The sequence below is a fragment of the Streptomyces griseofuscus genome (genome assembly GCF_014673495.1).
GTDB lineage: Bacteria > Actinomycetota > Actinomycetes > Streptomycetales > Streptomycetaceae > Streptomyces > Streptomyces murinus.
Window position 1 is genome coordinate 6,880,117 of the sequence record NZ_CP051006.1, and the last position, 114,558, is coordinate 6,994,674.

Consider the following 114,558-nt stretch of genomic DNA (forward strand, 5'->3'; position numbering starts at 1 on the left):
CCCGATCGCGAAGATCGCCGCCAAGCTGGCCGTCGGCTACACCCTGGACGAGATCCCGAACGACATCACGCAGGAGACCCCGGCCTCCTTCGAGCCCACGCTCGACTATGTCGTCGTCAAGGCGCCCCGGTTCGCGTTCGAGAAGTTCCCGCAGGCCGACTCCACGCTGACCACCACCATGAAGTCGGTCGGCGAGGCCATGGCCATCGGCCGCAACTTCCCCGAGGCCTTCCAGAAGGCGCTGCGCTCGCTGGAGAAGAAGGGCAGCCAGTTCACCTTCGTCGGCGAGCCCGGCGACAAGGAGGCGCTACTGCGCGAGTCGGTGCGGCCCACCGACGGCCGGATCAACACCGTCATGCAGGCCATCCGTGCCGGCGCCACCCCGGAGGAGATCTTCGAGTACACGAAGATCGACCCCTGGTTCGTGGACCAGCTCTTCCTGATCAAGGAGATCGCGGACGAGCTGGCCGAGGCCGCCGAACTCACCGGCGAACTGCTCGGCGAGGCCAAGCGGCACGGCTTCTCCGACCACCAGATCGCCGAGATCCGCGGCCTGCGCGAGGACGTCGTCCGCGAGGTCCGGCACGCGCTCGGCATCCGCCCGGTCTACAAGACGGTCGACACCTGCGCCGCCGAGTTCGCCGCCCGCACGCCGTACTTCTACTCCGCCTACGACGAGGAGTCGGAGGTCGCCCCGCGCGAGAAGCCGGCCGTCATCATCCTCGGCTCCGGCCCCAACCGCATCGGCCAGGGCATCGAGTTCGACTACTCCTGCGTCCACGCCTCCTTCGCGCTGTCCGACGCCGGGTACGAGACCGTGATGGTCAACTGCAACCCGGAGACCGTCTCCACCGACTACGACACCTCCGACCGGCTGTACTTCGAGCCGCTCACCCTGGAGGACGTCCTGGAGATCGTGCACGCCGAGCAGCAGGCGGGCCCGGTCGCCGGTGTGATCGTCCAGCTCGGCGGCCAGACCCCGCTCGGCCTCTCGCAGGCACTCAAGGACAACGGCGTGCCGGTCGTGGGCACCTCCCCGGAGGCCATCCACGCCGCCGAGGACCGCGGCGCCTTCGGCCGCGTCCTCGCCGAGGCCGGCCTGCCCGCCCCCAAGCACGGCACCGCCACCACCTTCGCGGGCGCCAAGGCCATCGCCGACGAGATCGGCTACCCGGTCCTGGTCCGGCCCTCGTACGTGCTCGGCGGGCGCGGCATGGAGATCGTCTACGACGAGACCCGCCTGGCCGCCTACATCGCCGAGTCCACCGAGATCAGCCCGTCCCGGCCGGTCCTCGTCGACCGCTTCCTGGACGACGCCATCGAGATCGACGTCGACGCGCTCTACGACGGCGAGGAGCTGTACCTCGGCGGCGTCATGGAGCACATCGAGGAGGCCGGCATCCACTCCGGCGACTCGGCGTGCGCCCTGCCCCCGATCACCCTCGGCGGCTTCGACATCAAGCGGCTGCGCGCCTCCACCGAGGCCATCGCCAAGGGCGTCGGCGTGCGCGGTCTGATCAACATCCAGTTCGCGATGGCCGGCGACATCCTCTACGTCCTGGAGGCCAACCCGCGCGCCTCCCGTACGGTCCCCTTCACCTCGAAGGCGACCGCGGTGCCGCTCGCCAAGGCCGCCGCCCGGATCTCGCTGGGCGCGACCGTCGCCGAGCTGCGCGCCGAGGGACTGCTGCCCCGGCACGGCGACGGCGGCGAGCTGCCGCTGGACGCGCCGATCTCCGTCAAGGAGGCCGTGATGCCCTGGTCGCGCTTCCGCGACATCCAGGGCCGCGGCGTGGACACCGTCCTCGGCCCGGAGATGCGCTCCACCGGCGAGGTCATGGGCATCGACTCCGTCTTCGGCACGGCCTACGCCAAGTCGCAGGCGGGCGCCTACGGCCCGCTGCCCACCAAGGGCCGCGCGTTCATCTCGGTCGCCAACCGCGACAAGCGTTCGATGATCTTCCCGGCCCGCGAGCTGGTCGCCCACGGCTTCGAGCTGCTGGCCACCTCCGGCACCGCCGAGGTCCTCAAGCGCAACGGCATCAACGCCACCGTGGTGCGCAAGCAGTCCGAGGGCACCGGACCGAACGGCGAGAAGACCATCGTCCAGCTCATCCACGACGGCGAGGTCGACCTCATCGTCAACACGCCGTACGGCACCGGCGGCCGCCTCGACGGCTACGACATCCGTACGGCCGCCGTCGCCCGCTCCGTGCCGTGCCTGACGACCGTCCAGGCGCTCGCCGCGGCCGTCCAGGGCATCGACGCCCTCAACCACGGCGACGTGGGCGTCCGCTCGCTCCAGGAACACGCGGAACACCTGACCGCGTCCCGCGACTAGCAGCCCCGAGGGGGACACCGGAAACGGTGTCCCCCTCTGCGTGAGGGCCCCTCGGCCCTCATGCGGACACCAGAGGACTTCCCCACGATGTACAAGCTGTTCTTCCGTCTGGTCTTCAAACGGATGGACCCCGAGAAGGCCCACCACCTCGCCTTCCGCTGGATCCGGCTCGCCGTGCGCGTCCCGGTGCTGCGCACCTTCGTCGCGGCCGCCCTCGCGCCCCGCCACAAGGAGCTGCGCACCGAGGCGCTCGGGCTGCGGATGCACGGCCCGTTCGGGCTCGCGGCCGGTTTCGACAAGAACGCCGTGGCGGTCGACGGGATGTCGATGCTGGGCTTCGACCATGTCGAGATCGGCACGGTCACCGGCGAGCCGCAGCCCGGCAACCCCAAGAAGCGCCTGTTCCGCCTTGTCGCGGACCGCGCGCTGATCAACCGCATGGGCTTCAACAACGACGGCTCGCTGACCGTGGCGGCCCGTCTGGCCACCCGTGAGCCCGTCTTCAGGACGGTCGTCGGCGTCAACATCGGCAAGACCAAGGTCGTCCCGGAGGCGGAGGCCGTCGCCGACTACGTGAAGTCCGCCGAGCGCCTCGCGCCGTACGCCGACTACCTGGTCGTCAACGTCTCCTCGCCGAACACGCCCGGCCTGCGCAACCTCCAGGCCGTCGACCACCTGCGCCCGCTGCTGACCGCCGTCCGTGAGGCCGCCGACCGCGTGGCCGCCAACCGACGCGTCCCGCTCCTGGTGAAGATCGCCCCGGACCTCGCCGACGAGGACGTGGACGCCGTCGCCGACCTGGCCGTGGAGCTGGGCCTGGACGGCATCATCGCCACCAACACCACCATCGCCCGCGACAGCCTCGGCCTGAAGTCGCCCGCCGCCCTGGTGGGGGAGACCGGCGGCCTGTCCGGCGCGCCCCTCAAGGCGCGCTCCCTGGAGGTCCTGCGCCGCCTGTACGCCCGCGTGGGTGACCGGATCACCCTGGTGGGCGTCGGCGGCGTCGAGACCGCCGAGGACGCCTGGCAGCGCATCCTGGCCGGTGCCACGCTGGTCCAGGGCTACAGCGCCTTCATCTACGAGGGCCCCTTCTGGTGCCGCGCGATCCACAAGGGCCTCGCCGCCCGGCTGCGCACCAGCCCGTACGCCACCCTCGCCGACGCGGTCGGCGCCGATGTGAGGAAGCCCGCATGACTTCGCTGGAGCCCTTCGGCGCCCGGCTGCGCCGCGCCATGGACGAGCGCGGCCCGCTGTGCGTCGGCATCGACCCGCACGCCTCCCTGCTCGCCGACTGGGGCCTCGCCGACGATGTGGCGGGCCTGGAGCGGTTCAGCCGCACTGTCGTCGAGGCCCTGGCCGGCAAGGTGGCCGTGCTCAAGCCGCAGAGCGCGTTCTTCGAGCGGTTCGGCTCGCGCGGCGTCGCCGTCCTGGAGAGGTCGGTCCAGGAGGCGCGCGAAGCCGGCGCCCTGGTCGTGATGGACGCCAAGCGCGGCGACATCGGCTCGACCATGGCCGCCTACGCAGAGGCGTTCCTGCGCAAGGACGCCCCGCTGTTCTCCGACGCGCTGACCGTCTCCCCGTACCTCGGCTACGGCTCGCTGAGCCCGGCCGTGAAGCTGGCCGAGGAGAACGGCGCCGGGCTGTTCGTGCTGGCGCTGACCTCCAACCCGGAGGGCGGCGAGGTGCAGCACGCGGTGCGCGCCGACGGCCGGGGCGTGGGCGCGACCATGCTGGCCCACCTGGCGGCCGAGAACGCGGGAGCGGAGCCGCTGGGCTCCTTCGGCGCGGTCGTCGGCGCCACGCTCGGCGACCTGTCCGCGTACGACCTGGACATCAACGGACCGCTCCTCGCGCCCGGTATCGGCGCCCAGGGCGCGACCCCGGCCGACCTCCCAGGGGTCTTCGGGGCGGCCGTACGCAATGTCGTGCCGAACGTCAGCCGGGGCGTGCTGCGGCACGGACCCGACGTCGGGGCGCTGCGCGCGGCGGCCGAACGCTTCGCGGAGGAGATCAGGACGGCCGTCGCCGGAGGCTGAGACACCTCTTCGGGTGCTCGGTTGAGCGGACCGGCGCCGACTTGAGTGTGAATACATCCTCAAATCAAGGGCAGTATGTCTGAAATGTCTGGCCTGGCGCAGGCTGACCAGGACTTTTCCGCTGTTCTCGCTGACTCTGGCGGACTTGGCCGCTAGTCTCCGAGCGAGGGTGAACGGGCAAGCGTGTTGCTCGTGGCTCCCCAGGTGTGGGGCGACTAGGTTCCTCACCGGTCCGTATCCGACAGTTCGACATCCGAGGTGACGTAGGCGTGGCTCTTCCGCCCCTTACCCCTGAACAGCGCGCAGCCGCGCTCGAAAAGGCCGCCGCGGCTCGCCGGGAGCGGGCCGAGGTCAAGAATCGACTCAAGCACTCCGGCGCCTCCCTGCACGAGGTGATCAAGCAGGGCCAGGAGAACGACGTCATCGGCAAGATGAAGGTCTCCGCGCTGCTGGAGTCCATGCCTGGCGTGGGCAAGGTCCGCGCCAAGCAGATCATGGAGCGTCTGGGCATCTCCGAGAGCCGCCGTGTGCGGGGTCTCGGTTCCAACCAGATCGCCTCCCTGGAGCGTGAGTTCGGCAGCACCGGCGCCTGAGTCCGGCCTCGCACCGGACCGGGAGTCCCGGGCACCCCGGGATTGCTGGAATAATCGCTGCATGGCTGCAACATTCCGGGGGACGACCCCCGAGCCCCCGGACGTACGTCCGCGGCTGACCGTGCTCTCCGGCCCCTCGGGGGTCGGCAAGAGCACGGTCGTCGCTCATATGCGCAAGGAACACCCCGAGGTCTGGCTCTCGGTGTCGGCGACGACCCGTAAGCCGCGCCCCGGTGAACAGCACGGAGTCCACTACTTCTTCGTCACCGACGACGAGATGGACAAGCTGATCGCCAACGGCGAGCTGCTGGAGTGGGCCGAATTCGCCGGCAACCGGTACGGCACGCCCCGCGCGGCCGTCCTGGAGCGGCTGGAGAAGGGCGAGCCCGTCCTGCTGGAGATCGACCTCCAGGGCGCCCGCCAGGTCCGTGAGTCGATGTCCGACGCACGGCTGGTGTTCCTGGCCCCGCCCTCCTGGGAGGAGCTGGTGCGCAGGCTGACCGGCCGGGGCACCGAGTCGCCCGAGGTCATCGAGCGCCGGCTGGCTGCGGCCAGGACCGAACTGGCGGCCGAGCCGGAGTTCGACGAGACCCTGGTCAACACCTCCGTCGAGGACGTGGCCCGTGAGCTGCTAGCCTTGATGGACGTTGTGTAATCGTGACTCTGATCACGATCATTGATTCTTTTCCATCCATCGGAAGGTAGAGCGTGTCCTCTTCCATCACCGCGCCCGAGGGCATCATCAACCCGCCGATCGACGAGCTCCTCGAGGCAACCGACTCGAAGTACAGCCTCGTGATCTACGCGGCCAAGCGTGCTCGCCAGATCAACGCGTACTACTCGCAGCTCGGTGAGGGCCTCCTCGAGTACGTGGGTCCGCTCGTCGACACCCACGTCCACGAGAAGCCGCTCTCGATCGCCCTGCGCGAGATCAACGCCGGTCTGCTGACCTCCGAGGCCATTGAGGGCCCCGCGCAGTAGTACGTTCAGACCGCAGGTGGTTTTATCCACAGGCCCGGCAGCCACGCTGTCGGGCCTGTGGTGTGTCATGGGTGTTGCAGGTTTTCCAGACCGAGGAGACATGGTGGACAAGCCGAGGGTGGTACTGGGGGTCAGCGGTGGCATCGCCGCCTACAAGGCCTGTGAGCTGCTGAGAAGGTTCACCGAATCGGGCCACGACGTCCGTGTGGTGCCGACCGCGTCCGCGCTGCACTTCGTCGGCGCCGCCACCTTCTCCGCCCTGTCCGGCAACCCCGTCGGCACCGAGGTCTGGGACTCCGTGCACGAGGTCCCGCACGTCCGCATCGGCCAGCACGCCGACCTCGTCGTGGTCGCCCCCGCCACCGCCGACCTGCTCGCCAAGGCCGCCCACGGCCTCGCCGACGACCTGCTCACCAACACCCTCCTGACGGCCCGCTGCCCCGTGGTCTTCGCCCCGGCCATGCACACCGAGATGTGGGAGCACCCCGCCACCCAGGAGAACGTGGCCACGCTGCGCCGCCGCGGCGCCGTCGTGATCGAACCCGCCGTCGGCCGCCTCACCGGCGTCGACACCGGCAAGGGCCGGCTGCCCGACCCGGGCGAGATCTTCGAGGTCTGCCGGCGCGTCCTCGCCCGCGGCGTCCAGGAGCCCGACCTGCGCGGCCGCCATGTGGTGGTCTCCGCGGGCGGCACCCGAGAGCCCCTGGACCCGGTGCGCTTCCTCGGCAACCGCTCCTCCGGCAAGCAGGGCTACGCCCTCGCCCGCACCGCCGCCGCCCGCGGCGCCCGGGTGACGCTGATCGCGGCCAACACCCAGCTGCCCGACCCCGCGGGCGTGGACGTCGTCCAGGTCGACACCGCCGTCCAGCTGCGCGAGGCCGTGCTGAAGGCCGCGGCCGACGCCGACGCCGTGGTCATGGCCGCGGCCGTCGCCGACTTCCGCCCCAGCGCCTACGCCACCGGCAAGATCAAGAAAAAGGACGACAAGGAGCCCGAGCCCATCGTCCTGGTCCGCAACCCGGACATCCTCGCCGAGGTCTCCGCCGAACGGGCCAGGGCCGGACAGGTGATCGTGGGCTTCGCCGCCGAGACCGACGACGTCCTCGCCAACGGCCGCGCCAAGCTCACCCGCAAGGGCTGCGACCTGCTCGTCGTCAACGAGGTGGGGGAGCGCAAGACCTTCGGCTCCGAGGAGAACGAAGCCGTCGTACTGGGCGCCGACGGCAGCGAGAACCCCGTGCCGCACGGGCCCAAGGAGGCCCTCGCCGACATCGTCTGGGACCTCGTCGTGGACCGCCTCGACTGACCCCCGCGCGTCCGGCCGGGCGAATCCGAAGACGGATTCAGGCCATGCTCACGTCCGGGACCGTTACCCTGGCCAAGGCCGTCGGGCATTGTGCACAATGCCCGTGCCGCAGGTCACAGCGCTCCCGAGAGGCGAGACAGTGGCCCATCGGCCGAGCGCGACCGATAAACTGTTGAAGGTCGACCGGGCGCAGCCCCGCGTCGACTGCAAATGATCAGCCAGCAGCCGCTGCAACCACAGGGAGCGTTGTGTCCCGTCGCCTGTTCACCTCGGAGTCCGTGACCGAGGGTCACCCCGACAAGATCGCTGACCAGATCAGCGACACCATTCTCGACGCGCTTCTGCGCGAGGACCCGTCCTCCCGGGTCGCCGTGGAGACGCTCATCACCACCGGCCTGGTGCACGTGGCCGGCGAGGTGACCACCAAGGCGTACGCGGACATCGCGACCCTGGTCCGCGGAAAGATCCTGGAGATCGGCTACGACTCCTCGAAGAAGGGCTTCGACGGCGCCTCCTGCGGCGTGTCGGTGTCCATCGGCGCCCAGTCCCCGGACATCGCGCAGGGCGTCGACACGGCGTACGAGTCCCGTGTCGAGGGCGACGAGGACGAGCTGGACAAGCAGGGCGCGGGCGACCAGGGCCTGATGTTCGGCTACGCGTCCGACGAGACGCCGACCCTGATGCCGCTGCCCGTCTTCCTGGCGCACCGCCTGTCGAAGCGGCTGTCGGACGTCCGCAAGAACGGCACCATCCCCTACCTGCGCCCCGACGGCAAGACCCAGGTCACCATCGAGTACGACGGCGACAAGGCCGTCCGCCTCGACACCGTCGTCGTCTCCTCGCAGCACGCCTCCGACATCGACCTCGAATCGCTGCTGGCCCCCGACATCCGCGAGTTCGTCGTGGAGCCGGAGCTGAAGGCGCTGCTGGAGGACGGCATCAAGCTGGACACCGAGAACTACCGTCTCCTGGTCAACCCCACGGGCCGGTTCGAGATCGGTGGCCCGATGGGTGACGCGGGCCTGACCGGCCGCAAGATCATCATCGACACCTACGGCGGCATGGCCCGCCACGGTGGCGGCGCCTTCTCCGGCAAGGACCCGTCCAAGGTGGACCGCTCGGCCGCCTACGCGATGCGCTGGGTCGCCAAGAACGTCGTGGCCGCCGGCCTGGCCTCGCGCTGCGAGGTGCAGGTGGCGTACGCGATCGGCAAGGCCGAGCCGGTGGGTCTGTTCGTGGAGACCTTCGGCACGCACAAGGTCGACACCGACCGGATCGAGAAGGCCATCGACGAGGTCTTCGACCTGCGTCCGGCCGCGATCATCCGCGACCTCGACCTGCTCCGCCCGATCTACGCCCAGACCGCGGCGTACGGCCACTTCGGCCGTGAGCTCCCCGACTTCACCTGGGAGCGCACGGACCGCGTGGACGCCCTGCGCAAGGCCGCGGGCGTCTGATCCCACACGGCGCGCCTAGGCCCGGCTTCCCTTCGGGGGGCCGGGCCTCGGCGTTCCCACGGGCCTCGTTGCTCTTCCGGACCTCGTTGTCCTACCGGGCCGGGGATCAGTCCGCGAGCCCCAGCCGGATGCGGCGCCGCGCCCGGTCGACCTCCAGGACCCTGACCCGAAGCTCCTGCCCCTCCTCGGTGCTCCGCCCGTCCAGCTCGTCGGAGTGCACCAGGCCCTCCACACACTCGTTCACACGCACGAAGACCCCGAAGGGGATGACCTTGGTCACCGGCCCGGCCAGGACATCCCCGGCGGCCACGGCCAACTCGTCCCAGGGATCACCCTGAAGCGCCTTGAGGGACAGCGCGACCTGGCCCCTGCGGGTGTCCGGGGCAAGCACCTCGACGCGGATCCGCTGCCCCGGCGCCACCACCTCCGCCGGATCCTCGAACCGGGACCACGACAGCTGGGGGACATTGATGAACCCGGTCCCCGCGTACACCGGATGCCCGGGCTCACCGTCGATCCGCACGAAGACCCCGAAGCGGTGCACGGAGGACACCGTCCCCGCGACGACGGCCCCGCGCCCGAGACCCCGAAGGAAGCCGTACAACGCCTCGTCCTCGCACGCCCGCGCGGACAGCAGCGTCCGGCCGTCGTGCCCGCCGCGCATCGTCACCTCCGCGCGGATCCGCTGCCCCACCGTGAGCACGTCCGACGGATCCCGGACATCGCGCCAGGTCAGTTCGTGCCGAGGGACCCGACCGGAGGGGAGCCCCGGCGCGTCGCCGTCCAGCAGCACCAGCACATCGCCCCCCTCGAAACCGGCGACGGCGCCCGTCACCAACTCCCCGGGAGCGACGAGGCGCTCTCTCAGACATTCCAGCGGGTCAGCTGTCGGCCCGGTCATGGTCGGTTCGGTCATGGGGGCGAGCGTAGGCACCCCGGGACGTTGTCAGTGGGATTTGGTAAGAATGCAAGCGTGAGCAGCGAGAACGGGGGGCCCCGGACGGACGGGGAAGGCGGGGCCGAAGGGGCGCCGCCGGAGCAGCTTGCGCTCATCCGGGAGAGCGTGCGCAAGGCCAGGACGCCCCGGGCCAAACCGCGGACCTGGCGGGGCGCCGCCCTCGCGGAGCGGCTGCCCGTCGCCCGCGTGCTGGTCGACAAGGGCGTACTCCACCTCGACCGCTACTTCGACTACGCGGTCCCCGCCGAACTGGACGAAGCGGCACAGCCCGGCGTACGGGTCCGCGTGCGCTTCGGCGCCGGACGGCACCGGGTGCGCGAGGGCCGCCGCGAGGGCGGCGGCCTCATCGACGGCTTCCTCATCGAACGGCGGGCCGAGTCCGACTACTCCGGCCCCCTCGCCGCACTCGCCCAGGTCGTGTCCCCCGAGCCCGTGCTCAGCGACGAACTGCTCGGCCTCGCCCGCGCCGTCGCCGACCGGTACGCGGGCAGCCTCGCCGACGTCCTCCAACTCGCCGTACCGCCCCGCAGCGCCCGCGCCGAACAGCGGACCTCGCCCGCACCCCTGCCACCCCCCGAGGCACCCGACCCCGGCTCCTGGACACGATACGAACAGGGCGACGCCTTCCTGCGGACACTGGCCGACGGCGGCGCCCCCCGGGCCGTGTGGCACGCCCTGCCGGGACCGCGCTGGAGCGAGGAACTGGCCCGCGCCGTCGCCGCCACCCTCGCCTCGGGACGCGGCGCGCTCGTGGTCGTACCCGACGGGCGCGCCGCCGCCCGCGTCGACGCCGCCCTGACCACCCTGCTCGGCAAGGGCCACCACGCCCTGCTCACCGCCGACGCCGGACCCGAGAAGCGGTACGCGCAGTGGCTCGCGGTACGACGCGGATCCGTGCGCGCCGTCGTCGGAACCCGGGCCGCCATGTTCGCGCCCGTACGAAACCTCGGACTCGTCGCGATCTGGGACGACGGCGACGACAGCCACAGCGAGCAGCACGCCCCCCAGCCGCACGCCCGCGACGTCCTGCTGCTGCGCGCCACCCTCGACAAGTGCGCCTTCCTGCTCGGCGGCTTCTCCTGCACCGTGGAGGCGGCCCAGCTGGTCGAGACCGGCTGGGCGCGCCCCCTGATCGCCGGGCGGGAACAGATACGGCGGTCCGCGCCCCTCGTCCGCACCGTCGGGGACCAGGACCTCGCCCGCGACGAGGCCGCCCGCGCCGCCCGGCTGCCCACCCTCGCCTGGCAGACGGCCCGCGAGGGGCTGCGGCACGGGCCGGTGCTGGTCCAGGTGCCACGCCGCGGATACGCCCCGCGCATGGCCTGCGACCGGTGCCGGGCACCCGCCCGCTGCGTGCACTGCTCCGGGCCGCTCCAGGGCCAGGACGCGGGCGTGCTGCGCTGCGGCTGGTGCGGGCGCGCCGAGGGCAACTGGCACTGCCCCGAGTGCGGCGGCTTCCGGCTGCGCGCCCAGGTGGTGGGTGCCCGGCGCACCGCCGAGGAACTGGGCCGCGCCTTCCCCGCCGTACCGGTGCGCACCTCGGGGCGCGAACACGTACTGGACACCGTGCCGTCCGCGCCCGCGCTGGTGGTGAGCACCCCGGGCGCCGAACCGGTCGCCGAGGGCGGCTACGCGGCGGCGCTGCTGCTCGACGGCTGGGCCATGCTCGTACGACCCGATCTGCGGGCCGGAGAGGACGCGCTGCGCCGGTGGATCGCGGCGGGGGCGCTGGTCCGGCCGCAGAGCGAGGGCGGCACCGTGGTCGTGGTGGCCGAGCCGACCCTGCGGCCCGTGCAGGCGCTGGTGCGCTGGGACCCCGTGGGGCATGCCCTGCGGGAGCTGTCCGAGCGGGCCGAGCTGGGCTTTCCGCCGGTGTCCAGGATGGCGGCCGTGTCGGGGACTCCGGAGGCCCTCGCCGAGTTCCTGGCCGCTGCCCAACTGCCTTCGGGCGCCGAGGTGTTGGGACCGGTGCCGGTGCCGCCCGCCCCGCCGGCCGGACCGCGCAGGCCCGGGGCGGCGCCGCCCGGCGAGCACTGGGAGCGGGCCCTCGTACGGGTCCCTCCGGGCAGCGGCTCGGCACTGGCCTCCGCCCTGAAGACCGCTCAGGCCGCGCGGATGGCGCGGGGGAGCGGGGAGGCTGCGCGGGTGCGGGTGCGGATCGATCCGCCGGACATCGGATGACGGCGGGGAGCCCGGGCAGCGCGGGACGGTGAGCGGGTCCGGCCCCTCCCGGAAGGCTCCCCGAGGTCCAGGGAGGGCGGGGCCGGCAGCTGTCGCGCCGGGGAGCCGGTCAGCCGTTGCGCGGGCCCGGGAAGGCCGTCGGGCGGGCGTCCTCCCGGAACGCGGGACTGCCCGAGGTCGGCTGGGTGGGCATGGAGCGGGCGGCGGGGACCGTCGGCACCGGCATCGTGGGCAGGCCGGCGTTCACATTGAGCGTGCGGGTGCCGGACGGCTCCGGGGTCCGCTCGGCCTCGGCGGCCGCCTGGGTCGCGGCGCGGCGGGCGCCGTAACGGCGGTGCACCGCCTGCTTGGTGACCCCGAGCGCCGAACCCACCGCGTCCCAGGAGAAGCCGAGCGAGCGGTCGAAGTCCACGGCGGCCGTGACCAGGGTCTCGACACTGTCGCGGAGTTCCTGGGCGAGGCGGACCGTCGGTGCGGGGGCGCGTCCGTAGACGACGAAGCCCGTGGACGGGCCGGTGCGGCGCGGACGGTAGACGTTGCCCAACTGGGCGGTGAGCGTGCGCAGTGCGTCCACCTGCCGGCGGACCCGCTCGATGTCCCGCACCAGCAAGTGCAGGCTGGCCCGCGCCTGGGCGTCGTGGGTTGCATGGTCGGCCATGAACAAGCCTCTCGAACCGGCGTTGAAAGGAAACGGGCGGCCGAAGCGGCCCTATGTGGTCAACTCTTTCTTGACCAACGCGTATGCGCTCCGCTGGTCACGGGGTGGGGGCGTGCGGAAATACACGTACGCCGTCAGTCCACCCGTGCGCCGCCCGTTTCCAGTTGACGCGCGCGCCGGGCGAGTTGATCGGCGCCGTGCTCCGCGCGGTGCCGGTTCCCCGGCGGCCATAGACTGGTGCGCTGCCCGACCGATCCCCGCCCGAGAGGCCCGATCCCGCCCATGAAGCTCGTCTTCGCCGGTACCCCCGAGGTCGCCGTTCCCGCCCTGGACGCCCTGCTCGCCTCCGGGCGGCACGAGGTGGCCGCCGTCGTCACCCGGCCCGACGCCCCCGCGGGCCGTGGCCGCAGGCTGGTCGCGTCGCCCGTGGCCGAGCGGGCGGAGGAGGCCGGCATCGAGGTGCTCAAGCCGGCCAAGCCGCGGGACCCCGAGTTCCTGGCGCGGCTCACCGAGATCGCCCCGGACTGCTGCCCGGTCGTCGCCTACGGCGCGCTGCTGCCCCGCGTCGCCCTCGACATCCCGGCCCACGGCTGGGTCAACCTGCACTTCTCGCTGCTGCCCGCCTGGCGCGGCGCGGCGCCCGTGCAGCACGCGCTGATGGCGGGCGACGAGATCACGGGCGCCTCCACCTTCCTCATCGAGGAGGGCCTGGACTCCGGGCCGGTGTACGGGACGGTGACCGAGGAGATCCGGCCCACCGACACCAGCGGCGACCTGCTCACCCGGCTGGCCTTCGCCGGGGCGGGGCTGCTCGCGGCGACCATGGACGGCATCGAGGACGGCACCCTGAAGGCCGTACCGCAGCCGGGCGAGGGCATCACCCTCGCGCCGAAGATCAACGTCGAGGACGCCGAGGTGGACTGGGCGGCGCCGGCGCTGCGCGTCGACCGGGTCGTGCGCGGGTGCACCCCGGCGCCCGGCGCCTGGACCACCTTCCGCGGCGAACGGCTCAAGCTCATCCAGACCGCCCCCGTCCCCGACCGGACCGACCTCGCCCCGGGCCACCTCGCCGCGGGCAAGAACAGCGTCCACGTCGGCACCGGCTCCTACGCCGTCGAACTCCTCTGGGTCCAGGCCCAGGGCAAAAAGCCGATGCGCGCGGCGGACTGGGCCCGGGGAGCACGAATCGGCGCGGGCGAGACCTTGGGGGACTGAGTCCGATGGGGCTTGGGCGAGCCCGTCCCGACTGGGTCCGGCTGGGTCGGGCCGGGTCCGGCAGAGTTCGACCGGGTACGCCTGGCCGGCGCGGGGCGCGCTTGTTCGTGAGGGGCGGCTGAGCGCTCAGGGCTGGGCTGCGTCGAGCGGCAGGACGCGTTGGAAGACGACCATGGCTCGGCCGGGGCCGTTGTAGTCATCGACGATCTCCGCGTCGAAACCGAGGCGCCGATGGAACGCGATCGACCCGGTGTTGCCGAGTGAGGTGACCGCCTTCAGCCGCAGCGCGCCCTGGTGATGCGCGGCATCGGCGAACGCCCGGTACAGACGGCGTCCGAGACCGGTGCCGCGCGCGTCGTCCCGAGTCGCGATCAGATGTACGTAGCCGGTGCCGGCCGGGGTGACGAACCCGATGACGTATCCATGGATTCCGTCCTCGGCCCGAGCGACCAGACAGGTCTCGCCGAACTCCTGCACCAGCGCCAGAAGGTGCAGGGACCGAAGGTCGCGCTCTCCCCAGTAGCGGTGGTGATCAGCGAGGACCTGGTGGAGGTCGGTCGTGACGGCCGGGGTGATCTGTGAGCGCATGGCATGGAGCATGGCAGGCGCCTTGTTCGTCCGGGAGAACGGAACTCCGTACCCTGGGGCCCTCCCCCCGCCCCCTCCCCCCTCCCACCCCCGGTCACCCCCCTCGACGTAGGCTTGGCCGCATACCCCTTTTCACCTCCGGAGCACCTTTTTCGTGAGCGAGCAGTCGCGGCGCGGTCATAAGCCCGCCAAGCCCTATCGGCGTCCCAAGAAGGACCCCGTCCGCATCCTGGCCTTCGAGGCGCTGCGGGCGGTGGACGAGCGGGACGCGTACGCCAATCTCGTGTTGCCCCCGCTGCTGCGGAAGGCGCGGGAGAAGGACGACTTCGACGCGCGGGACGCCGCGCTCGCGACCGAGCTGGTGTACGGGACGCTGCGCAGGCAGGGCACGTACGACGCCGTGATCGCCGCGTGTGTGGACCGGCCGCTGCGCGAGGTCGACCCGCCGGTGCTGGACGTGCTGAGCCTCGGCGCGCACCAGCTGCTCGGGACCCGGATCCCGACGCACGCCGCGGTGTCCGCCACCGTGGAACTCGCCCGTGTCGTGCTGGGCGACGGGCGGGCCAAGTTCGTCAACGCGGTGCTGCGCAAGATCGCCCAGAACGATCTCGACGGCTGGATCGAGAAGGTCGCGCCGCCCTACGACGAGGACCCCGAGGACCACCTCGCCGTCGTGCACTCCCACCCCCGCTGGGTCGTCTCCGCGCTGTGGGACTCCCTGGGCGGCGGGCGCGCCGGTATCGAGGAGCTGCTCGCGGCCGACAACGAGCGGCCCCGGGTGACGCTGGTCGCGCGGCCGGGCCGGGCCACCTCGCAGGAGCTGCTGCGCGAGGAGGCCGCGGAGGCCGGGCGCTGGTCGCCGTACGCCGTACGGCTGGCCGAGGGCGGCGAGCCGGGCGCGGTCGAGGCGGTGCGCGAGGGCCGTGCCGGGGTGCAGGACGAGGGCAGCCAGCTGGTCGCCCTCGCGCTGGCCAACGCTCCCCTGGAGGGGCCGGACACCAAGTGGCTCGACGGCTGCGCGGGACCTGGCGGCAAGGCCGCTCTGCTGGGGGCGCTCGCCGCCGAACGCGGTGCGACGCTCCTCGCCTCGGAGAAGCAGCCGCACCGGGCCGGTCTGGTGGCCAAGGCGCTGGCCGGCAACCCGGGGCCGTACCAGGTCATCGCGGCGGACGGCACGCGGCCGCCGTGGCGTCCGGGCAGTTTCGACCGGGTGCTGGTGGACGTGCCCTGTACCGGACTCGGCGCGCTGCGCCGGCGGCCCGAGGCGCGCTGGCGCCGGCGTCCCGAGGACCTGGACAATTTCGCTCCCCTCCAGCGCGCCCTGCTGCGCACTGCGCTCGACTCGGTGCGCGTCGGTGGCGTGGTCGGCTATGCCACCTGCTCTCCGCACCTCGCCGAGACCCGGGTGGTCGTCGCCGATGTGCTCAAGCAGTACCCGGACGCCGAACTCGTCGACGCCCGGCCGCTGCTGCCCGGGGTCCCCGCGCTCGGGGACGGCCCGGACATCCAGCTGTGGCCGCATGTGCACGGCACTGACGCGATGTACCTCGCGCTGATCCGCAGGACGGCCGGCTGACGGTCGCGAAGAGCGGCTGCGCGGTTCTCATTTCACCGCATGCGTCGGCTTCGTTGCTGTCGGTTATCCACAGGCACGGGTGGATCATCCGATGAACAGCGGATCAGTATGATGAACGGTCTCGCCTGTGGACAGGCGCGAACATCAGTGCCTCGGACATGGCAGTCTTGGGGCATGGCCGCGCAGATCAACCCCAGCATCCTGTCCGCCGACTTCGCACGCCTCGCGGAGGAGGCCAAGGCTGTCCAGGGCGCCGACTATCTCCACGTCGACGTCATGGACAACCATTTCGTCCCCAACCTCACCCTCGGCGTGCCGGTGGTGGAGTCCCTGGCCCGTGCGACGGACACCCCGCTGGACTGCCACCTGATGATCGAGGACCCCGACCGCTGGGCTCCGCAGTACGTGGAGGCGGGCGCCTCGTCCGTCACCTTCCATGTGGAGGCGGCCGCCGCCCCGGTCCGCCTCGCCCGCGAGATCCGCGCCAAGGGTGCGCGCGCCTCCATGGCGCTCAAACCCGCGACACCGATCGAGCCGTACGAGGACCTGCTGCCGGAACTCGACATGCTGCTGATCATGACCGTCGAGCCGGGCTTCGGTGGCCAGGCCTTTCTCGACATCATGCTGCCGAAGATCCGCCGTACCCGCGAGCTGATCGTCAAGCACGACCTCCAGCTCTGGCTCCAGGTCGACGGCGGCGTCTCGGCGTCCACGATCGAGCGGTGCGCCGAGGCGGGCGCCGATGTGTTCGTGGCCGGCTCGGCGGTCTACGGGGCGCAGGACCCGGCGGAGGCGGTGCGTGCCCTGCGCGCCCAGGCGGAGACGGCCACCGCCAAGGCGTCCTGGGCATGCGACCACTGAGCCACGGCTACGTGAACGGTTGAGAGAACGCCGCCCATCAGGGCGGATCAGTTGCGCCGAATCTGCAAGGATGAACGGCGAATCCAGAGTGTGAACAGCAGTGAGGAGATCGCCGTGTCGGGTATGTCGGCGGGCCGGTCAGCCATGCGGATGGGACCCGCTGAGCTGGTCCAGGCGGCGGCCATGGCCCGCCGCTTCTACCTTGAGGGCAAGTCCAAGATCCAGATCGCGGAGGAGTTCGGCGTCAGCCGCTTCAAGGTGGCCCGGGTCCTGGAGACCGCTCTCGAACGGGATCTCGTACGCATCGAGATCCGCGTACCGGCCGAGCTGGACGCCGAGCGCTCCGACGCGCTCCGCGCCCGGTACGGCCTGCGGCACGCCGTCGTGGTCGAGTCCCCGGCCGAGGCCGAGGAGACCCCCGATCCCGAGAACCTCGGCGAGGTCGCCGCGGACCTGCTCGGCGAACTGGTCAACGAGGGGGACGTGCTCGGGATGGCCTGGGGCCGGTCCACCATCCATATGGCGGCCGCGCTCGACCGGCTGCCGCCGTGCACGGTGGTGCAGCTGACGGGTGTCTACGACGCCGGTACCTCCGAGCGCGGCTCGGTCGAGGCCGTGCGCCGTGCCGCGCAGGTGTCGGGCGGCGACGCCCACCCGATCTACGCGCCGATGCTGCTGCCGGACGCCGCCACCGCGGCGGCCCTGCGCAACCAGACCGGGATCGCCCGCGCCTTCGAGTACTTCGACAAGGTCACGGTCGCCTGCGTCTCCATCGGTTCCTGGGAGCCGGGCATCTCGACGGTGCACGACATGCTTAGCGACGAGGAGCGGGCGCACTACGCCTCGCTCGGTGTCGCCGCCGAGATGGCCGCGCATCTCTTCGACGCCGAGGGGCGCCGGATCGGGCGGGACCTCGGGGAGCGGTGCATCACCGTCAAGGCCGACCAGCTGCGCCGTATCCCCGAGGTCGTCGCGATCGCCGGTGGCCAGCGCAAGGCGTCCGCGATCGACGCGGTGCTCCGCTCCGGGCTGGTCACCAGCCTGGTCACGGACACCTCGGCCGCGGACTACCTGATGACGGCGGGCCCGACCCCGAAGCCCGCGCTGAGCCGCCAGGACCCCGACGGGCAGTAAGGGGACCCGAGGCGGCCCCTGAACGCCGTAGGCCGTCGGCCCGCAGAGACCGGGCCGACGGTACGACCGCGATGCCGCCGGTTCGGTGACAGGGCCCCGCGATGGCCCCGCGATGCCCCGGGCCGGGCGTGTCGGTCGGGGGCATCGTCCTGTCGTCGTACCCGCGGCCGCCATGACAGCATCGTCCGCATGTTGTCGTCGTTCCGCTCCGTCCCCCCACCGTCCGAACGGTCCCGTCCCCGGGCGCCGGGCGGGTCTCCGTCCCGGTCTCTGTCCCTGCCTCAGCTCTTCGCGGGGCTGCTCGTCGTCCTCGCCGTTCTGCTCGCCGGGTGTTCCCCGACGGCGACGACCGGCAACGGCACGACGGGAACGCGTACCCGTGCGTCCTCCGGAACCGTCGCCACGCCCGGCTGGGCCAAGGGCATGGCGACCGTGCCCGCGTCGCGGTTGCCGGCCGAGGCGCGGCGGACGCTGGCGCTCATCGACCGCGGCGGCCCCTACCCCTACTCACGGGACGGGATCGTCTTCGGGAACTTCGAGCGGCATCTGCCGAAGCACCAGCGCGGCTACTACCACGAGTACACCGTGCGGACACCGGGCTCACGGGACCGCGGGGCGCGGCGCATCATCACCGGGCAGGGCGGGGAGTTCTACTACACCGATGATCACTACAACTCGTTCCGGGCGGTACTGAGATGACCGACAACCTCATGGACCGCCGGGTCGTCACCCTGGACCTCACCGGGGTCACGGACAAGTCCGGCCTGATGGACGCCGTGGCACGCGCCCTGCACCTGCCCGACTGGTTCGGCCGGAACTGGGACGCCCTCCTCGACAGCCTCTCCGACCCCTCGGTCTGGACGCCCGAGGCCGCGGAACGCGGGCTGCTGCTCGTCGTCACGGGATGGGAACCGTACGCACAGGCCCGGCCCGACGAGTGGCGGGTGGCCCGCGAGGTCTTCACCGAGGCGAGCGAGCGCACGGCATCGCTGACGGTGGCTCTCGCCCTGGCCTGACGTCTCCGCACCGGCCTCCGCACCGGCCGCCGTGCCGTGCCCGACGACACCCGTCCGGCCGACACCCGCACAGCACGGCATGCCAACTCCCCTTTGCCGATAGGCTCGTGGTGATGCCGAGCGATGCGGGACGGGGGCCAGTCAGACGTGGTGTATCAGGTTCCGGCGGAGCCGGCGCACTTTGTGGACCGTGAGCGGGAGCAGGCGCGCGCCCGGCAGCTGGTCATGGAGCGGCGGCCCGCCGAGGACGGCGGCACCCGCCCACTGTGCCTGCTGCTGCGCGGCCGCGCCGGCACCGGCAAGACCGAACTGGCCTTCCGCCTCGCCCGCGCCCTGCACCAGCAGCACCCGGACGGCGTGCTCTACGTCGATCTGGACGAGGTGCGCCGCGACGGCGCCGTGGAGGTCGCCGACATCCTCGGCGAGCTGCTGCGCGCCCTCGGCGCGGAGTGGATCGCGCCCGTGTTCCGGGAGCGGGCCCGCCAGTACTGGTCCCTCACCCACGGCAAGCGGCTCCTGCTCGTCATCGACAACGCCCGCCACGGCACCGAGGTGGAACCGCTGCTGCCCGCCTCGGGCGACAGCCTGGTGATCGTCACCAGCCATGGGCCGCTGTACGACCTCCAGGCGGGCGCGGCCACCGAGTTCCCGCTGGCGCCGCTCGACCCCGCCGACGCCCTGGAACTGCTGGAACGGGTCACCAAGGACGCCCGCCTCGCCGTCGACCCGGAGGAGACGCGCCGACTGCTCGACCTGTGCTCGGGGCTTCCGGCCGCGCTGCACATCGCCGGGAACTGGCTGCGCCGCCACCAGGAGCCGCCGCTGGCCCGGCTCCTGGACCGGCTCGGCACCGAACTGAGGGAGAGGGGCATCCCCGTGGTCGAACAGGTGTGGGACGCGGCCTACGACAGCCTCGGCCCCGCCGCGGCCCGCCTCTACCGGCTGCTCGGCCACTTCCCCGGCCCCTCCTTCACCCTCGCCGCCGCCGACGTCCTGCTCGGCCGGGACCTCGACACCACCGAGGACGCGCTCGCCGAACTGCGCGCCGCCGGACTGCTGGACGGCCGGGGCACCGACGGCCGTGAACGCCTCCCGGAACTACAGCGCGCCCACGCCCGCCGCCGCGCGGAGACGTGCGGCGACCAGGGCGAGCGCGAGGAGGCGCTGCGGCGGCTCGTGCGCTGGTATCTGCGCCAGGCCCAGCGCGCGGACCTGACCGCGGCCGGACCGCGTCTGCGGACGGCGGCCGAGGCGCCGCCGGTGCCCGGCACCCGTGATGTCCTCTTCGAACAGCCCGGGGACGCCCGGGGCGAGGCGGCGGCCCGCGCCTACCACTGGCTGGAGGCCGAACGGCACGCCCTGTTCGGCTGCGTCCGCCTCGCCCACACCGTCGGCACCGCCGGGGACACGGACTGGGGCCTTCTGGAGGCCGCCGCGCTCTGCGAACCCCTGTGGACCCACTTCCTCAACCATCCGCACTACGGCGACCACATCGACGCGTTCCGCAGGGGCGTGGCCGCCGCGCAGCAGGCCGGTGATCTTCCGCTGCTGGTCCGGATGCGCTGCCAGCTGGCCCGGCCGCTGTGGGAGCAGGGGGAGTTCGAGGAGGCGGAGCGGCAGCTGAACCAGGCGTGGTCGACGGTCCAGGGCGCCTTCGGCACCTCGCCGAAGGAGCGCAAACTGGCCGCCTCCACCCGCGAGTTCCTGGGCATGCTCGGCTCGGCACGCGGCAACTGGGCGGACGCGGCCCGGGAGTTCGAGGCATCCGGGGCGGTGCACCAGGAGATCGACAACGCCTACGGCGTCACCCTCCAGCGGTACCGGCTTGGCGAGGCCCTCGCGCACCTCGGTGAACTGGAGCGCGCGGCCGAGCTGTTGGAGCGGGCCCGGGACGAGTTCGCCGCCGACGGCCGCACCCGTCTCACCGGGCGCGCGGAGTTCGCCCTCGGCGGGGTGTACGCCAGGCTCGGCCGCGGCGAGGAGGCCGGTGCGCGGTACCGGGCGGCGCTGGAGGGAGCCCGTGCCGTGCGGGGCGTGCGCGATGAGGCCCGGGTGCTGGACGCCCTCGCGGAACTCGCCGCAAGCCTCGGTGAGGAGCGCGAGGCGGAGGAACACCGCACGGCGGCCCGGGAGTTGTGGGAGCGGCTCGGGCTGGCCGGAGCCGGGTCAGACCGGTAGGGCGGCCTCTTCGGCGGTGGCCGGGGCGAGGTGGGCCACCACCTTGTGGGGGCCCACCGAGCAGACCAGCGGGGTGCCCGGGTCGCCCCGTCCCGCGAGCAGCGCGGCATGCACGGCCGACAGGACGGCCACCGGATCGACGGGCGCGGCCCGGTGTGCGCCGTCGCCGGGGTCCAGCCGCACGGACAGCAGCGGGCCCGAGCGGGCGCGCAGCAGGCAGTGGGTGGGGGAGAGGACGATCGCGGCGGTGCGGTGGCCGCCGGGGTGGTCCGCCAGGGTGCGCAGGGTCCACTCGCCGGCCGGTTCCGTCCAGGCCCCGGGGTGCTCGCCCGCGCGGCGGTGCAGCAGGGCCGCGCTCTGGGTGAACCGGCGGTGCGCGGTGCCCACTTCGGCGGACAGGTGGTGCGCGGGCGCGGGCGGTACGAGATGCGCCGGGTGCCGCAGGACCCGCGGGCTCCCCTGGTCGTCGTACTCGATACGGACCGCGAAGGCGGCGGGTGCGAGCGGTGCCGGTGCCGGGTCGGGGAGGAGGCGGGGCAGCACGGGGCGGTCGGGCGGGGTGAGGTCCAGCAGGTCGTACAGGGTCTCCCGCAGCCGGTCGAGGGCCCGGCCCTGTTCGGCGAAGGCCGGTGCGGCGAGGGTGCGGCTGCTGCCCGGGCGGTGGGCGCGGACCGCCGTGGCCAGGTGGGACGCCGTGTCGGTGCCGGGGAGGTGCGACGGGAGGTGGGGGACGCCGGTGAGCAGGGCCGACATCGGGCTGTCGGGAAGGAGTTCACGGCCGCCGTCGTAGGCGCCGATCAGGGGGCGGTCGAGGGCGGCCGGGTAGAGGGCCGCCGAGCCGTGGTCGGTGATCAGGAGGTCCGCCGCGACGGCGACCGACGCCCATTCCTCGTGCACCGCGGGCAGGATCAGACCGGCCTGGCGGGCGGGGTCCAGGTACTCGGCGAGGTCGAGCGTCCCGCGCCGGGCACGCTCGTTCGGGTGCAGGACCAGGGCGAGCTGGTACTCGTCGTGGGGGAGGGCCGCGGCCAGTTCGGCGGGCAGGCCCGGGCGGCGGCCGATCAGGGACTCCGGGCCCCAGGTGGAGAGCAGCACGACGAGGGTGCGGGCGCCGGTGCGCAGGGCGGCGCGATAGCGGTCGCGGCGGTCCTGGGACTCCAGAAACCGCTCCAGCAGCGGGTCGCCGACGACCGTCGAACGGGCCGCCACCGAGGGGCTGAGCGGCGCCAGCCGGGCGATCTGGCTCGGGTGGGAGAACAGATAGCGGGTGGCGAGCGGGGCGCCGTCGGGCCGCAGCAGATGGGCGGGGTCCAGGCCGGAGGCGGAGTCCTCGGTGCCCTCGCCCGGCACCGACTTGTTGAACCCGGCGCCGTGCGGGAGCAGCACGCGGGGGCCGTGCAGGGCGTGCAGATCGCCCTTGGGGCTGGCGGCGAGGATCAGTGCGAAGGTCTGTTCGACGGCCTCGGCCCAGGGGACGGTGCGGCCGCCCGCGCGGTCGATGGCGCTCAGCGCGTCCAGGGAGAACGCGGAGCCCGGGACGAGGGTGAAGCAGCGGTGCACCCGGTCGTCGCCCGCGAAGACGGGGAGCGTGTCGAGCAGCCGGTGCAGGGCGTTCTGCGACCGCGCGGCGAACAGGACGGCACGCTCGTGGCCCGTCGCCCGCCCGTCCTTCACCCGACTCTCCCGTCCACTCGGCCCGCTCGTCTCCCACCGGGCGCCGGTGGCGCGCCGGGCCGGCCAGGTGATCGTACCGAGGACGGCCGAATCGGCCCTGCTCCATGCCGTGTCCATGCAGAATGCACCTCATGAACGAGTGGCTCATCGCCCTGCTGGCCGCGCTCATCGGCGCCGGTGCCGCGCTCGGCGGCAGCGTCATATCGGCGCGCTCCACCCGGGAGGCCGGGGAACGCCAGGCGGCGGCCGCCCTGGAGGCGCTGCGGCTGAGCACCGCCGAGCAGTGGGCGGCGCGCGTCCACGACCAGCGGCGGCAGGCGTACGTCCGGTTCCTCGAAGCGGTGGGCGCCGTCGCCGAGACCCGGCGGACCGGCGAGGGGCGGCCCGGGGACCGTACGGACCTCCAGCGGGCCCATGACCTGGTACTTCTGGAAGGACCCGGCGAGGTGGCGACCGCGGCCACCGCGCTCCTGGAGCAGGTACGGCGCGACGCCCGCCCGGACGCGCTGGACCGGGCCCGCGAGGCGTTCCTGGAGCAGGCGCGCACCGCGCTGCACTGACCGGGAGGGGCTTCGGCGGATCATCCGAAGCCGGACCGGTCACCCTGGAGGTTCCGCCCGGGGACGCGCGGGCCCGGGTCATGGGAGAATGAAGTACGTGCTCTTTTCCCCCTGGCGCACCCGTCGGGGGGTCACCTCTGAACGACTGGGATGTGCAGCACGTGCGTTTCCTCAACGACATCCGGCCCACGTACGACCTGACGTACGACGACGTGTTCATGGTGCCGAGCCGCTCCGCCGTGGGCTCCCGGCAGGGCGTGGACCTCAGTTCGCCGGACGGCACGGGAACGACCATCCCGCTCGTCGTCGCCAACATGACCGCCATCGCCGGCCGCCGTATGGCCGAGACCGTGGCCCGCCGCGGCGGCCTCGTGGTCATCCCGCAGGACATCCCGAACGATGTGATCATCGACGTGGTCTCCTGGGTGAAGAGCCGCCACCTGGTGCTGGACACCCCCATCGTGCTGGCCCCGCACCAGACCGTCGCCGACGCCCTCGCGCTGCTGCCCAAGCGGGCGCACAACGCGGGCGTGGTCGTGGACGGCGAGCGGCGGCCCATCGGCGTCGTCACCGACGAGGACCTCTCCGGCGTGGACCGCTTCACCCAGCTCGAAGTGGTCATGTCCAAGGACCTGCTGCTGCTGGACGCGGACATCGACCCGCGCGAGGCCTTCAACACCCTCGACACCCACAACCGGCGCTACGCCCCGGCCGTGGACAAGGAAGGCCGGCTGGCCGGCATCCTCACCCGTAAGGGCGCCCTGCGCGCCACCCTGTACACCCCGGCCGTGGACGCGAACGGCAGGCTGCGCATCGCCGCCGCCGTCGGCATCAACGGCGATGTGGCGGGCAAGGCCAAGGAACTGCTGGACGCGGGCGTGGACACCCTCGTCATCGATACCGCGCACGGCCACCAGGAGTCTATGATCAACGCGATCAAGGTGGTGCGGGCCCTCGACCCGCAGGTGCCGATCGTCGCGGGCAACATCGTCTCCGCCGAGGGCGTCAAGGATCTGATCGACGCGGGCGCGGACATCATCAAGGTCGGGGTCGGCCCCGGCGCCATGTGCACCACCCGGATGATGACCGGCGTGGGCCGCCCGCAGTTCTCCGCGGTCCTGGAGTGCGCCGCCGAGGCGAAGAAGTACGGCAAGCACGTCTGGGCCGACGGCGGTGTCCGCCACCCGCGCGATGTGGCCATGGCGCTCGCCGCCGGCGCCTCGAACGTGATGGTGGGCTCCTGGTTCGCCGGTACGTACGAGTCCCCGGGCGACCTCCAGCACGACGCGAACGGCCGCCCCTACAAGGAGTCGTTCGGCATGGCGTCCGCGCGCGCGGTGCGCAACCGCACGTCGGAGGAGTCCTCGTACGACCGCGCCCGCAAGGCGCTCTTCGAGGAGGGCATCTCCACCTCGCGGATGTTCCTCGACACGGCCCGTCCGGGCGTCGAGGACCTGATCGACTCGATCATCGCGGGTGTCCGCTCCTCCTGCACCTACGCCGGCGCCGACTCGCTGGAGGAGTTCGCCGAGCGGGCCATCGTCGGCATCCAGAGCGCGGCCGGATACGCCGAGGGCAAGCCGCTGCACGCCAGCTGGAGCTGAGCCCGCGCCCGTCGGCCCCCGCCGCGACCGGCGGGGGCCGAAGGGCGTCCGGCGACCGGAGCGCGGCGTTCCGGCACCTGACGTACCGTGGATGCGATGATCACGCGTCAGCAGCCGTCCGCGGGCCCCGGTGCGCGCCTGATGCGCCGCAAGCCCGTGGAACTCCTGGTCGCCGAGGGCGGCCACGGCGAGGGCGGAACGCTGCGGCGCTCGCTCGGGCTGTGGCAGCTGACCATGATCAGCATCGGGGCCACGCTCGGCACCGGCATCTTCGTGGTCCTCGGCGAGGCCGTCCCCAAGGCGGGCCCCGCCGTCATCCTGTCCTTCGTGCTCGCCGGCTTCACCGCGCTGTTCTCGGCCCTGTCCTACGCCGAACTCGCGGGCACCATCCCGGTCGCCGGCTCCTCCTACTCGTACGCCTACGCCACGCTGGGCGAGCTGATCGCCTGGGTCTGCGGCTGGTGCCTGCTGCTGGAGTACGGCGTCTCGGTCGCCGCCGTCGCGGTCGGCTGGGGCCAGTATCTGAACGAGCTGCTGGACGGCACCGTCGGCTTCACCTTCCCGGCCGCCCTGTCCGCCCCACCGGGCCACGGCGGCGTCTTCAACCTGCCCGCCCTGATCGTCGTCCTGCTCGCCATGGCGTTACTGCTCGGCGGCGCCAAGGAGTCCGCGCGGGTCAACACCGTGATGGTGTGCGTGAAGATCGCCGCGCTGATCCTGTTCTGCGCGGTCGGCCTCATGGGGGTCCGGGCCGGGAACTACACGCCCTTCATGCCGCTCGGCATGGCCGGGGTCAGCGCGGCCGGCGGCACGCTGTTCTTCTCGTACATCGGCTTCGACGCGGCCTCCACCGCGGGCGAGGAGGCGAAGGACGCGGCGCGTGACCTGCCCCGCGCGATCATGCTGTCGCTGGTCATCGTGACGGCCCTGTACGTGCTGGTCGCGGCCGTCGCGGTCGGCGCCAGGCCGTGGCGCTCCTTCAGCGGCTCCGAGGCGGCGCTGGCCCAGATCATGCGGGACGTCACCGGACAGCGGTTCTGGGCGACCCTGCTGGCCTTCTGCGCGGTCATCGCCATCGCCAGCGTGGTGCTGACCGTGCTCTACGGCCAGACGCGCATCCTGTTCGCCATGTCCCGCGACGGCCTCATGCCGAGGATCTTCGAGCGGGTGCACCCGAGGAGCGGCACCCCGCGGGCCAACACCGTCATCGTGTCCCTGTTCTGCGGCGTCCTCGCGGCGGCGGTCCCGCTCGGGCAGCTGGCCGACGCCACCAGCATCGGCACGCTGTTCGCCTTCGCGCTCGTCAATGTGGCGGTCGTGGTGCTGCGGCGGACGCGGCCGGGAATGCGGCGCACCTTCCGGGTGCCGCTGTCGCCGCTGCTGCCCGCGCTCGGCTTCTTCTTCTGCGTGTGGCTCATGGGGAGCCTGTCCAGCGTGACCTGGACGGTGTTCGGTGTCTGGCTGGCGGTCGGGCTCGTGTTCTACTTCGTATACGGCTTTCGCCGGTCCCGTCTCGCGAAAAAGTAAGTGAACCACCCGCTGTGTTGAACGATCTCGACGAACGCATCGTGCACGCCCTCGCCGAGGACGCCCGCCGCTCCTACGCGGACATCGGGCAACTGGTCGGACTGTCCGCGCCCGCGGTGAAACGGCGGGTGGACCGCTTGCGGGCCACCGGAGCGATCACCGGATTCACCGTGCGGGTGGATCCCGCGGCGCTCGGCTGGGAGACCGAGGGGTACATCGAGATCTACTGCCGCCGCAACACCTCGCCGGAGACGATCCTGCGGGGCCTGGAGCGCTACCAGGAGGTCGTGGCGGCGTCGACGGTCACCGGGGAGGCGGACGCGATCGCGCAGGTCTTCGCCTCCGACATGCGGCACTTCGAACGGGTCCTGGAACGGATCGCGGGCGAACCGTTCGTGGAACGGACGAAGTCCGTACTGGTGCTGTCACCCCTGCTGCGAAGGTTCTCCTCGGGCGCGCCGGGGTGAGCGGCGCGGGCGGAATCCGGCTCGGGCCTGTCTGACAATTCCCGTCGTCGCCCGGAGCGCGGCAGACGGGAATTGTCAGACAGGCCCGAGGGGGTGCTGTCGCTCCCCGAGACCTACTCCGCCGTCTTCCGCGACAGCGCGTTGTTGCCGATGGAGTTGTGCACGCTGAACGTCACCGCGTCCGGGCGGTAGCGGTCGTCCGACCACTCCACCGGGCGGCCCTCCCGGGTCGTCGTCACGCGGCGCACCCGCAACAGCGGGCTCGTGCGGCGGACATGGAGCAGTTCGGCCTCGCGCGCTCCGCAGGCGACCGCGTCGATGATGTGCTCGCCGTAGGCGAAGACCAGCCCGGTGTCGTCGTACAGGCGCTGGGTGACCGAGGCGCAGTCGGGCTCGATGGACTCGACGGCGGGGGAGATCCAGTCGGCGTAGACCGTGCGTTCGAGCAGGACCGGGTCGCCGTCCAGGCCACGCAGCCGAAGAACGTGCAACACCGGTGTGCGCAGCGGGATCTGGAGGCGGACGGCGTCCTCGTGGGTGGCCGGGCGGTAGGTCTGCTCGACCACCCGGCCGGTCGCCTCGCGGCCCATCGCACGGGCCCACTGGGCGAAGCTGCGCAGCTCCTCGAAGCTCTGGCTGCGGCGGCTCGCGAGGACCACGCGGCGGGCGCCCTGACGGGAGCCGATCAGCCCCTCGGCGGTGAGCGCGGCGACGGCCTGGCGGACCGTGCCGCGCGAGACGCCGTAGTGGGCGGCCAGCTCCGACTCCGAGGGCAGCCGGCTGCCGACCGTGTACTGCTCGCGGTCGATCGCGCGGCGCAGCTCGTCGGCGATCTCCTCGTGTCGCGCCGTCATGCTTCCCCTCTGCGTAGGCGGCTGTGCACAGCGTGACCAGCCTAATCGACGTTTCACCGCGTGCTGGGCGAGCCGTAACTGTGCAGGGAAACAGCGGCTGATGTTCCCTCCGTGTTTACGAACGGGACACCGAAGCCGGGCGTACTGAGGCCGACTTGTTCAGACAAGTTTGTCGAGCGGGTCTACAAACCCTCGTAGCGCCTCGCCCCCGTGCTTCCCCTGGAGAGACCGTGAAGTTGTCCCTGCCGAGAAACGCCGTGCTCGGCGGCTCCCTCGCCGTCGTCGCCGCGCTCGGGCTGAGTGCCTGCGGCGCCGCCCCCGACAACGCGTCGACCACCACCAAGGACGGCAAGAGCGCCGCCACCGCCGCCTCCGCGGCCGACTTCGGCGGCATGGACGCCCTCGTCAAGGCGGCCAAGAAGGAGGGCTCGCTGCACATCATCGCGGTGCCCCGCGACTGGGCGAACTACGGCGCGATCATCGACGCCTTCCAGAAGAAGTACGGCATCAAGATCCAGGACGAGAGCCCCGACGGCTCCAGCCAGGACGAGATCAACGCGGTCACCTCCCGCAAGGGCCAGGACCGCGCCCCCGACGTCCTCGACCTCGGCAGCTCCTTCGCCCTCAGCGCCGCCCAGCAGGGCCTGCTCGCCCCCTACAAGGTGTCCTCCTTCGGCGACATCCCGGCCGGTCAGAGGGACCCGCAGGCGCGCTGGTACAACGACTACGGCGGCTACATCTCCATCGGCTGCGACGCAGGGCGCGTCAAGGAGTGCCCGACCACCTTCAAGGACCTGCTCAAGCCCCAGTACAAGGGCCAGGTCGCGCTCAACGGCAACCCGACCAAGTCCGGCTCGGCCTTCGGCGGTGTCTACGCGGCGGCGCTCGCGAACGGCGGCTCCTTCGGCGACATCCAGCCCGGCCTGGACTTCTTCGCCAAGCTGAAGAAGAACGGCAACTACACGCCGGTCGAGTCCACCCCGGCCACCGTGGAGAAGGGCGAGACCCCGATCTCCATCGACTGGGACTACCTGAACGCCGGTTACGCCGACGAGTTCAGGTCCAAGGGCCTCGACTGGAAGGTCGTCGTCCCGAGCGACGGCCAGTACGCCCAGTACTACTCCCAGGCCATCACCAAGGACGCCCCGCACCCCGCGGCCGCCCGCCTGTGGCAGGAGTTCCTGTACAGCACCGAGGGACAGAACCTGTGGCTCAAGGGCTACGCCCGCCCGGCCCTGATGACCTCCATGGAGTCGGCCGGCACCCTCGACAAGACGGCCGCCGCCAAGCTGCCCCAGGTCACCGGGTCGGCGTCCTTCCCGACCGAGGCCGAGCAGAGCAAGGCCAAGACGGTCATCGCGCAGGGCTGGGGTAAGGCCGTCTCCGGATGACCACCGCTCTGACGCGCTCGGACGTGGCGCCCGTCGCTTCGGCGAAGCGACGGCGCCGCGCCCCGGGCTGGCTGGCCGTACTGCCGCTGCTGGTCTTCACCGCCATCGCCTTCGGCCTGCCCGCCCTCGCGATCCTCGACGGCGCCTTCACCACGAAGGACGCCACCACCGGCGCCACCTCCTACACCGGCGCCAACATGACGGCCTCGCTGCACGGCGCGTACCTCACCGCCCTGCTCGGCAGCGTCAGACTGTCCGCGATCTCCGCGGTGCTCGGCGCCCTGTTCGGACTGCCGCTCGCCCAGGCCGTCGCCGGTTCCCGCTCCCGCGCGCTGCGCGAGGCCGTGCTGACCGCCTCCGGTGTGCTCGCCAACTTCGGCGGCGTCCCGCTGGCCTTCGCCTTCGTGGCCACCCTCGGCAACGCGGGCGTGCTCACCCTGCACCTCGGCCTGAAGGACAGCGGCTGGGACCTGTACAGCTTCTGGGGCCTGGTCCTCGTCTACCTGTACTTCCTCATCCCGCTGATGGTCCTCACCATCACCCCCGCCCTCGACGGGCTGCGCGCCCAGTGGCGGGAGGCCGCGCTGAACAACGGCGCCACCGGCGTGCAGTACTGGCGGCACGTGGCCCTGCCCGTGCTCGCGCCCTCCCTGCTCGGCGGATTCGTGCTGCTGTTCGGCAGCGCCTTCGCCGCCTACGCCACCGCCGCCGCGATGGTCGGCAGCGCGGTCCCGCTGGTCACCCTCCAGATCGCCGACGCCCTGTCCGGCAACGTCCTGGTCGGGCAGGAGAACGTCGCCCTCGCCCTCAGCCTCGACATGGTCCTGGTGGCCGGCCTGGTGATGGCCGTGTACCTGCCCCTGCAACGCCGGAGCGCCCGATGGCTCGACGCCTGACCCCCTGGCGGTGGGCCGTCCTCGGCCTCGCCGCCCTGTACTTCCTGGTCCCGCTCGCCGCCTCCGTGGTCTTCACGGTGGACGACCCCGACGGCATCAGCTTCGACGCCTACACCAAGATCCTCTCCGCCGGCGGCTTCGTCTCCAGCCTGCTGCTGTCGCTGGAGCTGGCCGTGACCACCATCGTGGTCGTGCTGCTGCTGATGGTGCCCGCCGTGGTCGCCCTGCGGCTCGGCGCGCCCCGGCTGCGCCCGGTGGTCGAGGTGGTCTGCTCGCTGCCGCTGGTGGTGCCGCCGATCGCGTTCGTCGCGGGCATCGTCAGCGTGCTCAAGTGGGGCCCGGACCATTTGTCCAGGACCCCGCTGTTCCAGACCTTCGTGGCGATCCAGAACCCCAGCTTCCCCGTCGTCCTGGTCCTCGCCTACGTCGTGATGGCGCTGCCCTTCGTGTACCGGGCGCTGGACGCCGGCCTGCGCGCCATCGACGTACGCACCCTGGTGGAGGCCGCCCGCAGCTGCGGCGCCTCCTGGCCGCAGGCGCTGGTGCGGGCCGTACTGCCCAATCTGCGCGGGGCGCTGCTGAACGCGGCCTTCCTCACGCTGGCGCTGGTCCTCGGCGAGTTCACCGTCGCCCAGCTGCTCGGCTACCAGCCCTTCGCCGTATGGATCTACAACGTCGGCAGCGACCAGGCCCAGATGTCCGTCGCCGTGTCCGTGCTCAGCCTGCTCGTCACCTGGGCCCTGCTCCTCGCGCTCGCCGGTGCCGGCGGCGGACGCAACCGAACCGCTCCTTCCCGGGGATGACAACACACCATGACCGCCACCACACTTGAGAAGGCCGCCACCGAGCAGGCCGCGACCGTCGAATTCCGCGGTCTGCGCCGCGAGTTCGGTGCCACCGTCGCCCTCGACGGGCTCGACCTCACCGTCCGCCCGGGCGAGTTCCTGGCCCTGCTCGGCCCCTCCGGCTGCGGCAAGACCACCGCCCTGCGCATGCTCGCCGGGTTCGAACACCCCGACTCCGGCGCGGTACTGGTGGACGGCCGGGACATCACCCAGGTGCCGGCCCACCGCCGCGACGCCGGGATGGTCTTCCAGTCGTACAGCCTCTTCCCGCATCTGAACGCCGTCGACAACGTGGCCTTCGGGCTGCGCATGCGGGGCGTACGCGCGGTCGAACGACGTTCCAGGGCAGCCGAGTTGCTGGAACTGGTCGGCCTCGGCGACAAGGGGGAGCGGTTCCCGCACCAGCTCTCCGGCGGCCAGCAGCAGCGCATCGCGCTCGCCCGCGCCCTCGCCCTGCGCCCCCGCGTCCTGCTGCTCGACGAGCCGCTGTCCGCGCTGGACGCCAAGGTGCGGCTGAGCCTGCGCGAGGAGATCCGCCGGCTCCAGCAGGAACTCGGCATCACCACCCTGTTCGTCACCCACGACCAGGAGGAGGCCCTGTCGATCGCCGACCGGGTCGCCGTGATGCGTGCCGGACGGCTCGAACAGTGCGCCGAACCCGCCGAGTTGTACGGCCGCCCCGCCACCGCCTTCGTCGCCGAGTTCGTCGGCACCATGAGCCGGATCCCCGGCGAGCTGAAGGACGGCACCGTCGAGGTGCTCGGACAGCGGCTGCCCGCCGACGGCGAGGCGGCGGACGGCGCGGTGGACGTCCTGGTACGGCCCGAGAACCTGCGGGTGCGGGCCGACGAGCAGGGCGGCGCCCGGGTCGTCGCCACCGCCTTCCTCGGCGCGGTCGTCCGGCTGACCGTACGGCTCGCCGACGGCACCGAGGCCAAGGCCGACCTGCCCGCGCACGAGGCCGCGGGGCTGGGCGCCGGAGCCGCCGCCACCGCATCGCTGCCGGAGCGCGCCGTGCTCGTGGCCGCCCGCACCGAGAACTGAGGACAGACACCCACGTGACCACCCCCCACAACCCCCGACTCCCGCTCCAGGCAGTCCTGTTCGACATGGACGGCACGCTCGTGGACACCGAGCACCTGTGGTGGGAGGCGGTCGAGGCCGTCGCCGGCCGGCCGCTGACCGAGGCCGACCAGCCGGACGTGCTCGGCCGCCCGGTGGAACACACCGCCCACTGGCTCGCCGACACCACCGGGCGGTCCGCCCACGACCTCGCCGCCGGACTCCACCGCGAGTTCGCCGACCGGGTCCGCGCCGGGATCGTGCCCCGCCCCGGCGCCCTCGCCCTGCTGGACGCGCTCGCCGCCCGGGGCGTCCCGACGGCACTGGTCACCGCGTCCCCGCGCGCGGTCGCCGACGTCGTCATCGAGGCCCTCGGCGCCCACCGGTTCGCCCACTCCGTCACGGCCGACGACACCCCCCGCACCAAGCCCGAACCCGACCCCTACCTCGCCGCCTGCCGCGCCCTCGGCGTCGAGCCGGCCGCCTGCGTGGCCGTCGAGGACACCGTGACCGGCGTGGCCTCGGCCGAGGCAGCCGGGTGCGCGGTGCTCGCCGTGCCCTCGCTCGCCCCGATCGGCACCGCGCCCGGCCGCACCGTGCGTGACAGCCTGGCGGGAGTCACCGTCGAGGAGCTGAGTGGCATGGCCGGGCCCGCACTGACCGTCCTGAGCTGGAACCTCTGGCTCGGCGGCGCGAAGGTCGACGACCACCGGGCCAAGCAGATCAAGGTGATCCTGGACAGCGGCGCCGATGTCGTCGGGCTCCAGGAGACCGCGGGCACCGCCGCCCAGGAGCTGGCCGAGGCCCTCGGCTGGCACCATCACCGGGCGGGCGAGAACCTCGGCGTCATCAGCCGCCACCCGATCACCGCCCGCTTCGGCGACCCGGACGTCGGCTTCTACGGCGCCACCGGCGTCCGCGTCCAGGCCGCCCCCGGCCGCGCCGTCGACGTATGGACCGCGCATCTGCACTACACGCCGTACGGGCCCTACGAGTCGGCCTTCGACGGATTGCCGGCGGCCGAGCTGATCGCCCATGAGGAGGTCCGGCTCGCCCAGATGCGCGAGGCGCTGGAACGGATCGAGAAGGCGTCCGAGGAGGGCGTCCCCGTGATCCTCACCGGCGACTTCAACTGTCCCTCGCACCTGGACCGGCCCGAGGTGGCCTGGCCCGTGACGAAGGCCGCCGAGGACGCGGGGCTCACCGACTCCTACCGCCAGGCCCACCCCGTCCCCGCCGCGGCCCCCGGGCACACCTGGTCGCCGATCCACCCGGTGCACGAGGACGGCAGCGGCCGGCCCGAGCCGCAGGACCGGATCGACTACGTCCTGCACCGGGGCCTGACCGTCCGAGGCGCGCGCACCGTGGTCACCGGGGACCCTCGCCCCTGGCCGGACGTGGCCGAAAACGAATGGCCCTCCGACCATGCCGCGGTCCTCGCCTCCTTTGCGTTTCCTGTGAGCTGACCTGGGGTTATCGGAGGTCACCGTTGCTATTCGAGGTGACCGTCCCGTAAGTTGTGCGAGCTCTCTACTGACTGGTAACACCGGTAGGTCTTTCATGCGCTGGCCCCTCGGCCGTCCCACCACCGTCCGCACCCGGATCGTGGCGCTCGCGCTCGCACCGGCCGTCGCCCTGATGGCCCTGTGGGGCTTCGCCATGATGTCCGTCACCGCGGAGCTGCGCGCGCTGATCCGGGTCCAGGGGGTGTACGACGACTTCGGCACCCCCGTGGACACCGCGGTCGGGCAGATCCAGATCGAGCGCCGGATGTCCGCCGCCTATCTGGGCGCCGGCGGCCGGGACGCCGCGGGGGCGGGCCGGCTGCTCGGTCAGCAGCGCCGTACCGACCAGGTGGTCGACGCCATGCGGCAGGCGATCCGCGGCGGCGACCGGAGCCGGCTCACGGCGCGCCAGCGGCAGTCGCTGGACGCGATGCTCACGGCCACCGACCGGCTGGACGGGCTGCGGCAGCGGGTGCTCACCCGGAAGATCGGCTGGGACCAGGCGGTCGAGCAGTACAGCGCGTTGATCGAGCCCACCTTCGATGTGCAGTCCACGCTGACCGCGCTCCAGGCCGGGCAGCTCGCCAGGGAGACCGGGACCGTCTTCGAGCTGGTCCGGGTGCGCGAGTTCGTCTCCCGCGAGGACGCGCTGGTCGCCGGTGCGCGGGCGGCGGGTACGGCGCTGACCCCGGGCCAGTACGACGCGCTCACCCAGACCATCGAGGACCGGCGCGTCTTCCAGCAGACCTATGTGCCCGATCTGCCCGCCGACTCCCGGGCGCTTTTCGAGAAGTTCCAGGACGGCGCGCTGTACCGCTCGCTGAACCAGGGCGAGGACGCGCTGCTGCGGGCCGGGGCCGGCGGGGCGTCCCAGGCGGTCGCGGCGGACAGCTGGCGCTCGACCGTCGACCGGACCGTCAAGCAGTACCGCGATCTGTGCACCGAGGCCGGTGACAACTCGGCCGCGCGCGGGCGGGCGTTCGCCTACCGGGAGCTGACCAAGGCGGCGATCGCCGGCGTCGCCGGGCTGATCGTCGCCGGGCTGTCGCTGTGGTTCGCGGTGCGCGGCGCGCGGCGTATCTCGCGTCGCCTCGAAGCCCTGCGGGACGCCGCCGATGTGCTCGCCGAGCGGCAACTCCCTGATGTGATGCGCCGGTTGGGCGCCGGTGAGGAGGTGGACGCGGTGGCCGAGGCGCCGCCGCTCGCCGCCGCCGGGGACCGCGACGACGAGATCGGGCAGGTCGGCCGGTCCTTCAACACGGCGCGGCTGGCCGCGGTCGAGGCCGCGGTGAAGCAGGCGACGCTGCGCCGGGGCCTGTTCGCGGTGCTGCTCAACATCGCGCGCCGCAACCAGGCGCTGGTGCACCGGCAGTTGAAGCTGGTGGACACGCTGGAGCGGCGCACCGAGGACCCCGATGTGCTGCGTGAGCTGTTCCGCATCGACCATCTCACCACCCGTATGCGGCGGCACGCGGAGAGCCTGATCATCCTCTCCGGCTCGGCGCCCGGCCGCCGTTGGCGCCGGCCCGTGCCCATCGCACAGGTCGTCTCCTCGGCGGTCGGCGAGATCGAGGACTACGCGCGGGTGGTGGTGCCGCCGATGCCGGACACCGGGATCGCGGCGGACGCGGTCGCCGACGTGGTCCATCTCTTCGCCGAACTCCTGGAGAACGCCACGGTGTTCTCGCCGCCGCACACCCAGGTGACGCTGCGCACCGGCCGGGTCGGCGGCGGCTTCGTGCTGGAGATCGACGACCGCGGGCTGGGCCTCGACGCCGAGGCGCACGCACACGCCGAGCGCACCCTCACCGACCCCGACGCCTTCGACCCCACCCGCCACGACCGCCTCGGCCTCTACGTCGTCGGCCGCCTCGCCGCCCGCCACGGCATCGACGTCAGCCTCCGGGACTCCCCGTACGGGGGCACGACCGCGGTGGTCCTCCTCCCGGAATCGATCCTGGCGGAGCCCGGCGGGACGGACACCCCGCAGGACACCGAGCCGCCGGAGGCACGACCCGAGCACGGGGGAGCGCGCGTGCCGCTGCCGCCTGAGCAACACGGCGAGGTACGACCGCTGCCATCACGACGCAGGAACGATCCTGCGGGGTCCGAGCCGCCGGGTGCGTCCGGGATCGGCGCCGGGTGGCCGACGCCGCCTGGGCGGACGGGTGCGCGTGAGTCCGGGGCCGGGGCCGCTTTCGGGTCCGGCGACGCGTCGCACGCGCATGCCCAGCCCGGCCCCTTGCCCGCGAGGCGTCCCGGCGCCTTCGAGCCCGCCGCCCCCTGGGAGTCCGCGCCCGCCCCCCGACCCGGCACCACCGAAGGCACCCCCCTACCCTCGCCCCTCCCCAGCAGGCGCCCCGATACCGGCGAGGGCGGCACACCGGCCGGGCTTCCGCGTACCGGCGCACCCGGGAACACTCCACTCCCGCCCCTCCCCACCAGGCGCCCTGATACCGGCGAGGGCGGCACACCGGCCGGGCTTCCGCGCACCGGCACCTCCGCGAGCACCCCACCCCCGGCCCTCCCCAGCAGGCGCCCCACCAGGCGCCCCAGCACCTCCGAGCCCGGCGCCCCGGAGACCGGCGCCCCGGACGCGTCCACGGTCGTACCCGCTCTCCCCACCCGTGTCCGCCAGGCCTCTCTCGCGCGGCAGTTGCGGGATGAGCCGCAGGAGCAGGCGGAGGGTGGGCGGCGGGAGGTCGATGCCGAGGAGATGAGGGCGATCTTCGGGGCGTTCCAGCGTGGGCTCGATCAGGGGCGCAAGGGGATGCCCGCGCGGCCCGGGGCCACCGAGGGCGACACCGTGAACACCCACGTCGACGAAGGGACGGACACCGACGATGCACGGTGACGACCAGACCCGCAACCAGCCCGCCGCACCCGCCGGACCACCCGGCACGGACCTCGGCTGGCTGCTGGACGACCTCGTGGCGCGCACCGACCACGTCCGCCAGGCCGTGCTGCTGACCGCCGACGGCCTCGCGCTGAGCAGTTCCGAGGGCATGCCCCAGCAGGACATCGAGCACCTGGCCGCCGTCTGCTCCGGCTTCCACGGCCTCGCCCGTTCCGCCGGGGAGCGATTCGCCGCCGGAGCGGTGCGCCAGACCATGGTGATGCTCGACGAGGCCTACCTGTTCATCACACCGGCAGGCCACGGCAGCCGACTCGCCGTGCTCAGCGAGGCCAACACCGACGTCGGCCAGCTCGCCCACGAGATGGCCCTGTTGGTCCGCCGTCTCGGCAGTCATCTGGACGCGGCAGCCCGTGCCACCCCATGATCCCGCCGTGAGCGACGAGCACTGGTACGAGGACGAGACCGGGTCGATGGTGCGGCCCTACACCGTGACCCGGGGCCGTACCCGGCCCTCGGACCGGCATTCCATCGACCTGATGTCCCGGGTCACCGCCCTGGAGACGGCCGACGCCGCCCAGGCCGGTGTCGACCACGCGAGCGCCGCCCTGCTGGAACTGGTACGACGCGGCCCGCGCCCGGTCGCCGAACTGGCCGCCGACGCCGATCTGCCCCTGACCGTGGTGCGGGTGCTGCTCGGCGATCTGGCCGAGGCCGGCCTCGTCCGCATCGCCGCGCCCCGCCGCGACCCGGCGGGCGGCCCCACCGCCGACCCCGGGCTGCTGCGGGAGATCGTCGACCGACTGCGCGAAATCTAGTGTTTGTAACAGCCACGTAGGGGACCGGTGTCGACCGGAACCCCTGATCCACCCCGGTTGTCTCAGGGAACAGCACGTCAGCCGTACCTCTTAAGGGGAATCATGCGCGTCCAGAAGATCTCGCTGCTCGCCGTCGCCGTCGCCGCGGGCCTGTCGCTCACCGCCTGCGGAAGCAGCGACAACAACTCCGGCGGTGGCGACTCCTCCTCGCCGAGCGGCGCCGCCTCGGACACCTCGGGCACCCAGGGCTCCGGCGGCTCGACGGGCTCCACCGGTTCCACCGGGTCCACGGGATCCGGCGCCACCGGCTCCACCGGCCAGAACGGCGGCCAGTCGAGCGGCGCCCACGGCCCCACCGGCTCCGGCCGCGCCTCCGGTGCCGGCTGCACCACCGCCCACCTCTCCTTCAGCACCTCCGGCGGCATGGGCGAGGGCGAGCTGATCGTCAACATGAAGAACACCGGCTCGGCCAACTGCACCCTGCACGGCTTCCCGGGCGTCGACCTGAAGAGCAAGGACGGCACGGTCAGCGCCTCCCGCAGCAAGCTCACCGCCCCCACCGTCACCCTCCAGCCGGGCGCCGAGACCCGCTTCACCCTGCACTACCCGCCGAACAACTCCGGCGGCTCCGGCGAGACCTTCACCCAGCTCGTCGTCACCCCGCCGAACGAGACCCACTCCACGACCCTGAACGCCGGCATCAACGTCCCCGTCACCGACGGCAGCGGCCCCGGCATCACCGTCGACCCGGTCGGCACCGGCAAGTAACACGGGCCCCGAAGCGCACGGGGGCGCCCGCACAGCGCCCCCAGGTGGCACCCGGGCGCGGGCGCGCAACGAATCGCCGCCCCGCCTCCCTCGCACGCAACGAACCGCGCACCGGCGCGCAACGGCTGCTCCTTGTCCGGCCGAGCGCGCCGACCGTACCGTCTACCTGACCCCGAACCCCCTCCGTGACCGGTGAGGTAGACGCATGCGCACCGCCCTGCTCCAGAGCTCCGGCCACCCCGGCTCCGTCGCCGAGAACCTCCGGGTTCTGGACGAGGCCGCGGGCCGGGCCGCCGCCGCGGGCGCCGCGCTGCTGACCGCGCCCGAGATGTTCCTCACCGGCTACGCGATCGGCGATGAGATCGGCCGCCTCGCCGAGCCCGCCGACGGCGCCTCGGCCGCCGCGATCGCCGGGATCGCCGCCCGGCACGGCCTCGCCGTCGCCTACGGCTACCCCGAGCGCGACGGCGACACCGTCCACAACTCCGCCCAGCTGATCTCCGCCGACGGCACCCGGCTCGCGAACTACCGCAAGACCCACCTCTTCGGCTGCTTCGAGCGCGACCACTTCACCCCGGGCGACCACCAGGTCGTACAGGCCGAGCTGAACGGCCTCACCGTCGGCCTGCTGATCTGCTACGACGTCGAGTTCCCGGAGAACGTCCGGGCCCACGCCCTCGCCGGCACCGACCTGCTGCTGGTCCCGACCGCGCAGATGCACCCGTACCAGTTCGTCGCCGAGTCGATGATCCCGGTGCGCGCCTTCGAGAACCAGATGTACGTCGCGTACGTCAACCGGGTCGGCCAGGAAGGGGAGTTCGAGTTCGTCGGCCTCTCCGTGCTCGCCGGACCCGACGGCGTCCCGCGGACCCGTGCGGGCCGCGCCGAGCAGCTGGTGTTCGCCGACGCCGACCCGGCCTTCCTCGCCGCCTCCCGCGCGGCCAACCCCTACCTGAAGGACCGTCGACCGGGCCTGTACGGCTCCCTGAGCTGACCCGCCGCCCCCTCGACCCGCTCTTCACCTCTCTCAGTTCTTTCGCGCAAGGAGTCCGTACCCCATGACGTCCACGGTGCCCAACGCCGTCGAGCACACCGACGGGCAGCAGCCGCCGATCACCATGTTCGGCCCGGACTTCCCCTACGCCTACGACGACTACCTCGCCCACCCGGCGGGCATCGGCCAGATCCCGGCGACCGAGCACGGCACCGAGGTCGCCGTCATCGGCGGTGGTCTCTCCGGTGTCATCGCCGCCTACGAGCTGATGAAGATGGGCCTCAAGCCCGTCGTCTACGAGGCCGACCAGCTCGGCGGCCGACTGCGCACCGTCGGCTTCGAGGGCTGCGACGAGGAGCTGAACTGCGAGCTGGGCGCGATGCGCTTCCCGCCCTCCTCCACCGCCCTCCAGCACTACATCGACCTGGTCGGCCTCACCACCCGGCCCTTCCCCAACCCGCTGGCCGAGGCGACTCCGTCGACCGTCGTGGACCTCAAGGGCGAGTCGCACTACGCCGTCACCGTGGACGACCTGCCCCAGGTGTACCGGGAAGTCGCCGAGGCCTGGAACAAGTGCCTCGAGGAGGGTGCCGACTTCTCCGACATGAACCGCGCGATGCGCGAGCGGGACGTGCCGCGCATCCGCGAGATCTGGGCGAAGCTGGTCGAGAAGCTCGACAACCAGACCTTCTACGGCTTCCTGTGCGACTCCGAGGCCTTCAAGTCCTTCCGGCACCGCGAGATCTTCGGCCAGGTCGGCTTCGGCACCGGCGGCTGGGACACCGACTTCCCCAACTCCATCCTGGAGATCCTGCGCGTCGTCTACACCGAGGCCGACGACCACCACCGCGGCATCGTCGGCGGCTCCCAGCAGCTGCCGCTGCGCCTGTGGGAGCGCGAGCCCGCGAAGATCGTGCACTGGCCGTACGGCACCTCGCTCGCCTCCCTGCATCCGAACGGCGAGCCCCGCCCGGCCGTGACCCGGCTGCACCGCACCGCGGGCAACCAGATCACCGTGACCGACGCGAACGGCGACATCCGTACGTACCAGGCGGCGATCTTCACCGCCCAGTCCTGGATGCTGCTGTCCAAGATCGCCTGCGACGACTCGCTGTTCCCGATCGACCACTGGACGGCGATCGAGCGCACCCACTACATGGAGTCCAGCAAGCTCTTCGTCCCCGTCGACCGGCCGTTCTGGCTGGACAAGGCCGTCGACGACAGGGGAAATCCGACGGGGCGCGACGTCATGTCGATGACCCTCACCGACCGTATGACGCGCGGTACGTACCTCCTGGACGACGGCCCCGACAAGCCGGCCGTCATCTGCCTGTCGTACACCTGGTGCGACGACAGCCTGAAGTGGCTGCCGCTGTCCGCGAACGAGCGGATGGAGGTCATGCTGAAGTCGCTCGGCGAGATCTACCCGAAGGTCGACATCAGGAAGCACATCATCGGCAACCCGGTGACCGTCTCCTGGGAGAACGAGCCCTACTTCATGGGCGCGTTCAAGGCCAACCTGCCCGGCCACTACCGCTACCAGCGGCGCCTGTTCACGCACTTCATGCAGGACCGGCTGCCCGCCGACAAGCGGGGCATCTTCCTCGCCGGCGACGACATCTCCTGGACGGCCGGCTGGGCCGAGGGCGCCGTCCAGACCGCGCTGAACGCGGTCTGGGGCGTCATGCACCACTTCGGCGGCGAGACCGACGCGACCAACCCCGGCCCGGGCGACGTCTTCGACGAGATCGCGCCCGTGGAGCTGCCGGAGGACTGACCGGGCACCGGCCCGGGGGGCAGTGCGGCGGGGGCGCGGGCCGGTCAGACCCCGGCCGCCCGCGCCTTCTCGAACACCTCGGCGGCGACGTCCGTCAGCTCCGCCGCGTCCCGCGCGGTGCCCTGGAGGTCGAGCAGGATCTCCTCCAGACCGATCTCCGCGTACTCCTCCAGGTCCCGCACGATCTGGTCGACGCCGCCCTGGAAGGGCCGGCGGCCGGAGCCCTCGTACCCCGCGCGCCGGAACTCGGCGTTCACCCGCAGCACCGTACGGATCGGCTCCGTACGGCCCCGCTCCTCGGCCAGTTCGCGCAGCTGCCGCCACTGGTCGGCGACCCGTGTGCCGCCCATGGCCACCGGCAGCCAGCCGTCGGCCCTGTCGACCAGGCGCCGCCAGGAGCGCCGGTTGCCCGCGGCCAGCAGGATCGGGATCGGGCGCGCGGGCTTGGGTCCGACGACGGCCGGGGCGATCTTCGTCAGGGGGCCGTCATGGGCGACCGGATCGGGGCCCCACACCGCGCGGCACACGTCGATGATCTCGTCCAGCACCGCGCCGCGCTCCTCGAAGGGCCGGACGCCCGCGGCCGCGTACTCGTCCAGGGACCAGCCGGTGCCGAGGCCCGCCAGCACCCGGCCGCCGCTCGCCGCGTCGAGCGAGGCCAGCGCCCTGGCCAGCTGGAACGGCAGATGCAGCGGCGCCACCAGCACACTGGTGCCCAGCTCCGCGCGCTCGGTGGCCGCCGCGGCCAGGGTGAGGGTGACCAGCGGTTCCGCCACCGACCGGTACTGGTCGGGCCAGGGCAGGCCGTCGATGCCGTACAGCCCCTGGGTGGCGGGCTCCGGGAACAGGGCCCGTTCGAAGACCCACAGGCTGTCGTAGCCGATGTCCTCGGCGGCGCGGGCCACCGCCGGGACGTCCTCGCCGATCGAGTACTGCCGCATCTGGGGAAGACCGAGACCGAGCCGGGTCGTCATGCCAACGCTCCTTCGCCATCGGGTTCTTTGCCGAGCAGGGGGTTTCACGCACGCGCGATTTTCAGCACGCGAGCGGCGTCAGCAGCAGCCTGCCCGCGAACCCCACCGCCGCGTCCAGCCGTGCGGCGAACTCCTCGGCGATGTCCGGGCTGTGCCGCAGCGCCCACAGGGCCCGGGCCGCCCCCCAGGCCGCGTCCCGGGCGCGCTCCAGGCTCCAGGCGCCCAGGAGATGGGTGAGCGGATCGGCGAGCTGGAGGAGGTCGGGGCCGGGCATCAGCTCCTCGCGGACCTGTTCCTCCAGGGCGGTGAGGATCTCGCCGACATGGTCGAACTCGTCGGCCAGATCGGCGGGTTCGCAGCCGACCGTGCGGCAGGCGTCCACCACGGCGAGGGCCAGGTCGTGCCCGATGTGCGCGTTGACACCGGCCAGCGCGAACTGGAGCGGCCGTACGTGCGGATGGTGGCGCAGCTGGAACAGCGGCCGCCAGCAGGCGGGCGGTCTCAGGCCGGCCTCGGCGGCGTCGATCGAGGCGAGGTACCGCTCGGCGAAGCGCACGTCCAGCGCCGCGGCCGCCCGGGGATCGGGGAACTCCCCGGCGCCCAGGCGGCGGTCGAGGTCCTCGGTGACGGTGAGGTACACGCGGTTGAAGACGGCGACGCCGTCCCGCTCGGGCAGGACGGCGGCCAGTGCCCGCATCCGGGAGACCACGGCGCCGACGGCGCCGGTGGTGCCGGCGGGGCCGATGACGGGGGACGACTGCGACATGGAGGAAGGGTCGCAGCCCGGGCCCGGCCGAGGTGCCGACCGGCCCGGTGCGTCGCCGGAACGGGGGAACGGGTCCTTACGAGTCCGGGGAGTTCGGGTCGTAGCTGGAGGTGCCCTCGTCCAGCAGCGGCGCCTGCTGCTTGAGGTGGGCCGGGGCGAAGGCGCGCAGCGCGTGGTAGCCGGTGATGACGACCAGGGTGCCCAGCGCGATACCGCTGAGCGAGAAGTTGCTGGTGAACTTCATGCTGACGTTGCCCACGCCGATGATGATGCCCGCGGCGGCCGGCACCAGGTTCAGCGGGTTGCGCAGGTCCACCTTGGCGTTGAGCCAGATCTGCGCGCCGAGCAGGCCGATCATGCCGTACAGGATGACCGTGATGCCGCCGAGCACACCGCCCGGGATGGCGGCCACGATCGCGCCGAACTTCGGGCACAGGCCGAACAGCAGGGCGAAGCAGGCGGCCGCCCAGTACGCGGCGGTGGAGTAGACGCGGGTCGCGGCCATCACACCGATGTTCTCGGAGTAAGTGGTGTTCGGGGGGCCGCCCACCGCGGTGGACAGGACGGAGGCGACGCCGTCGGCCGAGATCGCCGTGCCCAGCTTGTCGTCCAGCGGGTCGCCGGTCATCTCGCCGACCGCCTTGACATGACCCGCGTTCTCCGCGACCAGCGCGATGACGACCGGCAGCGCGACCAGGATCGCCGACCACTGGAAGGACGGGCCGTGGAAGTGCGGCAGACCGATCCAGTCGGCCTTGGACACGCCCGAGAGGTCCAGGCGCCAGTGGTCGGTCAGCCTGCCGTCGCCGCCCACGGAGTGGATCTTGCCGAAGACCCGGTCGAAGACCCAGGAGATGCCGTAGCCGAAGATCAGCCCGAGGAAGATCGCGATCCGGGACCAGAAGCCGCGCAGACAGACCACCGCGAGCCCGGTGAACAGCATCACCAGCAGCGCCGTCCACTGGTCCTGCGGCCAGTAGGTGGAGGCGGTCACCGGGGCCAGGTTGAAGCCGATCAGCATCACGACCGCGCCGGTCACGATGGGCGGCATGGCCGCGTGGATGATCCGCGCCCCGAACCTCTGCACCGCGAGGCCCACCAGGAACAGCACCACACCGACGGCGAGGGTCGCGCCGGTCACCGTGGCGCTCGTACCGCCCTGCGCGCGGATGACGGCGGCCACGCCCACGAAGGACAGCGAGCAGCCGAGGTAGCTGGGCACCCGGCCGCGGGTGGCGAGCAGGAAGATGACCGTGGCGACGCCGGACATCATGATCGCCAGGTTGGGGTCCAGGCCCATCAGTACCGGCGCCACGAAGGAGGCGCCGAACATCGCGACCACGTGCTGGGCGCCGAGGCCCACCGTCCGGGGCCAGGAGAGCCGTTCGTCGGGCCGTACCACTGCTCCGGGCGCGGGCGTCTTCCCGTCACCGTGCAGTTTCCAGCGCACGCCGAGGTCCATGGTGGGGTTTCGCTTTCTGTGGTGCGTCGTTGCGTCCTCGTGTCCGGGCAGCCCGGAGGGCCGGGGGACAGGGGGGTGTCCGCACCATTGTCGCTGGTCGTCGGCGCGGTCCGCGCACACCGTCCGCGCGGGGGCGTGCCGGGGGCGTGCGCCGGGGGTGTGCCCGGGGTGTCCCGGAGTGCGTGCTGAGCGGTCGCTTAGTATGGATGACCGTACGTCCCGGGGGCCACCCCCGACCGCCTTGTCCAGGAGCCCCGCCGTGACCGTCGAAGCCCCCTCCGCCCCCGCCGTCTCGTACGGCCGGCTGATCCCCGTCACCGTCCACTTCGACGACCTCGACGCGCTCGGCCTGCTGCACAACGCCCGCTATCCGCTGCTGGTCGAGCGCGCCTGGACCGAGCTGTGGCACGAGCACGGCATCCGCTTCGACGGCGACTGGGTGGCGGCCGGGGACGCCTGCAACGCGGTGCGCGAACTGCGCATCGGCTACGAGGCCCCGGTCACCAGCCCCGGCCGCTACGCCGTGCACCTGTGGCTGGAGCGGCTCGGCACCACCGGGCTGACCTACGGCTTCCGGTTCTGCTCGGCGGACGGCGCCGAGACCTACGCCCGGGGCACCCGGGTGCTGGTGCGGCTGGACGCGACCACCCTGCGCCCGGCGCCGTGGAGCGACGGCTTCAGGGCCGTGGCCCGGGAACTGCTGCGGCCCGCGGACTGACCTCCCGCTCGGCGCCGCGCTCGGCGGAGCGCAGCACGCCCGCGCACACCGCGAGCCCGCACGCGAGCGCCGTCACCACACCGAACGAGACCACCAGGCTGGTCGCCTGCGCCACTCCGCCGATCAGACTGGGCGCGATCAGCCCCGAGGTGTAGGTGATGGTCGCCACGCCGGCGATGGCCTGGCTGGGGTTCGGCCCGGCGTGCCCTGCGGCGGCGAAGCACAGCGGTACGACGACCGCGATACCGAGCCCCATCAGGGCGAAGCCGCCCATCGCCACCGCGGGCTGCCCGGCGAGGACGACCAGCAGACCGCCGAGGACGGCCAGCACGCCGCCGGCCCGGACCGTGCGGACCGCGCCGAACCGGTTCACCACCGCGTCCCCGACGATCCGGGCCACGGCCATCGTCAGCATGAAGGCGGTGGTCGAGGCCGCCGCGAGACCGGCCGAGCTGTCCAGCCGGTCCCGCAGGAACACCGCCGACCAGTCGAGGCTCGCGCCCTCCGCGAACACCGCGCAGAAGCCGACCATGCCGATCAGCAGCGCGGAGCGGGGCGGCAGCGCGAACCGGGGCGGGGGCTCCTCGTCCGCGGCGGGCTGTATGTCCAGCACCCAGGTGCAGGAGAGCACACCGAGCACGGTCAGGACGGCCGCGGCCAGCAGGAAGTGGATGCGCGCGTCGGCGCCGAGATGGGCGGCGAGGGTGCCGGCGGCCGAGCCGACCAGGGCGCCCGCGCTCCACATCCCGTGCAGGCCGGACATCACCGACCTGCCGAGCCGCCGTTCCACCTCGACGCCGAGCGCGTTCATCGCCACGTCCGCCATGCCCGCGCAGGCGCCGTAGGTGAACATCGCGAGGCACAGGGCGGGCAGGTTCGGCGCGAGGGACGGCAGGACGAGGGACAGCGTCCACAGGGCGATCAGCCCGCGCAGGGCGTTACGGCTGCCGAAGCGATGGCTGATCCGGCCCGCGAGCGGCATCGCGCAGGAGGCGCCGAGCGCGGTGAAGGCGAGCGCGAAGCCCAGCCGGCCCGCGCCGAGCGAGGCATGGTCCTGGATCCAGGGCACCCGGGTCGCGAAGGAGCCGGTCACGGCGCCATGGACGGCGAACACGGCCGCGACGGCGTACCGCGCGCGGCGCACCCCGCTCATGTCCTCCATGTCTGCTCTCCTCCCCGTCGATCGGTGCGCCGTAAACTATCAGGGACCCTGCCTGATAGATAGCGCTTATCGCGCCGCGATGCGGACCGGGCGGGCGTGCCGGGCCCGACCGGTCCCGGCGCGCCGTTGTGGAAGGATCCCCGCCATGCCCGCATCACCGAGCACCGCCAGGGCCATCAACGACCGGTTGGCCCTGGGACTCCTTCAGGACCGAGGCCCGCTGACGGCAGGGCAGTTGAAGCAGCTGACGGGGCTGTCCCGGCCGACGGTCGCCGATCTCGTCGAACGGCTCGGCGCGGCCGGGCTGATCACCGTGGTGGGGGAGTCCGGCGCGGCCCGCCGGGGGCCGAACGCCCGGCTCTACGGCATCGCCGCCGACCGCGCCCATCTGGCGGCGCTCGATGTGCGCACCGAGGGGGTGGCCGTGCTGGTCGCCGATCTGGTGGGGCGGGTGCTCGCGGAGGCGTCCGTGCCGATCGAGGGGGACACCGGGACCGGGCCCGCGGTGCAGCGGGTGGTGGCGGCGGTGGCGGGGGCCGTCGGGCGGGCCGGCGTCGAGGGGCCGCACACGGTCGGCATCGGCGCGCCGGGCCTCATCGACCCGGCCACGGGTGATCTGCGCGACTCCGCGGGGCTGCCCGCGTGGCACCGCAGCCTGTCCGCCGCCCTCCAGGAACGGCTGCCCGGGGCCCGTGTCACGGTGGAGAACGAGACCAACCTCGCCGCCCTCGCCGAACAGCGCGAGGGCGCCGCCCGCGACCGCGACACCTTCGTCCTCCTCTGGCTCGGCCACGGCACCGGCGCGGCGGTCGTCCTCGACGGCACCCTCCGCCGCGGCGCCTCCGGCGGCACCGGCGAAATCGGCTTCCTCCCGGTCCCGGGCACCCCCGCCCTCCCCTCCGCCACGGACTGCTCGGGCGGCTTCCACACCCTGGCGGGCGCGGCGGCCGTCGTGTCCCTGGGAGCGGAACACGGCCTGCCGGCACCTGCGACGACGGACGGGCCGGGGGCGGCGGGGATGGTCCGCGGAGCGGTGGAGCGGGTGCTCGCGGCGCGGGAGCCTGCCGGGGCTGGAGGGGCGGAGGAAGAGTCGGGCGCGGAGGAGCGGCCGGGGGGAGGAGGCGCGGTGGCCTCGGCGGTGGGGGAGACGGTCGGGGCGGCGGGGGAGCATGAGCCGGGCGACCGGTCGGCCGGAGTGGCGGCGGGGGAGCCGGTCGCGACGTGGGGTGCGGCCGCGGGTCGGCCAGGGGGGCGTAAGTCTCGACCGGTGGCGGAGGGGCGGCCGGTCGTGAGGGGCGGGGCTTGGGAGGAGCCTCCGGCGGCGGAGGAGCCGGTCATGGCGCGGGGTGCGGACGCGGGTGCCGCGGTGGGGCGGGAAGCGTCGGGGGGCGGCCCGCGGGAGACACGCGGCGGTGAAGAACCCCCTGCGGTGGACGAACCCACAGGCCGGGAGCCCGACACTGCGGCTGACCCGGCCGGGACGGCGGCCGGCGCCGATGAGCGCTTCCTCTCCGCCCTCGCCGACCGCGTCGCCATCGGTGCCGCCTCCGTCGTCGCCGTGCTCGACCCCGGTTGCGTGGTCCTCGGCGGGGAGATCGGCCACGCCGGCGGCGACGTACTCGCCGGACTCGTGGCGCAGCGGCTGCGCCGGATGTCCCCGCTGCCCACCGAGGTCCGCGCGGGCGCCCTCGGCGGCTCCGCAGTCCTGCGCGGCGCCCTGCTGACCGCCCGCGACCGGGCCCAGGACACCCTGTGGTCCGACCCGTCGCGGTCACCGGTCCCGTCGTGGTCGTCGCCTATCCGAACCGCCTCCCCAGATACTCCTCGAACGTCCCCTTCCCCACCGCCCGTTCCGGTGCGAGGTGCTCGCCCGAGCGGAAGGCGCGGTACGTCGGGCCGAAGAGGGGAAGGCCGGTGATCGCGCGGCGGCGGCCCGTGGCGCGGAGGTAGGCGCGGGCCAAGGAGGGGAGGGAGCGGACCTCGGGGCCGCCCAGGTCGGGGACGCGGCCCGACGGGGCGCTGAGGGCCAACTCGGCCAGTCGGGCGGCGACTTCGGTCACCTCCACCGGCTGGTCGAAGACGCGCGCCGGCAGTGGCATCACCGGTGACCTGGCGAGGGTGCCGAAGAGCGACACCAGCAGATCGTGGAACTGGGTCGTGCGCAGGATCGTGAAACCGAGCCCGGAGCGTTCGATCCGCCGCTCCACCGCGTACTTGGCCCGGTAGTAGCCGTACGGCACCCGGTCCACCCCCACGATGGAGATGTACACCAGATGCCCCACCCCGGCCCGCCGCGCCGCCGCCAGCAGATGCTCGGCCGCCTCCTCGTCACCGCCCCGGGGACTGCTCGCACAGTGCACCACCGTCCGCACCCCCGCGAGCGCCGCGTCCAGTTCCGGCCCGCCCGCGCGCAGATCGACGCCGTACGGCCGGGCGTGCCGGCTGAGCACCCGCACCTCGTGCCCGTCCGTGCGCAGCCGCTCGGCGACCTGCCGGCCGAGCGTGCCCGTGCCGCCGGTGACCAGGATCGTGGTCATGCTGTTTCCGCCCCTTGGGACCGGACGCCCCCCGTCGGGACGCCCTTGCGCCGAGAAGACCGGACAGCCGCCCGGAAATGTGACATCGCCCCGGTTCCGGACCGCTGGCGACCCGGCGGCGGGCAAGGGCCGTCGTCACCGCCGCCGGGCCCGATCGGCACCCTAAAAGGACTAGACCATTACGGTCAATGGGAGGGGAGGGGCCAACCTGCGCCGAAGGGGGAGGAGTTGACGGTGGGCGTCGTGGTGCCCGTACGCGAGGACACGGACTGTGAGCGAGCCCACACGGACCCCCTGTCGGCGCGACCGCCCGGCGTGGCACACTGGCCGTGTACCAGAAGCAGCGCACTCCGGGGTCGGTGAAAGTCCGAACCGGCGGTTACAGTCCGCGACCCGGTCGCCTCCAGCGACCGGTTGACCAGGTGAAATTCCTGGACCGACGGTTAAAGTCCGGATGGGAGGCAGTGCGCGGCGGGCGGGCATGCGTTCCGTGTGCGCGCCGCCGTATCCGGTCTCGTCCGTATCCGGACGGGCCCTTGTCGGCGACGCCCCGAGTGTGTGCTCACCCGTAGATTCTGTCGTCCGTCGACAGGCCCCGGAGTCCGTGCCCCATGAGGCAGGAGGACCCGGGAAGTGTTCACCGGAATCGTCGAAGAGCTGGGTGAGGTCACCGCCGTCGAGAATCTCGGCGACGCCTCCCGTTTCCGGCTTCGCGGCCCCGTCGTCACCGACGGCGCCCGGCATGGCGACTCCATCGCCGTGAACGGGGTCTGTCTCACCGTCGTCGACCACGAGGGCGACGAGTTCACCGCCGACGTCATGGCCGAGACCCTGAAGCGCTCCAGCCTGGGCGCGCTCACCACCGGCTCCCGCGTCAACCTCGAACGCCCCACCGCCGTCGGCGCCCGCCTCGGCGGACACATCGTGCAGGGCCATGTCGACGGCACCGGCGAGATCCTGGAGCGCACGCCCTCCGAGCACTGGGAGATCGTGAAGATCTCCCTGCCCGCCGGCCTCGCCCGCTACGTGGTCGAGAAGGGCTCCATCACCGTCGACGGCATCAGCCTCACCGTCGTGGACGCCGGCGCCGACCACTTCACCGTCAGCCTCATCCCCACCACCCTCGCCCTGACCACGCTCGGCGTGAAGCAGCCGGGTGACCCGGTGAACCTTGAGGTGGACGTCATCGCCAAGTACGTCGAGCGGCTCCTCACGGCGGGCCCCGCCGACGGGAGCGGACAGGAGGCCGGCCGGTGAACTCGCTCAACACCGAGGCGTTCACCCTCTTCGGACAGCACATCCTGTGGTCCGACATGACCGGCAACATCCTCGGCCTGATCGGACTCGTCCTCGGCTGGCGCCGCTCCCTGTGGAGCTGGCCGGTGCAGTTCGTCTCCGGCATGGTCCTCTTCGCCGCCTTCTACGGCCACCTCACCGGCAGCGCCGGCAAGCAGGCCGTCGTCATGGTGGTCGCCCTCTACGGCTTCTGGCAGTGGAACCGCGGCCGGGGCGGGGCCGGCGACGGCCATATCTCCCCCCGGTTCGCCAGCTGGCGCGAGCGCGCCGCCCTGGTCGGCGCCGCCGCGATCGGCACCGTCGCCGTCGCCCTGCTGTTCACCGCGTTCCCCGAGCTGTCCTGGGACCCCTGGCCGGACGCCTACATCTTCGTCGGCACGGTCGTCGCGATGTACGCCCAGGCCAAGGGCATGGTCGAGTTCTGGTTCGCCTGGCTGCTCGTCGACCTCGTCGGCGTCCCCCTCAACTTCGCCAACGGCTACGCCTTCTCCGGCTTCGTCTACGTCATCTACGGCGCACTCGTCCTGTGGGGCATGCGCGACTGGTGGCTGCGCTCCCGCAAGAGCCCGCGGCCCGTTCTGGAAGGAGCACCGGCATGACACCGGCCACCCCGCTCTACGACCCCTACTCCTACTCCTACGACGGCGACAGCATCGAGGAGTTCACCCTCGACCCCGTCGAGCAGGCCGTCGCCGACATCGCCGCCGGGCGCCCCGTGATCGTCGTCGACGACGAGGACCGGGAGAACGAGGGCGACCTCGTCATCGCCGCCGAGAAGGTGACCCCCGAGATCGTCGCCTTCATGATGAGCGAGTGCCGGGGCCTGGTCTGCGCCCCCATGGAGGCCGCGGAACTCGACCGGCTGCGGCTGCCGCAGATGGTCGAGGACAACACCGAGTCGATGAAGACCGCCTTCACCGTCTCCGTGGACGCCTCCGGCGCGCACGGCGTGACCACCGGCATCTCCGCCGCCGACCGCGCCACCACGCTCCAGCTGCTCGCGAGCGGCACCGCGGGACCCGCCGACTTCGTGCGCCCCGGGCATGTCTTCCCGCTGCGCGCCCGGCCCGGCGGCGTCCTGGAGCGCAACGGCCACACCGAGGCCGCCGTCGACCTCGCCCGGCTCGCGGGGCTGCGCCCGGCCGGCGCCATCGTGGAGATCGCCGGCGAGGACGGCCGGATGCTGCGGCTGCCCGAGCTGATCCCGTTCGCCCGCAAGCACGGTCTGACGATCATCTCCATCGAGGACCTGATCGCCCACCGCCGCGGCACCGAACCCACCGTCCGCCGCGAGGCCGAGACCCGGCTGCCCACCCGGCACGGCACCTTCACCGCGCACGGCTACCGCTCCACCGTCGACGGCGTCGAGCACGTCGCCCTCGTCCACGGCGAGATCGGCACCGGCGAGGACGTCCTGGTCCGTGTGCACTCCGAGTGCCTGACCGGCGATGTCTTCGGCTCGCTGCGCTGCGACTGCGGCCCCCAGCTGGACAGTTCCCTCGCCCGTATCCAGGAGGAGGGCCGCGGCGTCGTGGTCTACCTGCGCGGGCACGAGGGCCGCGGCATCGGCCTGCTGTCCAAGCTGCGCGCCTACGAGCTCCAGGAGCAGGGCCGCGACACGCTCGACGCCAACCTGGAACTGGGCCTGCCCGCCGACGCCCGCGACTACGGGGCCGGCGCCCAGATCCTCGCCGACCTCGGCGTGCGCAGCGTCCGGCTGATGACCAACAACCCCGACAAGGCCGACGCGCTGGAGCGCCACGGCGTGCGGGTCGCCGGGCGCGAGCCGATGCCGGTCCAGGCGGGCGAGCACAATCTTCGCTATCTGCGCACCAAGCGGGACCGGATGGGCCACGACCTGCCCTGGCTGGACACCCCGGCCACCTGCCCGAACCAGTAGAACCGGTAGACAAGCAACACCAGCAACACCAGTCGAGCAAGAAGGCATTTAGGAGAGACGTGAGCGGCAAGGGTGCACCGGAACTGTCCGTACGCAACGCCGGCGACCTCAGGGTCGCCGTGATCGCGGCGCAGTGGCACGAGAAGGTGATGGACGGTCTGGTGAACGGCGCCCTGCGCGCCCTCGGCGACCTGGGGATCGACGAGCCGACCCTGATCCGGGTCCCGGGCAGCTTCGAGCTCCCGGTCGCCGCCAAGGTGCTGGCCGCGCGCGGCTATGACGCGGTGGTCGCCCTCGGCGTCGTCATCCGCGGCGGCACCCCCCACTTCGACTACGTGTGCCAGGGCGTCACCCAGGGCCTCACCCAGGTCTCCGTGGAGACCGGCGTCCCGGTCGGCTTCGGCGTGCTCACCTGCGACACCGAGGAGCAGGCCCTGGACCGGGCCGGCATCGAGGGCTCCAGCGAGGACAAGGGCCACGAGGCGGTGATCGCGGCGGTCTCGACGGCCGCGACGCTGCGTTCGGTATCCGAACCCTGGCACTGAGGCGCCGGTCGGAGCGCGTAGGGTAAGGACCACCATGTCCAAGAAGACGTTCGAGGAGCTCTTCACCGAGCTCCAGCACAAGGCCGCCCACGGCGATCCCGCCACCTCCCGCACCGCCGAACTGGTCGGCAAGGGGGTCCATGCCATCGGCAAGAAGGTCGTCGAAGAGGCCGCCGAGGTCTGGATGGCCGCCGAGTACGAGGGCAAGGAGGCGGCAGCCGAGGAGATCTCCCAGCTGCTGTACCACGTCCAGGTGATGATGGTCGCCCGCGGGATCTCCCTGGACGACGTCTACGCCCACCTCTGACCGAACCGCCGCGCTCCATCGCGGCACACCGCGCCAACCCCCTTCACCGCAAAGGAAGCCGTCCTCATGCTGCGCATCGCCGTCCCCAACAAGGGTTCCCTGTCCGGCCCTGCGGCGGACATGCTGCATGAGGCCGGCTACCGGCAGCGCCGGGAGTCCAAGGAGCTGCGGATCGTCGACCCGGGCAACGAGGTCGAGTTCTTCTACCTCCGCCCCCGCGACATCGCGATCTACGTCTCCTCCGGCCGCCTCGACATCGGCATCACCGGGCGCGACCTGCTGGTCGACTCCGGCGCGGACGCCGAGGAGATCCTCCCGCTGGGCTTCGCCCGCTCCACCTTCCGCTTCGCCGGGAAGCCGGGCACCGCGAACGGCGTGGCGGACCTGAAGGGCCGTACGGTCGCCACCTCCTACGAGGGCATCGTCGCCCGGCACCTCGCCGACAGCGGCGTCGACGCCTCCGTCGTCCACCTGGACGGCGCCGTGGAGACCGCGATCGAGCTGGGCGTCGCCGAGGTCATCGCCGACGTCGTGGAGACCGGCACCAGCCTGCGCAACGCGGGCCTGGAGGTCTTCGGCGAGCCGATCATGAAGTCCGAGGCCATCGTGATCCGCCGCACCGGCGCGGACGCGGAGGAGGCCGCCGAGCCGAAGGTCCAGCAGTTCCTGCGCCGCCTCCAGGGCGTCCTGGTCGCCCGCACGTACGTGATGATGGACTACGACTGCCGGGTCGAGCAGCTGGAGAAGGCAGTCGCCCTCACCCCCGGCCTGGAGTCCCCGACCGTCTCCCCGCTGCACAACGAGGGCTGGGTCGCGGTCCGCGCCATGGTCCCCGCCAAGGACGCGCAGCGGATCATGGACGACCTCTACGCCATCGGCGCCCGCGCCATCCTGACCACGGCCATCCACGCCTGCCGCCTCTGAGGGGTATGTGATGTCCGACCTGCCGGCCCTGCCCGGCCTCCCCGTCACCTTCCGGCCGGGCCACACCCGGGCCATCCTGCTCACCGCCGCCGTGGCGATCTTCCTCACCATCTCGGGGGTCGCCCTGCTCCTGGAGGGCCTCGGCCCGGGGGAGCGGATGAGCTTCGTGGTCACCGGGGCGCTGATCTTCTGGGTGCTCGCCCAGCTGGCCCGGATCAAGGTCGTCGCCGACGAGAGCGGTGTCACCGTCGTGAACATCGCCAGCAGCCGGCGCCTGGCCTGGGCGGAGATCCTTCAGGTGAACCTCCGTCCGGGCGATCCCTGGGTGTTCCTCAACCTCAGCGACGGCACCAGCCTGCCCGCGCTCGGCATCCAGCCGGGCATCGCCAGGCAGCGGGCGATCGCCGACGCCAAGGCACTGCGGGCGCTCGCCGAGGCCCACTCGGCCGTCCGCCCCGGGGAAGATCAGGGCTGACTCGGGGCCGACTCCGGGTCGCCCACCCTGCCCGCCCGGCCCGCGTCTTGATTAACCTGGTGGGCGGAGGCCGCGCCGATCGCGCCTCCGCCCCTGTGCGCCGCCCGGTGCCAGGGGTTCCTGCGACCCGAGGAGTGAATCCCTCCGGCGATGGACGGATCGTCCTGTAGTACCTGCGCCGCCCCCACCCGACATGCCGGGGAGGCGGCGGCATCGTGACCACCCCCCTGCTGCTTCTCGCAGCCGCGTTCCTGCTGATTCTGGCCAACGGATTCTTCGTGGCGGCCGAATTCGGCCTGGTGACGGTCGAACGCCCCGAGGCCGAGAAGGCCGCCGCCGACGGCGACAAGCGCGCCCGTACGGTCGTGGACGCGCTGAAGGAACTCTCCTTCCAGCTCTCCGGCACCCAGCTCGGCATCACCATCACCTCCCTGGTCGTCGGCATGCTCGCCGAACCGGCCCTGGGCCGGCTGCTGGCCACCCCGTTCGGCGCGCTCGGCCTGCCCGACGGTGTCGCCTCCGGTGCCGCCGTGCTCGTCGGCATGCTGCTGGCCTCCGCGATCCAGATGGTGATCGGTGAGCTGGTGCCCAAGAACTGGGCGGTCTCCCGGCCGCTCCAGGTCGCGCGCTTCGTCGCGGGCCCCCAGCACCACTTCTCCCGGCTGTTCCGGCCGGTGATCGCCGCGCTCAACACGGTCGCCAACCGGCTGGTCCGCGCCCTCGGCGTCGAACCCGCCGACGAACTGGCCTCCGCCCGCACCCCCGGCGAACTGGTCTCCCTGGCCCGGCACTCCGCGCAGGCCGGCGCACTGGAGCAGGACACCGCCGACCTGTTCGTGCGCACCCTCTCGCTGGGCGAGCTGACCGCGCAGCACGTCATGACCCCGCGGGTGAAGGTCAGCGCGCTCCAGGACTCGGCCACCGCCGAGGACGTGGTCAACCTCACCCGGGCCACCGGACTGTCCCGCTTCCCCGTCTACCGGGAGAAGATCGACGAGATCGTGGGCATGGCCCACCTCAAGGACGCCCTCGCCGTCCCGGCGCGCGACCGGTTGCGCACCCCTGTGGGCCGCATCGCCCGCCCCGCGCTGCTGGTCCCCGAGACCCTGCCCGTCCAGCCCCTGCTGGCCCGGCTGCGCAGCGAACAGCCCATCGCGGTCGTGGTGGACGAGTACGGCGGCACGGCCGGCGTGGTCACCCTGGAGGACATCGTCGAGGAACTGGTCGGCGAGGTCCGCGACGAGCACGACGCCAAGGACGTGCCCGAACTGGCCGCCGCCCCGCCCGAGGACGGCAGGCCCGCCTGGGACGTGGCCGGCAGCTGCCGGGTCGACATCCTCCAGCGGATAGGCCTGGACGTGCCCGAGGGGCCGTACGAGACCGTCGCCGGACTGGTCGCCGACCTGCTCGGCCGGATCCCGGCTCCCGGCGACCGGGCCGAACTGCCCGGCTGGCGGCTCGCGGTCCGCCAGGTCGGCCACTACCGCGCCGAACGGGTCCGCCTGGTCAGGACGGCCCCGGCGGCGAGCATCGCGGAGGCCGCCCGATGAGCGTGCTCCAACTGGTCCTCGCCGCCCTGCTGGTGCTGGCGAACGGCTTCTTCGTCGGCGCCGAGTTCGCCCTCGTGTCCGTGCGCCGCAGCCAGATCGAACCGCTCGGCACCACCCAGGCCCGGCAGGTGCTGTACGGCCTGGAGCGGCTGCCGCAGATGATGGCCGCCGCGCAGTTCGGGATCACCATGTGCTCCCTGACGCTCGGCGCGGTCGCCGAACCGACCGTCGCGCGGCTGCTGGAGCCGGTGTTCGAGGCGATCCACCTCCCGGACGGCGTGATCCATCCGCTCGGCTATGTCATCGCGCTGGCCGCGGTGGTCTTCTTCCACCTGGTCATCGGCGAGATGGTGCCGAAGAACCTCGCGATGGCGGCGCCCGAGAAGGCGGCGCTGTGGCTCAGCCCCGGCCTGGTCTGGTTCGCCCGGGTGTGCAAGCCGATCACGGTGTCGCTGGGCGCCGTCGCCCAGGCCGTGCTGCGGCTGTTCCGGGTGGAGCCCAGGGACGAGGTCGAGGCGGTCGTCACCAGCGAGCAGCTCAACCGGCTCCTGGAGGACTCCGGACAGGCGGGCCTGCTCGACCCGGAGGAGATGGAACGCCTGGAGGACGCCCTGGAACTGGGCTCCCGCCCGGTCACCGACGTCCTGCTGCGCCGTGAGTCCCTGGTCACGGTGACACCCGCGGTCACCCCGGGGGAGATCGTGCGGCTCACCGCCCGCACGGGATACTCCCGCTTCCCGGTCGCGGCGACGGAACAGGGCGCCTTCATGGGGTACGTCCACGTCAAGGACGTACTCGACCTGGAGGACTCCGAACGGGCGGTGCCGCAGAACATCTGGCGCCCCATGACGACCCTGCGGGCCGAGCTCCCCCTGGACGACGCCCTCACGGTGATGCGCCGCGCCGCCACGCACCTGGCCCAGGTGGCCGACGCGTCCGGCAAGGTGCTCGGTCTGGTGGCGCTGGAGGACGTCCTGGAGATGCTGGTGGGCGAGGTCCGCGACCCCGCGCACCGGGAGATCCCCGACTTCCCGGAGCAGGCGCTCGCCACGTAGGCGCTCGCCGCTCAAGGGGGGCGGTGCGGGGGCTGTGCGGGTGCGGCTCGGTGGTGGGTCGCTCGCGCAGTTCCCCGCGCCCCTTCGGGGCGCCTACGTGGGCGACGGGTCCTGCGGGCCCCTGCCCGACAGGACCTCGCCGTACGCCTGCATCAGGTCGGCGAGGCGCAGGGTCGCCAGGTCGTCGCGGGTCAGTGATCCGGCGTACGTGGACAGCCGCAGATCCCGGTACGCGCAGCTCTTCTCGTACAGCGTGCGCAGGAACCGCCCGTTGCCCAGCTCGTCGATCCAGCCCTGGTCGACCACGTGCCCGGCGATCGACCGCAGCTCCTCCAGCGCCTCCTCGTCCCACTGGTCCCCGTTCTCCGCGGCCAGCACCTTCCCGATCTCGGTGAGTTCCCCGGGCCGGTAGGAAGGGAAGTCGACCCGGCTGGTGAAGCGGGACGACAGCCCCGGGTTCGCCGCGAGCAGCCGGTCCATCCCCTCGGGATACCCCGCGAGGATCACCACGAGATGGTCCCGGTTGTCCTCGGCCCGCTTCAGCAGCACCTGGAGCGCCTCGTCCCCGTACGCGTCCCCCTTGCCGTACCCGGAGTTGGAGAGCGAGTACGCCTCGTCCACGAACAGCACCCCGCCGATCGCGGAGTCGATCAGCTCATTGGCCTTCACCGCGGTCTGCCCGAGGTACTCGCCGACCAGATCGGCCCGCTGCGCCTCGACGAGATGGTCCCCGCCGAGCAGCCCGAGGGCGTAGAACACCCGTCCGAGGATGCGCGCCACCGTCGTCTTGCCGGTCCCGGACGGCCCGGAGAAGACGAAGTGCCGCTTCGGCGGCTGCACGGGCAGCCCCTGACCGGCCCGCAGCCGCGCCATGTTCAACTGCGCGGACAGCGCCTTCACCTGGCGCTTGACCGGTTCGAGCCCGACCATCCGCTCCAGTTCGGCGAGCGCCTGTTCGAGCAGCGCGGGATCGGTCGGCCCGGTGGGCAGCGGCGAGCCGGGCACCCCGCCCCGGTCGCGGACCCCCGGCTCGGCGACGGCCGGCAGCGGCCCGGTCGGCAGCTCAGGTTCCGGCAGCCGCAGATCCCGCCCCTCGGTGCCGAAGAACGGATCGAACCCGTCGGGGCCGTCCACCGTGTCCCCGGCGCCGGTCAGGGTGATCGCGGCGAGATCGGCCGCGTCGTCGTACCCGTCCCCCTCGGAGATCGCCGCGAGCCGCGCCGAGGTGTCCATGAAGGCGGGGTCCACCCGGTGCACGGCCCGGTAGAGGGGGAGCGCGGCGGCGGAGCGGCCGGTGCCCTCGTGCGCGCGCGCGAGCCAGTAGCGCAGCTCCTTGCGCTGCGGCTGCTCGCTGCGGCACCGCATCAGCGCCGCCGACAGCAGGGGTTCCGCCTGGCCGTACATCTCCAGGCGGACCCGGGCCATGCCGCCGAACAGCCCCGCCTCTATGCCGAGCAGGGGATCGTCCAGCAGCGGATCGGTGTGCCGTACCAACTGCTCCCAGTCCTTGACCAGGTAGGAGCGGCAGGCGTGCAGAAAGCGGACCTGGGGATCGGTGTCGACCGGGGGCAGCCCGGCCAGCGCCCGGTCCAGCTCGGGCACATGCCGGCCGTCCAGCCAGTGCGAGGCGTGCGCCAGCAGCAGATCGCGCGGGCTCTCCAGCACCGGCTGCACCCACCAGCCCAGCCAGTACCAGGAGTTGATCGTACGGCGATGCCGGGCGCGCTGTTCGCCGAAGCGCTCGCGGTGCCGGAACATCCGCAGCAGCGCGGTGGTGGTGTCGGCCCGGAGCGCGTGCAGCCCGAGCCAGCCGTCCGCCATGCCCGGGTCCATCCGCACCGCGGCCCGGAACTCCTCCTCCGCCTGCGGATAGGCGCCCATGGTGTAGGCGTCGACCCCGCGCAGCCAGGCGAGGTCGGCCGGGGCCTCGGGGCCCTGCGTGCCGAAGTCCATCACGTCCCCCACAGACCGTGCCCCGTGGTTCACCGCCGGACGGTCGCCCGGCGGCCGCCGCGGCCGAACCGCCGTGCCGCGGACCGGAGTTGCAGGTGCGCGAGGCTGCCGCCGAAGGTCGCACCAAGGGCATCGTACCCGCGTGGGTACCGGGTGCCGAAGGGTGCGGTACAGGCCGTTCGGTGCGGGGATCGCGGACGGAACGGGGGCGCCTCAGTGACCGAGGGTGATCGGATCGGCGCGGAATGGGCCCGGAAAGCGATACACGGGCAGAACGAAGCCCCCGATCACGGGGGAACAATCGGGGGCTTCGCGTCTTCGGGCGGCTTCGAATCGCCGCACATTGAGAACGTAAGACCTGTACGGCCCCCCGGTCAAGCGAAGTTGGGGCGCTTCAGGAAGTTGGCCGACAAGAGCCTTCACAGTTTCACCACATGGGGGTGGAGTCATCACTGTGGGTCACTCCTTGGCCCGATCCCTGGGGGCGCTCGGGCCCCGGCAGCACCTCGTACCCCTGGTCGGTCTGGCGCACCAGAAGCCCGGCGTGGGGGCGGGTGGGGTCGGCGGCGAAGTGCGCGCGCTCGGCCTCGACCCAGCCGTCCCAGAACTCCCGCTGTGCCGCACCGTCCCGCCGCCGGCCGCGCGCCCAGGACTCCTCGCGGGGCAGTTCCATCCACAGCAGTTCGGCCAGAAACGGCCGCAGCGCGCGGCGGCCCGCGCCGACGCCCTCCAGCAGGACCACCGGCGCGGGCGGCAGCGGGCGCGCCGGGCCGAACGCGCGGGCGTTCCAGTCGTAGGGGAGGTAGGCCCCGGCCTCGCCCCGGGACAGCGGCTCGATCACCTGCGTCAGCAGCCGGTCGGTCCAGTCGAACAGCCGCTCATGGCTGGCGATGTCGTCGAGATGGAGCACCGGCGCCCCGTCCAGCGCGGCGGCCAGCCGCCCGGCGAAGGTCGACTTCCCCGAGCCCGCGTGCCCGTCGACGGCGATCAGCCGGACCGGTCCGAGGGACGGCGGGAGCCCGTGCAGCCGGGCGGCGAGGTGCTGAATGACGATTCCCGAAGGTGTGGTGCGGTGTGGGGGGTTTTCCGGAAAGAGTCTAGTAGCGGCGCATAGCGGCCGGGCCGACGAGGGTGCCCCACGAAAGAAGGTTACTCTTGAACTATCGCTCGTCGGCGTCCCCCCGCGCATTTCTATGAACATTCTCGAATCGCTGACCGATATGTCGAATTCGGCGTTCCGGGGCTCCGCCGTGCTGAGTAAGGTGCCTCCTGCGCTACCGCGAGAAGCGGTGGCCGGGGACACGGTACGGGGACAAGGCAGGGGACATGGCCGCGGAGTTATTCGAAGGGCAGTATGTGTGGCACCCGGCGGCCGACGACCGAGTCCTGGCCGGCGTTTGCGTCGATGTCCGCGCCGGCCGATATCGGCATGCGTACGAGGCACTGGCGGAGACACGTCATGACTTCGCGCTGCGCGCCCATCGCTCCCTGGTCCTCGCCTCCGAGGCGGCCGGCACCGACCTGGTCGAACGCTGGCTGGACGAGGAGCCCTCGCCCGAGGCGGCCCTCATGTGGGCCCGCGTCGCCGTCCAGCGCGCCCTGCGCGCCGCCGACGGCAACGACGACCGGGCGGAGGCCCTGGAGCGCATAGCGCTCGCCGCCTGCGAACGGGCCGCGGTCCTGGCCCCGCGGGACCCCACCCCCTGGGTCGCCAAGCTCGCCATGGCCCGGCTGCACCGGCTGCGCGACCCCGCCCCGCAGGGCCTGCTCACCGCGCCGCCCGGCCCCTGGCGCCTGTTCGCGCACATCCTCAGCCTGGACCCCTGGCACCGCGAGGCCCACCACCGCTTCCTCTCCGCCTTCTTCGCCCGGCACGGCGGCTCGGTCAACGCCGCCTGGGACGTGGCCGCCTTCCTCAGTCAGCGCGCGCCCGCCGACTCCGCGCTGCGCCTGCTGCCCCTGGTCGCCCTGGTGGAGAGCTACAACCCGACCCAGCTGCTCGCCGACCGGGTCTGGGAGCAGCCCCAGTGGCGTGCCACCGCGCTCGCCATCTACCACAACTGGCTTCCGGCGGTGGCCAGTTACCGCTTCACGCCGGTGCTCGACCTGGCCTACCTCGCACACGCGCTGGTCATGGGCCAGCGCGAGTTCGAGGCCCGCGCGGTCTTCACGGCGATGGGCCCCTACGCCTCACGCATGCCCTGGAGTGCCTTCGGTGACCCCGCCGAACAGCTCTCCCGGGCGCGCCGGGCCTGCGGGCTGCCCGTCCCCGGGCCCGCCTGACCCTCCTTTGCTCGTCACCCGTCCTCCCTCATCGAGTGCCGCTCCGAGCGCTCGAGAGGCACGAGAGAAAGGCCGATCTGTGTCAGAACGGATGTCTGCTCCCCGGGCCAAGGCCCGCGCCGGAGAAGACGCGGTCGTGCTCGACGACGACGCGACCCTGCATGCGATGGGTTATCCGCGGAAACTCACCCGCCGGTTCAAGGCGTTCGACAATTTCGCGATCTCCTTCACCATCATCAATATTCTTTCGGGCATCTTCTCGTCCTTCGGATTCGGTATGAACGCGGGCGGACCCCGCATTCTCGTATTCGGTTGGATCGGTGTCTCGATCATGGTGCTGCTCATCGGCGCGGCCATGGGAGAGGTCGCCTCCGCGTATCCGACGAGCGGTGCCCTCTATTTCTCCGCCGGTAAGCTCGCCAAGCGCCACAAGGGCGCCTGGTCCTGGTACACGGGCTGGTTGAATTTCGTCGGACAGATCGGCGGCACCGCCGCGACCGGCTATGCGGCGGCCACCTTCATCCAGGCCTTCGTGCAGCTCCAGTGGCCCTCCTACCAGCCGACCGTCCATCAGACGGTGCTGATCACGGCCTTGATCATCGTGCTCCAGGGGCTCGCCAACACCTACACGGTCCAGCTCGTCGCCGTCCTCAACCGCATTTCCGTATGGTGGCTGCTCATCGGACTCGTCGTGATCGTGGGCGCACTCATAGTGATACCGGATCACCATCAGTCGGCGTCGTTCGTCACGCATTTCGAGAACAACACCGGCTTCACGAGCGGACTTTACGGCGGCATGCTCGGCCTGCTGGTCACCAGCTGGACGTTCACCGGCTTCGACGGCAGCTTCCACATGTCCGAGGAAACGGTGCAAGCCACGGTCAACGCGCCCAAGGGGATCACCCGCGCCATCGGCTATTCGGCGATCACCGGTCTCATCCTGATGCTGGCACTGGTCTACAGCATTAAGGACTACGCCAAGGAGGCCGCCAACGGCGCGCCGCCCGTGCAGATCCTGATCGACGGCCTCGGCCTGACCACCGCCAAGGTCATGCTCCTCATCGTCATCGGCGCGATGCTCTTCTGCGGCCTCGCCAACCTCACCAGCAACACCCGGCAGATCTTCGCCTTCTCCCGCGACGGTGCCATGCCCGGCTCCCGGCTGTGGCACTCGGTCTCGCCGCGCACCCGTACGCCCGTCAAGGCGGTCTGGCTCGCGGTGGCCTGCTCGCTCGCCCTGATCGTGCCCGGCTGGTGGTCGCACACCGCCTTCACCGCGATCGTCAGCGTCAACGTGGTCGGCCTGTTCCTCGCCTACGCCGTCCCGATCTTCCTGCGGCTGCGGCTCGGTGACGCCTTCGAGTCCGGCCCGTGGAACCTGGGCCGCTGGAGCAAGCCGGTCGGCTGGCTCGCCGTGATCTGGATCGCGCTGAGCAGCGTCCTGTTCATGCTGCCGCAGGCGTCCCCGATCACCGTGGACTCCTTCAACTACGCGCCGATCGCGCTCGTCGTCGTCCTGCTCGTGGCCACCGTCTGGTGGTTCGCCACCGCGCGCCGCCGCTTCCAGGGCCCGATCAGCTACGGCCGCCCCGACGAGATCGCGGCCATGGACCTCGTCTGATCCGTACGGACCCAGGCGCGTCCCCGCGCCTCCAGGCCCCGGCCCCGGCACCGCCTCCGCGGTCCGGGGCCGGGGCCTTTGTCCCCCTGCGCCCGCACCGCCACCGGATCAGACCAATATTCATGGCGCGGCATCCGCCCAAGTGCTGGCAGGGGCCCTGCGGCTGCTTCATAGTTGGCGCACGACGTGCACATGATCCAGCCATGACTCCGGACACCTGGGGGTAATCGCGCCCATGAGCAGAGCCCAACAGCCTTCCCGCAGAACGGTTCTGACCGTCGCGGTCGCCGCCGCGGTGGCCGGCGCCGCCACGCCCGCCGCGGCCGCCGCCCAGCGCGGGACCGCGACCGCCCGGGCGGTCGCCGCCGACCAGCCCGGCCGGGCGGGGGCCCGCCCCGTCGACTACCACGCCTGGACCACCTACAGCGAGTGGCGCACCGGCACCGCCCGGGGTGCCCGCGCGGTCTCCGGCCCCCGCCCCGGTGTGGAGATCGGCGCCCCCGCGGGCACCGTCGACTACACCGACCCGCACACCGGCACCACCGCGACCTGGGAGTACGCCACCTGGACCGCTCCGCGGTACCGGCTCACGGTCCCGGCCACCGAGGTCGTCTCCTCCTGGAACGCGCACACCCCCGACGGCACCTGGATCCAGGTGGAGTTGAGCGGGACGTACTCGGACGGCGGCGACACGCCCTGGTACGTGATGGGCCGCTGGGCGGCCGGCGACCAGGACATCAAGCGGACCTCGGTGGACGGCCAGAGCGACGGCAGGAGCAGCATCTGGACCGACACCTTCGCCATCGACGACGCGAGCACCGGACTGCGCCTCGTGTCGTACCGGCTGCGCCTGACCCTCTACCGCAGGCCGGGCACGCGGCTCACCCCGACCGTGTGGCGGCTCGGCGCGATGGGCTCCGACATCCCCGACCGCTTCACCGTCCCGGCCTCCACGCCCGGCCTCGCGCAGGAACTGGTGGTGCCGCGCTACTCGCAGGAGATCCACAAGGGCCAGTACCCGCAGTACGACAACGGCGGCGAGGCGTGGTGCAGTCCGACCTCCTCGCAGATGATCGTGGAGTACTGGGGCGGCCGGCTCACGGCCGAGCAGCTGTCCTGGATCGACCCGTCCTACGCCGATCCACAGGTCGACGCGGCCGCGCGCTTCACCTACGACTACCAGTACGAGGGCTGCGGCAACTGGCCGTTCAACGCGGCCTACGCGGCGACCTTCGCCGACCTCCAGGGCGTCGTCACCCGGCTCGTCTCGCTGACGGATCTGGAGACGCTGGTGGCGGCCGGCATCCCGGCCATAACGTCCCAGTCGTTCCTGAGCACCGAGCTGACCGGGGCGGGTTACGGCACGTCCGGACACCTCATGACGGTGATCGGCTTCACCGCGGACGGCGATGTGATCGCCAACGATCCGGCCTCGCCGGGGGACGACGCGGTACGACGGGTGTACAAGCGCCGGGAGTTCGAGAACATCTGGCTGAGGACGAAGCGGTACAACGCCACCGGCGCAGTCTCCTCCGGCACCGGCGGGGTCTGCTACCTCTACTTCCCGGCCCGCCCCAGCGCCCACCAGCGCAAGGCCCTGGCCGCGGTGGGGGTGCGCTGACCATGTGAGCAAGCTCATCGCCGCGTACGCCGTCGCGGGTGGCAAGGTGGACGGACGGGTGGGGGAGACCGCTCTGTACGTCCGACCTCTGTGAGTACCAGCATGACCGCACACTCCGCCACCGCCACCCGCGCCCGCACCGGCGGTCCCCGCGACAACGGGCCCAAGATCCTCGAACATGTGCTGGGCTGGGTGCTCGTCGTGGTCACCGCGATGCTGGTCACCCAGTTGGGCCTGCTCTGAATCCGGCGCCTACTCCAGGGACTTGATCAACCCCGGGGCATCGCCGTGCGGGAGGGCCCCGGCCCGGTCCCCGCTGACGGCTCCCGCCCCCAGGAGCAGTCCGGCGCCGATCACGGCCGCACACACCGCCGAGACCAGCGTCCGCATCCGAAGCCGCTGAGAATGCCGCATCGTGCCTCCTCGCATCCGTGAGAGAAACACCCGCACGCGCTGACGCGCCGGTCATGGACCGTAGGAGGACTAGACCAGTAGGTCAACGCCGGGGGAGCGGTTTCCGGCCGCACGGGTCGCGCGCCGGACCTACGGCGTCCGCTCCCGGAACCAGTGCCGCACCGCGAACCCGCGCCCCGACCCTCGCGGCGGCCCGCTGCGGGCCCACGCCTTCCGGCCGCGGCCACCCGGGCTCCTGACCTGGGGTCTCCCGGCCTCCCGCCCGCCGCTTCCGGCCAGCGCGCCCCGGAGCCGACACGCCCCACTCCGCCGAGCCCACTCACCCGACTCCGCTCCCGCCTGCCACCTGAACCCCGTGCGACCCAGCCACGGGGCCTTACGGCGCGTCGGGCCGTGGGGCTTTCGACCGCGATCGCCTGGACATGTGGGTCGCCAGACGCCCGGGGGCTGAGACGCCACACCTACTCATGCTCCGGCCGCCGACTGTCCCGCATCCCCAGCACCTCGCGTCCGGCCCCGGCCGCTTTGGTACTCCAGGCTCGGCCGGCGGGCTTCCGGCTGCGGTTGCGTCGGCAGGTCAGCCCCCGGAAGCCCCGGGGGGGGCTAACGCGTCGCACTTCGTCATGCTTTGGCCGTCGACTGTCGCGCATCCCGAGTGCCTCACGTCCGGCCCCGGCCGCTCCGGTACTTCAGGCTCGGCCGGCGGGCTTCTGGCCGCGGTTGTGCCGACGGGTCAGCCCCCCGGAAGCCCCGGGGGGCTAACGCGTCGCACCGTCATGCTTTGGCCGTCGACCGTCCCGCGTCCCGAGCGCCTCACGCCCGGGCCCGGCCTCTCTTGGCCTCCCGGCCTGCCTTGGCCTTCGGCCCCGTCGCTTTGGTACTCCAGGCCCGGTCGGCGGGCTTCCGGTTGTGAGCGTCTCGGGAGGTCGGACTCCGGATGTCCGGGTGGCTGGGGCGTTGCGCTTGCTCGTGCCTCGGCTGCTGATCGCTCCGGATTGCGGGTGTTCCGCGTCCGGGGTCGGCCTGTCCCGGCGCCCCGGTCCGGCTCGGCACTCCGACCCGCTCCATTCCGGTACTCCAGCTCCGGCGGAATCCCGGTCGTGGCCGGCCCCGGATTCCGGTTTGCCGGTGGCCGTGATGTCGGCTCCTGTGGTGGTCTCAGCCGTCCCGGAGACCTCCCCGCGACACCCCCGTCCCGCGCCCGGCTGGAATGTTTGAGTGAGCGGTCGTTAACTGGTGACGGGAGTCCGATGTTCGGGCATACTCAGCGCAGCCGCTGGTCAGCGGGCTTCCGTGATCCGGGAGTACGCGCCGTGGCCGTAACGGAACGATCAGGCGGAGCCGCCCTGACCCGTGGGCCGTGCCGCCGGTTCCCCATCAGGGAGGAGACCGACGCCATGTCCGACCGCGACCCGCAGCCGGTGGAGCGTCAATTGCCGACGGACGAGGCGAGGGACCTGCTCACCCTCGTCCGGGAGATAGCCCGGCGGGAGATCGCCCCGAGGGCCGCCGAGGAGGAGGACGCGGGCCGTTTCCCGCGCGAGGTCTTCACCCTGCTCTCCGAATCCGGCCTGCTCGGCCTGCCGTACGACGCGGAGCACGGCGGCGGCGACCAGCCGTACGAGGTCTACCTCCAGGTACTTGAGGAGCTCGCCGCGGCCCGGCTCACCGTCGGCCTCGGCCTCAGCGTGCACACCCTCGCCACCTACGCGCTCGCCACCCACGGCACCAAGCAGCAGCAGGTCGAACACCTCCCCGCGATGCTCGGCGGCGGACTCCTCGGCGCCTACTGCCTGTCCGAACCCGCCTCCGGCTCCGACGCCGCCTCCCTGCGCACCAGGGCCGTACGGGACGGCGACGACTGGGTGATCACCGGCACCAAGGCCTGGATCACCCACGGCGGCATCGCCGACTTCTACACCGTGATGGCCCGCACCGGCGAGGACGGCCCCCGCGGCATCACCGCCTTCCTCGTGCCCGGCGACACCCCCGGCCTCAGCGCGGCCGCCCCCGAGAAGAAGATGGGCATGAAGGGCTCGCCCACCGCCCAGGTCCACTTCGACGGTGTCCGCGTCGACGACGACCGCCGCATCGGCGAGGAGGGCCAGGGCTTCGCCATCGCCCTGTCCGCCCTCGACTCCGGCCGCCTCGGCATCGCCGCCTGCGCCATCGGCGTCGCCCAGGCCGCACTGGACGAAGCGGTCGGCTACGCCACCGGACGACGGCAGTTCGGCCACCCCATCGCCGACTTCCAGGGCCTGCGCTTCATGATCGCCGACATGGCCACCCAGATCGAGGCGGGCCGCGCCCTCTACCTCGCCGCGGCCCGGCTGCGCGACGCCGGCAAGCCGTTCGCCAAGCAGGCCGCCATGGCCAAGCTGCACTGCACCGACACCGCCATGAAGGTCACCACGGACGCCGTACAGATCCTCGGCGGATACGGCTACACCGCCGACTTCCCGGCCGAGCGCTACATGCGCGAGGCCAAGGTGCTCCAGATCGTCGAGGGCACCAACCAGATCCAGCGGATGGTCATCGCCCGTCACGTGGCGGGACCCGAAGCCCGCTGAACCGGTCCGCGCCGAACTGACCCGTACGCACCGTCGGCGCCGCCAGCCGCACCCACTCGGGGTCCTGGCGGCCCGGCAGGGTACGGCCGCGATCGGCCCAGGCACGCAGCAGATCGCGGTAGATGGGCGGGTCCTGCGAGGCGGCGGACCGGTCCGGCACCGCGGGGTGCGGGACGAAGATACGGCGCTGACGCCCGGTGACCGGGTGCAGGGATGTCATACCCGTGAGAACGCGACACCCGGCACACAGGTCACCGCCCGCCCGAATCGAGCGTCAGTCCAGGGGCGTCCGGCGCCGGACCGGCTCCGGTGCGCGGGACTCAGGCGGCCCGCTGGCGCATCTCCGGCACCCGCATCGGGCGCGAGCCCGGACCGCCGACGTGCGAGAAGGGCTGCGTCCGCCAGTCCAGGCCCTGGGGGAGCGTCAGCAGCAGCGCGGTGTCCTGCTCCTGCGGCGTGACGGACTCGTCCGCGGGACGGGCGTCGGTGGCCGAACGGCCCGTACCCGCGCACACGGTGAGCCCGAACGGGTTCCACGGCGAGGCGCACAGCGCGTGCTCCGGCAGGATCTCCTCGTCCGCCAGCAGCGCGATCGGCTGCGCGCAGTCCGGGCAGATCACCCGGTACATCTCCAAGGTGTCGTAGGCGTCCAGCTCGTCCTCGAAGGCGTCGGGTTCGACGCCCTCCGGCTCGGGCTCGACCAGCGGCTGCTGCCGCTTGGACGCGGATCGACCAGGGCGCTTGACACTCTGCATGGGATTCTCCCCCTAAGGCTGGGCCGTGAAAGGCTCGGCGGCCACGACCACAGCAAGCACTTCCCGTCCGCTCTCGGCGGTAATCACGAGAACATCACGGAGCCTGTTCGAACGGTGTGTCGTTCGTCACATGCCGCGCGCAGATGACCGTACCGGCATCCGAGGAGGGCCGTCGGCTGTCCGAGAAGATCGAACGCCCTGTAGGTTTTGGCGCCATGGAGGAGCTGGACCGTCAGATCGTGCAGCTGCTCGTCAAGGACGGGCGGATGAGCTACACAGACCTGGGCAAGGCCACGGGCCTGTCCACGTCGGCCGTGCACCAGCGGGTGCGCCGGCTCGAACAGCGTGGCGTCATCCGCGGCTATGCCGCGGTGGTCGACCCGGAGGCCGTCGGGTTGCCCCTCACCGCGTTCATCTCGGTGAAACCGTTCGACCCCAGCGCCCCCGACGACATCGCCGACCGCCTCGCCGGCGTGCCCGAGATCGAGGCGTGCCACAGCGTCGCCGGCGACGAGAACTACATCCTCAAGGTCCGCGTGGCGACCCCGCACGAACTGGAGGAGCTGCTGGCCCGGCTCCGGGGCCTGGCGGGTGTGTCCACCCGTACGACGGTGGTCCTCTCGACCCCGTACGAGGCCCGTCCACCGCTCATCTGACGACGCCCTGTCCGCCATGGGTGCCCCGCCGCACCGGTACCCACCGCCCCAGATGCACCACCCCGCGCGGTCCGAGAGAAACTGTCGCCTATGAGCGACCGCACCCTCCTTCTCCGCAACGGCGATGTCCACAGTCCCGCCGATCCCTTCGCCACCGCGATGGTCGTGGAGGCCGGCCATATCGCCTGGGTCGGGTCGGAGGGCGCCGCGGACGCGTTCGCCGACGGCGTGGGGGAGGTGATCGATCTCGACGGCGCCCTGGTCACTCCGGCCTTCACGGACGCCCATGTGCACACCACGGCCACCGGTCTCGCGCTGACCGGTCTCGATCTGAGCGCCGCGCCCTCCCTGGCGGCCGCGCTGGAACTGGTCCGGGAGTTCGCCGCCGCCCGGCCCGGTGACCGAGTGCTGCTGGGCCATGGCTGGGACGCCGCCCGCTGGCCCGGTGGCCGGCCGCCGACGCGCGCGGAGCTGGACGAGGCCACCGGCGGGCGCCCGCTGTACCTCTCCCGCATCGACGTGCACTCGGCCGTCGTCACCACCGCCCTGCTTGACATGGTCGGCGGCGACCTGCCCCGCACCGACGCGCCCCTGACCCGGGACGCCCATCACGCCGTACGCAAGGCCGCCTTCGCCGCCATCACCCCCGCCCAGCGCGCGGAGGCCCAGCGCACCGCGCTGACGCACGCCGCCTCCCTCGGCATCGGCTCGGTGCACGAGTGCGGCGGACCGCAGATCTCCTCCGAGGACGACTTCACCGGACTGCTGGAGCTCGCCGCCACCCTGCCCGGCCCCCGGGTCCTCGGCTACTGGGCCGAGCGGGACGTCGACAAGGCCCGCGAGCTGGGCGCGATCGGCGCCGCGGGCGACCTCTTCGCCGACGGCGCCCTCGGCTCGCACACCGCGTGCCTGCACGAGCCGTACGCCGACGCGGACCACACCGGCACCGCCTACCTGGACACCGACACCATCGCCGCCCATGTGATCGCCTGCACCGAGGCGGGCCTCCAGGCGGGCTTCCACGCCATCGGCGACGCCGCCGTGTCGTCCGTGGTCGACGGGGTGCGCGCGGCCGCCGAGAAGGTCGGCCTCGCCCGGATCCGGGCCGCCCGGCACCGCGTCGAACACGCCGAGATGCTGACCCCGGAGACCGTGGCCGGCTTCGCCGAGCTGGGCCTGATCGCCTCCGTGCAGCCCGCCTTCGACGCGCTGTGGGGCGGTGCGGACGGCATGTACGCCCGCCGCCTCGGCGCCGAGCGGGCCCGCACCCTCAACCCGTACGCCGCCCTGCTGCGCTCCGGTGTCCCGCTGGCCTTCGGCTCCGACAGCCCCGTCACCCCGCTCGACCCCTGGGGCACGGTCCGCGCCGCCGCCTTCCACCACACCCCCGAGCACCGGGTCTCCGTGCGCGCCGCGTTCACCGCGCACACCCGGGGCGGCTGGCGGGCGATCGGCCGGGACGACGCGGGCGTCCTGGTGCCCGGTGCACCCGCCGACTTCGCCGTCTGGCGCACCGGCGAGCTGGTGGTGCAGGCCCCCGACGACCGGGTGGCCCGCTGGTCGACCGACCCGCGCTCCGGCACCCCCGGCCTGCCCGACCTCACCCCGGGCGGCGAGCTGCCGCGCTGTCTGCGCACCGTGGTGGGCGGCCGGACGGTCTTCGTACGGCCGGGCGAGTGATCTCCGGGGGTGGCGCGGCGGCCGCCCCTCGCCCCGGGCGCCTCGCGCGACCTGCGCATCCTCCGCACCGTTCCCGGGCGGCACGGAGGACGCCCAGGCCAGGGGTCTGTTGACAGTCGGGAGCTGAGGGCCGGTAGGTTCGTGCGAGTCCACCACCGGACGCCCGACCGGGAAGCGTTCGCGCCCCTCCCCGCCGCGCCGCTGGGTCAGGGACGGCGCCCCCGCACCGGGGCACCGCCACTGGCAGCCAGGCTCAGCGCCCGCGCCGGCGGGGAAGCGTTCCAGCCGGTCGGCCAGGTGTGACCCGGGTGGGGCCCGGCCTCAGTAGACAACGGCTTTCGGTCGATCCGCAGCCAGCGGGTCCCAGGTCGGCCCGAAGGGCGCCGGGCCCCCATCCGTAGCACGGGGGAGGCAACCCACCCGGGCGGGGAATCATCCGAACAGTCGGAAGAGGAAAAGAACGTGCCGCGAACAGATCGGGAACATCCCGAAAAGCGCGTTCTTACCCCTCTCTTGTGCAATCGACACCACCATACGTACCAGCTGTCACGTCCACCCAGGCGGCGGCCACTATGGTGGACGCCTGCGTACGACCAGAAGGGGCAGCAGTGAACGACGGCGACGGGACCCTCGCGGCCAAGGCCCAGGGGAGGCAGTTCGGTCCGCTCGGCACGGCCTTGGTGATCATCCCGACCTACAACGAGGCGGAGAACATCAAGACCATCGTCGGCCGGGTGCGCAAGGCCGTCCCCGAGGCCCACGTGCTGATCGCGGACGACAACAGCCCCGACGGCACCGGCAAGCTCGCCGACGAGCTGGCCGCCGAGGACGACAACGTCCAGGTGATGCACCGCAAGGGCAAGGAAGGCCTGGGCGCCGCTTATCTCGCGGGCTTCCGCTGGGGCCTGGAGCACGACTACGGCGTGCTGGTCGAGATGGACGCCGACGGCTCCCACCAGCCCGAGGAGCTGCCCCGGCTGCTCACCGCCCTCAAGAGCGCCGACCTGGTGCTCGGCTCCCGCTGGGTGCCCGGCGGCCGGGTGGTCAACTGGCCCAAGTCCCGTGAGTTCATCTCCCGCGGCGGCAGCCTCTACTCCCGGCTCGCCCTCGATCTGCCGCTGCGCGACATCACCGGCGGCTACCGCGCCTTCCGCGCGGAGACACTCAAGGGCCTGGGCCTGGACGAGGTCGCCTCGCAGGGCTACTGCTTCCAGGTCGACCTCGCCCGCCGCGCGGTCAAGGCCGGCTACCACGTGATCGAGGTGCCGATCACCTTCGTGGAGCGCGAGCTGGGCGACTCCAAGATGAGCAAGGACATCCTGGTCGAGGCGCTGTGGCGGGTCACCGCCTGGGGCGCGGGGGATCGCGTCGCCAAGCTCACCGGCAAGGACAAGCGCACCCCGTAACCCCTTATCCGGCGCTGAGCCGGAGCCAGGCACACTGGGGGTATGACGACTGGCGCTCCGACCACCCCGTACACCGACCGGCCCCGGCGCTCCCGGCTGCGCAGGTATCTGCCGCTGGGGCTCGCCGGGTGGCTGGTGCTGGAGATCTGGCTGCTGACCCTGGTCGCCGGCGCGGCGGGCGGTATGACCGTTTTCCTGCTGCTCGTGGCCGGGGTGGTGGCCGGTTCCGTGGTGATCAAGCGGGCGGGCCGCCGGGCCTTCCAGAACCTGAACGAAGCGCTCCAGCAGGGCGGCTCCCCCAAGCGCGGCGGGGGCAACGGGCTGACCATGCTCGGCGGCCTGCTGCTGATCATCCCTGGCATGATCTCCGACCTCTTGGGCCTGCTCCTGCTGCTGCCCCCGGTGCAGAAGGCCGTGAGCCGGCTCGCGGAGAACACCTTCGAGAAGCGGCTGCGCGCCGCCGCCCCGGGCAGCCTGGGCGACGCCTTCCAGCAGGCCCGTATGCACCGCCCCGACGGCAAGGTCGTCCAGGGCGAGGTCATCCACGAGGACCGCGCCGACCGCCCGGGACCGGACGAGCGGCGACCGCCGCTGACCCGCTAGCCCGGAAGCATGACAGACCGCGGGCGCCGTACGTCCTGAAGAACGTACGGCGCCCGCGGTCTCGTGTATGTGCGCTGTGCGGCTTGCCCGCTATGCCGACTTGCGGCTGTCCCGGGGATGTACGGCGATGTTCATCGCCCCCGAACGCAGCACCGCCAGGCGCTCCTCAAGGACCTCTTCGAGTTCCTCACGGGTGCGCCGCTCCATCAGCATGTCCCAATGGGTACGCGCGGGCTTGGCCTTCTTCTCCTCAGGGCCGTCGCCGTCCACCAGGAGTGCCGGGGCCCCGCAGACCTTGCACTCCCACTCCGGCGGGATCTCCGCCTCGACCGAGAAGGGCATCTCGAAGCGATGCCCCTTCTCACATGCGTACTCCACGGCCTGGCGCGGGGCCAGGTCGATGCCGCGGTCCGTCTCGTAGCTGGTCACCACGAGGCGCGTACCGCGAAGAGCTCGCTCACTCATGAATCGTGCCTCCCGGGCTTGTCGCCCACAGGACAGGTGTCGCTGTCGTCGTCATCCGGTCAACGTCCGGTCGGCGGTAAAGATTCCCGTTCCGAGTCCCGTTCCGGGTCATGCGTCGCCGTCGTAGCCGCCCCTTGTTCTACCCACAGGCGCCCGGTTTGTCACATCTGCTAGCAGATGTCACCCAGCGTTTCGGCATCTTTGACGCGCAGTAACGGTACGCCTGGCAGGCCAAACGCGTACACTACCGCCCTTTCGTGCCGAGCGCTAAATCGGCGCTAGATCTTCTCGGGCACCGGGTTGCCCGCGGCGGCGATCGCCCGCCGTACCGGGACCCGGGCGAGCAGGGCGAATCCGATGATGAAGAAGGCCACCAGGGAGATGATCGCGGACCGGTAGCTACCGGTCAGCTGGTACGTCACACCGAACAGCATCGGGCCCAGCCAGCTCATCCCGCGGTCGCTGAGCTCGTACGCCGAGAAGTACTCGGCCTCCTTGCCAGGCGGCACCAGATGGGAGAAGAGCGAGCGGGACAGCGCCTGGCTGCCGCCGAGGACCATGCCGATCCCGGCGGCCAGCAGGAAGAAGTACACCGGCGCCTTCGCGGGCAGGAAGTACCCGGCGGCGAGCGTGATCGTCCAGGCCACCAGCGAGCCGAGGATGGTGCGCTGGGCGCCGTACGTCCGCGCGAGGCGTCCCATCGCCAGCGCGCCCGCCACGGCCAGCACCTGCACCAGCAGCACCGCCACGATCAGCGTGGACTGCCCGAGCCCCAGCTCCTGGGAGCCGTAGACCGAGGCCTGGGAGATGACGGTCTGGATGCCGTCGTTGTAGATCAGGTAGGCCAGCAGGAAGGACAGCGTCAGCGGGTGCCGGCGCATGTCCCGCACCGTCGCCGCCAGCTGCCGCAGCCCCGTCGACGGGACCCCCTCCGGCGCGGCCTCGCCCGCCGCCCGCGCCCGCCGGTCGCGCAGCAGCCGCAGCGGTACGAGGGTGAAGGCGCCCCACCACAGACCCGCCGAGGCCAGACAGATGCGCACCGCCTGGCCCTGGCTCAGGCCGAAGGAGTCGTGGGCCGAGTACAGGACCAGGTTGGCGACCAGGACCATGGCGCCCGCGCCGTAGCCGAAGGCCCAGCCGCGGGAAGAGACCGCGTCGCGCTCCTCGGGCGGGGCGATCTGCGGCAGATAGGAGTTGTAGAGCATCCCGCCGACGGCCGCCGCGGCATTGGCCACGACGAGCAGCACCCCGCCCAGCAGATACCGGTCGCCGTCCAGGAAGAACATGCCCGTGGTCGCCGCCGCGCCGGTGTACGCGGCCGTGGCCAGCAGCGGCTTCTTACGGCCCGTACGGTCGGCCGCGCTGCCCACCAGCGGCATCGCCACGACGGCCAGGATCACCGACAGGGACACCGAGTAGGCGAAGTACGACCCCGCCCGCACCGGTATGCCCAGCGGGTGCACATAGCCGCCGGAATCCGCCGCGTGCTCGGCGATCGAGGTGAGATAGGGACCGATGAAAACGGTCAGGACGCTCGCCGAATAGACCGAGTACGCCCAGTCGTAGAAGTACCAGCCTCTTTGCTGGCGCCGGAGATCGGCGGTCTCGTCCGCCACCCCCGCGCGCACGGTGTCGATCCCCATCGTGCCCTCGCTTCCGCTCCCCTGCGAAGGCAAGGGCGGCCGGTGCCGGGTCGGTTCAGACCCAGACCCCGCGCTCCTCCATGACCTTGCGCAACGTGTCGATGTGATCGGTCATGATGCCATCCACACCCAGGTCCAGCAGCCGGTGCATGCGTTCCGGTTCGTTGATCGTCCAGACGTGGACGTGCAGCCCGCGCGCGTGGGCGGCGCGGACGAAGCGGGCGTCGACCACCGGGACGCCCGACTGGGCCTCCGGCACCTGTGCCGCCACCGCCGAGCGGCGCACCGCGGCCGGCAGCCCCCAGGAGCGCAGCCGCAGGCTCAGCACCCCGCGGGTGCCGAAGGAGGTGGCGAGGCGGGGCCCGGCCAGCCGCTGGGCGCGCAGCACCCGTGCCTCGGAGAACGAGCCCACGCAGACCCGGTCCCAGGCGCCCGTGCGCTCCAGCAGGTCGAGCAGCGGCCGCAGCGCCGGCTCCGCCTTGATGTCGATGTTCCAGCGGACCTCGGGGAAGGTCTCCAGCAACTCCTCGAACAGCGGCACCGGTTCACGGCCGCCGACCCGCGCCCGCCGGACCTCGGACCAGGGCAGGTCGGCGATGCGGCCCGCGCCGTCGGTGACCCGGTCCAGGGTCGTGTCGTGGAAGGCCACGAGCCGGCCGTCCGCCGTGGCGTGCACATCGGTCTCGATGTAGCGGTAGCCCAGCTCCACGGCGCGGCGGAACTGCGCCGCGGTGTTCTCCACCCCGTCGGCGGCTCCGCCGCGATGGGCGAAGGCGAGGGGGCCCGGGTGGTCGAGGTAGGGGTGGCGTATCGCGGTGGTCACCGACGCAGTATCGCTCCGCGGGGTGTCCTTTCGGCAACGATCGTGCTGCTGCTCGATGCCGGGGGCAGGGCGAAGACCCGCAGGAAGAACTGGGCCAGCGGACCGATGGACAGGGCGTACAGCACGGTGCCCACACCGATGGTGCCGCCCAGCACGAACCCGGTGGCCACGACCGTCACTTCGATGATCGTGCGCATCAGCCGGATCGAGCGCCCGGTGCGCTGGTGCAGACCCGTCATCAGCCCGTCGCGCGGGCCCGGTCCGAAGCGCGCCGCGATGTACAGGCCGGTGGCCGCGCCGTTGAGCAGCACCCCGGCGAGCATCAGCGGGACGCGGGCGAGCAGCGAGTGCGCCGGGGGCAGCAGCGCGAGCGTCCCGTCCAGGGCCAGGCCGATGAGGAAGACATTGGAGACGGTGCCGAGCCCGGGGCGCAGCCGCAGCGGGATCCACAGCAGCAGCACCGCAGCCCCCACTGCGATGGACACCTCGCCGATGCTCAGCCCGGTGCGCCGTGCGAGCCCCTGGTGCAGCACCCCCCAGGGCTCCAGGCCCAGGCCCGAGGCGACGAGCAGCGCGGAACTCACGCCGTAGAGCGTGAGTCCGACGTAGAGCTGGACCAATCGGCGTCCTATATGTCCGGAAGTGGACACAGCATACCCCCCTGGGTAGTGGTAGTGGCCTGACGCATGTCACTCTGTGGCTTGGGAGGAAACTCCATCCATGGCCAATCCGGGGAAGGTGGACTGATCGCATGGCGCAGTGGACCTCGGCGGTGGGGGCCGCGCAGCTCGCCCGGCTGCTCAACTCCCAGCAGGAACGGCCGGCCGGGCCCGGCAGCCGCCGCCCGCCCGCCTACCGGGCGCTGGCCGACGGCATCCGGCTGCTGGTCCTGGAGGGGCGCGTCCCGGTCGCCGCGCGGCTGCCCGCCGAACGCGAACTGGCCCTCTCCCTCTCGGTGAGCCGCACCACCGTCGCGGCCGCCTACGAGGCGCTGCGCGGCGAGGGCTTCCTGGAGTCCCGGCGCGGCGCGGGCAGTTGGACCGCGGTACCGGCCGGCAATCCGGTGCCCGCACGGGGTCTTGAGCCGCTGCCCCCTGAGGCCCTCGGCTCGGTGATCGACCTGGGCTGCGCCTCGCTGCCCGCCCCCGAGCCCTGGCTCACCCGCGCCGTGCAGGGGGCGCTGGAGGAACTGCCGCCGTACGCGCACACGCACGGCGACTATCCGGCCGGACTGCCCGCCCTGCGCGCGATGATCGCCGAGCGCTACACCGCGCGCGGGATCCCGACGATGCCCGAGCAGATCATGGTGACGACCGGCGCGATGGGTGCCATCGACGCTATCTGCCATCTCTTCGCGGGCCGCGGCGAGCGCATCGCCGTGGAGTCCCCCTCCTACGCCAACATCCTCCAGCTGATGCGGGAGGCGGGCGCACGGCTGGTGCCGGTCGCGATGGCCGAGGGGCTCGCCGGGTGGGACATGGACCGCTGGCGCCAGGTCCTGCGGGAGGCCGCGCCTCGGCTCGCCTATGTGGTCGCCGACTTCCACAACCCCACGGGGGCGCTGGCCGACGAGGACCAGCGGCGCCGCCTGGTGGACGCGGCCCGCGCGGCGGGCACGGTGCTCGTCGCCGACGAGACGATGAGCGAGCTGTGGCTGGAGGAGGAGGTGAGGGCCGCGGGGATGCCGCGCCGGGTCTGCGCGTTCGACCCCGCGGGCTCCACGGTGATCACGGTCGGCTCGGCCAGCAAGGCCTTCTGGGCCGGGATGCGGATCGGCTGGGTGCGGGCCGCGCCGGACATCGTCCGCAGCCTGGTCGCGGCCCGGGCGTACGCCGACCTGGGCACGCCGGTGCTGGAGCAGCTGGCCGTCAACTGGCTTTTCAGCACGGGGGGTTGGGAGCAGGCGGTGGCACTGCGGCGGGCACAGGCCCGGGAGAACCGGGACGCCCTGGTCACCGCCCTGCGCAGGGAGCTGCCGGACTGGGAGTTCTCCGTCCCCCAGGGCGGTCTGACCCTCTGGGTCCGCGCGGGCGGCCTCTCCGGCTCCCGCCTCGCGGAAATGGGCGAACGCACGGGCGTCCGCGTCCCCTCCGGCCCGCGCTTCGGCGTCGACGGCGCGTTCGAGGGGTACGTCCGGCTGCCGTTCACCGTGGGGGGAGCGGTGGCAGAGGAGGCGGCGGTACGACTGGCCGCGGCGGCCCGGCTGGTGGAGACCGGGGGCACGGGGGCGGCGGCGGAATCACCGCGGACGTTCGTGGCGTAGAGCGCCCCGAAGGGGCGCGGGGAACCGCGCGACCGGCCGCTACGCACCCGCGCCCGAAGACCTACTCCGCCGCCACGGGCTCCGCGGCCGCGGGCTCCGCGGGAACCGGCTGCGCGGTAACCCCCTCCGCGGCGACCCCCTTGGTCAGGTCGATCGGCCGCGCCGCCTGCGCGACCCGCGGCGGCAACAGGTCCAGCACCGCCCGCCGATCCCCCTCACTCGTCGCGTCGTCGTACGGATCGGGCGTCCTCGGCACCTGGAGCCGGTGCACCGGACCGTGCCCCAGGCGGGCGTACCCCCGCCCCGGCGGCATCTGCGCCGGCGGTGTCGTCCGCGGCGCCGCCCCCAGCACCGCCTCCACCTGCCGTGCCGCCGCGGACCCGAGGGCGACCCGGGCCCGGGTGTGCTGCCGTACCGCGTCGCCGAGCGCGTCGAGGCCGTCGTACTGCTCGGCGACGACGACCGTCACATTCGCCGCCCGCCCGTGCCGCAGCGGCACCTGGAGCAGGTCCTGCGGGTCCTCGCGGCCGTCCACCTGCGCGAGGTGCGCGAAGACGCTCGGCCGGTCGAGGAGGATCCACAGCGGGCGCCGGGTGTCGGCCGGGGGCGGGTCGCCCGCCTGCCGGGCCAGGTTGATCGCGACCAGCCGCCGTTCCGTCTCGCGCGCCGCCCAGTCCAGGCTGGCCAGCGCCCCCGGCAGCGCGCACTCCACGGCCAGCACCCCGTCCCGGCCGGTCAGGCACGCGTACTCGCCGGTGCCCCCGCCGTCCACGATGAGGACATCGCCGTACTGAAGGGCTTGCAGGGCGAGGGAGCGCAGCAGGGTGGACGTGCCGCTGCCGGGCTGGCCGACCGCCAGCAGATGCGGCTCGGTGGAACGGGTGCCGGTGCGCCAGACGACGGGCGGGACATCGCGCTGCTCGTCGTAGGAGTCCCCGTAGTCCCCGAAGGAGAGGGGAAGCGTGCGCTGCACCTCGCTCGGGTCGGTGAAGCCGAGCACGCTCTCGCCGGGCGCGGTCACGAACCGCTGGGCCACGATGTCGGCGGGCAGCGGCGGCAGGACGCTCACGGTGAGCTGGTTGCCCACCTCGTCCCAGCCGAATCGGTACTCCCGCCCGCGCCCCGCCTTCGCGGTGAGCACCTGCTCGACCCGCGCGCGGGCCTCGGGCTCGCCGTCCGGGAAGTACGCGGGGTAGCGGAGCAGCAGCTGCCCGACGCGCCCCGCCTCGTCGAACTCGTGCGCGGGGAAGGCCTTCTCCCAGTCCCCGCCGTGCGCGTACAGCGGGGCGGGGTCCTCGGGGACGGAGAAGTACGGCACCAGCGCCTCGTACAGCGCCCGGAGCCGCTCGGTCTGGGACTCGTCGGGCCCCTCGGGCTCGGGCGCGGTGCGGTCGCGGCCCAGCCAGGCCGCAGCCGCCATCACCGTGACGACGGCGAGCAGCGGCCCGTACGGTGCCAGCGCCACCACCAGGACCACGCAGGCCACCAGGAACAGCAGCGGCCCGCGCCGGTCCTTGGGGGTGGCGGTCCATCTGCGCCGCCCCGCCGCGGCCAGCAGCCGCAGCCCGCGGGAGAGGGTGATCAGCGGATGGAGGACGTCGGTGGCGCTGTCGGCCGCCGTCCGGGCCAGCTCCCGGCTCCGGGCCAGCTGCGTCCGCGCGAGCTGCGCGCCGTCCTTGCTCAGAATGCGGGGGAGTGGGCGCCGGGCCACTGCTGTCTCCTGGTGGTGCGTGCGGGCGGGGCGTCGTGCGGTACCGGCCTCAGAACTTGATGCCGCCCAGGAGGCTGGCCAGGCTCTCCCCGCCGGCCTTGATGCTCGGCGCGATGGCCGTGCTCGACAGGTAGAACCCGAACAGGGTCGAGGCGCAGGCGTGCGAGCCCTTCAGGCCGTCCTTGCGGAAGTAGAGGAACACGACGGTGCCGAGCAGGACGACGCCTGACATGGAGAGGATCATTGGGGGCCTCCTGGTGTCGAGGGGGACAGTCACCATCAGTACTTCCAGGATCACAGCATGTGTCTATACGATAAAGAGCGCAACTGGGTAAATATCGTGACTATTCGCCCGTATGGTGGAGCCGATACGGCACCGCTGAGCAGGGCACTTGCGGCCGGCCCCGCCCGTAGCGATCTTTACGTCGGGCACAACGGGTCATGTGAGGCACGAGCCAGTACCCTTGCGGTTCACCTGAACGGTTGTAATGAGAGGCGGTCCGGCCGATGAGCGAAGCCCCCGACCCGGAGGTCGTGGAGCTGGCGACCAAGATCTTCGATCTGGCCCGGCAGGGACAGACCGAGGCACTCGTGGCGTACATCGACGCGGGCGTTCCGGCCAACCTCACCAACGACCGCGGGGACTCCCTCGTGATGCTCGCCGCGTACCACGGGCACGCCGGCGCGGTGCGCGCGCTGCTCGCCCGCGGCGCCGAGGCGAACCGGGTCAACGACCGGGGCCAGACCCCGATCGCGGGCGCGGTCTTCAAGGGGGAGACGGAGGTCGTCAAGGCCCTCCTGGAGGGCGGCGCCGACCCCGCCGAGGGCACGCCGTCGGCCGTCGACACCGCCCGGATGTTCGGTCGGGCCGATGTGCTCGAACTGTTCGGTGTCAGCTGACGCCGGGCTTCTGACCAGCTAAGACACAGAAAACGGGGGAGGCGGTACAGGGCCGCCGGAAATACGGTCGCGGCAGCACGCACCGCGGGTCATCATGACGACGTGATTCACGGACGCGATGGCTGGGCAGGTGTTGCCGCACCGCGCGGACCGTGATGCGGTCCGCATGGGCCACCGACGAGAGGCAGAGAGAAATGGGCTACAGCAAGCAAGAGACGGCGGGCGCTCCGACGTTGTGTCACGCGGCCAGGTAGTGCGTGTTCCCCGGTTGCGTCGACGCTTGATGTGAGGCTGTTTCCCATGTTCGATCCGGTCATAGCGCCCAGCGGTACGCTGCTCGGCCTGCTTCAGCGGGGCCGCGGCGACGGCACGCTGCACGCGCTCACCGCCCCCCGCGCGGAAGCGCTCGCGGCCCTGAACCACTGTGTGCTGCGCGATCCCCGCCACGACTGGCAGGTGGAGAACCGCTCCCTGTACTACGCCCGGCTCTTCCTCGACCTGAACGGCGAGCTGGACGCCGTCGAGGCACACCTCTTCGACCCCGAGGACCACCTGGAGACGGACGAGTCCCGCACCGGCCTGGCCCTCGCGGTGCTCGGCCATCTCGCCTCGTACGGCCGCCGGGACGCCCTCGACCTGCTGCGCCGGTACGCCGCCCAGGGCGCCAACTGGGCCTGGGCGCTGGACGAACTGGCGCTGCGCGACGACGACGCGGGGCTGCGCGCCCTCGCCGCCCCCGTGCTCGCCCGTTTCCCCGCCGACCCCGAGGGCGAGGCCGAGCTGGCCACCGTCGTGCGCGACGCCTTCGAACCCCGGCCCTGGCGGCTGTGGGCCGAGGATCCGCGCGACGGCATCGGCGCCCGGGTGCGGGCCGCCCACGAGGCCGGATGTTTCGACCGCTGGCAGCGGCAGATGCGGCCGACCGGGCCCCGCCCCGGCTGGAGTGTGAGCGCCGTCTTCGAGTGGGCCCAGCAGGGCCTCGACCGGGGCGCCGCCCTCCATGTGCCCGCCGCCCGCTGTCTGGTCGCCGTGGCCGGACCCGAGGACCGGCCGGAGATCCTGCTGGCCGCCCGCGCCGGCACCGACGGGGCCCGCTGCACCGCCCTGCGCTATCTCGCGGACGGCAATGATCCCGAGGCGCTCGATCTGATCGAGGCCGCGGTCGCCGACGGCACCTCGGTCGTCGTGGAGGCGGCCGTCGACGCCTTCGAACGGATGCGCAGTGTCGCGGCCGTGGACCGCGCCCGCGGCTGGGCCCAGCGCCCCGATGTGCTCGGCGCCGCCGCCGGCCGGGTCCTCGCCTGCCGCGGCGGTGCCCAGGACAGCCCGCTCGTGCTCGGCGCCCTGCGCGAGGCCGTGCGCGGCGAGGGCCCCGACGCGCCCACGCTGTGGACCCTGGTCGACGGCGCGGGACGCCTCGGCATCGCCTGCGCGGCGCCGGTGCTGCGCCATGTCTACCGCGAGACCGCCTCCTCCCACCTCCGCGGCCGCGCCGCCCGCGCCCTCGCCGCCACGGATCCCTCCTTCGCCACCGGCTTCGCCGTCGAATGCCTCTGGGACTGCGAGGAGACCACCCGCGAACTCGCCGCCCGCCACGCCGAGACCGGCGACACCCGGGTCGTCGAACGCCTCCGCCGCCTCGCCGCCGACCCGGCCGAGGAGGACGAGGTCCAGACGGCGGTCCGCAGCCGCTTCGGGCCGGACATGTCCGCGGGCTGAGGCCGACGCGGAGGCCGGGCCGGGCCCGCGTACATCATCGGGACGGGCTCGCGTACGACGCCACGGCCTCCGTACGCCGCGAGGGGCCTGCGTAGTCGACGTGCCGTGTGACAGGTCCGCGTACTCGACGCGCGCCGGCGCACACCACCGGCGCGTCCGCCCTCGGTACGAACACCGAAGGCCCTGGACGCGAACGCCGCCGGGCCCCTGCCCGAGCACCAGGCCCCGCGTGAACACCGGGTTCCCGGGTGAACGCCGAGTGACCCTCGGACCAGCGCCCCATGGCGTCGTCCGATCCTTCCGCCCGTGGCGTACAACGCTCACGGGACGTTCCCCGGGCGGAAAGATCGACGTTGACGCGGCCACGTCCGGTGCGGCGACAACACCCGTATGCGTGTCGTCATCGTGACCGAATCCTTCCCCCCCGATGTGAACGGCGTGGCCCACTGCGCGCTTCAGACCGCCCGGCACCTCGTAGATCGCGGTCACCACCCGCTCGTCGTCGCCCCCGCCCCCGCACCCGGCACCGCCCCCGACACGGACGCCCCGTGTCCGGTCGTCCGGATCCCCTCCCTCCCGCTCCCCGGCTACCCCCAGGTCCGCGTCGCCCTGCCCAGCCGGCGTCTGGCCGCGGCCCTGGTGACACACCGGCCCGATGTGGCGCACCTCGCCAGCCCCTTCGTCCTCGGCGCGCGCGGGATGGCGGTGGCCGCCCGGCTCGGTCTGCCCGCGGTGGCCGTCTACCAGACCGACCTCGCCGGTTACGCCCGCACCTACATGGGCGCCGGGGAGGCCGCCGCCTGGCGCAGGATCCGCTCCGTGCACGCCGCCGCCGACCGCACCCTCGCCCCCTCCAGCGCCGCCCTGGGCGATCTGGAGACGCACGGGGTGCCCCGGGTGCGGCTGTGGCCGCGCGGCGTGGACACCGTACGTTTTCGGCCGGACCGGCGGGACGAGGAGCTGCGCCGGGAACTCGCTCCGAACGGTGAGCTGATCGTCGGCTATGTCGGCCGGCTCGCCCCCGAGAAGCACGTCGAACTGCTCGCCGGTGTCTGCGCTCTGGACGGCGTCCGGCTCGTGGTCGTCGGCGACGGACCCAGCCACGCCCACCTGACCGAGGCGCTGCCCGGTGCCGTCTTCCTGGGCCGCCGTACCGGCGACGACCTGGCGCGGATCTTCGCCTCGCTGGACGTGTTCGCGCACACAGGCCCGTTCGAGACCTTCTGCCAGACCGTGCAGGAGGCCATGGCCAGCGGCGTCCCCGTCGTCGCGCCGGCCGTCGGCGGACCGCTCGACCTGGTGGACCACGGCCGTACCGGACTGCTGGTGCCGCCGCGCGACGCCGAGGCCGTTCAGGGCGCCGTGCGCTCCCTGGCCGAGGACCCCGCGCGCCGGAACGCGTTCGGCGCCGCCGCCCGCACCCTGGTCGAGGGCCGTACCTGGGCCGCCGTGGGCGACCGGCTGATCGGACACTACGAGGACGTGCTCGCCGGGCGCCGGACGGCGGTGGCGGCATGAGCGCCCGGCCGCTGCGCATCGTCCGGCTCGCCAACTTCGTCGCGCCCGCCTCCGGTGGTCTGCGCACCGCCCTGCGCGAACTGGGCAAGGGCTTCCTGGCGGCGGGACATGAACCGGTGCTGATCGTGCCCGGTGCACGGCACACCGACACCGACACCGAGCAGGGCCGTGTCATCACCCTGCCCGGACCGCTGCTCCCCGGCACCGGCGGCTACCGCGTGCTGACCGACCGGCGCCGCCTCACCGCCCTCCTGGAGGACCTCGGCCCCGACCGGCTGGAGGTCTCCGACCGGACCACCCTGCGCTGGACCGGGCGCTGGGCCCGCCGGGCGCGGGTGCCCGCCGTGATGGTGTCCCACGAGACCGCCGACGGTGTGCTGCGCACCTGGGGCCTGCCCGAACACCTGTCGAAGCGGGCCGCGGACGCCCTCAACACCCGTACCGCGCATGTCTATTCACGCGTGGTGTGCACCACCGAGTACGCCGAGCGCGAGTTCGTCCGCATCGGCGCGCGCAATGTCATACGCGCCCCCCTGGGCGTCGATCTGACCGCCCGCCACCCCGCGCTGCGCGACCCCGGCGTGCGCACACGACACGCGCGCGGGGGAGAGGCACTGCTGGTGATGTGCTCCCGGCTGTCCGTGGAGAAGCGCCCCGGCACCGCGCTCGACACCCTGGAGGCGTTGATACGACGCGGCCGGCCGGCGGTGCTGGTGGTCGCGGGGGACGGGCCGCTGCGGGCCCGCCTTGAGCAGCGCGCCCGGGAACGGGGGCTGCCGGTGACCTTCCTCGGGCACCTCTCCGACCGGGCCGCGCTCGGCGCGCTCCAGGCCACCGCCGATCTCGCGCTCGCCCCCGGGCCCGCCGAGACCTTCGGGCTCGCCGCCCTGGAGGCGATGGCCTGCGGCACGCCCGTGGTGGCCAGCGCCTCCTCCGCGCTGCCCGAGGTCATCGGGTCGGCCGGGGCGACCGCGGCCGACCACGGAGAGGCGTTCGCCGACGCCGTCGAACTGCTCCTGGACCGGCCCGAGTCCGAGCGCCGGGAGGCGGCACGCGCGCGGGCCGAGTGCTTCGGCTGGGGCACGGCGGTCGAGGCGTTCCTCGCCGCCCACGACACGGAGGTGCTGGATCGCGCCGCGGGGCGTACGGGCGGCCGGGACGGCACCCGCCGGGGCGTCCCGGAGGGCGTGGCATGAGACCCGTCCGCTTCGTCGCCCTCGGGGACTCGCTGACCGAGGGCGTGGGCGACCTCACCGAGGACGGCCCGCGGGGCTGGGCCGCGCTGCTCGCGCCCTCGCTCGGCGCGGGCACGGAGTTCACCAACCTCGCGGTCAGCGGCGCGCAGACCCGGGACGTGCTGGAACGGCAGACCCCGGCCGCCCTCGCGCTGCGCCCCGATCTGGTCGCGGTGGTCGTCGGCGTCAACGACACCCTGCGCCACACCTTCGACATCCACGCGGTGGCCGCCCGCCTCGACCAGGTCTACGCGGCCTGTGCCCGCGAGGGCGCCACCCTGCTCACCGCCTGCCTGCCCGACCCCGGCGCGATGCTCGGCCTGCCGAGCGCCCTGGCCGCCCCGCTGGCCCGGCGCCAGCGGGCGGTCAACGCGGTCGTACACGCCCTGTCCGAACGGTACGGCGCCCTGCATCTGGACGCGTCCGACGGCGGCTGGATCGCCGACCGGGCCCTGTGGAGCGCGGACCGGCTGCACCCCGGCGAACGCGGCCACCGGCGGCTGGCCGCCCGCTTCCACACGCTGCTCACCGCCGCGGGCCACGCTACGGGCCGGCCCCCGTCCCTGGAACCGGAGTCCCCCGCCCCGACCCGCGCCGCGAGCCTGCTGTGGCTGGCCACCGCGGGCACCGCCTGGGTGGCCCGGCGCTGCCGCGATCTGCTGCCCCAGCTGCTGCGACTCGCCCTGGAGGAACTGCGCCACAGTGCCCGTGGCACCGGCGCCGACCTCGACGTGGCCGCCTCGGCCGCGGTCGCCGCCGCGCTGGCCGCGCTTTCGGAGCGGCGCCCGGCCCGGACGCCGGCCGGGGCGCACGCCCCGACCGGACTCCCGTCGCGCGCCGTACTGCCCGGATCCGGGCCGCTCGACCTGGAGGTCGGTATCAGCTGACCTCGGCTCCGGCCGCCGGGCGGGTGCCGTCCGGCTCGGCCGGGGTCAGCGAACGCGGGATCAGGGACAGGCCGTGCGCGACCCCCGCCGGCTCTCCCGCTTCGGCAATGCCACCCGGCAGGCGGAGACCTACCGGCGCGGCCGGGTGCTACTGGCCGGGGACGCCGCCCATATGCACTTCCCGGCGGGCGGCCCCGGACTGAATGTGGGGGTGCAGGACGCCACCAACCTCGGCTGGAAGCTGGCCGCCGTCCTCCGGGGCACCGCCACGGACGGCCTCCTGGACAGCTACCACGGCGAGCGCCATCCGGTCGGCGCCGAGCTGCTGCTCAACACCCGCGCGCAGACCGCCCTGATGACCACCTACGCCCCGGAGGGGCAGGCACTCCGCGGGCTGCTCGGCGAATTCATCGCCACGGTCCCGGAGTTCAGCCAGGCCCTCGCCGAGCGGATGTCGGGTCTCTCCGTGGTCTACCCCCCGGCCGAGGGCGCCTCGGCCCATCCGCTGACCGGCCGCCGGGCGCCCGACCTCCGGTTCGCGGACGGGCGGCGGCTGTTCGAGCTGCTGCGCGGTGGCGGCCGGGTCCTGCTGGACCTGACCGGCGGGGCGGCGGCAGGACTGCCCGGGCGAACACCGGACACCGTCGTGCACACCGCACCGCTCGCCCCGCACGACCGGGACGCCTGGCGGCGGGTGACCGCGGCACTGGTACGCCCCGACGGCCATGTGGCCTGGGCCGCCGAGGAGACCGACCCGGAGACGCTCACCCGGTCCATGTCCGGGGCTCTCACCGCGATGGCGGGTCAGGGGGCGGCCGCTGTGCGGTGACACGGTGCCGGGATGTGGGGTGACTCTCTCGTCCGGTCTCAGTGTCGTCCCACCGGTACGAAGCGGACCGGTGTGCCCGGAGGGGCCTGCGCGGCGGCCGGGAGGTCGGGGGGGTGGACGACGGCGATCACCGGATAGCCCCCGGTGGTCGGATGGTCGGCCAGAAAGACCACCGGGCGGCCGTCCGGCGGTACCTGTACGGCGCCCAGCACCATCCCCTCGCTGGGCAGTTCGCCCTCGCGGGCGCGTTCCAGCGCGGGGCCCTCGGTGCGCAGGCCGATGCGGTTGCTCGCCGGGGAGACCCGGTAGGCGCGCGCGGTCAGGTCGTCGCGTCCGCGCGCGGTGAACCAGTCCGCGCGCGGGCCCGGCGCCACCCGGAGCACGAGTTCGGCCGGCGGGCCCGGCTGCGGGGCGGTGTCCACGCGCGCGGGCGCTCCCGCCGGACGGCCGAGGGGCAGCACCGTGCCCTCGGCGAGCGGGGCCGGGCCGAGGCCGGACAGCAGGTCGGTGGCGCGGCTGCCGAGCACCGGCTCGACGGCGATGCCGCCGCGCACGGCGACGTAGCCGCGCACTCCCGCCGACACCGCCCCCACCTCCAGGAGTTCACCGGCGGGCACCACCACGGGCGCGCCCCAGGCCGCCGGGCGGCCGCCGACCGTCACCGGGCAGGGCGCCCCGCCGACCGCCACGGTCACCGTCGAACGGGGGCGCAGCGCACATCCGTCGAGTGTCGTCTCCAGCACCGCGGCGTCCGGCCCGTTCCCGGCCAGCCGGTTGACCAGCGCCGCCGCGGGCGGATCCAGCGCCCCCGACCGGGGCACCCCGAGATGCGCGTACCCGGGCCGCCCGAGGTCCTGCACGGTGGTCAGCATCCCCGGTCGTACGACGACGAGCGCACGGTCGGTCATGGGCCCTCCACCGGCAGAACACGCACGGATACGACGTCCCGGCCCCCGCTCACGGCCCCTCCACCGGCACGAAGCGCACCCGCGTGCCCGGCGACAGCAGCGCGGCCGGGTCGCGGGTGTGGTCCCAGAGCACCGCGTCGGTGGCGCCGATCAACTGCCAGCCGCCCGGCGAGGTGCGCGGGTACACGCCGGTGTACGGCCCCGCGAGCGCCACCGCGCCGGGCGGGACCGCCGTGCGCGGAGTGGCCCGGCGCGGGACGTCGTAGCGGGCCGGGAGCCCGGTGAGATAGCCGAAGCCGGGTGCGAAACCGCAGAAGGCCACCGTGAACTCGGTGCCCGCGTGGATACGGACCACCTCACGCTCGGACACCCCCCAGTGCGCGGCGACGGCGGCGAGGTCGGGCCCGTCGTAGCGCACCGGGAGCTCGACCGGGGAGCATGTCGAGGGCGCGGGCGGCTCTCCCTCCAGCGCGGTCAGTTCGGGGATCCAGCGGGCCGGGTCGGGCAGTCCGTCCAGCAGGACCGTGCGCGCGGCCGGCACGATCTCGCGCACGGTCAGCGTGCCCTCCGCGCGGCGCCGCAGCAGCGCCGTGTGCAGGGCCCCCGCCTCCTCGGCCGAGTCCACCTCGATGAGCAGCGCCTCCTGGCCGACCGGCAGCGCCCTCATGCGAAGGCCTCCAGCCGCACGCCCGTCGCGACCAGCCGCGCCCGCACCTGCCGGGCCAGCTCCACCGCGCCGGGCGTATCGCCGTGCAGACACAGCGAGCGGGCGCGCACCCGCACCCGCGCGCCGGAGTGCGCGATGACAGTGCCGGAGCGGACAAGTCCGACCGAGCGCCGTACGACCGCCTCCGGATCGCTCACCACCGCGCCGCCCTGGCCACGCGGCAGCAGCGTGCCCTCGTCGGTGTACGCGCGGTCCGCGAACGCCTCAGGGACGGCCGGCAGGCCCGCCTTCTCGGCCAGCGCCAGCAGCCGGGAGCCGGGCAGGCCGAGGACCGGCAGCGCGGGGTCGGCGAGGAGTACCCCGTCGATCACCGCGCCCGCCTGCTCCTCGTCGTGCACGACCCGGTTGTAGAGCGCGCCGTGCGGTTTGACGTACGCCACCCGGGCCCCGGCGGCGCGTGCGAACACCTCCAACGCTCCGATCTGGTAGGCGACCTCGGCCGTCAGCTCGGCTGCCGGCACCTCCATCGCGCGCCGCCCGAACCCGGCGAGGTCCCGGTAGGAGACCTGGGCGCCGATCGTCACCCCGCGTGCGACGGCCAGCTCGCACACCCGGCGCATGGTGGCCGCGTCCCCGGCGTGGAAGCCGCAGGCCACGTTGGCGCTGGTGACGACGGACAGCAGCTGTTCGTCCTCGGTGAGCCGCCAGCGGCCGAAGCCTTCCCCGAGGTCGGCGTTCAGATCGATCGTGGTCATGGTCGTCCCGTGTCTCCGGTTCGTGGGGTTCATCGGTTTGTCGGTTCGTTGATGAGTGGTTCTGTCGATGTGCCGGTGTCAGTCGACGCCGACCAGCCGGTACTGCTCGTCGCGGGCGTCGGTCAGGAACATCTGGCCCGGGGCGTGGGTGATGGCGAAGGGCGGCCGGGAGGCCGTCACCGCCGCCTGCGGGGTCACACCGCACGCCCAGAACACCGGGATGTCGCCCTCCTGGAGGGTCACCGGGTCGCCGAAATCCGGCCGGTCCAGGTCCACGATGCCGAGCCCCGCCGGGTCCCCGCAGTGCACGGGCCCGCCGTGCACGGCCGGCAGCAGACTGCTCTCCCGGATCGCGGCCCCGAGCCGCTCGGGCGGCACCGGCCGCATGGACACCACCATCGGCCCGCTCAGCCGGCCCGCCGGGCGGCACGGGCGCCCGGTGACGTACATCGGCACATTGCGGCCCTGTTCGACATGGCGGATCGGCACGCCCGCCCGGCTCAGCGCCCATTCGAAGGTGAAACTGCATCCGAGCAGGAACGCCACCAGGTCCCCGCGCCAGTGGGGCCGCGCGTCGGTCGGCTCCGCGACCAGCTCGCCGTCCTGCCACACCCGGTAGCGCGGCAGATCGGTGCGCAGATCGGCGCCTTCGGCGAGCACCGTCGTCGGGGAGCCGGCGTCGGTGACGTCGAGCACCGGGCAGGGCCGGGGGTTGCGCTGGCAGAACAGCAGCATGTCGTAGGCCCAGTCGGCGGGCACCGCGATCAGATTGGCCTGGGTGTGCCCGGCCGCGACCCCGGCCGTGGGGCCGGCGAGACCCGCGCGGAACCGGGCCCGCGCGGTCCGCGGGCTCCAGGCGGGCGCCCGCTCGTCGAGGGTGGTGACGGGACGGTCCGCGGTGCGCTGCACCCATGTCATGACAGCTCCTTCCCGCGCGTCTCGGGCAGCCCGAGCAGCGCCAGTGCCGCGATCCCGTAGCCGACCGCGCCGAAGACCAGCGCGCCGCCGACGCCCCAGCTGTCGGCCAGGAAGCCGACCAGGGTGGGGAAGACCGCGCCCACCGCGCGGCCCGTGTTGTAGGTGAAGCCCTGTCCCGTACCGCGCACCGCCGTCGGATACAGCTCGCTGAGGTAGGAGCCGAAGCCGCTGAAGATGGCCGACATGCAGAACCCCAGCGGGAAACCCAGCACGAGAAGCACGGTGTCGGCACCTTGCGGGATGTGCGCGTACGCCAGCACGCACACCGCCGACAGCAGCGCGAACAGCCAGATGGTGGCGCGCCGGCCGAGCCGGTCGGTGAGGTGGCCGCCGGTCAGATAGCCGAGGAACGCGCCGGAGATGAGGAAGGCGAGATAGCCGCCGGTGCCGACGACCGACAGACCGCGGTCGGACTTCAGATAGGTGGGCACCCAGGTGGCCAGCGTGTAGTAGCCGCCCTGCACGCCCGTGGACAGCAGGCTCGCCAGCAGCGTGGTGCGCAGCAGGCCCGGGGCGCCGGCCCGGCCCGGCCGGAAGATCGCGGTGAACGAGCCGCGCCGCGGGTCCTGTTCACGGGCGGCGAGGGCCACCGGCGCGTCGTGCACCCGGCGGCGCAGCCACAGCACCAGCAGCGCGGGCAGCGCGCCGGTCCAGAACATCACCCGCCAGGCCAGGTCGTCGCCCGCGAAGGAGAAGACCAGCGTGTAGACGACGGCGGCCAGCGCCCAGCCGACCGCCCAGGAGCTCTGGACCGCGCCGAGGGTACGGCCCCGGTGGCGGGCGGAGGCGTACTCGGCCACCAGGATCGCGCCGACCGCCCACTCCCCGCCGAAGCCGAGGCCCTGGAGCGCGCGGAAGACCAGCAGCGTCTCGAAGTCCGGCGCGAAGCCGCAGGCCACGGTGAACACCGCGTAGGTGAGCACCGTGATCACCAGCGCCCGCACCCGGCCCACCCGGTCGGCGAACACACCCGCCAGGGCGCCGCCGACCGCCGAGACCACCAGGGTGACGGTGGTGAACAGGCCGGTCTGGCCGCTGTCCAGGCCGAAGTACGCGGAGAGCGCCACCATGCTCAGCGGCAGCGTGAAGTAGTCGTAGGAGTCCAGGGCATATCCACCGAAAGCCCCGGCGAACGCGCGCCGCCCGTGCGGGCCGAGATCGCGCAGCCAGCCGAACGCGCCGTCCTGGGCGGTGTGTTCGAGCGCGGGGGCGGTGGCGGGGGGAGGAGGGGTCGTGCTCATGGGCACCTCGCAGAAGGGGACGGAGGGTGCGGTGAAGTGAGCCGTGCCGAGCACCGTAGAGGATTGTTCAACGATCCTTCAATACCCCTGTTGTCTCGTCCCGATGTCTGCGATTGAATTCCGGGCATGGCAGAGCAGCTGGCGGGACTGGCCGACGACCGCGCCCTCCTGGGCCGCACGAGCACCGCGGAGAGGGTTTCGGACATCCTCAGGAGCCGTGTCGCGGACGGGTACTTCCCGCCCGGCACCCGGCTGTCCGAGGACAGCATCGGCGGCGCGCTCGGCGTCTCCCGCAACACCCTGCGCGAGGCGTTCCGGCTGCTCACCCATGAACGGCTCCTCGTCCACGAGCTCAACAGGGGTGTGTTCGTACGGGTCCTGACCGTCGAGGACGTCGAGGACATCTACCGCACCCGCGCCCTTGTCGAGTGCGCCGTCGTGCGCGGTCTCGGTGAGGCGCCGTACCCCCTGCGGGGGCTCGCCGACGCGGTCGCCGCGGGCGAGACGGCGGCCGCCGAGGATGACTGGAAAGCGGTGGGTACCGCCAATATCCACTTCCACCAGGAACTCGTCACCCTCGCCCGCAGCGCCCGCACCGACGAACTGATGCGCAGCGTCTTCGCCGAACTCCGCCTCGCCTTCCACCTGGTGGACGACCCGCGCCGGCTGTACGAGCCGTACCTGACGCGCAACAGGGAGATCCTGGGCGCGCTGGAGGCGGGGGAGCGGGGCGCGGCGGAGGGGCTGCTGGAGAGGTACCTGGCGGACTCGCTGGAGCGGGTGGTGGAGGTCTATCGGCGCAGAGTCGGTGAGGAACACGCTCCGTAGGGCGCGGGGCTGTATCGATCTGCGGCTCCGCCGCGGGGCGCGACCAACTGCGACGGACCGGCAGTCGAAATGCGATGATCTGTACTCCGGCGGCTTCCCGTTTGGGTAGATGTCAGACCGAGGACCTACTCTGTGCACCGTGACTTCCGAGACCGCTCCGCCCCAGCTCAGCGCAGCGCAGCGCCCGGCGCCCGGGCCCGCAGCCGACGAGGGCCTCGCCCGTCGGCTGCGCGCCCTCGCGTGCACCGCGCCGCTGCACGACCTGGACGCCCGCAAGGGCAGCCTCGCGGGCGAGTACTCGGTGTACGGAATGGCCGAGGTGGCCCTCGCCGCCATCGACCTGGTCACGCTGAACATGGACTTCGACACCGGCGCCGACCATGAGCAGATCGTCGCCCGGCTGATCCCCCGCATCGCCGCCCAGGCCCCGCACCGCCCCACCGCCGAGCACGAGCGCGTGGCCCGCTGGGTCCTGGAGAACCTGATCAACGTCGGCAGCGTGGACCGCGGCTTCCGCGCCGTCTACGGCACCTTCGCCGCGGACGGCACCTATGTCCGCCGCGACTACGACTTCAAGCTGATCGAAGAGGTCCCAGGCCCCGGCGGCACGGTGTATCTGCGCACCACCGACGAGGCGGTCAACGTCCTGGTCGGCGCCCTCGACACCGACGTCACCAGCGCCCAGATCGCCGCCGAGGTCAAGCTGGAGGTGCTGATCAACCGGGGCCGGCTCGCCGACGCCCAGCTCGCCGCCGAGCAGGCCCGCTACCGCACGGTGCAGTACTCCGAGACCCTGCGCCGCGCCCTGGACGCCACCCGGCGCAACGTGCGCGCGGTCGACTGGCTCAACGCCGTCCCCGACATGATCGCCGAGGCCCTGGAGCACGTGGCCGACCGCTACCGGCACGAGAACGCGATCCTCACCAACATCCGCAAGGCCCGCGACGAGACCGAGGAGCCCGAGCACAAGCGGCGCGCCGCCGAGCTGGTCGACATCGTCAAGGACTGCATCCGCCGGCACACCCAGCTCCAGTCCCGGCTGCTGGAGGCGGGCCCGCTGTTCCGCGCGGAACAGGACCGGCAGGCCTTCGCCACGCCCACGAGCACCGCGGGGATAGACCTGTACGGCCATCTGGTCGCCCCGGTACTCACCCTCCCCGTCGAGCGGGCCACCCGGGTCACGGACGCCTTCTTCGCCCGCGGCACCGGCCTGCGCACCCCCGTCTCGGTGCGGGTCGCCGACCTCGTGGACATCCTGCTTACCCCGCCCGTGGAGCGCGAGCACCTGGGCGCGGAGATGCCCGAGCCGGACCTGATCGCGACGCCGGACGACAGCCGTTTCAGCGAGGAGCAGCTGGCCACCGCCATGGAGCTGCTCGACCTGCCCGCCGATGCCCCGCGCAGGCTCTCCGGGCTGCTCGCCGAGGCCCGGCGCACCGGCGACTCCGATCTCGCCTACCTCGTCGCCCTCCTCGCGGTGCACGCGGCCAGCCCCGCCGTCGGCACCGCCTACCGGCAGGGCGAGGAGAAGCTGCTGTTCGCCGTGGACGACGGCACCGAGCTGGACGACCACGAGTTCGGCGGCGCCGATCTGATCGTCGGCATGGCGCTGCTGGACGCGGCCGGCATGGCGGCGGACCGGGCGGCGTGAGCGGCCCGTATGCGACACCAGCGGGCCATATATGACATTTGCGGACCATGGTCGAGAGGTCCGGAAGCAGCATGAGCAAGTCAGAGAGCGACAAGGAGTCAAAGCCGTGAGCGAGCACGTCGAGTGGAGTGACACCGAGGCCCCGGCCCCGTCGGCCACCGCCGCCGTCACCCCCGCCGACGCCGCCGACGCGGCGCGGCTCGTCGCCTACGGGCTCCAGCCCAAGCTCCAGCCCGCCCGCGACCAGGACTACACCGAACTGCTGCGCCGCTACCGCGAGGACCCGGCGTTCGCACGGCTCGCCGACGCCGTCGCCACCGGCCTCGGGCTCATCGTCCTGGAGGTGTCCCCGCGCGCCGGCATGGCCGTGACAGCCGCTGAGGACTCGGTCTTCGCCGTCCGCATGGGCGACTACGCGCGTCGCACCACCGCCGACTCCGGCGACCGCTTCCTGCACGGCCTCGCCCATCTCGCCGTCGCCGCCCTCGCGTTCCCGCGCCCCGAGGACCTGGCCGACGACGGCTACATCGGCCGGGTCACGGTCAACGGCGTCGACGCGTTCGTCCGCCAGGCCTGCCGCCGCCTGGAGGAACGCGCCGAGGAACAGGGCGAGAACACCGACCCGGCCACCGACGCGCCCGGCCTGGAGGCCGCCTGGCGGATCTGGGCCAGACGCAGCGCCACCGGCGCCACCAAGGACGCCCGCAGGCCCGCCTCCTCCACCACCGGCATCGTCGCCAAGGCCCTCGCCTTCCTCACCGACTCCGGCTTCCTCCAGCGCACCGGCGACGAAGGCGGCGGCACCTACCGCACCACCGCCCGCTACCAGCTCCAGGTCCGCGACATGGCCGGCACCGCCGCCATGGCCGAACTGATCGAGCTGGGCGTGGTCCCGGTGACCGACGGCACCGCCAGCCTGCTGCCCGCCGAGGACACCGACGACCTGGAGCTGGTGGCCGACGCGGGCCTCCCCTTCCACTCCTGAAGCACTGAGGGCCGATCCTGAAGCACTGAAGGGCTGACGCGCCCCGCGCCCCCGAACGACCGCACCTTTCACCAGACTTACGAGAGTCCGCCATGTACGAGCTGTCCCGGGTCCGCCTCTACTCCATCGGGCCCGCCGGTGCGCGCTATGCCGACACCGTGCTTGACCTGCGGGGCGTGGGCGAGCCCGTGCCCGATCCGGCGCCCACCCAGGCGGAGTTCTTCGCGGAGGAGCCGTCCGGCCCGCCGCGCCGCCCCGCGCCCGCGGGCGTGCTGTTCCTGGAGAACGGCGGCGGCAAGTCCGTCCTGCTCAAGCTGATCTTCTCGGTGATGCTCCCCGGCCACCGCAACACCCTCGGCGGCGCCAGTTCCGGCGTGCTGCGCAAGTTCCTGCTCGCCGACGACTGCGGCCATGTGGCCCTTGAGTGGCAGCATGTGCAGACCGGTGAGTGCGTGGTCGTCGGCAAGGTCAGCGAGTGGCGCGGCCGCCAGGTCTCCAACGACCCGCGCAAGTTCGCCGAGGCCTGGTACTCCTTCCGGCCCGGCCCCGGACTCAGCCTGGACAACCTCCCGGTGGCCGAGTCCACCGCCGTACGCCCGGCCGCCGAGGGCGCGTCCGGCGCCCAGGGCCGCCGCCGCACCATGAAGGGCTTCCGCGACGCCCTCACCGAGGGCGGCAAGGCGTACCCGCACCTGGAGGTGCACTGGGAGGAGATCCACGAGCGCTGGACCGAGCACCTCGGCGACCTCGGCCTCGACCCCGAACTCTTCCGCTACCAGCGGGAGATGAACGCCGACGAGGGCGAGGCGGCCGGCCTCTTCGCGGTCAAGAAGGACTCCGACTTCACCGACCTGCTGCTGCGCGCGGTCACCGACACCCGGGACACCGACGGCCTCGCCGACCTGGTCAGCGGCTTCGGCAACAAGCTCGGCCGGCGCGCCGAGCTGATCGCCGAGCGCGACTTCACGGCCGGCTCGGTGGACCTGCTCGGCCGGATCGTGGAGGCCGCCGACACCCGCGGCCGCGCCCGGGACATCCACGCCGGCGCCGAGCGCCGCACCCGTACCCTCGCCCGGCGGCTGTCCGCACGCGCCGTACAGGAACGCATCCGGGCCGCCGACCTCGCCCAGCGGGTCACCGCCGCCGCGTACGCCGTCACCCACTCCGAGGGCGCCCGCGAACGCAGCTCCCTGGTCGCCGCCGAACTCGCCTACCGGCACGCCTCGCTGGCCCTCGCCGCCGCCGAGAAGGCCGCCGCCGCACAGAAGCGCGAGCTGGCCGACGCCCGTACCCTGCACTCCGCCTGGCAGGCCGCCGAGGCCGTGCTGCGCCACCGTGCCGCCGCCGACCGCGTCGCCCGGGTCTCCGCCGCCATCCAGGAGGCCGAGCGGGACGCGGCCCCCGCCCTCGCCGCCCGCGCCAAGGCCGCCGTGGAACTCGTCCGCGCCCTGCACGCGGCCGCCGGGAGCGCCGAGGACCTGGCCAACGAGGGGGAGGAGCGCTCCGCCGCCCTCCAGGAGGCCGGTGACGCCGCCCACCGCGACTCCACCGCCGCCGCCACCGAGGCCCAGCGCGCCCGCAGCGAGGCCGGCCATCTGCGCCAGCGGCTCAGCGAGGTCGAGCAGGAGACCGCCGAGGCGGTCCGCGCCGGCTGGCTGGACGACAGCGCCCCCGACGCCGACCCGGCCCGCGCCGCGCTCGCCGCCTCGGACGCCGAGAAGACCACCGTCGCCGCCTGGGACACCGCCCGCGAGGCCGCCCGCGCGGCCACCGAGCACGCCCGTGAGACGGCCGCCGCCGAGTCCCGCGCCGAACTGACCGCGGCCCGCGCCGCCGACGCCGCGGCCGCCGCCGAACGCTCCCACGAGGCCGAACGCCGCCTCGCGGACGCGCTGGCCGCCGAGGAACGCCTCGCCGAACTCCTCGGCCTGCCCGGTACGGCACCCCGCGCGGGCCTGCCCGCCCAGCGCACCGACGACACCGACGGCGCCCCGCGCGCCGACCAGGACGGCCTGCCCGCCGGCCCGCTCACGGCCGCCGAACTCGACCGCTGCGCCGATGAGTTGCGGAGCCTCCTCGACAACGCGGTGACTACCGCCGAACGCCAGCTCTTCGACCTGCGCACGGCCGCCGCCGACGACTCCCGCATCCTCGGCGCGCTCGGCGACGGCGGACTGCTGCCGCCCGGCCCGGACGTCCTCGCCACCGTCGAGTTCCTCGGCGAGCACGGCATCCCCGCGCTGCCCGGCTGGCGCTATCTCGCCCAGGCCGTCGACCCCGCCGACCACGCCCGGGTGCTCGCCGCCCGGCCCGAACTGGTCGACGGCGTCATCATCACCGACCCCGACACCCACGCCCGGGCCCGCGAGGCACTGGCCGACGCCGCCCTGCTGCCGCGCTCCGCCGTGGCCGTCGGCACCGCGGCCGCGCTGCTCGCCCCGACCCCCGCCGAAGGCACCGCCCCGGACGGCGTGTTCCTGGTGCCGCCGAACCCGGCCATGCACGACGAGCACGCCGCCGACGAGGAACGCCAGACCCTGCGCGCCCGCGCCACCGAGCGCGACGAGGAGATCCGGACCCTGGCCGCCCGGCTCGGCAAGGACCGCGAACTCGCCGCCCGGCTCACCTCCTGGCGCACCGGCTGCCCCGCGGGCCGCCTGGCCGAACTGGCCCGCGCCGCCGAGGAGGCCCGCGCCTTCGCCGAGGAGTCCGAGGCCGAACTCGCCGAGGCCCGCACCCTGCGCGCCGAGGCCGAGGAGAGCGCCGCCGAGGCCGTACGGCTGCGCGACGAACGCCAGGAGGCCGCGCAGAAGGCCCGGCGCGCCGCCGACGCCCTCGCCGGACTCGCCTTCCGGCTGCGCGAACGCGCCGGCTGGCAGGCCCGGCTACGCGAACTCGCCGACGAGGCAACCGAGTCCGAGGCCCGCGCCCAGACCTGTCTGGAGCGCGCCCGCGCCGCCGACGAGGACCGCCGCGCCGCCCAGCGCGCCGCGGACGACGCCCGCCGCACCGCCCGCGCGCTGCGCGCCGAGCGCGCGGAGATCGCCGGCGCCCCCGACGACGTACCGGTCGCGGAGACCGACACGCCCAAGGCGTCGCTGCCCGCCCTGCGCGAGGCGTACCGGGCCGCGTCCCAGGTGTACGAGAAGGTCGGCGTCGGCGCCGATCTGCGCGCCGAGCAGGCCCGCGCCGAGAGCGACGAGAGCGCCGCCCGTGCCGAACTGGACCGGCTCAGCAACAAGGTCCGCACCCGCGCCGAGCAGCTCCTCCAGTCGCCCGACGGCTCCGACGGGCCCTCCCGGCAGGCGGCCGCCGCCCGCGCCGAGGAACTGGTGCAGCTCCTGGAGACCCGGATGTCCACCGCGAGCGAGCAGCTCGGCCGGCTGCGCGGCGAGGCCGAGCGGCACGCCCCCGAGGACGGCGAGGCGCACACCGAGCTGCCCGCGGACCAGGTGCCGCGCGACGCCGAGCACGCCCAGGTCCTGCTGCGCACCGCGACCACCGAACTGGCCGCCCGTACCGAGGCGTTGGCGCAGGCCCGCGACGCGCACGGCGAACTGCTGGCCGCCCATCGCGCCGCCGAGGACGCGGCCGGCGGCTTCGACGAGATCGCCGCGATGCTCCGCGACCTGCTGCGCGAACAGGCCGGCGAGGAGGAGCCGGAGGAGACCGAGCCCTACCCCGGCGATCTGGAGGAGGCACGGCAGTCCGCGGCCGAGGCCCGCCGCTCGCTGCGCGGCTGCGCCGCCGACCTGTCCGCCGCCGAGGCCGGTGTGCGCGAGGCGAGCGATGTACTGGTCCGGCACGCCAACTCCACGCGTTACGAGCAGGTCCGCACCCCCGCCCGGCAGCAGATCCGCGAGCTGCCCGCCGCCGCGCTGCCCGAGCACGCGCAGAAGTGGGCGGACGCCTTCGCGCCCCGGCTGCGGGTCCTCACCGACGAGCTGGCCCAGCTGGAGCGCAATCGCGACTCGATCGTGGACCGGCTGCGCGGCCTCGTGGAGTCGGCCCTGGCCACCCTGCGCTCCGCCCAGCGGCTCTCCCGGCTCCCCGAGGGACTCGGCGAGTGGTCGGGTCAGGAGTTCCTGCGCATCCGCTTCGAGGAACCCGACCAGGCCACGCTCACCGAACGGCTCGGGGAGGTCATCGACGAGGCCACCCGCGCCGCCGTCAAGAAGAACTCCGACATGCGGCGCGACGGCATGTCCCTGCTGCTGCGCGGGGTCGCGTCGGCCCTGGAGCCCAAGGGCGTGGCCGTCGAGATCCTCAAGCCCGACGCGGTGCTGCGCGCCGAGCGGGTCCCCGTCGGGCAGATGGGCGACGTCTTCTCCGGCGGCCAGCTGCTCACCGCGGCCATCGCCCTGTACTGCACCATGGCCGCGCTGCGCTCGAACGACCGGGGCCGCGACAAGCACCGGCACGCGGGCACGCTGTTCCTGGACAACCCCATCGGCCGCGCCAACGCGACCTACCTCCTGGAACTCCAGCGAGCCGTCTCCGACGCCCTCGGCGTCCAGCTCCTGTACACCACGGGCCTGTTCGACACCACGGCCCTGGCCGAGTTCCCGCTGGTCATCCGGTTGCGCAATGACGCGGACCTGCGGGCGGGGCTGAAGTACATCAGCGTCGAGGAACACCTGCGCCCCGGCCTGCCCCAGCAGCCGCAGGCGGGGGAGACGGTGCACAGCGAGATCACCGCCACCAGGATGTTCAAGAAGCCGGCGGTCAACGCGTAGTGGCGCGGGGGGCCGCCCGGCCGGCCCGCAGCGCGCGGGCAGCCTCCCGGTGGCCGCAGCTCAGAAGCCGTACCCCATGCGGCGGGACAGCTCCGTGCCCGCCGCGACCGTGCGCCGGGCCACCTCCGTCAGCCGGTCCCGGTTCAGCCGGTACACCGGGCCGGAGACGCTGATCGCCGCGATCACCTCGCCGTCGTGCGCCCGCACCGGCGCGGCCACCGCGGCGAGGCCCGGCTCCAGCTCCTCGACCGTCACGCCGTGGCCCCGCTCCACCACGCGGTCCAGCTCGGCCCGCAGCGTCCCGGCGTCGGTGACGGTGCGTTCGGTGAACCGGGGCAGGGGCCGCGCGAGCAGGCTCTCGCGCGCGGCGGGCGGCAGATGCGCGAGCAGCACCTTGCCGCTGGAGGTGGCGTGCAGCGGGGTGCGCCGGCCCAGCCAGTTCTGCGCGGCCACCGAGGCCGTGCCCCGGGCCTGCATGATGTTGACGGCGGCGTCCTCGTCCAGCACCGCGAGATTCACGGTCTCCCCCAGCTCGTCGGCGACCTCGCGGCAGATCGGGACGCCCTCCTGGGAGATGTCCAGCCGCACCGCGGCCGCCCCGGCCAGCCGCAGCACACCGGCGCCCAGGTAGTACTTGCCGCGATCCTTCGCCTGCGCCACCAGCCCCCGGTGCTCCAGCACACCGAGCAGCCGGAACGCCGTGGACTTGTGCACCGCCAGCTCGGTGGCGATCTCGGTGACGCCCGCCTCGCCGTCCCGGGCGAGGATCTCCAGCACGCTCACGGCGCGGTCCACCGACTGCACCGCGCCGGCCGACTGCTGCTTCTGCGCGTGGGCCATGGCTGGGCTCCCACCACCTGTCGGCCGGTCCGGAATCTGTTGCGCACGCCGCTCATGTCCGCGCCATACGAAACATCATCGTAGCGAAGTGGCCGATTCCAGCCGGTGGCCGAGCGGATTCCGACTCGCGGTGCGACTCGCGTCCCGGCTCGCGGTTCGGCTCAGGGGTGCGACAGCTGCCCCGCGCCGCCCCGCCGCCGTATCCGCTCCTGCTCCCGCAGCGCCCGCCGCTCCGCACGCCGGCGCGCCCGCCGCTCCCGGCGCAGCGCGCGAGCCGTGCTGCTGGGCTCGGAGAGCACGCCGTACCGCTGGTTCCACACCTGGCGGGTCACCCAGACGTCGACCACGGCCCAGGTGGCCACCACGGTGCTCACCACGCTGCTGATCACCATCGGGAAGGCGGGCCAGGACTCCGCCATGGTGCACAGGAACGCCACCATCGCCTCTATCAGCGTGACCGAGATGATGATCAGCGCCCGCACCGCCGCCGTCCGCACCGGATCGGGCAGCGGATGCCGCCGCGCGGGCTCCTCGACCCACAAGGGCCGGTGTTCGCGCTGTATCCCGTACCGCTCCGCAGTGCCCTTCACCGTGTCACTCACTCCCCACCGCCCGAGGGCCCCTCGCCCCGAAGCCCCGACTCCCCAGTAGCTGCCCGGCTTGCGCGGATTTACGCGGCCGGGACGCGGGACGGGGCTTCCGCGGCCCAATCCGCCCCCAACTCCCGTAGAGAAGGACGAACAAGACCCCGCGAAGATTCCCGCCTTGGGAAAAATTCCAGCCAACCGCCATTCCCCGCCATGGTGTCCGGCTCCGGGGTACCCGCCGGATCGCGGTGGCAATCTCCCGCAATGCCCGGACAACTCGCCCCGTACCGCCGCCGCTGAGGAAGTTCACCTTCCGGACATGCCTTCGAGTTACCTGTATGGCGGTAGTAGGCTCGCGCCGTTTGTTGACGCACATGCGCACCCCCGGCCCGCGGGGGTCGAGCTGGGGGAGGCCATGCGCTTTCGCGGGAAGTCGATCCGCCGGAAGATCGTGGCGCTGCTTCTCGTGCCGCTGCTGTCCCTGACCGCCATCTGGGGTTTCGCGACGGTGGTCACGGGCCGTGACGTGGCCCAGCTCTTCCGGGTCTCCGATGTCATGCAGAACATCGGCTATCCCACCGAGGACACCGTCCGCGTGCTCGAACAGGAGCGCCGCCAGACCCTCGTCTACCTCGCCGACCCGCGCGCCGCCGACTCCCTGTCGGCGCTCCAGCGCACCCGCACGGCCAGCGACCGTGCGATCGCGAAGGTCCGCGAGAACGCGCGGAAGCGCCATCTGCGCAACGGCCTCGGCGCCCAGGGCAGCGAACACCTCACCGCCGTCCTGAACGCCTTCAGCGGCCTGGACTCGCTGCGCCACAGCGTCGAGGGCGGCACCATCAGCCGCGCCCAGGCACTCGACCTCTACAACCGCCTGATCGACCCCTGCTACTCGCTGCTCGCCGGGCTCGACGGCATCGACGACGTCGAGATGGACAAGCAGTCGCACGCCCTGGTCAACCTCACCCGCGCCCGTGAACTGCTCTCCCGGGAGGACGCCCTGCTCGGCTCCTCCCTGGTGGTGGGCCGCCTCACCCGCGAGGAGATCCGCGAGATCTCCGACCTCGTCGCCCAGCGCACCCTGCTGTACGACATCAGCCTCCCGCAGCTGCCCGCCTCCGAACGCGAGCGCTACGAACGGTTCTGGGACAACGCCGGTACCGCCCCGCTGCGTTCGGCCGAGCAGTCCGTCATCGAGCACGGCTCCGGCACCCCCGACGGTGTCACCGCCAAGAGCTGGGACTCCGCCGCGGGCAACGCCCTGGCCGACCTCGGCACCCTGGATGACCGGGCGGGCGACCGCTTCCAGGACCGTATGCACCCCGTCGCCATGCGGGTCATCGCCCAGGGCGCCGTCGCGGGACTGCTCGGACTGCTCGCCCTGCTCTTCTCCCTCGTCCTGTCCGTCCGGATCGGCCGCGGCCTCATCCGCGACCTGCGCCGGCTGCGCCTGGAGGCGCACGAGGCGTCCGGCGTCCGGCTGCCCGGCCTGATGCGCCGCCTGTCGGTCGGCGAACAGATCGACGTGGAGACCGAGGTGCCGCGCCTGGAGTACGACCAGAACGAGATCGGCGAGGTCGGACAGGCCCTCAACACCCTCCAGCGGGCCGCCGTCGAGGCCGCCGTCAAACAGTCCGAGCTGCGCGCCGGAGTCTCCGAGGTCTTCGTCAACCTCGCCCGCCGCAGCCAGGTGCTGCTGCACAAGCAGCTCACCCTCCTCGACACCATGGAACGCCGCACCGAGGACACCGACGAACTCGCCGACCTCTTCCGCCTGGACCACCTCACCACCCGGATGCGCCGGCACGCCGAGGGCCTGGTGATCCTCTCCGGCGCGGCGCCCTCCCGGCAGTGGCGCCGCCCCGTGCAGCTGATGGACGTGGTCCGCGCCGCCGTCGCCGAGGTCGAGGACTACGAACGGGTCGAGGTACGACGCCTGCCGCGGGTCGCCGTGACCGGCCCGGCCGTCGCCGACCTCACCCATCTCGTGGCCGAACTCCTGGAGAACGCCACGGTGTTCTCGCCGCCGCACACCGCCGTCCAGGTCATCGGCGAGCGGGTCGCCAACGGCTTCACCCTGGAGATACACGACCGGGGACTCGGCATGACCCCCGAGGCGCTGCTGGACAACAACCTGCGCCTGGCCGAGACCCCCGAGTTCGAACTCTCCGACACCGACCGGCTCGGCCTGTTCGTGGTCAGCCGGCTCGCCCAGCGCCAGAACGTGCGCGTCTCCCTCCAGCCCTCGCCCTACGGCGGCACCACCGCGATCGTGTTCATCCCCGACGCGCTGCTCAGCGACGAGGTCCCGGACACCAACGGCATCGGCTTCCGGCTCGACCGCGAGCGCACCGCGAAGAACTCCGGGCGCGCCGCCGGCGGCTCCCGGGCCCCGCTGCCGCTCTCCGGCCTGTCCACCACCGTCCTGGACGGCCCCGTGGAACTGGAGGCGCCCGTCGACCTCGACGCTCTGGACGACTTCCCCGGCGCCCTGCCGGACGAGGACAGCGAGCGCGGCGGCCTCTTCCGCCACCGCCGCGCCCTGACCCGGGGCGGGGACGACGGCCCCGCGCAGGAGCCGGGCGACGACCGTCCGGCGGACCGCCCGGCGGGGGAGGAGACCGGCGAGCACGGACTCGTACCGCTGCCGCGCCGCCAGCCGCCCAAGCTGGTCAGCTCGCACGGCAAACCGGTCACCGATCAGCGCGCCCACCGCTCCGAGCCCGGCCGTCGCAACCCGACGGACCCGGCCGACCGCGCGACCGGGGAGTCGTACGGCTCCGACACGGACGCGTCCGGCACCGCCGAGGACGCGTACGGCGCCGACCTGGACACCCACGGCACCGATCGCGAGGCGCAGCGCGCCGACCGCGAGCCGCACCGGGGCGGGCCGGTGGCCCTGCCGCGCCGGGCGATCACCGCCCCGCGCCCGGCGGAACCGGCCGACCGCCTCGGGGAGGCCGGGACGGCACCGGCCGACGGCCCCGGTACGGCCGCCCGCCCCGGCATCCCCTCGCTGCCCCGGCGCACCCGCCCCGCGGCGAGCGCCCCCGGCGGCCCGGGTATCCCCGGCGGCCCCGCCCGCGCACCCCGCGAAGGCGACGGCGCCGCCGAAGCCGGCGACAGCGCCCTGCCCCGCCGGGTGCGGCAGGCCAGTCTCGCCCCTCAGCTCAGGCAGGACCCCGAACGGCGACCCGGGCGCGGCGACGCGCCCACCGACCGGGACGCCGACGAGGTCCGCAGCCGGATGGCCTCGCTCCAGCGCGGCTGGCAGCGCGGCCGGGAGGAGAATGCCACGGGCGAGACTGCCCGCACCGACACAGCACAAGGAACCACTAAGGGGGACGGTCGATGACCGCACCGAAGGCGACCGACCACACGGCGACGGGCAACGGGGAGCTGAACTGGCTCCTGGACGACCTGGTCGACCGCGTCGCCAGCATCCGCAAGGCCGTCATCCTCTCCGGCGACGGACTGGCCACCGGCGTGTCCAAGGACCTGACCAGGGAGGACGGCGAGCACCTGGCCGCCGTGGCATCCGGCTTCCACAGCCTCGCCAAGGGCGTGGGCCGCCACTTCGACGCGGGCGGCGTCCGTCAGACGGTCGTCGAGCTGGACGACGCCTTCCTGTTCGTCTCCGCCGCGGGCGACGGCAGCTGTCTGGCCGTCCTGTCCGACGCCGACTCCGATGTCGGCCAGGTCGCCTACGAGATGACGCTCCTGGTCAAGCGGGTGGGTGTGCACCTGGGCACCGCCCCGCGCACGGGCCTGCCCGCGGGCGGGTAGTGGGATGACATGAGCGAAGACGGTCAGGTGAGCAGCCACTGGTTCGACGACGACGCCGGACCGGTCGTCCGTCCGTACGCCATGACGCGCGGCCGTACCACCAGTACGGCCCAGCACCGCCTCGATCTGATCGCGGTGGTCGTCACGGAGCCCGCGGCCGGGGACCCGGAGACGGATCCGACGCTCTCCCCCGAGCACGTGGACATCGTGGGCCTGTGCCGCAGCGCCCCGCAGTCGGTCGCCGAGCTGGCCGCGGAACTCGACCTGCCCATCGGCGTCGTGCGGGTTCTCGTCGGCGACCTCGTGCACGCGGAACTCGTCCATGTCACCCGGCCGGTGCCCCCGGCCGAGCTGCCGGACGAGAGTATTCTGCGCGACGTGATCAACGGCCTGCGGGCACTGTGACCGGCGCGGAAGCGGAGTACTGACGTGACAGGCTGGCAGTTCTGGGTCGACCGAGGCGGCACCTTCACCGATATCGTCGCGCGTCGCCCGGACGGCCGCCTGCTCACGCACAAGGTGCTCTCCGACAACCCGGCCCGCCCCCACCCCGAGCCCGGCCCGGACACCGCCCCCGCCACCCGGGGCGACGCTCCCGGCATTCAGGGCGCAGGCCACCGCCCCACCCCCGACGCCGCCGTCACCGGCATCCGCGCCCTCCTCGGCGACTCCCCGGAGCCCGTCGAGGCCGTCCGCATGGGCACCACCGTCGCCACCAACGCCCTCCTGGAGCGCGCCGGCGAACCCACCCTCCTGGTCATCACCCGCGGCTTCCGCGACGCCCTGCGCATCGCCTACCAGAACCGGCCGCGCATCTTCGCCCGCCGTATCGAGCTGCCCGAGGCGCTCTACACCCGGGTGATCGAGGCCGACGAACGCATCGCCGCCGACGGCACCGTGCTGCGCGCCCCCGACCTGGACGCGCTCGCGCCCGCGCTCCAAGAGGCGTACGACGACGGGATCCGCGCCGTCGCCGTCGTCTGCCTGCACAGCCATCTGCACCCCGCCCACGAACGCGCCATCGGTGACCTCGCGGCCCGCACCGGCTTCCCGCAGATCTCCCTGTCCAGCGAGGTCAGTCCGCTGATGAAGCTGGTCCCGCGCGGCGACACCGCCGTGGCCGACGCCTACCTCTCACCGGTGCTGCACCGCCACGTCCGCCAGGTGGCCGACGAACTGCGCGGGGTGCGGCTGATGTTCATGCAGTCCAACGGCGGCCTCACCGAGGCGGGGCAGTTCCGCGGCAAGGACGCCATCCTGTCCGGACCGGCCGGGGGCATCGTCGGCATGGCCCGGATGTCCCAGCGCGCGGGCTTCGACCGGGTCATCGGCTTCGACATGGGCGGCACCTCCACCGATGTCTCGCACTTCGCCGGTGCCTATGAGCGGGTCTTCGACACCCAGGTCGCGGGCGTACGGCTGCGCGCCCCGATGCTCGACATCCACACCGTGGCCGCGGGCGGCGGCTCCGTGCTCCACTTCGACGGCTCCCGCTACCGCGTGGGCCCCGATTCGGCGGGTGCCACCCCCGGCCCCGCCTGCTACCGGGCCGGCGGCCCGCTCACCGTCACCGACGCCAATGTGATGCTCGGCCGGATCCAACCCGCCCACTTCCCGGCCGTGTTCGGGCCCGACGGCGACCAGCGACTGGACGCTGGGCTCGTCACCGACCGGTTCACCGCACTCGCCCGCGAGATCCACCGGGCCACCGGGGACGACCGCACCCCCGAACAGGTGGCCGAGGGCTATCTGGACATCGCCGTCGCCAACATCGCCAACGCGATCAAGCGGATCTCCGTCCAGCAGGGCCACGACGTGACCCGCTACGCGCTGACCACCTTCGGCGGCGCGGGCGGTCAGCACGCCTGCCGGGTCGCCGAGTCGCTCGGCATCCGCACCGTGCTCGTACCCCCCATGGCCGGGGTCCTCTCCGCGCTCGGCATCGGCCTCGCCGACACCACCGCCATGCGCGAACAGTCCGTCGAGGCGCCCCTGGAGCCGGCCGCCATGCCCGGCATCCGCGCGGCCGCCGCCGACCTGGAGGCCGCCGCCCGCGCCGAACTCACGGCCGAGGACATCCCCGAGGACCGCGTCCGGGTCACCCACCGCGCCCAGCTCCGCTACGACGGCACCGACACCGCGCTCACCGTCGGACTGGCCGAACCCGACGCCATGCGCGGCGCGTTCGAGCAGCGCCATCGCGCCACCTACTCCTTCACCCTCGACCGCCCGATCGTCGTGGAAGCCCTCTCCGTCGAGGCCACCGGCATCACCCCACCCCCCGATCTGACCGCCCTCGCCCCGTACGAGGGACGGCCCGCCGCACCCGAGACCGTCCGCCTGCACACCGGCGGCTCCTGGCGCGACGTACCCCTGCACCGCCGCGAGGCCCTTCCTCCCGGCGAGACCGTCACCGGCCCGGCGATCATCACCGAGGCCGGCGCGACGACCGTGGTGGACGACGGCTGGCGGGCCGCGGCCACCGACGACGGACATCTGCTCATGGAACGCACCGCGGTCACCCGGGGTTCCCGGCCGAGCACGGAAGCCGATCCGGTTCTCCTTGAGGTCTTCAACAACCTCTTCATGTCGATCGCCGAACAGATGGGCGCCCGGCTGGAGTCCACCGCCCAGTCCGTCAACATCAAGGAACGCCTGGACTTCTCCTGCGCCCTGTTCGACCCGGACGGCAACCTGGTGGCCAACGCCCCCCACATCCCCGTCCACCTGGGCTCCATGGGCACGAGCGTCAAGGAGGTCATCCGCCGCCGGGGCGACTCCATGCGGCCGGGCGACACCTACGCCGTCAACGACCCGTACCACGGCGGCACCCATCTGCCCGATGTCACCGTGATCACCCCGGTGTTCGACACGGAGACCCCCGACGCCGGTGCTCCGGCGGCCCCGGAGACCCGGCGGCCCCGGCTCCTCTTCTACGTCGCCTCCCGCGGCCACCACGCCGAGATCGGCGGCATCGCCCCCGGCTCCATGCCCGCCCACAGCCGCACCATCGAGGAGGAGGGCGTCCTGTTCGACAACTGGCCGCTCGCCGAGGGCGGCCGCTTCCGCGAGGAGGAGACCCGGCGTCTGCTCACCGAGGCCCGCCACCCCTCCCGCAACCCCCGCACCAACCTCGCCGACCTGCGCGCCCAGATCGCCGCCAACCAGAAGGGCGTCGACGAAGTCCGCCGCATGATCGGCGAGTTCGGCCTCGATGTCGTACAGGCCTATATGCGGCACGTCCAGGACAACGCCGAGGAAGCGGTCCGCCGCGTCATCGACGCCCTGGACGACGGCGAGTACGCCTACGAGACCGACGCGGGCGCCGTCATCCACGTCCGGGTCCGGGTCGAGCGGGCCGAGCGCCGGGCCACCATCGACTTCACCGGCACCTCCGGGCAGCTCCCCACCAACTTCAACGCCCCCTTCGCCGTCGTCAACGCGGCCGTCCTGTACGTCTTCCGCACCCTGGTGGCCGACGACATCCCGCTCAATGACGGCTGCCTGCGTCCCCTGGACATCGTCGTACCGCCCGGCTCCCTGCTCGCGCCGAAGCCCCCGGCCGCCGTCGTCGCGGGCAACGTGGAGACCTCCCAGGCCATCACCGGCGCCCTGTACGCGGCGCTCGGCGTCCAGGCCGAGGGCTCCGGCACGATGAACAACGTCACCTTCGGCAACGAACGCCACCAGTACTACGAGACCGTCGCGTCCGGCTCCGGCGCGGGCGACGGCTTCCCCGGGGCCGATGTCGTACAGACCCATATGACCAACTCCCGGCTCACCGACCCCGAGATCCTGGAGTGGCGACTGCCCGTCCGCCTGGAGGAGTTCGCCGTACGGCACGGGAGCGGCGGCGCCGGCACCTGGCGCGGCGGCGACGGCGCGGTGCGCCGCATCCGGTTCCTGGAGCCCATGACCGTCTCCACCCTCTCCCAGCACCGCCGAGTGCCCCCGTACGGCATGGCGGGCGGCGCCCCCGGAGCGCTCGGCACCAACCGGGTCGAACGGGCCGACGGCGGTGTCACCGATCTCGGCGGCAGCGGTTCCACCGAGGTCGGCCCCGGCGACGTACTGGTCATCAAAACCCCCGGTGGCGGCGGCTACGGCCGGCCGTCGCCCGAACCCCAGCAAGCAGGAGAAGTGAACGATGGTCCTCGGGCGTTCTGAGCACGGCAATTTCCCGGTCGAGCCCGTCACGCTCAAGATCCTGGTGGCGGGCGGCTTCGGCGTGGGCAAGACCACCCTGGTCGGCGCGATCAGCGAGATCCGCCCGCTGCGCACCGAGGAGCAGCTCACCGAGGCCGGGCGCCCGGTCGACGACACCAGCGGGGTGGAGGCCAAGAACACCACCACCGTGGCCATGGACTTCGGCCGGATCACCCTGCGCGAGGACCTGGTCCTGTACTTGTTCGGCACGCCCGGGCAGGAGCGGTTCTGGTTCATGTGGGACGAGCTGTCCGAGGGCGCGCTCGGCGCCGTGGTACTCGCCGACACCCGCCGTCTGGAGGACTCCTTCGCCGCCGTCGACTACTTCGAGCGGCGCTCCATCCCCTTCCTGGTCGCCGTCAACTGCTTCGACGGCGCCGCCCGTTACCCCTCCGACTCGGTCCGCCAGGCGCTCGATCTGGACCCCGGGGTGCCCGTGGTGCTGTGCGACGCCCGCGACCGGCAATCGGCCAAGGACGTCCTCATCGACCTCATCGAACACGCCATGCGCTACACGGCCGACCACCGCCAGCCGGTGGGCAGCTGAGGGGAACAGGTCTCAAGTCACTTACATATGGGGGCCGTTCACCACTGAGGCTCGGCGGCGGCCGCCCGTACCGGGGTCACCGCCCCGCCACCCCGCCGTACCTCATGTCCGGTCAGGCCCGCGCGGCCGAGTACCCAGCTCGCCCCGCCGAGCGCCTTGGCCGCCTGCTTCAGCGGGGCGAGCTGGGCGGCGGCCTGACGGTGGTCGTGCACGCTGCCCGGCCCGCACACCACGGTCGCCAGCGACAGCGTGACCGGCCGCCCACCCGCCGACCAGGGGGCGTCCAGCACCGCCGCGGCCAGCGGGCCGAGCGTCTCCTCGTCGGCCAGCACCAGGAAGTCGTCCCCGCCGATGTGCCCCACCCGCCCCTGCCCGGCGATCGCCTGTGTCAGCACCCGCCCCACCGAGCGGATCAGCTCGTCGCCCGCGGCGAAACCGGCACCGTCGTTCACCTTCTTGAAGTGGTCGATGTCCAGCCAGCTCAGCGCGAACGGCCGCCCGTCCGCGATCCGCCGGTCCACCTCACCGGTGATCGCGTCCGAACCCGGCAACCGGGTCAGCGGATTGAGCCCGGCCGCCTCCTCCACCCGGCTCTCGGCCAGCGCCCGCACCAGGTCCGCGAGCCGTACGACACCCACGCACCGCCCGTGCGCGTCCAGCACCGCCACATCGTCGCTGGTCCGGTCCCGGCCGCCGATCGCCACCACGTCCAGCACCTCCCAGGCGGTGGCGTCCATCCCGACCGTGCGCGGTGCGTCCCCGAGCCGCGCGGCGGGACGGTCGGCGTACAGGGCGTGCCCGTAGCGGCCGGACATCGACAGCAGGAAGCGCGAGCGGTGCACCGACCGCACGGGTCTGCCCGCCTGGTCCACCAGCAGCACCCCGGAGACGTCCGGCGAACCGGTCAGCAGGGCCCGCACCTGCCCGGCCGAGGCCGTCACCGGCAGCACGGCGGCCGGGCGCACGAACTCCCGTACCGACGGCCCGGTCCTGGGCACGACCGGGGCGGCGGGGGAGAAGGACGGCACATAGACGTCCGCCACCGGGATCCGGGCGGGCGGCGCGAACAGCTCGCCCTGAGCCAGCTGCGCCCCCGCCGACACCGCCGCCGCGTACTGCCCCTCGGTCTCCACCCCCTCCACGGCGACCAGGGCGTCCAGCTCCTCGCACAGGGTCCGCATCGCCCGTACCGCGGCGGGCCTGGCCAGCAGCGAGGCGTCCAGCTTGACCAGATCGGGGGAGAGGTCGGTGAGCAGCCGCAGCGGCACATCGCCGTCCCCGACCCCGTCCGCGCTGATCCGGAACCCCTGCTCCCGCAGCGCGGCCACCGCCTCCAGCAGCGCCCGGTGCGGCACATGCGTGTACGGCGGTACGACGTCCAGCGTCACCTCCCAGGGCCCCCGCCCCTCCGCCCGCACCGCGTCATGCAGCGGGGTGAGACCCCCGAGGTCGGCGAGGGTGCCCGCGAACACGTTCACATGCAGCGGCAGCAGCCGCTCCCTGCGCATGGCCGAGCGCAGCGCCAACACGACCAGCGCGCCGTCCAGTTCCGGGTCACGGCGGGCCTCGGCCAGGATGTCGCCGGTCTCCGGGCGGGCGAACGCCTCCAGCGCGGCGACCGCGCCCGTCCTCAGGTTCACCAGCGGCTGGAAGGCGAAGCGGAGAGAGTCCGTCCAGGAGTGCACGGCAGCATGATGGCGCCGCGCGTGGGCACCCAGGGTCAGTTCATGAGACGTTCACACAGGATTCCGGGACGATCGCACAGCGTGACAATCGACCTGTATGCCCAATGAACGCCCCTTGGACGCCCCACTGGCCGCCCCTCACCGCACCGCCACCACCGACGAACCATGCCCGAACAGCCCCTGATTGGCGGTGACGCCCACTCGCGCACCCTCGATCTGCCGCTCGCCCGCCGCGCCCCGCAACTGCCAGGTCAGCTCGCAGACCTGGGCGATGGCCTGGGCCGGGACGGCCTCACCGAAGGAGGCGAGCCCGCCGCTGGCGTTGACCGGTGTCCGGCCGCCCGGTGCCGTCACGCCCTCCCGCAGCAGCTTCGCCCCCTCGCCCGCGCCGCACAGCCCCAGATCCTCGTACCACTGCAACTCCAGCGCGGTGGACAGGTCGTACACCTCGGCCAGATCCAGGTCCCCGGGGCCGAGGCCGGCCTCCTCGTAGGCGGCGCGGGCGATGGAGGCGCGGAAGGTCTCCTCCGGAGGCCGCGCCGCGACCGCCGGGTCGGTGGCGATGTCCGGCAGGTCGAGCACCGGGTTCGGGAAGCGGGGCGTCACCGTGGAGACCGCGCGGATCCGCACCGGCCGCGCGGCGCCGTGCCGGCGGGCGAACTCCATGGAGGACAGCACCAGGGCGGCGCCGCCGTCGGAGGTGGCGCAGATGTCCAGCAGCCGCAGCGGATCGGCGACCACCGCGGAGGCGGCGACCTCCTCGGCGGTGACCCGCTTGCGGTAGCGGGCGTACGGATTCAGCGCCCCCATCGCGGCGTTCTTCACCTTGACCAGCGCGAAGTCCTCCGGTGTGTCGCCGTGCACCGCCATCCGCCGGCGCGCGTACAGCCCGAAGTACGCCGGGTTGGTGGCGCCCAGCAGCCGGAAGCGGAGCCAGTCGGGGTCGTCGGGCCGGTCGCCGCCCGCCGGCCGGAAGAAGCCCTTGGGCGCCGCGTCCGCGCCCACCACGAGCACCACGTCGGCGAGGCGGGCGAGGATCTGCGCCCGCGCCGCGGCGATCGCCTGCGCCCCCGACGCGCAGGCCGCGTACACACTGGTGACCCGGGCGCCCTGCCAGCCCAGCGCCCTGGCGTACGACGCCCCCGCCACGAACCCCGGGTAGCCGCCCCGCACCGTGTCCGCGCCGACGACGGAGCCCACGTCCCGCCAGTCGACACCGGCGTCCGCGAGTGCCGCGCGGGCCGCCGCCGCGCCGTACTCCACGAAGCCGCGCCCCCACTTGCCCCAGGGGTGCATGCCCGCGCCGAGCACGGCGACGTCTCCCGTCATGACATCGCCCCCGTCGGCCGCCAGTTCCACGTCGCCGTCGTCTCCGTCTCGCCGACGCCGTGGAGCACGCCTTCGACGGCCTCCGCCTCCATCCCCACCGCGAGATCGGCGACGGTGATCCCGGGGGCCGCCTGTCCCAGCACCACGATCCGCTCGGCCGCCAGCTCCACCGCGATCAACGCGTACGGCTCCCAGGGGAGTTCGGCATCGCTCACATAGGGGGACGGCGGGCGGTACCGGGTGTCGGTGTACGACCAGACGCGTCCCGTCCGGGACAGCGGGGTCTCCTCCAGGGTGCCGCCCGCGCAGTGCGGATTGCGGCAGTGGACGTCCTCGCGCGGGAAGAAGACCGAGGCGCAGGACGCGCAGCGGGTGCCGAGGAGACGGAAACCGTCGCCCTCGCCGGTGAACCAGCCGGTGATCACGGGTGTCCTGGTGTGCGGCAAAACCCCTCCCGTCACAGCGGATCCGGTATATCTGACGACACGTCAGGAGTCTGGCACGTCCGACGGGAAATGGGCAGAGCGTGTCCGTACCGGACAACACCACTTACGGAAGACGTCGTTCCCGTGATCGGATACAGTCCGCGCGTGTCCGAGAATCAGCAACCCATCGCCAACTCCGCACCGGGATCGCACTGTTCCGCCTGCGGGGTGCCCTATGGAGAGGGCGTCACCGGCTGGCCGCGCACCTGCCCGTCCTGCGGCACGGTCGCCTACCGCAACCCGCTGCCCGTGGCGATCGCGCTCCAGCCCGTGTACGACACCGAGGGCACCGCCCTGGTCGTCATCACCCGCACCATCGCCCCCGCCCGCGGCGGCACGGCCCTGCCCGGCGGCTACGTGGACGACCGCGAGGACTGGAAGCAGGCCGTCGTCCGCGAACTCAAGGAGGAGACCGGCATCGACGCCGCCGCCCGCGACGTCCGCCTCGTCGACGCCATGAGCTCCCCCGACGGGCATCTCCTCCTGTTCGGCCTCCTCCCCGAACGCCCCGCCGACGTCCTCCCGCCGCCCGCCCCCACCCCCGAGACGGAGGGCTGGCACCTCCTGCGCCGTCCCGAGGACCTCGCCTTCCCCCTCCACAGCGTCGCGGTCCGAGCATTCTTCGAGGGCCGCTACATCTGACCCCCGCCCGGCTGCTCAGTGGCAACGCCCCTTACCGCAAAGGGGCGTTGGCCATACCGTGAGGCTTCGTGGGAAGACATTGGACGTCACCCTGGCCGCGGTCGGGGCCGTTCTGCCGGCAGCCGGGGAGTACGAGGAGGGAGTACGGACCCACGGTTCGGCGGCCCCGTCGTGTGCCGCGTCCCGACCCGCGGCGGAAGTCCTCGTCGACGAGTGGACGAAGCAGGGAGCTGCATACGGATGACGCGCAGCGGCTCCTCAAGGCGCGGGCGGTGGCCGACGCCGTCCTCCAGAACCCCCACTGCTTCACCCCCGAGGTCGACGCCCGGGCACAGGCCGCCGCACAGCAGCTCGGCCAGAGCGGCATCACGGACGATGTGCGGCTCGCCGCGGGCGAGTTCGTCTGCGAGGCGCTCGGCAGATCACCGTACGACCGCCAGGCGTGAGCGCCCCCACCGGCGATGCGGACCCGCGAGCCGAGCCCGGCTCACCGAAGTCCCCGTACCCGCACCGGCCACTCCGGCTCGCTCACCCCGTCCTCGCCCTCCCGGGTGACCGCCACTCTCCCGCCCTGGCGGCGGGACACATAGCGTTCCATCTCCGGTACGTCCCAGCCGTCGCCCGCGTCCCGTATCACCAGGCCGCCGCCGGTCCGGCCGGGCGCCGGGGCCCAGGTCTCCAGTTCCAGGCCGGTGTCGCCGCGCACCGGCAGCACCGCGCCCGCCCGTGCGAACACCGGTATCCGGGAAAGCGGCGCGTCCACCAGGACCTGGCCGGGGCCCTCGTAGGCCCGTTCCGTCGTGGTCTCGTACCAGCGCCCCCGCGGCAGCCGCACCACGCGCCGGTCCGCGCCCGCCTCCAGCACCGGCGCCACCAGCAGACTGTCGCCCAGCAGAAACGTGTCCTCGCAGTCGCGCAGGGCCCGGTCCTCCGGTGCGTTCCACCACACCGGCCGCACATAGGGCCCGCCGGTGCGCCGGGCCAGATGGGAGAGCGTCACGAAGTACGGCAGCAGCCGCCGGCGTTCGAGCAGTGCCGCCCGCGCGTGCTCCAGCACCTCCGACCCGAACTCCCACGGCTCACGCCGCCCGGCCCGGGTACTCGCGTGCGTGCGGAACAGCGGGAGATACGCGCCGAGTTGGAACCACCGCAGATACAACTCCGGTGACGGACTGCCGTCGAAGCCACCGACATCCGGGCCCGAGTACGGCACCCCGCACAGCCCGAGCCCCAGCACCAGCGACAGCGAGGCCCGCAACCCGGGCCAGCCCGTCGCCACATCGCCCGACCATGTGCCGCCGTACCGCTGCATCCCCGCCCAGCCCGACCGCGTGAACAGGAACGGCCGCTCCTGGGGCGCCAGTTCGCGCAGCCCCTCGTACCCCGCGCGCGCCATGCACAGCCCGTACACGTTGTGCGCCTCGCGATGGTCCCCGCCGCGCCCCTCCAGCGCGTGCCTGGCCGAGCGCGGCAGCGTCGGCTCGCCGAAGGCGTTGAAGGACACCGGCTCGTTCATGTCATGCCAGAACCCGGCGAACCCCTGCTCAAGACGCTCCTCGTACAGTCCGCCCCACCACTGACGCACCCGCGGATGCGTGAAGTCCGGGTACACCGACTCGCCGGCCCACACCACCCCCCGCACCGGCCGCCCCGAGGCATCCCGCACGAACGCGTCCACCGCCATGCCGCCGTCGTACACCGGGTCCCCCGGCGCCGCCTTCACCGCCGGATCCACGACCGAGACCAGCCGGATCCCGTCCCGCCGCAGCTCCTCCGCGAGCACCGGCAGCTTCGGGAACCG

100 protein-coding genes, 2 pseudogenes and 1 riboswitch (2 of these 103 cut by a window edge) are annotated in these 114,558 nt (G+C 73.0%); of the genes and pseudogenes, 70 read left to right on the forward strand and 32 right to left on the reverse strand.

The window, feature by feature from the left end:
• The 8 genes from carB to metK form a co-directional block, all read left to right on the forward strand.
• A protein-coding gene (carB, locus tag HEP81_RS31350) for a carbamoyl-phosphate synthase large subunit (protein ID WP_037651010.1) crosses the window boundary here: on the forward strand, positions 1 to 2,341 show its 3' portion. It extends 968 nt beyond the left edge of the window; 2,341 of the gene's 3,309 nt are visible here — the last part of the coding sequence; its start codon lies beyond the left edge, outside the window; the stop codon is at positions 2,339 to 2,341.
• 87 nt (positions 2,342 to 2,428) lie between these two features.
• A complete protein-coding gene (locus tag HEP81_RS31355) occupies positions 2,429 to 3,535 on the forward strand; it encodes a quinone-dependent dihydroorotate dehydrogenase (protein WP_037651007.1) in 1,107 nt (368 codons plus the stop codon).
• The gene (gene pyrF / locus HEP81_RS31360) at positions 3,532 to 4,377 is read left to right on the forward strand and encodes an orotidine-5'-phosphate decarboxylase (RefSeq protein ID WP_037651005.1); all 846 of its coding nucleotides are present in this window, start codon (positions 3,532 to 3,534) and stop codon (positions 4,375 to 4,377) included. The genes HEP81_RS31355 and pyrF overlap by 4 nt, the downstream gene beginning before the upstream one ends.
• A gap of 269 nt (positions 4,378 to 4,646) precedes the next feature.
• Positions 4,647 to 4,970 (forward strand): integration host factor, encoded by a 324-nt coding sequence (locus HEP81_RS31365; RefSeq protein ID WP_037651003.1) that lies wholly within the window; start codon positions 4,647 to 4,649, stop codon positions 4,968 to 4,970.
• 61 nt (positions 4,971 to 5,031) lie between these two features.
• Entirely contained in the window at positions 5,032 to 5,625 is a 594-nt protein-coding gene (gene gmk / locus HEP81_RS31370; protein WP_051849846.1) for a guanylate kinase, read from the forward strand.
• Between the two features lie 53 nt (positions 5,626 to 5,678).
• On the forward strand, positions 5,679 to 5,951 hold the full coding sequence (rpoZ, locus tag HEP81_RS31375; RefSeq protein ID WP_005319902.1) for a DNA-directed RNA polymerase subunit omega: 273 nt from the start codon (positions 5,679 to 5,681) through the stop codon (positions 5,949 to 5,951).
• A gap of 103 nt (positions 5,952 to 6,054) precedes the next feature.
• Positions 6,055 to 7,257, forward strand: coding sequence for a bifunctional phosphopantothenoylcysteine decarboxylase/phosphopantothenate--cysteine ligase CoaBC (gene coaBC / locus HEP81_RS31380; protein ID WP_037651326.1), 1,203 nt, complete (start codon positions 6,055 to 6,057; stop codon positions 7,255 to 7,257).
• Between the two features lie 248 nt (positions 7,258 to 7,505).
• Complete coding sequence (gene metK, locus HEP81_RS31385) at positions 7,506 to 8,714, forward strand: methionine adenosyltransferase (RefSeq protein WP_037650999.1); 1,209 nt, start codon at positions 7,506 to 7,508, stop codon at positions 8,712 to 8,714.
• Between the two features lie 106 nt (positions 8,715 to 8,820).
• On the opposite strand, the gene HEP81_RS31390 is transcribed toward metK, so the two are convergent.
• Positions 8,821 to 9,630, reverse strand: coding sequence for a S1 RNA-binding domain-containing protein (locus tag HEP81_RS31390; protein WP_243279637.1), 810 nt, complete (start codon positions 9,628 to 9,630; stop codon positions 8,821 to 8,823).
• Between the two features lie 57 nt (positions 9,631 to 9,687).
• Here HEP81_RS31390 and HEP81_RS31395 point away from each other — a divergent pair, with 57 nt between their 5' ends.
• A complete protein-coding gene (locus HEP81_RS31395) occupies positions 9,688 to 11,853 on the forward strand; it encodes a primosomal protein N' (RefSeq protein ID WP_037650996.1) in 2,166 nt (721 codons plus the stop codon).
• A 109-nt stretch (positions 11,854 to 11,962) separates the two neighbouring features.
• Here the strand turns inward: HEP81_RS31395 and HEP81_RS31400 are convergent, their stop codons facing one another.
• Positions 11,963 to 12,511, reverse strand: coding sequence for a hypothetical protein (locus HEP81_RS31400; RefSeq protein ID WP_037650994.1), 549 nt, complete (start codon positions 12,509 to 12,511; stop codon positions 11,963 to 11,965).
• A gap of 282 nt (positions 12,512 to 12,793) precedes the next feature.
• Here HEP81_RS31400 and fmt point away from each other — a divergent pair, with 282 nt between their 5' ends.
• On the forward strand, positions 12,794 to 13,726 hold the full coding sequence (fmt, locus tag HEP81_RS31405; RefSeq protein WP_037650992.1) for a methionyl-tRNA formyltransferase: 933 nt from the start codon (positions 12,794 to 12,796) through the stop codon (positions 13,724 to 13,726).
• A gap of 126 nt (positions 13,727 to 13,852) precedes the next feature.
• Here the strand turns inward: fmt and HEP81_RS31410 are convergent, their stop codons facing one another.
• The gene (locus HEP81_RS31410) at positions 13,853 to 14,314 is read right to left on the reverse strand and encodes a GNAT family N-acetyltransferase (RefSeq protein WP_106979828.1); all 462 of its coding nucleotides are present in this window, start codon (positions 14,312 to 14,314) and stop codon (positions 13,853 to 13,855) included.
• Between the two features lie 154 nt (positions 14,315 to 14,468).
• Here HEP81_RS31410 and HEP81_RS31415 point away from each other — a divergent pair, with 154 nt between their 5' ends.
• The 6 genes from HEP81_RS31415 (at position 14,469) to HEP81_RS31440 (ending at position 21,079) form a co-directional block, all read left to right on the forward strand.
• Positions 14,469 to 15,890, forward strand: coding sequence for an RsmB/NOP family class I SAM-dependent RNA methyltransferase (locus HEP81_RS31415; protein WP_037650990.1), 1,422 nt, complete (start codon positions 14,469 to 14,471; stop codon positions 15,888 to 15,890).
• 174 nt (positions 15,891 to 16,064) lie between these two features.
• Positions 16,065 to 16,751 carry a ribulose-phosphate 3-epimerase gene (gene rpe, locus HEP81_RS31420; RefSeq protein WP_037650988.1) on the forward strand — a complete coding sequence of 229 codons (687 nt, stop codon included), beginning with the start codon at positions 16,065 to 16,067 and terminating at the stop codon, positions 16,749 to 16,751.
• A 90-nt stretch (positions 16,752 to 16,841) separates the two neighbouring features.
• A complete protein-coding gene (locus HEP81_RS31425; protein WP_037650986.1) occupies positions 16,842 to 17,885 on the forward strand; it encodes a sugar-binding transcriptional regulator in 1,044 nt (347 codons plus the stop codon).
• Positions 17,886 to 18,074: 189 nt separating this feature from the next.
• Positions 18,075 to 18,584 (forward strand): guanyl-specific ribonuclease, encoded by a 510-nt coding sequence (locus HEP81_RS31430; protein WP_078967120.1) that lies wholly within the window; start codon positions 18,075 to 18,077, stop codon positions 18,582 to 18,584.
• Positions 18,581 to 18,901, forward strand: a complete 321-nt coding sequence (locus tag HEP81_RS31435) for a barstar family protein (RefSeq protein ID WP_037650983.1) — start codon at positions 18,581 to 18,583, stop codon at positions 18,899 to 18,901. Before HEP81_RS31430 ends, HEP81_RS31435 begins: the two co-directional genes overlap by 4 nt.
• A 183-nt stretch (positions 18,902 to 19,084) precedes the next feature.
• A complete protein-coding gene (locus HEP81_RS31440) occupies positions 19,085 to 21,079 on the forward strand; it encodes an AAA family ATPase (protein ID WP_243279639.1) in 1,995 nt (664 codons plus the stop codon).
• Here the strand turns inward: HEP81_RS31440 and HEP81_RS31445 are convergent.
• Positions 21,068 to 22,870, reverse strand: coding sequence for a translation initiation factor 2 (locus tag HEP81_RS31445; RefSeq protein ID WP_243279642.1), 1,803 nt, complete (start codon positions 22,868 to 22,870; stop codon positions 21,068 to 21,070). The two genes, HEP81_RS31440 and HEP81_RS31445, sit on opposite strands and share 12 nt — an antisense overlap.
• A gap of 14 nt (positions 22,871 to 22,884) precedes the next feature.
• Between HEP81_RS31445 and HEP81_RS31450 the strand changes: the two genes are divergently transcribed.
• The 4 genes from HEP81_RS31450 to HEP81_RS31465 all read left to right on the forward strand — a co-directional run bounded on the left by HEP81_RS31450 (position 22,885) and on the right by HEP81_RS31465 (position 26,911).
• On the forward strand, positions 22,885 to 23,313 hold the full coding sequence (locus HEP81_RS31450; RefSeq protein WP_037651320.1) for a hypothetical protein: 429 nt from the start codon (positions 22,885 to 22,887) through the stop codon (positions 23,311 to 23,313).
• Between the two features lie 161 nt (positions 23,314 to 23,474).
• Positions 23,475 to 24,917: a GuaB1 family IMP dehydrogenase-related protein gene (locus tag HEP81_RS31455; protein ID WP_037651318.1), complete on the forward strand. Its 1,443-nt coding sequence runs from the start codon at positions 23,475 to 23,477 to the stop codon at positions 24,915 to 24,917.
• A gap of 96 nt (positions 24,918 to 25,013) precedes the next feature.
• Positions 25,014 to 26,444: an amino acid permease gene (locus HEP81_RS31460; protein WP_037650982.1), complete on the forward strand. Its 1,431-nt coding sequence runs from the start codon at positions 25,014 to 25,016 to the stop codon at positions 26,442 to 26,444.
• Between the two features lie 14 nt (positions 26,445 to 26,458).
• Positions 26,459 to 26,911 (forward strand): Lrp/AsnC family transcriptional regulator, encoded by a 453-nt coding sequence (locus tag HEP81_RS31465; RefSeq protein ID WP_037650980.1) that lies wholly within the window; start codon positions 26,459 to 26,461, stop codon positions 26,909 to 26,911.
• 113 nt (positions 26,912 to 27,024) lie between these two features.
• Here HEP81_RS31465 and HEP81_RS31470 read toward each other — a convergent pair whose 3' ends face one another.
• A complete protein-coding gene (locus HEP81_RS31470) occupies positions 27,025 to 27,765 on the reverse strand; it encodes a GntR family transcriptional regulator (RefSeq protein ID WP_037650979.1) in 741 nt (246 codons plus the stop codon).
• A gap of 230 nt (positions 27,766 to 27,995) precedes the next feature.
• Between HEP81_RS31470 and HEP81_RS31475 the strand changes: the two genes are divergently transcribed.
• The 11 genes from HEP81_RS31475 (at position 27,996) to HEP81_RS31525 (ending at position 40,675) form a co-directional block, all read left to right on the forward strand.
• The gene (locus HEP81_RS31475; RefSeq protein WP_037650977.1) at positions 27,996 to 29,156 is read left to right on the forward strand and encodes an ABC transporter substrate-binding protein; all 1,161 of its coding nucleotides are present in this window, start codon (positions 27,996 to 27,998) and stop codon (positions 29,154 to 29,156) included.
• Positions 29,153 to 30,052 carry an ABC transporter permease gene (locus HEP81_RS31480; protein WP_037650976.1) on the forward strand — a complete coding sequence of 300 codons (900 nt, stop codon included), beginning with the start codon at positions 29,153 to 29,155 and terminating at the stop codon, positions 30,050 to 30,052. The genes HEP81_RS31475 and HEP81_RS31480 overlap by 4 nt, the downstream gene beginning before the upstream one ends.
• Positions 30,037 to 30,855 (forward strand): ABC transporter permease, encoded by an 819-nt coding sequence (locus HEP81_RS31485; RefSeq protein WP_037650975.1) that lies wholly within the window; start codon positions 30,037 to 30,039, stop codon positions 30,853 to 30,855. Before HEP81_RS31480 ends, HEP81_RS31485 begins: the two co-directional genes overlap by 16 nt.
• 9 nt (positions 30,856 to 30,864) lie before the next feature.
• The gene (locus HEP81_RS31490) at positions 30,865 to 31,941 is read left to right on the forward strand and encodes an ABC transporter ATP-binding protein (protein ID WP_037650974.1); all 1,077 of its coding nucleotides are present in this window, start codon (positions 30,865 to 30,867) and stop codon (positions 31,939 to 31,941) included.
• A gap of 14 nt (positions 31,942 to 31,955) precedes the next feature.
• The gene (locus HEP81_RS31495; protein WP_037650973.1) at positions 31,956 to 33,425 is read left to right on the forward strand and encodes an HAD-IA family hydrolase; all 1,470 of its coding nucleotides are present in this window, start codon (positions 31,956 to 31,958) and stop codon (positions 33,423 to 33,425) included.
• 94 nt (positions 33,426 to 33,519) lie between these two features.
• The gene (locus tag HEP81_RS31500) at positions 33,520 to 36,318 is read left to right on the forward strand and encodes a sensor histidine kinase (RefSeq protein ID WP_243279643.1); all 2,799 of its coding nucleotides are present in this window, start codon (positions 33,520 to 33,522) and stop codon (positions 36,316 to 36,318) included.
• A complete protein-coding gene (locus HEP81_RS31505; RefSeq protein WP_037650972.1) occupies positions 36,308 to 36,745 on the forward strand; it encodes a roadblock/LC7 domain-containing protein in 438 nt (145 codons plus the stop codon). The genes HEP81_RS31500 and HEP81_RS31505 overlap by 11 nt, the downstream gene beginning before the upstream one ends.
• Before the next feature lie 7 nt (positions 36,746 to 36,752).
• Positions 36,753 to 37,136, forward strand: coding sequence for a DUF742 domain-containing protein (locus HEP81_RS31510; protein ID WP_037650971.1), 384 nt, complete (start codon positions 36,753 to 36,755; stop codon positions 37,134 to 37,136).
• 102 nt (positions 37,137 to 37,238) lie between these two features.
• A complete protein-coding gene (locus HEP81_RS31515) occupies positions 37,239 to 37,904 on the forward strand; it encodes a DUF4232 domain-containing protein (RefSeq protein ID WP_037650969.1) in 666 nt (221 codons plus the stop codon).
• A 205-nt stretch (positions 37,905 to 38,109) separates the two neighbouring features.
• The gene (locus HEP81_RS31520) at positions 38,110 to 38,898 is read left to right on the forward strand and encodes a carbon-nitrogen hydrolase family protein (protein ID WP_037650968.1); all 789 of its coding nucleotides are present in this window, start codon (positions 38,110 to 38,112) and stop codon (positions 38,896 to 38,898) included.
• A 64-nt stretch (positions 38,899 to 38,962) separates the two neighbouring features.
• The gene (locus tag HEP81_RS31525) at positions 38,963 to 40,675 is read left to right on the forward strand and encodes a flavin monoamine oxidase family protein (protein ID WP_037650966.1); all 1,713 of its coding nucleotides are present in this window, start codon (positions 38,963 to 38,965) and stop codon (positions 40,673 to 40,675) included.
• 44 nt (positions 40,676 to 40,719) lie between these two features.
• On the opposite strand, the gene HEP81_RS31530 is transcribed toward HEP81_RS31525, so the two are convergent.
• From HEP81_RS31530 to HEP81_RS31540, 3 genes are all read right to left on the reverse strand, one after another.
• A complete protein-coding gene (locus HEP81_RS31530; RefSeq protein ID WP_037650964.1) occupies positions 40,720 to 41,649 on the reverse strand; it encodes an LLM class F420-dependent oxidoreductase in 930 nt (309 codons plus the stop codon).
• 61 nt (positions 41,650 to 41,710) lie between these two features.
• The gene (locus HEP81_RS31535; RefSeq protein WP_051849843.1) at positions 41,711 to 42,415 is read right to left on the reverse strand and encodes a DUF5995 family protein; all 705 of its coding nucleotides are present in this window, start codon (positions 42,413 to 42,415) and stop codon (positions 41,711 to 41,713) included.
• A 76-nt stretch (positions 42,416 to 42,491) separates the two neighbouring features.
• On the reverse strand, positions 42,492 to 43,877 hold the full coding sequence (locus HEP81_RS31540) for a uracil-xanthine permease family protein (protein WP_037650962.1): 1,386 nt from the start codon (positions 43,875 to 43,877) through the stop codon (positions 42,492 to 42,494).
• Positions 43,878 to 44,136: 259 nt separating this feature from the next.
• On the opposite strand from HEP81_RS31540, the gene HEP81_RS31545 reads away from it, so the two are divergent.
• Positions 44,137 to 44,595: an acyl-CoA thioesterase gene (locus tag HEP81_RS31545; RefSeq protein WP_037650960.1), complete on the forward strand. Its 459-nt coding sequence runs from the start codon at positions 44,137 to 44,139 to the stop codon at positions 44,593 to 44,595.
• Here the strand turns inward: HEP81_RS31545 and HEP81_RS31550 are convergent.
• Positions 44,555 to 45,757, reverse strand: coding sequence for an MFS transporter (locus tag HEP81_RS31550; protein ID WP_037650958.1), 1,203 nt, complete (start codon positions 45,755 to 45,757; stop codon positions 44,555 to 44,557). The two genes, HEP81_RS31545 and HEP81_RS31550, sit on opposite strands and share 41 nt — an antisense overlap.
• A gap of 145 nt (positions 45,758 to 45,902) precedes the next feature.
• Between HEP81_RS31550 and HEP81_RS41705 the strand changes: the two are divergent.
• Both HEP81_RS41705 and HEP81_RS42405 read left to right on the forward strand, forming a co-directional pair.
• Positions 45,903 to 46,793: pseudogene (locus tag HEP81_RS41705) on the forward strand (ROK family transcriptional regulator); the annotation flags it as partial.
• Between the two features lie 474 nt (positions 46,794 to 47,267).
• Positions 47,268 to 47,480 (forward strand): annotated as a pseudogene (locus HEP81_RS42405) (ROK family protein); the annotation flags it as partial.
• 73 nt (positions 47,481 to 47,553) lie between these two features.
• On the opposite strand, the gene HEP81_RS31560 reads toward HEP81_RS42405, so the two are convergent.
• Positions 47,554 to 48,294 carry an SDR family oxidoreductase gene (locus tag HEP81_RS31560; RefSeq protein WP_037650956.1) on the reverse strand — a complete coding sequence of 247 codons (741 nt, stop codon included), beginning with the start codon at positions 48,292 to 48,294 and terminating at the stop codon, positions 47,554 to 47,556.
• Between the two features lie 341 nt (positions 48,295 to 48,635).
• A riboswitch (FMN riboswitch) is annotated at positions 48,636 to 48,766 on the forward strand.
• 161 nt (positions 48,767 to 48,927) lie between these two features.
• Here HEP81_RS31560 and HEP81_RS31565 point away from each other — a divergent pair.
• The 9 genes from HEP81_RS31565 (at position 48,928) to HEP81_RS31605 (ending at position 56,346) form a co-directional block, all read left to right on the forward strand.
• The gene (locus tag HEP81_RS31565; RefSeq protein ID WP_037650954.1) at positions 48,928 to 49,551 is read left to right on the forward strand and encodes a riboflavin synthase; all 624 of its coding nucleotides are present in this window, start codon (positions 48,928 to 48,930) and stop codon (positions 49,549 to 49,551) included.
• Complete coding sequence (locus tag HEP81_RS31570) at positions 49,548 to 50,189, forward strand: nicotinamide mononucleotide transporter family protein (protein WP_037650951.1); 642 nt, start codon at positions 49,548 to 49,550, stop codon at positions 50,187 to 50,189. Before HEP81_RS31565 ends, HEP81_RS31570 begins: the two co-directional genes overlap by 4 nt.
• The gene (locus HEP81_RS31575; RefSeq protein WP_037650950.1) at positions 50,186 to 51,490 is read left to right on the forward strand and encodes a bifunctional 3,4-dihydroxy-2-butanone-4-phosphate synthase/GTP cyclohydrolase II; all 1,305 of its coding nucleotides are present in this window, start codon (positions 50,186 to 50,188) and stop codon (positions 51,488 to 51,490) included. The genes HEP81_RS31570 and HEP81_RS31575 overlap by 4 nt, the downstream gene beginning before the upstream one ends.
• A gap of 59 nt (positions 51,491 to 51,549) precedes the next feature.
• Positions 51,550 to 52,035 (forward strand): 6,7-dimethyl-8-ribityllumazine synthase, encoded by a 486-nt coding sequence (gene ribH, locus HEP81_RS31580; protein WP_037650948.1) that lies wholly within the window; start codon positions 51,550 to 51,552, stop codon positions 52,033 to 52,035.
• A gap of 34 nt (positions 52,036 to 52,069) precedes the next feature.
• Entirely contained in the window at positions 52,070 to 52,342 is a 273-nt protein-coding gene (locus tag HEP81_RS31585) for a phosphoribosyl-ATP diphosphatase (RefSeq protein ID WP_007491392.1), read from the forward strand.
• Between the two features lie 66 nt (positions 52,343 to 52,408).
• A complete protein-coding gene (gene hisG, locus HEP81_RS31590; RefSeq protein ID WP_037650945.1) occupies positions 52,409 to 53,266 on the forward strand; it encodes an ATP phosphoribosyltransferase in 858 nt (285 codons plus the stop codon).
• Positions 53,267 to 53,276: 10 nt separating this feature from the next.
• Complete coding sequence (locus HEP81_RS31595; protein ID WP_037650943.1) at positions 53,277 to 53,741, forward strand: PH domain-containing protein; 465 nt, start codon at positions 53,277 to 53,279, stop codon at positions 53,739 to 53,741.
• Between the two features lie 215 nt (positions 53,742 to 53,956).
• Positions 53,957 to 55,291, forward strand: a complete 1,335-nt coding sequence (locus HEP81_RS31600; protein WP_037650942.1) for a hemolysin family protein — start codon at positions 53,957 to 53,959, stop codon at positions 55,289 to 55,291.
• On the forward strand, positions 55,288 to 56,346 hold the full coding sequence (locus HEP81_RS31605; protein WP_037650941.1) for a hemolysin family protein: 1,059 nt from the start codon (positions 55,288 to 55,290) through the stop codon (positions 56,344 to 56,346). The genes HEP81_RS31600 and HEP81_RS31605 overlap by 4 nt, the downstream gene beginning before the upstream one ends.
• 93 nt (positions 56,347 to 56,439) lie before the next feature.
• On the opposite strand, the gene HEP81_RS31610 is transcribed toward HEP81_RS31605, so the two are convergent.
• On the reverse strand, positions 56,440 to 58,299 hold the full coding sequence (locus HEP81_RS31610) for an AAA family ATPase (RefSeq protein WP_037650939.1): 1,860 nt from the start codon (positions 58,297 to 58,299) through the stop codon (positions 56,440 to 56,442).
• A 427-nt stretch (positions 58,300 to 58,726) separates the two neighbouring features.
• Positions 58,727 to 59,353, reverse strand: coding sequence for a uridine kinase family protein (locus tag HEP81_RS31615; protein WP_375139881.1), 627 nt, complete (start codon positions 59,351 to 59,353; stop codon positions 58,727 to 58,729).
• Between the two features lie 272 nt (positions 59,354 to 59,625).
• On the opposite strand from HEP81_RS31615, the gene HEP81_RS31620 reads away from it, so the two are divergent.
• From HEP81_RS31620 to HEP81_RS31635, 4 genes are all read left to right on the forward strand, one after another.
• Positions 59,626 to 60,582, forward strand: coding sequence for a hypothetical protein (locus HEP81_RS31620; RefSeq protein WP_172637010.1), 957 nt, complete (start codon positions 59,626 to 59,628; stop codon positions 60,580 to 60,582).
• Positions 60,583 to 60,673: 91 nt separating this feature from the next.
• The gene (locus HEP81_RS31625) at positions 60,674 to 62,203 is read left to right on the forward strand and encodes an amino acid permease (protein WP_220511542.1); all 1,530 of its coding nucleotides are present in this window, start codon (positions 60,674 to 60,676) and stop codon (positions 62,201 to 62,203) included.
• Between the two features lie 235 nt (positions 62,204 to 62,438).
• The gene (locus HEP81_RS31630) at positions 62,439 to 63,824 is read left to right on the forward strand and encodes a peptidase C39 family protein (RefSeq protein ID WP_037650931.1); all 1,386 of its coding nucleotides are present in this window, start codon (positions 62,439 to 62,441) and stop codon (positions 63,822 to 63,824) included.
• 102 nt (positions 63,825 to 63,926) lie between these two features.
• A complete protein-coding gene (locus HEP81_RS31635) occupies positions 63,927 to 64,067 on the forward strand; it encodes an SCO1431 family membrane protein (RefSeq protein ID WP_106979826.1) in 141 nt (46 codons plus the stop codon).
• 9 nt (positions 64,068 to 64,076) lie between these two features.
• On the opposite strand, the gene HEP81_RS31640 is transcribed toward HEP81_RS31635, so the two are convergent.
• The gene (locus HEP81_RS31640; RefSeq protein WP_157854311.1) at positions 64,077 to 64,238 is read right to left on the reverse strand and encodes a hypothetical protein; all 162 of its coding nucleotides are present in this window, start codon (positions 64,236 to 64,238) and stop codon (positions 64,077 to 64,079) included.
• 1,397 nt (positions 64,239 to 65,635) lie between these two features.
• Between HEP81_RS31640 and HEP81_RS31645 the strand changes: the two genes are divergently transcribed.
• The gene (locus HEP81_RS31645; protein WP_037650929.1) at positions 65,636 to 66,808 is read left to right on the forward strand and encodes an acyl-CoA dehydrogenase family protein; all 1,173 of its coding nucleotides are present in this window, start codon (positions 65,636 to 65,638) and stop codon (positions 66,806 to 66,808) included.
• On the opposite strand, the gene HEP81_RS31650 is transcribed toward HEP81_RS31645, so the two are convergent.
• Both HEP81_RS31650 and HEP81_RS31655 read right to left on the reverse strand, forming a co-directional pair.
• Complete coding sequence (locus tag HEP81_RS31650) at positions 66,771 to 67,028, reverse strand: hypothetical protein (protein WP_037650926.1); 258 nt, start codon at positions 67,026 to 67,028, stop codon at positions 66,771 to 66,773. The genes HEP81_RS31645 and HEP81_RS31650 overlap by 38 nt on opposite strands.
• Before the next feature lie 100 nt (positions 67,029 to 67,128).
• Complete coding sequence (locus HEP81_RS31655; RefSeq protein ID WP_037650925.1) at positions 67,129 to 67,563, reverse strand: uroporphyrinogen-III synthase; 435 nt, start codon at positions 67,561 to 67,563, stop codon at positions 67,129 to 67,131.
• A gap of 215 nt (positions 67,564 to 67,778) precedes the next feature.
• On the opposite strand from HEP81_RS31655, the gene HEP81_RS31660 reads away from it, so the two are divergent.
• The 4 genes from HEP81_RS31660 (at position 67,779) to fxsA (ending at position 71,908) form a co-directional block, all read left to right on the forward strand.
• Positions 67,779 to 68,219, forward strand: coding sequence for an Lrp/AsnC family transcriptional regulator (locus HEP81_RS31660; RefSeq protein ID WP_037650922.1), 441 nt, complete (start codon positions 67,779 to 67,781; stop codon positions 68,217 to 68,219).
• A 90-nt stretch (positions 68,220 to 68,309) separates the two neighbouring features.
• Positions 68,310 to 69,899, forward strand: coding sequence for an amidohydrolase (locus HEP81_RS31665; protein WP_037650920.1), 1,590 nt, complete (start codon positions 68,310 to 68,312; stop codon positions 69,897 to 69,899).
• 608 nt (positions 69,900 to 70,507) lie between these two features.
• The gene (locus HEP81_RS31670) at positions 70,508 to 71,305 is read left to right on the forward strand and encodes a polyprenol monophosphomannose synthase (protein WP_037650918.1); all 798 of its coding nucleotides are present in this window, start codon (positions 70,508 to 70,510) and stop codon (positions 71,303 to 71,305) included.
• 42 nt (positions 71,306 to 71,347) lie between these two features.
• Positions 71,348 to 71,908: an FxsA family membrane protein gene (gene fxsA, locus HEP81_RS31675; protein WP_037650916.1), complete on the forward strand. Its 561-nt coding sequence runs from the start codon at positions 71,348 to 71,350 to the stop codon at positions 71,906 to 71,908.
• Positions 71,909 to 71,998: 90 nt separating this feature from the next.
• On the opposite strand, the gene HEP81_RS31680 is transcribed toward fxsA, so the two are convergent.
• From HEP81_RS31680 to yczE, 4 genes are all read right to left on the reverse strand, one after another.
• On the reverse strand, positions 71,999 to 72,373 hold the full coding sequence (locus HEP81_RS31680) for an RNA polymerase-binding protein RbpA (RefSeq protein ID WP_009187548.1): 375 nt from the start codon (positions 72,371 to 72,373) through the stop codon (positions 71,999 to 72,001).
• A gap of 278 nt (positions 72,374 to 72,651) precedes the next feature.
• Entirely contained in the window at positions 72,652 to 74,016 is a 1,365-nt protein-coding gene (locus tag HEP81_RS31685) for an MFS transporter (protein WP_037650914.1), read from the reverse strand.
• A gap of 55 nt (positions 74,017 to 74,071) precedes the next feature.
• A complete protein-coding gene (locus HEP81_RS31690) occupies positions 74,072 to 74,839 on the reverse strand; it encodes a glycerophosphodiester phosphodiesterase family protein (RefSeq protein WP_037650912.1) in 768 nt (255 codons plus the stop codon).
• A complete protein-coding gene (yczE, locus tag HEP81_RS31695) occupies positions 74,836 to 75,459 on the reverse strand; it encodes a membrane protein YczE (protein WP_243279644.1) in 624 nt (207 codons plus the stop codon). The genes HEP81_RS31690 and yczE overlap by 4 nt, the downstream gene beginning before the upstream one ends.
• A gap of 131 nt (positions 75,460 to 75,590) precedes the next feature.
• On the opposite strand from yczE, the gene HEP81_RS31700 reads away from it, so the two are divergent.
• On the forward strand, positions 75,591 to 77,102 hold the full coding sequence (locus HEP81_RS31700; protein WP_037650909.1) for an SCO1417 family PLP biosynthesis transcription factor: 1,512 nt from the start codon (positions 75,591 to 75,593) through the stop codon (positions 77,100 to 77,102).
• 61 nt (positions 77,103 to 77,163) lie between these two features.
• Here the strand turns inward: HEP81_RS31700 and HEP81_RS31705 are convergent, their stop codons facing one another.
• Both HEP81_RS31705 and HEP81_RS31710 read right to left on the reverse strand, forming a co-directional pair.
• On the reverse strand, positions 77,164 to 78,813 hold the full coding sequence (locus HEP81_RS31705) for a P-loop NTPase family protein (protein WP_037650907.1): 1,650 nt from the start codon (positions 78,811 to 78,813) through the stop codon (positions 77,164 to 77,166).
• Between the two features lie 49 nt (positions 78,814 to 78,862).
• Positions 78,863 to 79,057, reverse strand: coding sequence for a hypothetical protein (locus HEP81_RS31710; protein ID WP_037650905.1), 195 nt, complete (start codon positions 79,055 to 79,057; stop codon positions 78,863 to 78,865).
• Between the two features lie 263 nt (positions 79,058 to 79,320).
• Between HEP81_RS31710 and HEP81_RS31715 the strand changes: the two genes are divergently transcribed.
• The 6 genes from HEP81_RS31715 to HEP81_RS31740 all read left to right on the forward strand — a co-directional run bounded on the left by HEP81_RS31715 (position 79,321) and on the right by HEP81_RS31740 (position 85,901).
• Positions 79,321 to 79,713 carry an ankyrin repeat domain-containing protein gene (locus HEP81_RS31715; protein WP_037650903.1) on the forward strand — a complete coding sequence of 131 codons (393 nt, stop codon included), beginning with the start codon at positions 79,321 to 79,323 and terminating at the stop codon, positions 79,711 to 79,713.
• Positions 79,714 to 80,013: 300 nt separating this feature from the next.
• On the forward strand, positions 80,014 to 81,432 hold the full coding sequence (locus HEP81_RS31720) for a hypothetical protein (protein WP_037650902.1): 1,419 nt from the start codon (positions 80,014 to 80,016) through the stop codon (positions 81,430 to 81,432).
• Positions 81,433 to 81,822: 390 nt separating this feature from the next.
• The gene (locus HEP81_RS31725; protein WP_037650900.1) at positions 81,823 to 82,950 is read left to right on the forward strand and encodes a glycosyltransferase family 4 protein; all 1,128 of its coding nucleotides are present in this window, start codon (positions 81,823 to 81,825) and stop codon (positions 82,948 to 82,950) included.
• On the forward strand, positions 82,947 to 84,146 hold the full coding sequence (locus tag HEP81_RS31730; protein ID WP_037650898.1) for a glycosyltransferase: 1,200 nt from the start codon (positions 82,947 to 82,949) through the stop codon (positions 84,144 to 84,146). Before HEP81_RS31725 ends, HEP81_RS31730 begins: the two co-directional genes overlap by 4 nt.
• The gene (locus tag HEP81_RS31735; protein ID WP_078967119.1) at positions 84,143 to 85,072 is read left to right on the forward strand and encodes an SGNH/GDSL hydrolase family protein; all 930 of its coding nucleotides are present in this window, start codon (positions 84,143 to 84,145) and stop codon (positions 85,070 to 85,072) included. Before HEP81_RS31730 ends, HEP81_RS31735 begins: the two co-directional genes overlap by 4 nt.
• A gap of 73 nt (positions 85,073 to 85,145) precedes the next feature.
• A complete protein-coding gene (locus tag HEP81_RS31740; RefSeq protein ID WP_051849842.1) occupies positions 85,146 to 85,901 on the forward strand; it encodes an FAD-dependent monooxygenase in 756 nt (251 codons plus the stop codon).
• Between the two features lie 38 nt (positions 85,902 to 85,939).
• Here the strand turns inward: HEP81_RS31740 and HEP81_RS31745 are convergent, their stop codons facing one another.
• The 5 genes from HEP81_RS31745 to HEP81_RS31765 all read right to left on the reverse strand — a co-directional run bounded on the left by HEP81_RS31745 (position 85,940) and on the right by HEP81_RS31765 (position 90,450).
• Complete coding sequence (locus HEP81_RS31745; RefSeq protein ID WP_037650894.1) at positions 85,940 to 86,809, reverse strand: 5-oxoprolinase subunit C family protein; 870 nt, start codon at positions 86,807 to 86,809, stop codon at positions 85,940 to 85,942.
• 49 nt (positions 86,810 to 86,858) lie between these two features.
• Entirely contained in the window at positions 86,859 to 87,476 is a 618-nt protein-coding gene (locus HEP81_RS31750) for a 5-oxoprolinase subunit B family protein (RefSeq protein ID WP_037650892.1), read from the reverse strand.
• A complete protein-coding gene (locus tag HEP81_RS31755) occupies positions 87,473 to 88,231 on the reverse strand; it encodes a LamB/YcsF family protein (RefSeq protein WP_037650890.1) in 759 nt (252 codons plus the stop codon). The genes HEP81_RS31750 and HEP81_RS31755 overlap by 4 nt, the downstream gene beginning before the upstream one ends.
• 78 nt (positions 88,232 to 88,309) lie before the next feature.
• On the reverse strand, positions 88,310 to 89,149 hold the full coding sequence (locus HEP81_RS31760; RefSeq protein WP_190276049.1) for a putative hydro-lyase: 840 nt from the start codon (positions 89,147 to 89,149) through the stop codon (positions 88,310 to 88,312).
• Positions 89,146 to 90,450, reverse strand: a complete 1,305-nt coding sequence (locus HEP81_RS31765; RefSeq protein ID WP_037651307.1) for an MFS transporter — start codon at positions 90,448 to 90,450, stop codon at positions 89,146 to 89,148. Before HEP81_RS31765 ends, HEP81_RS31760 begins: the two co-directional genes overlap by 4 nt.
• Positions 90,451 to 90,576: 126 nt before the next feature.
• Here HEP81_RS31765 and HEP81_RS31770 point away from each other — a divergent pair, with 126 nt between their 5' ends.
• The 4 genes from HEP81_RS31770 to HEP81_RS31785 all read left to right on the forward strand — a co-directional run bounded on the left by HEP81_RS31770 (position 90,577) and on the right by HEP81_RS31785 (position 98,650).
• On the forward strand, positions 90,577 to 91,278 hold the full coding sequence (locus HEP81_RS31770; RefSeq protein ID WP_037650888.1) for a GntR family transcriptional regulator: 702 nt from the start codon (positions 90,577 to 90,579) through the stop codon (positions 91,276 to 91,278).
• A 109-nt stretch (positions 91,279 to 91,387) separates the two neighbouring features.
• Positions 91,388 to 92,929 carry a hypothetical protein gene (locus HEP81_RS31775; protein ID WP_037650885.1) on the forward strand — a complete coding sequence of 514 codons (1,542 nt, stop codon included), beginning with the start codon at positions 91,388 to 91,390 and terminating at the stop codon, positions 92,927 to 92,929.
• A gap of 106 nt (positions 92,930 to 93,035) precedes the next feature.
• On the forward strand, positions 93,036 to 93,914 hold the full coding sequence (locus HEP81_RS31780; protein WP_037650883.1) for a hypothetical protein: 879 nt from the start codon (positions 93,036 to 93,038) through the stop codon (positions 93,912 to 93,914).
• A gap of 92 nt (positions 93,915 to 94,006) precedes the next feature.
• A complete protein-coding gene (locus HEP81_RS31785; protein ID WP_037650882.1) occupies positions 94,007 to 98,650 on the forward strand; it encodes a hypothetical protein in 4,644 nt (1,547 codons plus the stop codon).
• A 60-nt stretch (positions 98,651 to 98,710) separates the two neighbouring features.
• On the opposite strand, the gene HEP81_RS31790 is transcribed toward HEP81_RS31785, so the two are convergent.
• Positions 98,711 to 99,490 (reverse strand): IclR family transcriptional regulator, encoded by a 780-nt coding sequence (locus tag HEP81_RS31790; protein WP_172637013.1) that lies wholly within the window; start codon positions 99,488 to 99,490, stop codon positions 98,711 to 98,713.
• Between the two features lie 161 nt (positions 99,491 to 99,651).
• Positions 99,652 to 100,200: a hypothetical protein gene (locus tag HEP81_RS31795; protein ID WP_381126772.1), complete on the reverse strand. Its 549-nt coding sequence runs from the start codon at positions 100,198 to 100,200 to the stop codon at positions 99,652 to 99,654.
• Positions 100,201 to 100,492: 292 nt separating this feature from the next.
• On the opposite strand from HEP81_RS31795, the gene HEP81_RS31800 reads away from it, so the two are divergent.
• Genes HEP81_RS31800 through HEP81_RS31820 form a run of 5 tightly spaced genes read left to right on the forward strand, consistent with a single transcriptional unit; the run spans position 100,493 to position 108,616 of the window.
• Positions 100,493 to 103,432 carry a sensor histidine kinase gene (locus HEP81_RS31800; protein ID WP_037650880.1) on the forward strand — a complete coding sequence of 980 codons (2,940 nt, stop codon included), beginning with the start codon at positions 100,493 to 100,495 and terminating at the stop codon, positions 103,430 to 103,432.
• Positions 103,429 to 103,863 carry a roadblock/LC7 domain-containing protein gene (locus tag HEP81_RS31805; RefSeq protein ID WP_037650878.1) on the forward strand — a complete coding sequence of 145 codons (435 nt, stop codon included), beginning with the start codon at positions 103,429 to 103,431 and terminating at the stop codon, positions 103,861 to 103,863. Before HEP81_RS31800 ends, HEP81_RS31805 begins: the two co-directional genes overlap by 4 nt.
• A gap of 9 nt (positions 103,864 to 103,872) precedes the next feature.
• Complete coding sequence (locus tag HEP81_RS31810; RefSeq protein WP_037650877.1) at positions 103,873 to 104,268, forward strand: DUF742 domain-containing protein; 396 nt, start codon at positions 103,873 to 103,875, stop codon at positions 104,266 to 104,268.
• Positions 104,269 to 104,292: 24 nt separating this feature from the next.
• Entirely contained in the window at positions 104,293 to 108,030 is a 3,738-nt protein-coding gene (locus tag HEP81_RS31815; protein ID WP_037650875.1) for a hydantoinase B/oxoprolinase family protein, read from the forward strand.
• Complete coding sequence (locus HEP81_RS31820) at positions 108,011 to 108,616, forward strand: GTP-binding protein (protein ID WP_037650873.1); 606 nt, start codon at positions 108,011 to 108,013, stop codon at positions 108,614 to 108,616. Before HEP81_RS31815 ends, HEP81_RS31820 begins: the two co-directional genes overlap by 20 nt.
• Before the next feature lie 38 nt (positions 108,617 to 108,654).
• Here the strand turns inward: HEP81_RS31820 and HEP81_RS31825 are convergent, their stop codons facing one another.
• From HEP81_RS31825 to HEP81_RS31835, 3 genes are all read right to left on the reverse strand, one after another.
• Positions 108,655 to 110,301: a GGDEF domain-containing protein gene (locus HEP81_RS31825; protein WP_037650871.1), complete on the reverse strand. Its 1,647-nt coding sequence runs from the start codon at positions 110,299 to 110,301 to the stop codon at positions 108,655 to 108,657.
• 138 nt (positions 110,302 to 110,439) lie between these two features.
• The gene (locus tag HEP81_RS31830; RefSeq protein ID WP_037651301.1) at positions 110,440 to 111,630 is read right to left on the reverse strand and encodes a lipid-transfer protein; all 1,191 of its coding nucleotides are present in this window, start codon (positions 111,628 to 111,630) and stop codon (positions 110,440 to 110,442) included.
• On the reverse strand, positions 111,627 to 112,055 hold the full coding sequence (locus HEP81_RS31835; RefSeq protein WP_037650869.1) for a Zn-ribbon domain-containing OB-fold protein: 429 nt from the start codon (positions 112,053 to 112,055) through the stop codon (positions 111,627 to 111,629). The genes HEP81_RS31830 and HEP81_RS31835 overlap by 4 nt, the downstream gene beginning before the upstream one ends.
• A 165-nt stretch (positions 112,056 to 112,220) precedes the next feature.
• On the opposite strand from HEP81_RS31835, the gene HEP81_RS31840 reads away from it, so the two are divergent.
• Positions 112,221 to 112,757, forward strand: coding sequence for an NUDIX domain-containing protein (locus HEP81_RS31840; protein ID WP_037651298.1), 537 nt, complete (start codon positions 112,221 to 112,223; stop codon positions 112,755 to 112,757).
• 272 nt (positions 112,758 to 113,029) lie between these two features.
• Positions 113,030 to 113,203, forward strand: coding sequence for a hypothetical protein (locus tag HEP81_RS31845; RefSeq protein WP_157854309.1), 174 nt, complete (start codon positions 113,030 to 113,032; stop codon positions 113,201 to 113,203).
• 41 nt (positions 113,204 to 113,244) lie between these two features.
• On the opposite strand, the gene HEP81_RS31850 is transcribed toward HEP81_RS31845, so the two are convergent.
• Positions 113,245 to 114,558 carry the 3' portion of a glycoside hydrolase family 31 protein gene (locus tag HEP81_RS31850; protein ID WP_078967117.1) on the reverse strand. Its footprint extends 1,035 nt past the window's final position, so only the last 1,314 of its 2,349 coding nucleotides appear in the window; its start codon lies off the right edge, out of view — the gene reads right to left on this strand; the stop codon is at positions 113,245 to 113,247.

Bases quoted from the DNA above. Each gene is read 5' to 3' on its own strand.
- HEP81_RS31355 (WP_037651007.1), top strand. From the start codon at position 2,429: ATGTACAAGCTGTTCTTCCGTCTGGTCTTCAAACGGATGGACCCCGAG.
- pyrF (WP_037651005.1), top strand. From the start codon at position 3,532: ATGACTTCGCTGGAGCCCTTCGGCGCCCGGCTGCGCCGCGCCATGGAC.
- gmk (WP_051849846.1), top strand. From the start codon at position 5,032: ATGGCTGCAACATTCCGGGGGACGACCCCCGAGCCCCCGGACGTACGT.
- HEP81_RS31390 (WP_243279637.1), bottom strand. From the start codon at position 9,630: ATGACCGAACCGACCATGACCGGGCCGACAGCTGACCCGCTGGAATGT.
- HEP81_RS31400 (WP_037650994.1), bottom strand. From the start codon at position 12,511: ATGGCCGACCATGCAACCCACGACGCCCAGGCGCGGGCCAGCCTGCAC.
- fmt (WP_037650992.1), top strand. From the start codon at position 12,794: ATGAAGCTCGTCTTCGCCGGTACCCCCGAGGTCGCCGTTCCCGCCCTG.
- HEP81_RS31410 (WP_106979828.1), bottom strand. From the start codon at position 14,314: ATGCGCTCACAGATCACCCCGGCCGTCACGACCGACCTCCACCAGGTC.
- rpe (WP_037650988.1), top strand. From the start codon at position 16,065: ATGGCCGCGCAGATCAACCCCAGCATCCTGTCCGCCGACTTCGCACGC.
- HEP81_RS31430 (WP_078967120.1), top strand. From the start codon at position 18,075: ATGTTGTCGTCGTTCCGCTCCGTCCCCCCACCGTCCGAACGGTCCCGT.
- HEP81_RS31435 (WP_037650983.1), top strand. From the start codon at position 18,581: ATGACCGACAACCTCATGGACCGCCGGGTCGTCACCCTGGACCTCACC.
- HEP81_RS31445 (WP_243279642.1), bottom strand. From the start codon at position 22,870: ATGGACACGGCATGGAGCAGGGCCGATTCGGCCGTCCTCGGTACGATC.
- HEP81_RS31450 (WP_037651320.1), top strand. From the start codon at position 22,885: ATGAACGAGTGGCTCATCGCCCTGCTGGCCGCGCTCATCGGCGCCGGT.
- HEP81_RS31460 (WP_037650982.1), top strand. From the start codon at position 25,014: ATGATCACGCGTCAGCAGCCGTCCGCGGGCCCCGGTGCGCGCCTGATG.
- HEP81_RS31470 (WP_037650979.1), bottom strand. From the start codon at position 27,765: ATGACGGCGCGACACGAGGAGATCGCCGACGAGCTGCGCCGCGCGATC.
- HEP81_RS31480 (WP_037650976.1), top strand. From the start codon at position 29,153: ATGACCACCGCTCTGACGCGCTCGGACGTGGCGCCCGTCGCTTCGGCG.
- HEP81_RS31485 (WP_037650975.1), top strand. From the start codon at position 30,037: ATGGCTCGACGCCTGACCCCCTGGCGGTGGGCCGTCCTCGGCCTCGCC.
- HEP81_RS31490 (WP_037650974.1), top strand. From the start codon at position 30,865: ATGACCGCCACCACACTTGAGAAGGCCGCCACCGAGCAGGCCGCGACC.
- HEP81_RS31500 (WP_243279643.1), top strand. From the start codon at position 33,520: ATGCGCTGGCCCCTCGGCCGTCCCACCACCGTCCGCACCCGGATCGTG.
- HEP81_RS31505 (WP_037650972.1), top strand. From the start codon at position 36,308: ATGCACGGTGACGACCAGACCCGCAACCAGCCCGCCGCACCCGCCGGA.
- HEP81_RS31515 (WP_037650969.1), top strand. From the start codon at position 37,239: ATGCGCGTCCAGAAGATCTCGCTGCTCGCCGTCGCCGTCGCCGCGGGC.
- HEP81_RS31520 (WP_037650968.1), top strand. From the start codon at position 38,110: ATGCGCACCGCCCTGCTCCAGAGCTCCGGCCACCCCGGCTCCGTCGCC.
- HEP81_RS31525 (WP_037650966.1), top strand. From the start codon at position 38,963: ATGACGTCCACGGTGCCCAACGCCGTCGAGCACACCGACGGGCAGCAG.
- HEP81_RS31530 (WP_037650964.1), bottom strand. From the start codon at position 41,649: ATGACGACCCGGCTCGGTCTCGGTCTTCCCCAGATGCGGCAGTACTCG.
- HEP81_RS31535 (WP_051849843.1), bottom strand. From the start codon at position 42,415: ATGTCGCAGTCGTCCCCCGTCATCGGCCCCGCCGGCACCACCGGCGCC.
- HEP81_RS31540 (WP_037650962.1), bottom strand. From the start codon at position 43,877: ATGGACCTCGGCGTGCGCTGGAAACTGCACGGTGACGGGAAGACGCCC.
- HEP81_RS31550 (WP_037650958.1), bottom strand. From the start codon at position 45,757: ATGGAGGACATGAGCGGGGTGCGCCGCGCGCGGTACGCCGTCGCGGCC.
- HEP81_RS31560 (WP_037650956.1), bottom strand. From the start codon at position 48,294: ATGACCACGATCCTGGTCACCGGCGGCACGGGCACGCTCGGCCGGCAG.
- HEP81_RS31575 (WP_037650950.1), top strand. From the start codon at position 50,186: ATGACACCGGCCACCCCGCTCTACGACCCCTACTCCTACTCCTACGAC.
- HEP81_RS31585 (WP_007491392.1), top strand. From the start codon at position 52,070: ATGTCCAAGAAGACGTTCGAGGAGCTCTTCACCGAGCTCCAGCACAAG.
- hisG (WP_037650945.1), top strand. From the start codon at position 52,409: ATGCTGCGCATCGCCGTCCCCAACAAGGGTTCCCTGTCCGGCCCTGCG.
- HEP81_RS31595 (WP_037650943.1), top strand. From the start codon at position 53,277: ATGTCCGACCTGCCGGCCCTGCCCGGCCTCCCCGTCACCTTCCGGCCG.
- HEP81_RS31605 (WP_037650941.1), top strand. From the start codon at position 55,288: ATGAGCGTGCTCCAACTGGTCCTCGCCGCCCTGCTGGTGCTGGCGAAC.
- HEP81_RS31610 (WP_037650939.1), bottom strand. From the start codon at position 58,299: ATGGACTTCGGCACGCAGGGCCCCGAGGCCCCGGCCGACCTCGCCTGG.
- HEP81_RS31620 (WP_172637010.1), top strand. From the start codon at position 59,626: ATGGCCGCGGAGTTATTCGAAGGGCAGTATGTGTGGCACCCGGCGGCC.
- HEP81_RS31625 (WP_220511542.1), top strand. From the start codon at position 60,674: ATGTCTGCTCCCCGGGCCAAGGCCCGCGCCGGAGAAGACGCGGTCGTG.
- HEP81_RS31630 (WP_037650931.1), top strand. From the start codon at position 62,439: ATGAGCAGAGCCCAACAGCCTTCCCGCAGAACGGTTCTGACCGTCGCG.
- HEP81_RS31635 (WP_106979826.1), top strand. From the start codon at position 63,927: ATGACCGCACACTCCGCCACCGCCACCCGCGCCCGCACCGGCGGTCCC.
- HEP81_RS31640 (WP_157854311.1), bottom strand. From the start codon at position 64,238: ATGCGGCATTCTCAGCGGCTTCGGATGCGGACGCTGGTCTCGGCGGTG.
- HEP81_RS31645 (WP_037650929.1), top strand. From the start codon at position 65,636: ATGTCCGACCGCGACCCGCAGCCGGTGGAGCGTCAATTGCCGACGGAC.
- HEP81_RS31650 (WP_037650926.1), bottom strand. From the start codon at position 67,028: ATGACATCCCTGCACCCGGTCACCGGGCGTCAGCGCCGTATCTTCGTC.
- HEP81_RS31655 (WP_037650925.1), bottom strand. From the start codon at position 67,563: ATGCAGAGTGTCAAGCGCCCTGGTCGATCCGCGTCCAAGCGGCAGCAG.
- HEP81_RS31660 (WP_037650922.1), top strand. From the start codon at position 67,779: ATGGAGGAGCTGGACCGTCAGATCGTGCAGCTGCTCGTCAAGGACGGG.
- HEP81_RS31665 (WP_037650920.1), top strand. From the start codon at position 68,310: ATGAGCGACCGCACCCTCCTTCTCCGCAACGGCGATGTCCACAGTCCC.
- fxsA (WP_037650916.1), top strand. From the start codon at position 71,348: ATGACGACTGGCGCTCCGACCACCCCGTACACCGACCGGCCCCGGCGC.
- HEP81_RS31680 (WP_009187548.1), bottom strand. From the start codon at position 72,373: ATGAGTGAGCGAGCTCTTCGCGGTACGCGCCTCGTGGTGACCAGCTAC.
- HEP81_RS31685 (WP_037650914.1), bottom strand. From the start codon at position 74,016: ATGGGGATCGACACCGTGCGCGCGGGGGTGGCGGACGAGACCGCCGAT.
- HEP81_RS31700 (WP_037650909.1), top strand. From the start codon at position 75,591: ATGGCGCAGTGGACCTCGGCGGTGGGGGCCGCGCAGCTCGCCCGGCTG.
- HEP81_RS31710 (WP_037650905.1), bottom strand. From the start codon at position 79,057: ATGATCCTCTCCATGTCAGGCGTCGTCCTGCTCGGCACCGTCGTGTTC.
- HEP81_RS31715 (WP_037650903.1), top strand. From the start codon at position 79,321: ATGAGCGAAGCCCCCGACCCGGAGGTCGTGGAGCTGGCGACCAAGATC.
- HEP81_RS31720 (WP_037650902.1), top strand. From the start codon at position 80,014: ATGTTCGATCCGGTCATAGCGCCCAGCGGTACGCTGCTCGGCCTGCTT.
- HEP81_RS31725 (WP_037650900.1), top strand. From the start codon at position 81,823: ATGCGTGTCGTCATCGTGACCGAATCCTTCCCCCCCGATGTGAACGGC.
- HEP81_RS31730 (WP_037650898.1), top strand. From the start codon at position 82,947: ATGAGCGCCCGGCCGCTGCGCATCGTCCGGCTCGCCAACTTCGTCGCG.
- HEP81_RS31735 (WP_078967119.1), top strand. From the start codon at position 84,143: ATGAGACCCGTCCGCTTCGTCGCCCTCGGGGACTCGCTGACCGAGGGC.
- HEP81_RS31745 (WP_037650894.1), bottom strand. From the start codon at position 86,809: ATGACCGACCGTGCGCTCGTCGTCGTACGACCGGGGATGCTGACCACC.
- HEP81_RS31750 (WP_037650892.1), bottom strand. From the start codon at position 87,476: ATGAGGGCGCTGCCGGTCGGCCAGGAGGCGCTGCTCATCGAGGTGGAC.
- HEP81_RS31755 (WP_037650890.1), bottom strand. From the start codon at position 88,231: ATGACCACGATCGATCTGAACGCCGACCTCGGGGAAGGCTTCGGCCGC.
- HEP81_RS31760 (WP_190276049.1), bottom strand. From the start codon at position 89,149: ATGACATGGGTGCAGCGCACCGCGGACCGTCCCGTCACCACCCTCGAC.
- HEP81_RS31765 (WP_037651307.1), bottom strand. From the start codon at position 90,450: ATGAGCACGACCCCTCCTCCCCCCGCCACCGCCCCCGCGCTCGAACAC.
- HEP81_RS31770 (WP_037650888.1), top strand. From the start codon at position 90,577: ATGGCAGAGCAGCTGGCGGGACTGGCCGACGACCGCGCCCTCCTGGGC.
- HEP81_RS31775 (WP_037650885.1), top strand. From the start codon at position 91,388: ATGTCAGACCGAGGACCTACTCTGTGCACCGTGACTTCCGAGACCGCT.
- HEP81_RS31785 (WP_037650882.1), top strand. From the start codon at position 94,007: ATGTACGAGCTGTCCCGGGTCCGCCTCTACTCCATCGGGCCCGCCGGT.
- HEP81_RS31790 (WP_172637013.1), bottom strand. From the start codon at position 99,490: ATGGCCCACGCGCAGAAGCAGCAGTCGGCCGGCGCGGTGCAGTCGGTG.
- HEP81_RS31800 (WP_037650880.1), top strand. From the start codon at position 100,493: ATGCGCTTTCGCGGGAAGTCGATCCGCCGGAAGATCGTGGCGCTGCTT.
- HEP81_RS31805 (WP_037650878.1), top strand. From the start codon at position 103,429: ATGACCGCACCGAAGGCGACCGACCACACGGCGACGGGCAACGGGGAG.
- HEP81_RS31810 (WP_037650877.1), top strand. From the start codon at position 103,873: ATGAGCGAAGACGGTCAGGTGAGCAGCCACTGGTTCGACGACGACGCC.
- HEP81_RS31820 (WP_037650873.1), top strand. From the start codon at position 108,011: ATGGTCCTCGGGCGTTCTGAGCACGGCAATTTCCCGGTCGAGCCCGTC.
- HEP81_RS31830 (WP_037651301.1), bottom strand. From the start codon at position 111,630: ATGACGGGAGACGTCGCCGTGCTCGGCGCGGGCATGCACCCCTGGGGC.